General features: G+C 32.8%; 88 protein-coding genes and 2 tRNA genes (2 of these 90 cut by a window edge). 48 read left to right on the forward strand and 42 right to left on the reverse strand.

Features of this window, described 5'->3' with window-relative positions; genetic code table 11:
• The 6 genes from B2741_RS12125 to B2741_RS12150 form a co-directional block, all read right to left on the reverse strand.
• Nucleotides 1–676, reverse strand: the 5' portion of a protein-coding gene (locus tag B2741_RS12125; protein WP_291139281.1) for an isoaspartyl peptidase/L-asparaginase family protein. It extends 323 nt beyond the left edge of the window; 676 of the gene's 999 nt are visible here — the first part of the coding sequence; the start codon lies at nt 674–676; its stop codon lies off the left edge, out of view.
• Complete coding sequence (locus B2741_RS12130; protein ID WP_291139284.1) at nt 676–2937, reverse strand: glycoside hydrolase family 20 protein; 2262 nt, start codon at nt 2935–2937, stop codon at nt 676–678. The genes B2741_RS12125 and B2741_RS12130 overlap by 1 nt, the downstream gene beginning before the upstream one ends.
• Nucleotides 2938–3018: 81 nt before the next feature.
• A complete protein-coding gene (locus B2741_RS12135; RefSeq protein ID WP_291139286.1) occupies nt 3019–5595 on the reverse strand; it encodes a sodium-translocating pyrophosphatase in 2577 nt (858 codons plus the stop codon).
• A gap of 115 nt (nt 5596–5710) precedes the next feature.
• Complete coding sequence (locus B2741_RS12140) at nt 5711–6241, reverse strand: inorganic diphosphatase (RefSeq protein WP_291139289.1); 531 nt, start codon at nt 6239–6241, stop codon at nt 5711–5713.
• An 83-nt stretch (nt 6242–6324) separates the two neighbouring features.
• Nucleotides 6325–8808 (reverse strand): DUF5686 and carboxypeptidase-like regulatory domain-containing protein, encoded by a 2484-nt coding sequence (locus B2741_RS12145; protein WP_291139292.1) that lies wholly within the window; start codon nt 8806–8808, stop codon nt 6325–6327.
• A gap of 59 nt (nt 8809–8867) precedes the next feature.
• Nucleotides 8868–9845, reverse strand: a complete 978-nt coding sequence (locus tag B2741_RS12150) for a pyruvate dehydrogenase complex E1 component subunit beta (RefSeq protein WP_291139294.1) — start codon at nt 9843–9845, stop codon at nt 8868–8870.
• Nucleotides 9846–10119: 274 nt separating this feature from the next.
• On the opposite strand from B2741_RS12150, the gene B2741_RS12155 reads away from it, so the two are divergent.
• From B2741_RS12155 to B2741_RS12195, 9 genes are all read left to right on the forward strand, one after another.
• Nucleotides 10120–10866 (forward strand): electron transfer flavoprotein subunit beta/FixA family protein, encoded by a 747-nt coding sequence (locus tag B2741_RS12155; protein ID WP_262318354.1) that lies wholly within the window; start codon nt 10120–10122, stop codon nt 10864–10866.
• Between the two features lie 25 nt (nt 10867–10891).
• Complete coding sequence (locus tag B2741_RS12160; RefSeq protein ID WP_111567341.1) at nt 10892–11860, forward strand: electron transfer flavoprotein subunit alpha/FixB family protein; 969 nt, start codon at nt 10892–10894, stop codon at nt 11858–11860.
• Between the two features lie 206 nt (nt 11861–12066).
• Nucleotides 12067–12690 (forward strand): bifunctional nuclease family protein, encoded by a 624-nt coding sequence (locus tag B2741_RS12165; protein WP_291139298.1) that lies wholly within the window; start codon nt 12067–12069, stop codon nt 12688–12690.
• A gap of 18 nt (nt 12691–12708) precedes the next feature.
• Entirely contained in the window at nt 12709–13968 is a 1260-nt protein-coding gene (locus B2741_RS12170) for a nucleoside permease (protein WP_291139301.1), read from the forward strand.
• Between the two features lie 72 nt (nt 13969–14040).
• Nucleotides 14041–14865, forward strand: coding sequence for a thymidylate synthase (locus tag B2741_RS12175; RefSeq protein ID WP_291139304.1), 825 nt, complete (start codon nt 14041–14043; stop codon nt 14863–14865).
• An 11-nt stretch (nt 14866–14876) separates the two neighbouring features.
• The gene (locus tag B2741_RS12180; RefSeq protein ID WP_291139307.1) at nt 14877–15329 is read left to right on the forward strand and encodes an energy transducer TonB; all 453 of its coding nucleotides are present in this window, start codon (nt 14877–14879) and stop codon (nt 15327–15329) included.
• Between the two features lies 1 nt (nt 15330).
• Nucleotides 15331–15816, forward strand: coding sequence for a dihydrofolate reductase (locus tag B2741_RS12185; RefSeq protein ID WP_291139309.1), 486 nt, complete (start codon nt 15331–15333; stop codon nt 15814–15816).
• 53 nt (nt 15817–15869) lie between these two features.
• Entirely contained in the window at nt 15870–16601 is a 732-nt protein-coding gene (gene ubiE / locus B2741_RS12190) for a bifunctional demethylmenaquinone methyltransferase/2-methoxy-6-polyprenyl-1,4-benzoquinol methylase UbiE (RefSeq protein WP_291139312.1), read from the forward strand.
• 1 nt (nt 16602) lies between these two features.
• On the forward strand, nt 16603–17295 hold the full coding sequence (locus B2741_RS12195; RefSeq protein ID WP_291139315.1) for a porin family protein: 693 nt from the start codon (nt 16603–16605) through the stop codon (nt 17293–17295).
• Nucleotides 17296–17298: 3 nt separating this feature from the next.
• On the opposite strand, the gene B2741_RS12200 is transcribed toward B2741_RS12195, so the two are convergent.
• Nucleotides 17299–18024 (reverse strand): TrmH family RNA methyltransferase, encoded by a 726-nt coding sequence (locus B2741_RS12200; protein WP_291139318.1) that lies wholly within the window; start codon nt 18022–18024, stop codon nt 17299–17301.
• Nucleotides 18025–18060: 36 nt separating this feature from the next.
• Here B2741_RS12200 and B2741_RS12205 point away from each other — a divergent pair, with 36 nt between their 5' ends.
• The 3 genes from B2741_RS12205 (at nt 18061) to accD (ending at nt 22703) form a co-directional block, all read left to right on the forward strand.
• Complete coding sequence (locus B2741_RS12205) at nt 18061–20610, forward strand: BamA/TamA family outer membrane protein (protein WP_291139321.1); 2550 nt, start codon at nt 18061–18063, stop codon at nt 20608–20610.
• 47 nt (nt 20611–20657) lie between these two features.
• On the forward strand, nt 20658–21725 hold the full coding sequence (fbaA, locus tag B2741_RS12210) for a class II fructose-bisphosphate aldolase (RefSeq protein ID WP_291139325.1): 1068 nt from the start codon (nt 20658–20660) through the stop codon (nt 21723–21725).
• Between the two features lie 123 nt (nt 21726–21848).
• Nucleotides 21849–22703 (forward strand): acetyl-CoA carboxylase, carboxyltransferase subunit beta, encoded by an 855-nt coding sequence (gene accD, locus B2741_RS12215; protein WP_291139328.1) that lies wholly within the window; start codon nt 21849–21851, stop codon nt 22701–22703.
• Between the two features lie 40 nt (nt 22704–22743).
• On the opposite strand, the gene B2741_RS12220 is transcribed toward accD, so the two are convergent.
• Entirely contained in the window at nt 22744–25152 is a 2409-nt protein-coding gene (locus B2741_RS12220) for a TonB-dependent receptor plug domain-containing protein (RefSeq protein WP_291139331.1), read from the reverse strand.
• Between the two features lie 68 nt (nt 25153–25220).
• Nucleotides 25221–26471, reverse strand: a complete 1251-nt coding sequence (locus B2741_RS12225; RefSeq protein WP_291139334.1) for an ABC transporter permease — start codon at nt 26469–26471, stop codon at nt 25221–25223.
• A gap of 166 nt (nt 26472–26637) precedes the next feature.
• On the opposite strand from B2741_RS12225, the gene purH reads away from it, so the two are divergent.
• The 6 genes from purH to rodA all read left to right on the forward strand — a co-directional run bounded on the left by purH (nt 26638) and on the right by rodA (nt 33877).
• A complete protein-coding gene (gene purH / locus B2741_RS12230) occupies nt 26638–28170 on the forward strand; it encodes a bifunctional phosphoribosylaminoimidazolecarboxamide formyltransferase/IMP cyclohydrolase (protein ID WP_291139337.1) in 1533 nt (510 codons plus the stop codon).
• A gap of 143 nt (nt 28171–28313) precedes the next feature.
• Complete coding sequence (locus B2741_RS12235) at nt 28314–29342, forward strand: rod shape-determining protein (RefSeq protein ID WP_026725280.1); 1029 nt, start codon at nt 28314–28316, stop codon at nt 29340–29342.
• A gap of 10 nt (nt 29343–29352) precedes the next feature.
• Nucleotides 29353–30183, forward strand: coding sequence for a rod shape-determining protein MreC (gene mreC / locus B2741_RS12240; protein ID WP_290821860.1), 831 nt, complete (start codon nt 29353–29355; stop codon nt 30181–30183).
• Between the two features lie 173 nt (nt 30184–30356).
• Complete coding sequence (locus B2741_RS12245; protein WP_349680410.1) at nt 30357–30689, forward strand: rod shape-determining protein MreD; 333 nt, start codon at nt 30357–30359, stop codon at nt 30687–30689.
• Nucleotides 30686–32620, forward strand: a complete 1935-nt coding sequence (gene mrdA / locus B2741_RS12250; RefSeq protein WP_291139344.1) for a penicillin-binding protein 2 — start codon at nt 30686–30688, stop codon at nt 32618–32620. Before B2741_RS12245 ends, mrdA begins: the two co-directional genes overlap by 4 nt.
• A complete protein-coding gene (gene rodA, locus B2741_RS12255) occupies nt 32621–33877 on the forward strand; it encodes a rod shape-determining protein RodA (RefSeq protein ID WP_291139347.1) in 1257 nt (418 codons plus the stop codon). It abuts the gene before it with no gap.
• 2 nt (nt 33878–33879) lie between these two features.
• On the opposite strand, the gene B2741_RS12260 is transcribed toward rodA, so the two are convergent.
• A complete protein-coding gene (locus tag B2741_RS12260) occupies nt 33880–34671 on the reverse strand; it encodes a DNA/RNA non-specific endonuclease (RefSeq protein ID WP_291139349.1) in 792 nt (263 codons plus the stop codon).
• Between the two features lie 54 nt (nt 34672–34725).
• On the opposite strand from B2741_RS12260, the gene B2741_RS12265 reads away from it, so the two are divergent.
• Nucleotides 34726–35244 carry a hypothetical protein gene (locus tag B2741_RS12265; protein WP_291139352.1) on the forward strand — a complete coding sequence of 173 codons (519 nt, stop codon included), beginning with the start codon at nt 34726–34728 and terminating at the stop codon, nt 35242–35244.
• Nucleotides 35245–35292: 48 nt separating this feature from the next.
• Here the strand turns inward: B2741_RS12265 and B2741_RS12270 are convergent, their stop codons facing one another.
• Nucleotides 35293–37446, reverse strand: coding sequence for a carboxy terminal-processing peptidase (locus B2741_RS12270; RefSeq protein WP_291139355.1), 2154 nt, complete (start codon nt 37444–37446; stop codon nt 35293–35295).
• A gap of 143 nt (nt 37447–37589) precedes the next feature.
• Here B2741_RS12270 and surE point away from each other — a divergent pair, with 143 nt between their 5' ends.
• The 3 genes from surE to B2741_RS12285 all read left to right on the forward strand — a co-directional run bounded on the left by surE (nt 37590) and on the right by B2741_RS12285 (nt 41697).
• The gene (gene surE / locus B2741_RS12275; protein WP_291139358.1) at nt 37590–38357 is read left to right on the forward strand and encodes a 5'/3'-nucleotidase SurE; all 768 of its coding nucleotides are present in this window, start codon (nt 37590–37592) and stop codon (nt 38355–38357) included.
• 107 nt (nt 38358–38464) lie between these two features.
• A complete protein-coding gene (gene lpxB / locus B2741_RS12280; protein WP_291139361.1) occupies nt 38465–39580 on the forward strand; it encodes a lipid-A-disaccharide synthase in 1116 nt (371 codons plus the stop codon).
• Between the two features lie 104 nt (nt 39581–39684).
• Entirely contained in the window at nt 39685–41697 is a 2013-nt protein-coding gene (locus B2741_RS12285; protein ID WP_291139364.1) for a ComEC/Rec2 family competence protein, read from the forward strand.
• A gap of 3 nt (nt 41698–41700) precedes the next feature.
• Here B2741_RS12285 and B2741_RS12290 read toward each other — a convergent pair whose 3' ends face one another.
• The 5 genes from B2741_RS12290 to B2741_RS12310 all read right to left on the reverse strand — a co-directional run bounded on the left by B2741_RS12290 (nt 41701) and on the right by B2741_RS12310 (nt 49542).
• The gene (locus B2741_RS12290; RefSeq protein WP_291139367.1) at nt 41701–42168 is read right to left on the reverse strand and encodes a thioredoxin family protein; all 468 of its coding nucleotides are present in this window, start codon (nt 42166–42168) and stop codon (nt 41701–41703) included.
• A gap of 52 nt (nt 42169–42220) precedes the next feature.
• Nucleotides 42221–43723, reverse strand: coding sequence for a peptide MFS transporter (locus tag B2741_RS12295; protein WP_291139370.1), 1503 nt, complete (start codon nt 43721–43723; stop codon nt 42221–42223).
• Nucleotide 43724: 1 nt separating this feature from the next.
• A complete protein-coding gene (locus B2741_RS12300; RefSeq protein ID WP_291139373.1) occupies nt 43725–45383 on the reverse strand; it encodes a peptide MFS transporter in 1659 nt (552 codons plus the stop codon).
• Between the two features lie 76 nt (nt 45384–45459).
• Nucleotides 45460–47343, reverse strand: a complete 1884-nt coding sequence (locus B2741_RS12305) for a peptide MFS transporter (protein WP_291139376.1) — start codon at nt 47341–47343, stop codon at nt 45460–45462.
• Between the two features lie 27 nt (nt 47344–47370).
• Nucleotides 47371–49542, reverse strand: coding sequence for a S9 family peptidase (locus tag B2741_RS12310; protein ID WP_291139381.1), 2172 nt, complete (start codon nt 49540–49542; stop codon nt 47371–47373).
• A gap of 745 nt (nt 49543–50287) precedes the next feature.
• Here B2741_RS12310 and B2741_RS12315 point away from each other — a divergent pair.
• From B2741_RS12315 to B2741_RS12325, 3 genes are read left to right on the forward strand one after another with little or no spacing between them, the layout of a single operon-like run.
• Complete coding sequence (locus B2741_RS12315) at nt 50288–54019, forward strand: PAS domain S-box protein (protein WP_291139386.1); 3732 nt, start codon at nt 50288–50290, stop codon at nt 54017–54019.
• Between the two features lie 45 nt (nt 54020–54064).
• Nucleotides 54065–55381: a hydroxymethylglutaryl-CoA reductase, degradative gene (locus B2741_RS12320; RefSeq protein ID WP_291139389.1), complete on the forward strand. Its 1317-nt coding sequence runs from the start codon at nt 54065–54067 to the stop codon at nt 55379–55381.
• Nucleotides 55381–56295 carry a GYDIA family GHMP kinase gene (locus B2741_RS12325; RefSeq protein WP_291139392.1) on the forward strand — a complete coding sequence of 305 codons (915 nt, stop codon included), beginning with the start codon at nt 55381–55383 and terminating at the stop codon, nt 56293–56295. The genes B2741_RS12320 and B2741_RS12325 overlap by 1 nt, the downstream gene beginning before the upstream one ends.
• A 57-nt stretch (nt 56296–56352) precedes the next feature.
• Here the strand turns inward: B2741_RS12325 and B2741_RS12330 are convergent.
• Nucleotides 56353–56425 (reverse strand) — tRNA-Phe (locus B2741_RS12330).
• A gap of 122 nt (nt 56426–56547) precedes the next feature.
• Between B2741_RS12330 and B2741_RS12335 the strand changes: the two genes are divergently transcribed.
• The 7 genes from B2741_RS12335 to B2741_RS12365 all read left to right on the forward strand — a co-directional run bounded on the left by B2741_RS12335 (nt 56548) and on the right by B2741_RS12365 (nt 64142).
• Nucleotides 56548–57282: a type III pantothenate kinase gene (locus tag B2741_RS12335; RefSeq protein WP_291139394.1), complete on the forward strand. Its 735-nt coding sequence runs from the start codon at nt 56548–56550 to the stop codon at nt 57280–57282.
• Nucleotides 57275–58531, forward strand: coding sequence for a hypothetical protein (locus B2741_RS12340; RefSeq protein ID WP_291139397.1), 1257 nt, complete (start codon nt 57275–57277; stop codon nt 58529–58531). Before B2741_RS12335 ends, B2741_RS12340 begins: the two co-directional genes overlap by 8 nt.
• Before the next feature lie 21 nt (nt 58532–58552).
• A complete protein-coding gene (locus B2741_RS12345; protein WP_291139400.1) occupies nt 58553–59914 on the forward strand; it encodes a tetratricopeptide repeat protein in 1362 nt (453 codons plus the stop codon).
• Between the two features lie 34 nt (nt 59915–59948).
• A complete protein-coding gene (gene lptC / locus B2741_RS12350) occupies nt 59949–60476 on the forward strand; it encodes an LPS export ABC transporter periplasmic protein LptC (RefSeq protein WP_291139403.1) in 528 nt (175 codons plus the stop codon).
• A 47-nt stretch (nt 60477–60523) separates the two neighbouring features.
• Complete coding sequence (locus B2741_RS12355; RefSeq protein WP_291139405.1) at nt 60524–60712, forward strand: hypothetical protein; 189 nt, start codon at nt 60524–60526, stop codon at nt 60710–60712.
• A 7-nt stretch (nt 60713–60719) separates the two neighbouring features.
• A complete protein-coding gene (locus tag B2741_RS12360) occupies nt 60720–61985 on the forward strand; it encodes a hemolysin family protein (protein WP_291139408.1) in 1266 nt (421 codons plus the stop codon).
• A gap of 99 nt (nt 61986–62084) precedes the next feature.
• A complete protein-coding gene (locus B2741_RS12365; protein WP_291139410.1) occupies nt 62085–64142 on the forward strand; it encodes a peptidylprolyl isomerase in 2058 nt (685 codons plus the stop codon).
• Nucleotides 64143–64194: 52 nt separating this feature from the next.
• Here B2741_RS12365 and B2741_RS12370 read toward each other — a convergent pair whose 3' ends face one another.
• The 4 genes from B2741_RS12370 to lepA form a co-directional block, all read right to left on the reverse strand.
• Entirely contained in the window at nt 64195–64632 is a 438-nt protein-coding gene (locus B2741_RS12370) for a LexA family protein (protein ID WP_291139413.1), read from the reverse strand.
• Complete coding sequence (locus tag B2741_RS12375) at nt 64623–65888, reverse strand: Y-family DNA polymerase (protein WP_291139416.1); 1266 nt, start codon at nt 65886–65888, stop codon at nt 64623–64625. The genes B2741_RS12370 and B2741_RS12375 overlap by 10 nt, the downstream gene beginning before the upstream one ends.
• A 60-nt stretch (nt 65889–65948) precedes the next feature.
• Nucleotides 65949–70211: a T9SS type B sorting domain-containing protein gene (locus B2741_RS12380; RefSeq protein ID WP_291139419.1), complete on the reverse strand. Its 4263-nt coding sequence runs from the start codon at nt 70209–70211 to the stop codon at nt 65949–65951.
• Between the two features lie 131 nt (nt 70212–70342).
• Nucleotides 70343–72139 carry a translation elongation factor 4 gene (gene lepA / locus B2741_RS12385; protein WP_291139422.1) on the reverse strand — a complete coding sequence of 599 codons (1797 nt, stop codon included), beginning with the start codon at nt 72137–72139 and terminating at the stop codon, nt 70343–70345.
• 160 nt (nt 72140–72299) lie between these two features.
• On the opposite strand from lepA, the gene dusB reads away from it, so the two are divergent.
• Both dusB and B2741_RS12395 read left to right on the forward strand, forming a co-directional pair.
• On the forward strand, nt 72300–73301 hold the full coding sequence (gene dusB, locus B2741_RS12390; RefSeq protein ID WP_291139424.1) for a tRNA dihydrouridine synthase DusB: 1002 nt from the start codon (nt 72300–72302) through the stop codon (nt 73299–73301).
• 8 nt (nt 73302–73309) lie between these two features.
• Nucleotides 73310–73657 (forward strand): hypothetical protein, encoded by a 348-nt coding sequence (locus B2741_RS12395; RefSeq protein WP_291139427.1) that lies wholly within the window; start codon nt 73310–73312, stop codon nt 73655–73657.
• A 1-nt stretch (nt 73658) separates the two neighbouring features.
• Here B2741_RS12395 and B2741_RS12400 read toward each other — a convergent pair whose 3' ends face one another.
• The 5 genes from B2741_RS12400 to B2741_RS12420 form a co-directional block, all read right to left on the reverse strand.
• The gene (locus B2741_RS12400) at nt 73659–74018 is read right to left on the reverse strand and encodes a nuclear transport factor 2 family protein (protein WP_026725323.1); all 360 of its coding nucleotides are present in this window, start codon (nt 74016–74018) and stop codon (nt 73659–73661) included.
• 156 nt (nt 74019–74174) lie between these two features.
• A complete protein-coding gene (locus tag B2741_RS12405) occupies nt 74175–75068 on the reverse strand; it encodes a pseudouridine synthase (protein ID WP_414655310.1) in 894 nt (297 codons plus the stop codon).
• An 89-nt stretch (nt 75069–75157) separates the two neighbouring features.
• Nucleotides 75158–76093: a geranylgeranylglycerol-phosphate geranylgeranyltransferase gene (locus B2741_RS12410; protein WP_291139431.1), complete on the reverse strand. Its 936-nt coding sequence runs from the start codon at nt 76091–76093 to the stop codon at nt 75158–75160.
• A 114-nt stretch (nt 76094–76207) separates the two neighbouring features.
• Nucleotides 76208–77146: a mevalonate kinase family protein gene (locus tag B2741_RS12415; protein WP_291139434.1), complete on the reverse strand. Its 939-nt coding sequence runs from the start codon at nt 77144–77146 to the stop codon at nt 76208–76210.
• A 46-nt stretch (nt 77147–77192) separates the two neighbouring features.
• Nucleotides 77193–78269: a diphosphomevalonate/mevalonate 3,5-bisphosphate decarboxylase family protein gene (locus tag B2741_RS12420; RefSeq protein ID WP_291139437.1), complete on the reverse strand. Its 1077-nt coding sequence runs from the start codon at nt 78267–78269 to the stop codon at nt 77193–77195.
• Nucleotides 78270–78351: 82 nt separating this feature from the next.
• Between B2741_RS12420 and B2741_RS12425 the strand changes: the two genes are divergently transcribed.
• Nucleotides 78352–78828, forward strand: a complete 477-nt coding sequence (locus B2741_RS12425; RefSeq protein WP_291139440.1) for a TspO/MBR family protein — start codon at nt 78352–78354, stop codon at nt 78826–78828.
• Here the strand turns inward: B2741_RS12425 and B2741_RS12430 are convergent.
• From B2741_RS12430 to B2741_RS12445, 4 genes are all read right to left on the reverse strand, one after another.
• Nucleotides 78796–80049, reverse strand: a complete 1254-nt coding sequence (locus tag B2741_RS12430; RefSeq protein WP_291139442.1) for an NAD(P)/FAD-dependent oxidoreductase — start codon at nt 80047–80049, stop codon at nt 78796–78798. The two genes, B2741_RS12425 and B2741_RS12430, sit on opposite strands and share 33 nt — an antisense overlap.
• A 74-nt stretch (nt 80050–80123) precedes the next feature.
• Nucleotides 80124–80205, reverse strand: a tRNA-Leu gene (locus tag B2741_RS12435).
• Between the two features lie 64 nt (nt 80206–80269).
• Nucleotides 80270–81211 carry a DUF3078 domain-containing protein gene (locus tag B2741_RS12440; RefSeq protein ID WP_291139445.1) on the reverse strand — a complete coding sequence of 314 codons (942 nt, stop codon included), beginning with the start codon at nt 81209–81211 and terminating at the stop codon, nt 80270–80272.
• Nucleotides 81204–82979, reverse strand: a complete 1776-nt coding sequence (locus B2741_RS12445; RefSeq protein ID WP_414655311.1) for a 1-deoxy-D-xylulose-5-phosphate synthase — start codon at nt 82977–82979, stop codon at nt 81204–81206. The genes B2741_RS12440 and B2741_RS12445 overlap by 8 nt, the downstream gene beginning before the upstream one ends.
• 42 nt (nt 82980–83021) lie before the next feature.
• On the opposite strand from B2741_RS12445, the gene B2741_RS12450 reads away from it, so the two are divergent.
• The 3 genes from B2741_RS12450 (at nt 83022) to pbpC (ending at nt 91434) form a co-directional block, all read left to right on the forward strand.
• Nucleotides 83022–83462 (forward strand): nucleoside deaminase, encoded by a 441-nt coding sequence (locus B2741_RS12450; protein WP_291139450.1) that lies wholly within the window; start codon nt 83022–83024, stop codon nt 83460–83462.
• A 116-nt stretch (nt 83463–83578) separates the two neighbouring features.
• On the forward strand, nt 83579–89074 hold the full coding sequence (locus B2741_RS12455) for an alpha-2-macroglobulin family protein (protein WP_291139452.1): 5496 nt from the start codon (nt 83579–83581) through the stop codon (nt 89072–89074).
• Nucleotides 89050–91434, forward strand: a complete 2385-nt coding sequence (gene pbpC / locus B2741_RS12460) for a penicillin-binding protein 1C (RefSeq protein WP_291139455.1) — start codon at nt 89050–89052, stop codon at nt 91432–91434. The genes B2741_RS12455 and pbpC overlap by 25 nt, the downstream gene beginning before the upstream one ends.
• A 39-nt stretch (nt 91435–91473) precedes the next feature.
• On the opposite strand, the gene B2741_RS12465 is transcribed toward pbpC, so the two are convergent.
• From B2741_RS12465 to B2741_RS12475, 3 genes are all read right to left on the reverse strand, one after another.
• Nucleotides 91474–95154, reverse strand: a complete 3681-nt coding sequence (locus B2741_RS12465; RefSeq protein WP_291139458.1) for a restriction endonuclease subunit S — start codon at nt 95152–95154, stop codon at nt 91474–91476.
• A gap of 150 nt (nt 95155–95304) precedes the next feature.
• Nucleotides 95305–96855 (reverse strand): ribonuclease E/G, encoded by a 1551-nt coding sequence (locus B2741_RS12470; RefSeq protein WP_291139461.1) that lies wholly within the window; start codon nt 96853–96855, stop codon nt 95305–95307.
• A gap of 328 nt (nt 96856–97183) precedes the next feature.
• Complete coding sequence (locus B2741_RS12475) at nt 97184–97477, reverse strand: HU family DNA-binding protein (RefSeq protein ID WP_008254909.1); 294 nt, start codon at nt 97475–97477, stop codon at nt 97184–97186.
• A 131-nt stretch (nt 97478–97608) separates the two neighbouring features.
• On the opposite strand from B2741_RS12475, the gene mutY reads away from it, so the two are divergent.
• From mutY to gldD, 4 genes are read left to right on the forward strand one after another with little or no spacing between them, the layout of a single operon-like run.
• Nucleotides 97609–98658 (forward strand): A/G-specific adenine glycosylase, encoded by a 1050-nt coding sequence (gene mutY / locus B2741_RS12480; protein ID WP_291139465.1) that lies wholly within the window; start codon nt 97609–97611, stop codon nt 98656–98658.
• A gap of 38 nt (nt 98659–98696) precedes the next feature.
• Nucleotides 98697–99098, forward strand: a complete 402-nt coding sequence (locus B2741_RS12485) for a single-stranded DNA-binding protein (RefSeq protein ID WP_026725353.1) — start codon at nt 98697–98699, stop codon at nt 99096–99098.
• A gap of 15 nt (nt 99099–99113) precedes the next feature.
• On the forward strand, nt 99114–100403 hold the full coding sequence (locus tag B2741_RS12490; protein WP_291139468.1) for a gliding motility-associated protein GldE: 1290 nt from the start codon (nt 99114–99116) through the stop codon (nt 100401–100403).
• Between the two features lie 5 nt (nt 100404–100408).
• On the forward strand, nt 100409–100966 hold the full coding sequence (gene gldD / locus B2741_RS12495) for a gliding motility lipoprotein GldD (RefSeq protein ID WP_291139471.1): 558 nt from the start codon (nt 100409–100411) through the stop codon (nt 100964–100966).
• A 35-nt stretch (nt 100967–101001) separates the two neighbouring features.
• On the opposite strand, the gene B2741_RS12500 is transcribed toward gldD, so the two are convergent.
• Nucleotides 101002–101370 carry a heavy-metal-associated domain-containing protein gene (locus B2741_RS12500; protein ID WP_291139474.1) on the reverse strand — a complete coding sequence of 123 codons (369 nt, stop codon included), beginning with the start codon at nt 101368–101370 and terminating at the stop codon, nt 101002–101004.
• A gap of 110 nt (nt 101371–101480) precedes the next feature.
• Here B2741_RS12500 and B2741_RS12505 point away from each other — a divergent pair, with 110 nt between their 5' ends.
• On the forward strand, nt 101481–102350 hold the full coding sequence (locus B2741_RS12505; protein ID WP_291139477.1) for a DMT family transporter: 870 nt from the start codon (nt 101481–101483) through the stop codon (nt 102348–102350).
• Between the two features lie 50 nt (nt 102351–102400).
• Here the strand turns inward: B2741_RS12505 and B2741_RS12510 are convergent, their stop codons facing one another.
• Together B2741_RS12510 and B2741_RS12515 are read right to left on the reverse strand one after the other, a co-directional pair.
• Nucleotides 102401–104452 (reverse strand): M16 family metallopeptidase, encoded by a 2052-nt coding sequence (locus B2741_RS12510; RefSeq protein WP_291139479.1) that lies wholly within the window; start codon nt 104450–104452, stop codon nt 102401–102403.
• Between the two features lie 12 nt (nt 104453–104464).
• Entirely contained in the window at nt 104465–105790 is a 1326-nt protein-coding gene (locus tag B2741_RS12515) for a M16 family metallopeptidase (RefSeq protein WP_291139482.1), read from the reverse strand.
• Nucleotides 105791–105979: 189 nt separating this feature from the next.
• On the opposite strand from B2741_RS12515, the gene rplU reads away from it, so the two are divergent.
• Nucleotides 105980–106402, forward strand: coding sequence for a 50S ribosomal protein L21 (gene rplU / locus B2741_RS12520; protein ID WP_291139484.1), 423 nt, complete (start codon nt 105980–105982; stop codon nt 106400–106402).
• An 18-nt stretch (nt 106403–106420) separates the two neighbouring features.
• Entirely contained in the window at nt 106421–106681 is a 261-nt protein-coding gene (rpmA, locus tag B2741_RS12525) for a 50S ribosomal protein L27 (RefSeq protein ID WP_133610147.1), read from the forward strand.
• A gap of 84 nt (nt 106682–106765) precedes the next feature.
• Here rpmA and dgt read toward each other — a convergent pair whose 3' ends face one another.
• From dgt to B2741_RS12550, 5 genes are all read right to left on the reverse strand, one after another.
• Nucleotides 106766–108106, reverse strand: a complete 1341-nt coding sequence (gene dgt, locus B2741_RS12530; RefSeq protein WP_291139675.1) for a dGTP triphosphohydrolase — start codon at nt 108104–108106, stop codon at nt 106766–106768.
• A 30-nt stretch (nt 108107–108136) separates the two neighbouring features.
• The gene (locus B2741_RS12535) at nt 108137–108361 is read right to left on the reverse strand and encodes a hypothetical protein (protein WP_133610143.1); all 225 of its coding nucleotides are present in this window, start codon (nt 108359–108361) and stop codon (nt 108137–108139) included.
• Nucleotides 108362–108473: 112 nt separating this feature from the next.
• Complete coding sequence (locus B2741_RS12540) at nt 108474–110900, reverse strand: ribonucleoside-diphosphate reductase subunit alpha (RefSeq protein WP_291139489.1); 2427 nt, start codon at nt 110898–110900, stop codon at nt 108474–108476.
• A 122-nt stretch (nt 110901–111022) separates the two neighbouring features.
• A complete protein-coding gene (locus B2741_RS12545; protein WP_291139491.1) occupies nt 111023–112000 on the reverse strand; it encodes a ribonucleotide-diphosphate reductase subunit beta in 978 nt (325 codons plus the stop codon).
• A gap of 267 nt (nt 112001–112267) precedes the next feature.
• Entirely contained in the window at nt 112268–112834 is a 567-nt protein-coding gene (locus B2741_RS12550; protein WP_291139494.1) for a DUF3109 family protein, read from the reverse strand.
• 417 nt (nt 112835–113251) lie between these two features.
• Between B2741_RS12550 and B2741_RS12555 the strand changes: the two genes are divergently transcribed.
• From B2741_RS12555 to B2741_RS12565, 3 genes are read left to right on the forward strand one after another with little or no spacing between them, the layout of a single operon-like run.
• Nucleotides 113252–113833, forward strand: coding sequence for a MarC family protein (locus B2741_RS12555; RefSeq protein WP_291139497.1), 582 nt, complete (start codon nt 113252–113254; stop codon nt 113831–113833).
• Between the two features lie 12 nt (nt 113834–113845).
• Entirely contained in the window at nt 113846–114043 is a 198-nt protein-coding gene (locus B2741_RS12560) for a hypothetical protein (RefSeq protein WP_133610133.1), read from the forward strand.
• Nucleotides 114043–114651 (forward strand): FAD-dependent oxidoreductase, encoded by a 609-nt coding sequence (locus tag B2741_RS12565; RefSeq protein WP_291139501.1) that lies wholly within the window; start codon nt 114043–114045, stop codon nt 114649–114651. Before B2741_RS12560 ends, B2741_RS12565 begins: the two co-directional genes overlap by 1 nt.
• Nucleotides 114652–114653: 2 nt before the next feature.
• On the opposite strand, the gene B2741_RS12570 is transcribed toward B2741_RS12565, so the two are convergent.
• Nucleotides 114654–115343: the end of a S41 family peptidase gene (locus B2741_RS12570; protein ID WP_291139504.1), read on the reverse strand. 879 nt of this gene lie beyond the right edge of the window; 690 of the gene's 1569 nt are visible here — the last part of the coding sequence; its start codon lies beyond the right edge, outside the window; it ends in the stop codon at nt 114654–114656.

The raw sequence follows: 115343 nt of genomic DNA on the forward strand, positions 1-115343 counted from the left end.
CACCAATAATGGGAGAATCTCCTACTCTACCATGCATTTTGAATGCCATACCACTTGTAGTGCACGCGCCCGATAGATTACCTTGCGCATCTAAAGCAATCATTCCGATGGTGTCATGGTTTTCGATGTTGGCTTTTGGTAAATATTCACTGGTTTTTAGCCATTCTTTCCATTCTTTTTCGGAAGCTTCAACTAATAAATTCTCTTTTTGAAATCCTTGTGCGATGGCAAACTGCAAAGCGCCTTCACCTACCAACATCACATGAGGTGTTTTTTCCATGACCATTCTTGCTACAGAAATAGGATGTTTAATGTGTTCCAAACAAGCTACCGAACCAATATTCGAAAATTCATCCATAATACAAGCGTCTAATGTTACGCGACCATCTCTATCTGGACGACCGCCGTAACCCACACTTCTTTCATTTACATCGCCTTCTGGAATTTTTACTCCAGCTTCTACAGCATCCAAAGCGCGACCTTTATTTTTTAGTACTTCCCAAGCGGCTTCATTGGCTTGCAATCCAAAATTCCATGTAGAAAGCACAATTGGTTTATTCACTTTTCCTGAATTAATATCCATTTCAGTTTCATCAGATTTTCCATTGAAAGCCTGAAATGCTACTCCAGCAGATGCTAATGCGGTTGTTTTTAAAAAATTTCTTCTGTTTGTCATTATTCTACACTTATTTCGTCTACAAATAACCAACTGTTAGAACCAGCTCCAGGCTTTCCATCGGCAATAATTCCGTTGTTTTCTGCTATGACTTTTATAAATTGAACATTTTGTTTATCGAATTCAACTACAATTCTTCCTTTATTTTCATAAATTTCTTTAGAAGTAACTATTGTAACTGGAATATAATTTTCTCCATCATTTGAAACTGAAATTACGATGCTTTTTGGATAATAAATCCAACTTCCTTCTGATGAAAGTATATTGATGCTGATTTTTGAAATCGTTTCAGTTTTTCCTAAATTGATAGTGGCATTCATATCTTTTCCCCAGAAGCCTAACCAATCTCTTCCGAATTTTGAAGTGTTTCCTTTCATTCCATCTACCAAAGTAAAACTTCCACCGATGCCATAATTTTCATGCGGTTGATGTACCAATTCAATCTTTTTACCCGTTGATTTAGTGATGAAAAACGGTTGTTCGATAGTGGCACTTTTTGCTTTTCCATTTTCAAAATAAGTCGCTTTTATGGTTTGGTTCTTAGTAACAATAATTGGTTTTTCATAAGAAATCGAATTAGCATTCGGTTCTGAACCATCCGTGGTGTATTTGATTCCGTTTGGATTGACAGATTTTAATTCGAATGCTACTCCGTTTTCGGCAGGTTGTACTTTGGAAGTTACTTCAAAAATGGCTTTGCTGTAATTGATTCCTTTTTTATCATAGATTTCAAAATGTGAAATCAATCTTTTTTCAAATTCTTTATAATTATTGGGATTTGAAGTTCCCCATAGCACTTCAGAAAGCGCTGCCATTCTTGGCATCAACATGTATTCTGCGTGTTCTGGCGTATTGATATATTCCGTCCAAAGATTGGCTTGAGCACCTAGAATATATTTAGATTCTTCTGCTGAAAGTTCTTTTGGAATTGGATTAAAAGAATACACTTTTTCAACATTGGTATAACCTCCAAAAGCAATCGGTTCGTTTTTGGGTTCGCCTTGATAATGATCGAAATAACAATGTGAACCTGGCGACATCACTACAAAATGTTTTTGTTTTGCTGCTGCAATTCCGCCTTCGGTGCCACGCCAACTCATTACGGCTGCGTTTGGTGCTAATCCGCCTTCTAAAATTTCATCCCAACCGATTATTTTTCGACCTTTACTGTTGACAAATTTTTCGATTCTTTGGATAAAATAACTTTGTAATTCGTGTTCGTCTTTTAAGTTTTCATCTTTGATTCTTTTTTGACAATGTGGACAACTTTTCCAACGTACTTTTGGAGATTCATCACCACCAATGTGAATGTATTCGGAAGGAAACAACTCAATTACTTCCGTTAAAACATTTTCTAAAAAAGTAAACGTTTCGTCTTTAGAGCAAAAAACATCTTCTAAAACGCCCCAAGTTTTACCTACTTCAAAAGGTCCGCCTGTACAAGAAAATTCAGGATACGATGCTAAAGCAGCTAAAGCGTGTCCTGGCATTTCGATTTCGGGAACAATTGTGATGTGGCGTTCTTTGGCGTAAGCTACAATTTCTTTGATTTCATCTTGGGTATAAAATCCGCCATAACGAATATCGTCAAAAGTTTGATCAGTGTAATGTCCAATCATGGAGCCGTTTCGCCAAGCACCAACTTCGGTTAATTTGGGATATTTTTTGATTTCGATACGCCAACCTTGATCATCGGTTAAATGCCAATGAAAGGTATTCATTTTGTACATCGTTAAATAATCAATGTATTTTTTGATGAAATCTTTTGGAAAGAAATGACGACAAACGTCTAAATGCATGCCACGCCATTGGAATTTGGGTTCGTCAGTTATATTTAAACAAGCTATTTTAATTTCGAGTGATTTCTCTAATGGAAATAATTGAATTAATGTTTGAATACCGTAGAAAATTCCGTGAGCTTCAGTTGCTTTTACAACCACTTCATTCTTTGAAATTGACAAATTATACCATTCTTTGAAAGTCTTTTTCTCTTCGATAATTTTAGTTAAAAAAATAATTTTAGACTTTGCTTTAGACGAAGTTGTAATTTCTAAATTTAATCCTAATTGTTGCTTTATGATTTGTTGTAAATACTTTGCTTCAAAAGAATTTTCATCTGCTTGAATAACGGTTTTCGAGTTCAGAACAAAAAAACCAGAATGATATTCAATGTTTTGCGGCTTCGGAATTAAATTAAGATTCTTTTGCGCCATGCTAATTACAGAAATAAGCAACAACAAAATCAGTATTTTATATTTCATTGGAGTTGTGTTTGTTTGGCTAAAATTAAATAAAAAAACCGCACATTGCTGTACGGTTTTCATTATTTGTGTTGAAAAAGATTATTTTCCTAGTTCCGCAATTTTTGCTTCTACTTCTAAATCGTCTCCTTCGAAAACTTTTTCTTCAGTAGTTTCTTTACCATCTACTTTTTTAGTAATAGTAACTGTTGCTTTTACTTTTCCGTTATCGTCTTTTTCTTTTTTAACTTTAATGTCAATGATTTCTGCTTTGTCATGGTTACAGTTTTCGTCATGAACATGTCCTGCATCGCCGATGAATTTTCCATTTTCATCATACATTGCCATACATTTTTCTTTACATTCTTGAGAACAGCCATTGTCTTCACACATTTTAGCACATTCTTCTTTTGTCATGTCGGCACATTTAGACATATCGCATTTTCCTGTATCGCAACACATCATTTCTGTTTTTGCACAACAAGCACCTTTTTCAGTTGTAGCACCATGACCTCCTAAGATTGGAGCGATTACTAAACCAATCAAACACGTTAATTTAATCAAGATGTTCATTGATGGTCCAGAAGTATCTTTAAATGGATCTCCAACTGTATCTCCAGTTACCGCTGCTTTGTGCGCATCAGAACCTTTGTATGTCATTTCACCATTAATCATAACTCCAGCTTCGAAAGATTTTTTAGCGTTATCCCAAGCTCCACCAGCGTTATTTTGAAAAACAGCCCAAAGTACACCTGAAACGGTAACTCCAGCCATATATCCACCTAACATTTCAGCGATTAATTGGTTGTTATCTGCATAAACTAATTTACCTAAAAGAACAATTGCAATTGGGAAACCGATTGTTAAAATTCCTGGCAACATCATTTCGCGTAAAGCTGCTTTTGTAGAAATTTCAACACATTTTCCATATTCTGGTTTACCAGTTCCTTCCATAATTCCTGGAATTTCTTTGAACTGACGACGTACTTCATACACCATGTCCATTGCTGCTTTTCCTACTGAATTCATTGCTAATGCAGAGAAAACTACAGGAATCATACCTCCAATGAATAACATTGCTAATACTGGCGCTTTGAAGATATTAATTCCATCAATTCCAGTGAACGTTACATACGCAGCGAATAAAGCTAACGAAGTTAAAGCAGCAGAAGCAATTGCGAAACCTTTTCCGGTTGCAGCTGTAGTATTTCCTACTGAATCTAAAATATCTGTACGAGTACGAACTTCTTTTGGTAATTCACTCATTTCAGCGATTCCACCTGCGTTATCAGAAATTGGTCCGAAAGCGTCGATTGCTAACTGCATAGCTGTTGTTGCCATCATTGCAGAAGCTGCTAAAGCTACTCCGTAAAAACCTGCTAAAGCATAAGTTGACCAGATTGCAGCAGCAAATAAAATTACTGTTGGGAAAGTAGAAATCATACCTGTTGCTAAACCAGCGATTACGTTAGTTCCTGCTCCAGTTGACGATTTTTGTACGATTGCTAGAACAGGTTTTGTACCTAATCCTGTGTAATATTCAGTTACTGATGAAATTGCACCACCAACAAATAATCCAATTAAAGATGCATAGAAAACTCTCATTGAAGAAATATCTTGAATTCCTTCACCAAAGAATGACATTTGCATAGTTTCTGGCAACATCATATCTATTAAGAAAAAACATGCAACAGCAGTTAAAACGATAGAAACCCAGTTTCCAATGTTTAATGCTTTTTGAACTTGCGCTTCTTTAGCATCGTCGCTTGAAATTTTAACTAACATTGTTCCAATGATAGAAAATAAAATTCCGAAACCAGCGATTGCCATTGGTAATAAAATTGGTCCAATTCCGCCAAAAGCATCATCGATTTTACCACCCATATCTTTAATTACATAATTTCCTAAAACCATTGCAGCTAAAACAGTTGCTACATACGAACCGAATAAATCGGCACCCATTCCGGCAACGTCTCCAACGTTATCACCTACGTTATCTGCAATTGTAGCAGGATTACGTGGATCATCTTCTGGAATTCCTGCTTCTACTTTTCCTACTAAGTCAGCACCTACATCGGCAGCTTTAGTGTAAATTCCTCCGCCTACACGAGCGAACAATGCGATAGATTCAGCTCCAAGAGAAAATCCCGCTAAAGTTTCAAGAACGATAGTCATGTCATCTGTTGATGTCCATTCTCCGTTCATGAAAAATCTAAAGAATATAATAAAGAATCCTGTCAAACCTAATACCGCTAAACCTGCAACACCTAATCCCATTACGGTTCCACCACCAAAAGACACTTTTAAAGCTTGTGGTAAACTTGTACGAGCGGCTTGCGTAGTTCTAACATTAGTTTTAGTTGCGATTTTCATTCCAATATTACCTGCATAAGCAGAAAATATAGCTCCGAAAATAAATGCAATTACGATTAACCAATGTGTTGTTGGAACAATAAATGAAATTCCCGCAAGAACCACACTCGCTCCAAGAACGAAAAACGTTAATAATTTGTATTCTGCTTTTAAAAAGGCTAAGGCTCCTTCGTAGATGTAATCTGAAATTTCTTTCATTTTTCCATCTCCAGCGTCTTGTTTAAGAACCCAAGCGCGTTTGAAAGCCATAAATGCTAACCCTAATAGTGCCATGACTATTGGTACATAAATCATCATTGATTCCATAAAATATAAATTAGTTTTTTTGTTTGTTAATTTTATGGTAATATTAAGAAAATAAAACAAAAAAGGCAATATTTTTAGAAAAATACTGCCTTTTTATTTATTAGGAACCTACAAATTATTTAATACTAAACAATCCTTCTGGTTTATTTTCGATTTCATTGAAACGATTCGTACATTTTGTCAAAATTTCTTTTGCTTCATTAACATCTCCCCAACCTTCAACATCTACTTTTTTGTTTTCTAAATCTTTATACACTTGGAAAAAGTGCTCGATTTCTTTAATTAAGTGTGGATTTACATCACTTAAATCGTTTAATTTATTCCAAATTGGATCAGAAACCGGTACACAAATTACTTTTTCATCTGGACCTTTATCGTCAGCCATGTGAAAAACACCGATAGGTTTTACTTCCATAACACAACCTGGAAATGTTGGTTCGTTAACTAAAACCAAAACATCTAATGGATCACCATCTAATGCTAACGTTTCTGGAATAAATCCGTAATCTGCTGGATACATCATTGACGAAAATAACATTCTGTCAAAACGCATTCTTTTTAATTCAAAATCGTATTCGTATTTGTTTCTACTTCCTCTTGGAATCTCAATCAATACATCAAATGTAGTAACTTTATCTGCTGTCATTTTATCTTATGTTTTTAAAACGGGTGCAAAGTTACCACTATAAAACATGAGAAACAAAAGAGTTTTGCAAAAAAAATATAGGTTTAGAAATAAAAACCGAAAGAAGCTCTTACAGCAAATTTTCTAGCATCTGGCATTTCTAAGTAACTTCCTCTCCAAGCAAAATCGACACGCAATACTTTGAAGATGTTTCCAACTCCTGCGTGGTATTCCCAATAAATATCTTCTGGAGCAATATACGTTAAACCTGAAGCATTTAACATTACATTTTCATCAGAAACTCTTCCGTAAACGCCTTTGATTCCGATGATTTCACGTAAATTTAATTTTCTTAAAAGAGGAACTCTCGAAAACAATCTTCCGTTAAAATGGTGTTCAAAATGTAAAGAAGCATATTCATCTGCCACAAAATCGTAGTAATCTAATAAATTATAAGTGTTTTCGATTACAAACCAAGATTGATTTCCAGGAATTACTCCCATTAAACCAAGTGGCACTTCTCCGAAAATTTTTCCTGTTTCGAAAGTGGTAAATAATCGACCAAAACCACCAATTAAAGCTGGTTGACGATAATAAAGTTGTAATTTTTGATAATTAAAATCACTATTTAACACTCCTTTTAAGCCGTTACTATAACTTAGGAAAACTCGAGCATAATTGAAATCTACATCCATACGATCAACACCATAACCTACGGTTTTACGTTTTGGAGTATATTCTGCAACAAAGTTTATTTCCGATTGCTTTACTTCACTTTTAATTTCGGTTTGAGTCAAATCGGTATAATAATCCAAACTAAATTCGTTTGATGCCGATTTTAATGTTCTGTACGTTAAATTCGTTTGAAAAGTAAAATTCTTTGCTGGCTCTATTTCAAATCCTAAAGTAGTAAGATTAACAGAAGTTAATTGGTTATTAACACCACTTGCAAAAAGTGCTGATGAAGCAAAACTTCTTCCTAAAACATCATTAGAAGTTGTTAAACTAACCCCCATTTGTTCTACATCGCGACGATTACCTACGGATAAAATCAATCTTTTGTTTGGATTCACCATCCATCTACCCGAAATTCCATATTTGAATTGGTTGTCTCTAAATCCGTAAGCCGTGTAACCTTGAATTCGCCACTTATCATTAGAACCAAAATAAGTTCTACCACCAGCTCTTAATCTTTGACCTTCAACATCGTTATATCCAAAGGTTGAAAATATTGGACCATAATCCATTTTCCATTTTGGAATTTCAATATAACCACTTCCCAAAATTGAGGCAAGACTGTAAATTCGTTTAAAACGCGGCACTTCTTTTAAAGTATCGAGCATTTTGTAAATTCCAGCTTCGTTTTTATTTAAAGCTTCAAATCGATTGGCTTCCCAATATTCATCGGGTTTATTAAAAACAGCATTATCATAGAAATTGACTTCTTTTTTATAGAATTTATCGTCTTTCTTAATGTTGAATTTATGATTTTTAGCAAGAGTTGTTCTTTTTCCGTAAACCCCTTTCGATTCTTCTTTTTTAGAAAAACTAAAATCAGACATCATGTAATCTCTTGTCAATAAAAAAACGGAATCATTTAAAACTTCATATTCTTGTTCAATATAAATCTCTTTTACCCAGTTGATGTTAGCACTTTTACTTGCTTCTAAATTAATTTTCTTAATAGCAAAAGTGGTGTCGTTTACCCAAAAATCACCTTTAAACGTTAATTCATTTTTACGTCTTGGATAGTATACAATATTATAACACCATTTGTTATCGATATACATACTATCATTTAAAACGTAATTATAAACATTGATTCCTGTTCTTGATAATGGACTTACGAAATCTTTATCGAAAAATTTCAAGTAATTGTCATAGATATCAAAATCAGCATATAAATCTTTGATGAAGGTGTTTACTCCATCACCTGAACCAAATCCAGAATTTTTATTGGCTTTTGTAATTTCTTTTGTTTTTTTAGCTTCATTATCACCATAAACTTCGCTTAGTGTTTCATTGATGAAAATTGGCAAAAATGTTTTTCCGGAAATACTTGAAGTATCAATTTGGTCAAAAACAAATTCCATCCCTTTGAACACTTTACTATTCATGAAAGCGGAATCGATGGTATTTAAGTCAAATTCAACTTTTTCGTACTTATCGTATTCATATTGTTTGAACATTTTGAGTCCGTTCTTTCTTCTACGTTCCCAAATTTTTCGCAAAATATCAATTGCAGGATTGTTCTTTTTTGAAGTTTTACCCGTATAAATAACCACTTCTTTAAGTTCGGTTCCCGACTTTAATTGAATTTTTAAACCTGAATTTAAACCCGGCTTTAATGAAATTTCTTTCTTTTCGAATCCAACATAAGAAACCACTAAAGTGGAATAGTTCTCTTTAGATTCAAAATAGAAATTTCCATTTTCATCAGTAATAACTCCTTCTTTTGAGTTTTTAAATATAACATTTGCAAAAGCAATGGGTTCATCAAACTCATCCGTTACTTTACCGCCCACCTTAGTTTGTCCTAAAAGTACCGAGCTTACAAATAAAAAGAATAATACAATTTTTGTCTTCATAGGAAAAAAAAACTTCATCAGAATGTCCTGATGAAGTTTCAAATATAATAAGTTAATTGTTATTTATACAAAACTTTTTTAACAGCTTTAATAACATCTTGCGCATTAGGCAACCATTCTTTTAATAAAGTTGGTGAATAAGGCGCTGGAGTATCAGCAGTTGTAATTCTTTGAACTGGAGCATCTAAGTAATCAAATGCTTTTTCTTGTACCATATATGTTATCTCAGAAGCAACTGAAGCAAATGGCCAAGCTTCTTCTAAAACTACTAATCTATTTGTTTTTTTAACCGAATTCAAAATCGTATCATAATCCATAGGACGAACGGTTCTTAAATCGATAATTTCACAAGAGATATTTTCTTTTGCTAATTCATCAGCTGCAGCGTAAGCCTCTTTGATAATTTTACCAAAAGAAACAATCGTAACATCTGTACCTTCTCTTTTTATATCGGCAACTCCTAATGGAATCGTATATTCTCCTTCTGGCACTTCACCTTTGTCACCATACATTTGTTCTGATTCCATGAAAATAACTGGATCATTATCACGAATAGCTGATTTTAATAAACCTTTTGCATCGTAAACAGAAGAAGGAACTACTACTTTTAATCCTGGAGTGTTAGCAAACCAGTTTTCAAAAGCTTGTGAGTGTGTTGCACCTAACTGACCTGCAGAAGCTGTTGGACCTCTAAATACCATTGGCATTGGAAATTGTCCAGCAGACATTTGACGCATTTTTGCAGCGTTATTGATAATTTGGTCAATTCCCACTAATGAGAAGTTGAACGTCATGAACTCTACAATAGGACGATTCCCATTCATAGCCGAACCTACAGCAATTCCTGCAAATCCTAACTCTGCAATTGGTGTATCAATTACACGTTTTGGTCCAAACTCATCTAGCATACCTTTTGAAGCTTTGTAAGCTCCATTATATTCTGCTACTTCTTCACCCATTAAATATATTGATTCATCGCGACGCATTTCTTCGCTCATCGCTTCACAAATAGCTTCTCTAAATTGTATCGTTCTCATGAAAAGTAATTTCTTTTGAATTATGATTGGCAAAAGTAAGAAAAATAAAATTATTCTAATTCGTTATTAAAAAAAATGGCAACACTTTCTACTAAAACGTTTTAGCGTTAAAAATATTCAATCAAAACACAAAACACAATCATGTAATTAAACTATTCCTAAAAAAAAGCTAATTTATCTAAGAAAAACATATTTATTATGCGTGCATAGTTTTTATTTAGAAATTATTTTGTATTTTTGGGACAGAAAATATTCACTAACAAAATACATAAAAATGAAAATATTAGTTTGCATCAGTCACGTACCTGATACTACTTCAAAGATTAATTTTGTCAATGGTGACAGTGAGTTTGACACTAACGGTGTTCAATTTGTAATTAATCCTAATGATGAATTTGGTTTAACAAGAGCCATTTGGTTTAAAGAGCAACAAGGCGCAAATGTTACGGTTGTAAATGTTGGTGGAGCTGACGCTGAAGCAACTTTAAGAAAAGCATTAGCAATTGGAGCAGACGAAGCTATTCGTATTAATGCAAACCCAACAGACGGAATGTTTGTTGCAAAACAATTAGCTGAAGTTGTTAAAAACGGAGGTTATGATTTAGTAATTGCTGGAAAAGAATCATTAGACTATAATGGCGGAATGGTTCCTGGAATGGTTGCTGGATTATTAGGTTACAATTTCGTAAACGCTTGTGTTGGTATTGATGTAAATGGAAACGAAGCAAAAGTAACTAGAGAAATTGACGGTGGAAAAGAAACAATTTCTGCAGGTTTACCATTAATTATTGGTGGTCAAAAAGGTTTAGTAGAAGAAAAAGATTTACGTATTCCAAACATGAGAGGAATCATGATGGCAAGAACTAAAGCTTTAACTTTAGTAGAACCAACAGGAGACGCAACAGCAACTAAAGCGGTTAAATTTGAAAAACCAGCTGCTAAATCAGCAGTTAAATTAGTAAATGCTGACAACTTAGATGAGTTAATTAACTTATTACATAACGAAGCGAAAGTTATCTAATTTCAAACCTAAAAATTAAAGAATCATGTCGATATTAATATATGCTGAATCAGCAGAAGGAAAAATTAAAAAAGTAGCATTCGAATTAGCTTCTTACGCAAAAAAAGTAGCTGCTTCAATGGGAACAACAGTTACCGCTGTAACTATCAACAACTCTGACAACAGTGCTTTAGCAGCTTACGGAGTAGACAAAGTTTTAAACGTTTCTAACGATAAATTAAACAACTTTAGCGCAAAAGCTTACGCTGATGTAATTGCTCAAGCGGCTAAAAAAGAAGGAACTCAAATCGTTTTAGTTTCTTCAACAACAGATAGTTTATATTTAGCACCATTGGTTGCTGTAGCTTTAGAAGCAGGTTATGCTTCAAATGTTGTAGCGTTACCAGAAAGCACTTCGCCTTTCCAAGTAAAAAGAACTGCTTTCTCAAACAAAGCTTTCAATATTACTGAAATTTCAACTCCAGTAAAAGTATTAGGAATTGCTAAAAACTCTTTCGGATTAGTAGAAAATGCTGCTGCTATGACTGAAGAAAGTTTCGCACCATCATTAAACGATGCGGATTTCGGAATCAAAGTTGAAAACGTAGAAAAAGTAACTGGAAAAGTAACTATTGCTGATGCGGAAATCGTAGTTTCTGCTGGTCGTGGAATGAAAGGTCCAGAAAACTGGGGAATGATTGAAGAATTAGCTTCTGTTTTAGGTGCGGCAACTGCATGTTCTAAACCAGTTTCTGACATCGGATGGAGACCTCACAGCGAGCACGTTGGACAAACTGGAAAACCAGTAGCTTCTAACTTATATATTGCTGTTGGTATTTCTGGAGCAATCCAACACATTGCAGGTATTAACTCTTCAAAAGTAAAAGTAGTTATCAACACAGATCCAGAAGCGCCTTTCTTTAAAGTTGCTGATTATGGTGTTGTAGGTGATGCTTTCACTGTAGTGCCTCAATTAATTGAAAAATTAAAAGCATTTAAAGCAAGCAACTCGTAATAAAATAGTTGTTTAAAAAATATATTAAATTAAAATTAGAGTTATCTTTGTTTAGATAGCTCTTTTTTTTATTTTTGGAGCGACCCGAGTGGTAACGAATTGACGAAGTAATGGCTAACCGTTTTTCTGTTAGCCATTTTCTGACTTTGTGATGATGTTTAAAAATCCAAATCAGGCATCAAAGAAATGATAATTAACAATTTGAAATGAGTTTAGTAAAATTAACTATAAAAGGTATTTCCTATAGCCAAACGCAAAACGGAGCTTATGCCTTAATCTTAAATGAAGTGGATGGTGATCGAAAACTACCTATTGTTATCGGTGCTTTTGAAGCTCAATCTATTGCTATTGCTTTAGAAAAAGAAATCAAGCCACCTCGACCACTTACACACGATTTATTTAAAAGTTTTGCCGACCGATTTGATATCGTGGTAAAACAAGTGATTATTCATAAATTAGTCGATGGTGTTTTCTATTCAAGTATTATTTGCGAAAGAGACAAAATCGAAGAAATTATCGATGCCAGAACTTCGGATGCGATTGCTTTAGCGTTACGCTTTAATGCTCCTATTTTTACTTACAAAAACATTTTAGACAAAGCGGGAATTTACCTAAGCATCAATCCTTCAGAAAATACCGAAAATCAGGAAAACGATGACATTCTTTCAACTCCAGAAACTTTTGGACAAGAAGACGTAGTTGTTCCTGCCGATAGTTATTCAGGATATTCACTAAAAGAATTATACGAAAAACTAGACGAAGCTGTGCAAAACGAAGACTACGAAAAAGCAGCAAAAATTAGAGACGAAATCTCAAAAAAAGAATCTTAATACTTTAACTATAACAGTATGAATGTAAAATTCAGATTAACGATAATGAACTTTTTCCAGTTCTTCGTTTGGGGAGCTTGGCTTATCACAGTAGCAAATTATTGGTTTGGTACTAAAAATTGGGATGGAGCACAATTCGGAGCTATTTTCTCCACTATGGGAATTGCTTCGATTTTTATGCCAACCCTTTGTGGAATTGTTGCCGACCGTTGGATAAACGCTGAAAAATTATATGGAGCTCTTCATATTTTAGGAGGTTTAACACTTTTATATGTTCCACAAGTTAGCAATCCATCTGATTTCTTTTGGGTGATTTTAGTGGCGATGATTTTTTACATGCCAACTATTGCTCTTTCAAATTCAGTTGCTTACAACGCTTTGAAAAAAGGAGGTTTAGATGTAGTGAAAGATTTTCCACCTATTCGCGTTTGGGGAACTATTGGTTTCATTGTAGCCATGTGGATTACCAACTTAACCGGAAACAAAGCTTCTGAAAATCAATTTTACATTGCTGCCATTGCTGCTATTTTCTTAGGATTATACTCCTTTACTTTACCAAAATGTGAACCAGAAGGAAACACAACTGAAAACAAATCATTCGTAGAACTTATTGGTTTAAGTTCATTTAAGTTATTTGCCGATTATAAATTAGCCTTATTCTTTGTATTCAGCATGTTTCTTGGAGCGGCTTTACAATTAACCAACGCTTACGGTGATGTATTTTTAGATGACTTTAAACACGATCCAACTTATGCCGATTCATTGGTAGTAAAATATTCGACTTTAATTATGTCGATTTCTCAAATTTCAGAAACCTTATTCATCTTAGCGATTCCGTTTTTCTTAAGACGTTTCGGAATCAAACAAGTAATGTTGTTTAGTATGATTGCTTGGGTTTTACGTTTCGGATTATTCGCTTACGGAAATCCTGGTGATGGATTATGGATGATTATTTTATCTTGTGTGGTTTACGGAATGGCATTTGATTTCTTCAATATTTCAGGTTCGTTATTCGTAGAAACCTCAACCGATTCTAAAATTCGTTCTTCGGCGCAAGGTTTATTTATGATGATGACTAATGGTTTCGGTGCGGTTTTAGGAAGTGTTGTAAGTGGACAAATTATCAGTTTATATTTTACAGATATTAAAACTGGAGAAAAAGATTGGCACAACATCTGGTTAACGTTTGCAGCTTATGCATTAGTAATAGCAATTGCATTTGCTGTTTTATTTAAACACAAGCATAATCCTAAAGACGTAGCTAACATTTCACATTAATTTAATTATTGAAATAAGTTGTTGAAGATTTCAAAAACTTCTGACTTCTAACTTCTAACTTCTGACTTAAAAATGCAACAATATCACGATTTAGTAAAACACGTATTAGCAAACGGCAACCAAAAAGGCGACCGTACAGGAACTGGAACACTAAGTGTTTTCGGTTATCAAATGCGTTTTGATTTAAGCGAAGGTTTCCCAATGGTAACCACAAAAAAATTACACTTAAAATCGATTATTTACGAATTGTTATGGTTTTTAAATGGCGATACCAATATCAAATATTTACAAGAAAACGGTGTGAAAATTTGGGACGAATGGGCAGATGAAAATGGCGATTTAGGTCCGGTTTACGGCCACCAATGGCGCAATTGGAACAGCGAAGAAATTGACCAAATTACCGAATTAATAGAAACGCTAAAAACCAATCCAAACAGCAGAAGAATGTTAGTTTCCGCTTGGAATCCTAGTGTTTTGCCGGATACTTCAGTTTCATTTGCAGAAAATGTTGCCAATGGAAAAGCCGCTTTGCCTCCATGTCATGCGTTTTTTCAGTTTTATGTAGCGGATGGAAAATTAAGTTGCCAGTTGTACCAACGTAGTGCTGATATTTTCTTAGGCGTTCCTTTTAATATTGCGTCTTATGCTTTGTTTACGATGATGATTGCGCAAGTTTGCGATTTACAAGTAGGTGAATTCATCCACACTTTTGGTGATGCCCATATTTACAACAACCACATGGAACAATTAGAATTACAATTATCTCGCGAGTGCCGACCATTACCAACGATGAAATTAAACCCAGAAATTAAAAATATTTTCGATTTCAAGTTTGACGATTTTACATTAGAAGGGTATGACCCACATCCGCATATTAAAGGTGTTGTCGCGGTTTAAATATTTAAGCTATGAAAAAAATCTATTTCTCCATTTTTATTTTTGTTCTATCAAATACAGTTTGGTCACAAGAAACAGCAGTAATTCAAAATGATACAATAGAAGAAATTATTCCCATTACAATTATAGAAGAAATTCCAGTTTTTCCAGGTTGCGAAGATGTAGAAAGAAAAGAGCGATGGGATTGTTTTCAATTAAAATTAAATGAACACATTCAAAAAAACTTGAAATACCCGAAAGAAGCAGAAAAAAAGGGAATTGTAGGCAGAGTCACAGTAATTTTTGTCATTAATAAAGAAGGTGAAATAGAAAATATAGTATCAAGAGGACCAGCTAATGGCAAGATCCTTGAAGATGAAGCTCGTAGAATTGTTTCGCTTTTGCCTAAAATGACACCCGGATTTCAAAGAGGCAAACCTGTAAAAGTTAGATACGCATTGCCTTTTAACTTTAATTTGAAATAACATGCTCACCATAATCGCAGCCGCATCTGAAAACAATGCTTTAGGAAAAGACAATCAATTGGTTTGGCATTTGCCAGATGATTTCAAGCGTTTTAAAAGTTTAACTTCGGGTCATTTTATTGTGATGGGAAGAAAAACCTTTGAAAGTTTCCCTAAACCGTTACCAAATCGTACACATATTATTATTACTAGACAAAAGGACTACGAAGCTCCAGAAGGTTGTTTGGTAGCAAGTAGTTTACAAAAAGCGATTGCTTTGTGTCCAAAAGAGGAAGAAGTTTTCATCATTGGGGGTGGTGAAATTTACAAGCAATCCATCGAAATTGCGGATAAAATCGATTTAACGCGTGTACATACTACCATTGAAGCCGATACTTTTTTTCCAGAAATTGATACTGATAAATGGGAATTAGTTTTCGAGGAATTTCATTCTAAAGACGAAAAACACGATTATGATTTTACTTTTTTAACTTATGTTAAAAGGTAATTTTTTTAAGTTCTTGATTATTAATCGTACTTTTGTTGTCCAAAATTAAGAAAATGTCAAAAAACATAACGCCATACAAAGATTCAGAATTAGGCAAAAAAGAACAAGTTGCTCAAATGTTTGACAACATTTCTGGTAACTATGATGGTCTTAATAAAGTAATTTCTTTTGGCACCGATGCAAAGTGGAAGCAAAAAATCTTGAAAATGGTAACGGCAAGTCAGCCAAAATCTATTTTAGATATTGCAACTGGCACGGGTGATTTGGCTATTTTATTTGCAAAAACTTCTGCTACTGAAATCATTGGTTTAGACATTTCGCAAGGAATGTTAGATATTGGAAAGAAAAAAATTGAAGCTCAAAAATTAGACTCAAAAATTCAAATGGTTTTAGGTGATGGTGAAAACATTCCTTATCCTGATAATTATTTTGATGTAATTACCGTGGCTTATGGCGTTCGTAATTTTGAAAATCTTGAAAAAGGATTATCTGAAATCTTAAGAACATTAAAACCAAACGGACAATTTATTATTTTAGAAACTTCGGTTCCTACTAAATTCCCGTTCAAACAAGGTTATGCTTTTCATTCAAAAGTAATTTTACCTTTAATCGGAAAATTGTTTTCTAAAGACAAAACCGCTTACACATACTTATCAAATTCTGCAAATGAATTCCCATTTGGAGAAGTGTTAAACAATATTTTGAGAAAAATTGGGTTTATAGATGTAAAGCATCTACCTCAAACATTTGGAGTAGCTACTATTTATCAAGCATCTAAAAAATAATATGAAGAAGTTTTTATTTTTATTACTTTTTTCCCCTATCCTTTTTGCTCAGGAAGGCATGTTTAGCAAAGACCCAATTATCAACAAAGAAAATTGGAACAAACAGCGCGTTCACTGGGGTTATTACCTTGGATTTAATAGTTTAGATTTTAAAATCGATTATTTATCTGTTACCGAAGATATTGAAGTAGGAACAACTACTGGTTTTAATGTAGGTTTAATTGGAAATCTTAGATTGGCTGAATATTTTGATTTGCGGTTTGAACCTGGATTAGTTATTACCCAACGTAATTTAACCTTTCCTAATATTACCGATACCGGTGATCGTTTAAGAGAAGTGAAGTCAACTTATATTTTCTTTCCTTTATTATTAAAATATTCTGCTTTACGAACAGGTAATGTTAGACCATATTTACTTGGAGGTGTATCAACTGCCTTAAATCTTAGTAGTAATGCCGCTTCTCCAGATGATAATTTGAATAACCGTTTTAGAATGACCAAATGGACTAATTTCTACGAAGTAGGATTTGGAATTGATTTGTATTTGGAATATTTCATTTTTTCACCATCCATCAGAGGTGTTTTTAGCATGAACGACGAGTTAATTCGCGACAACGACCCAAATAGTCAATGGACAGGAAATGTGCACGAGATGAAAACGCGTGGTTTCTTCATCAATTTTTCTTTCCACTAAGAGTTAACTTCGTTTAAATTCGCTCAGAATAATGGCTGTAGCGGTTGCTACATTTAAACTTTCTGTAACTTGAAGATTTCCAAATCGTGGAATAGCAATTCGTTCAGAAACTAACTTTTCAACTGAAGACGAAATTCCGTTCGCTTCATTCCCCATGATAATAATTCCTTCTTTCGGTAATTTTTCTTGATAAATATTCTTCCCATCCATAAAAGTACCAAAAACAGGCAATTTAGTTTTCGTAAAAAATGCTTCTAAATTTCCATACACTACATTTACTCTACTAATAGAACCCATTGTAGCTTGAACCACTTTTGGATTATAAATATCGACCGATTCTTCTGAACAAAATAAAGTTTCAATTCCAAACCAGTCGCACAAACGTATAATCGTTCCTAAATTCCCTGGATCGCGAACATCATCTAAAGCTACAATTAGTCCTTTTTCAACGAAATCTTTTGCTTTTGGCACTTTAAAAACCGCTAAACAAGTATTTGGAGTAGTTAAAGCACTGATTTTTTTTAATTCCGCATCAGAAATGGCATGAACTTTGTCTTTTGAAACCGTAAGAAAATCTTGCTTTGTTGTAAATAAATCTTGCAATTCAAAGTTAGAATTCAGCAATTCTTGAACTACCTTTACACCTTCGGCAAAGAAAAGTTGTTCTTGTTTTCTATATTTTTTTTGCTGTAAACTCGTTATTAGTTTAATTTGGTTTTTACTAACCATAAAAATTGTATTTTTGACTAACTTTTAAAAAGTGCTTTGAGAAATAATTTATCAAAAATAACATTATTATTTGTAATCGGAACAATAATTTATTCGTGTTCGTTAGTTAAGCGAGTACCCGAAAGTGAAAAGTTATTGACCAAAAACGAAATCTTCGTTAATGACGAATTGAACAAGGAAGAACGAATTAACAATTTATTAGTTCAGCAACCAAATACTAAATTCTTAAATTATCCCTTTGGACTAACCTTATACAATGCTGCAAAACCAAATCCGGATTCTTCTTACCAAGCTTGGCTAAATAAAAAACCCAATAGAATAAAAAATCTTAATCGTTTTTTATCTGCCAAACAGGTGAATCGATTGGGAAAATCTTTTTTCGTTAGTGGATTATCTAATTTCATGAAAGAAACGGGTGAAGCACCTGTTATTATTGATGAAAAAAAAGCAATACGTTCTAAAGAAAGATTAAGCGGTTACTATTACAACAATGGTTTCATTAGAAATAAAGTAACCATGTCTATCGATTCTGTAGGTGATAGAAAAGGAAAAATAGTGTACAAAGTTGTTACAGGAAAGCCTTATTTTATAGATACTATTTTCAAATTTATTGAAACTCCTGTTGTTGATAGTCTTTATGCACTTGAAGAAAAAAAGAGTTTTATCAGGAAGGGCGATCAATATAATTATACTAATTTTGATTTCGAACGAAAAAGAATCACACAATATCTAAGAAATAATGGAGTGTATCATTTTCAGGAAAGTAATGTAAAATATGACGCTATTTATGATGATTCTATTCAAAAAATGAATGTCAACATAAAAATCGAAGACCGTTATGTAAAAGATGGCGACACCTTAACAAAGCGTCCATTTACAGTTTATAAAATTAGCCAGGTTAATATTTTTACTAATAATACTTCAAAAAAAGAACGCAATCAGTTTAATGATAGTGTAACGTACCGAAATTTCAATATCTATAGTGCAGGTAAATTAAAATACAAACCTAAAGCCATTACAAACGCCATCTTTATTGAAAAAGGAAAATTATTTAGTGATAACGACAGAACATTAACTTCAAAATCGTTAAGTAATTTAAAAGTTTTCAATTATCCAAACATTGAATATGTTGAAGACCCAAGTGACAGTACAAACACTTCACTTATTGCTAACATTTATTTGATGAGTAAGCCAAAATATATTTGGCAACCTTCTATTGATGTTACAACTTCTGATGTACAAGAATTTGGAATTAGTGGTAGAATGGCATTTACGTGGAGAAACTTATTTAAAAGAGCAGAAACATTTGAGCTATCGGCAAAAGGAAATATTGGTTCTTCTAAAGATTTAGCCAACCCAAATAACGTGTTTTTCAATATTTCTGAATATGGTGTAGAAGGAAAATTAAGTTTTCCAAGAATTGTTTTTCCTCTAGATACAAGAAAAATCATCAAAAAAGAAATGCTTCCTACTACCAATGCGAATATTGGTTTAACCAGTCAGCGAAATATTGGTTTAGACAAGGAAAACCTAACAGGAGTTTTCAATTATAATTGGACTCCAAAACAAAGAAATACCATTCGATTTGACTTATTGAATATTCAGTTTATTAAAAACTTGAATCCTGAAAACTACTTTAACGTTTATACATCTTCATACAACACTCTAAATGATTTAGCTCAGGATTACAATGTTGACCCTGCTAACTTTGAAAATGGAAATTTAACAACACAAGGAGCTGTAAATTTCATCAATGATGTTGAAAACGGAAGTACTTCTTTAAATCCAAGCGACCAAGATTATAAAATCATACGAAGTATTGGCGAAAGAAGAGAACGTTTAATTGAAAACAATTTAATTGTTTCTTCTGGTATAACATTCTTCCGAAATACTAAAGCTAGTTTATTAGACAATAGTTTTTACTCGATACGAACAAAAATTGAATCTGCTGGAAACGTGCTTTCTTTGCTAGCCGATACAAAAAACGAAGATTTGAACCAAAACGGCAATAAAACAATGTTTGGAATTGAATATTCGCAATACATAAAAGGCGAAGTTGATTTTATCAAACATTGGGATTTTGGCAAGAAAAATACCTTAGCCATGAGAGCTTTTGCTGGTTTAGCGGTTCCTTTTGGAAATGCACAATCGATTCCTTTTTCACGAAGTTATTTTTCTGGAGGTTCAAATGACAACAGAGGTTGGCAAGCCTATAGTTTAGGACCTGGCCGAAGTGGCGGAATTAATGACTTTAACGAAGCTAACTTTAAATTAGCTTATAGTTTAGAATACCGTTTTAGAGTGGGAGGAAATTTCTACAGTGCTGTTTTTGCTGATATTGGAAACATTTGGAATGTATTTGATAATATTACTGATAAAGATTATACTTTTAACGGATTTAGCTCTTTTGAAGATTTAGCATTTGGCTCTGGAATTGGTCTACGATACGATTTTGACTTCTTTGTTTTCCGTTTCGATTTAGGCTACAAAGCCTACGACCCAGGAAGAGAAGTTGGCGACCGATGGATGAAAGGGGTGAACTTTAGCAAAACAGTGCTAAATTTTGGTATTAATTATCCGTTCTAATTTTTTAAATTATTATTTTTGCACAACTATACTAAAAACATACAACTATGAGTCACAATATTAAACCTGGTGTTGCTACCGGAGATCAAGTACAAGAAATCTTTAATTACGCAAAACAAAAAGGATTTGCATTACCTGCTGTTAATGTTGTAGGATCTAGTACAATTAATGGAGTTTTAGAAACAGCTGCAAAATTAAATGCGCCAGTTATTATTCAGTTTTCAAATGGTGGGGCTCAATTTAATGCTGGAAAAGGATTATCAAACGAAAATCAAAAAGCTGCCATTTTAGGTGCTGTTGCTGGAGCAAAACACATTCATACTTTAGCAGAAGCTTATGGCGCAACGGTTATTTTACATACCGACCACTGTGCGAAAAATCTTTTACCTTGGATTGATGGTTTATTAGATGCTTCTGAAAAACATTTTGCTGAAACTGGAAAACCATTATATAGTTCTCACATGATTGATTTATCGGAAGAACCGATTGAAGAAAATCTTGAAATTTCTAAAAAATATTTAGAAAGAATGAGCAAAATGGGCATGACATTAGAAATTGAACTAGGAATTACAGGTGGTGAAGAAGATGGTGTAGACAATTCTGATGTTGATAGCTCAAAATTATACACACAACCTGATGAAGTAGCATACGCTTACGAAGAATTAATGAAAGTAAGTCCAAGATTTACAATCGCGGCTTCTTTTGGAAATGTACACGGTGTTTACAAACCAGGAAATGTGAAATTGACTCCAAAAATTCTTAAAAATTCTCAAGAATACGTTCAAAATAAATTCAATACTGGAAATAACCCTGTTGATTTTGTTTTCCACGGAGGTTCAGGTTCTACTTTAGAAGAAATTAGAGAAGCTATTTCTTACGGAGTAATCAAAATGAATATCGATACCGATTTACAATTTGCTTTCACTGAAGGAATTCGTGATTATATGACTTCTAAAATCGATTATTTAAGAACTCAAATCGGAAGTCCAGACGGAGCAGATAGTCCAAATAAAAAACACTACGACCCAAGAAAATGGGTTCGTGAAGGAGAAGTTACGTTCAACACAAGATTAGAACAAGCTTTTGCCGATTTAAATAATGTGAATACTTTATAAGTACAAAGTACGAGGTACAAAGTACGAGGTACAAAGTACGAAGTTTAAAATTTATTATTAATTGAAATTAGATGAAGATAAGGTTAGCCTTCCAACTTCTAACTTCTAACTTCTAACTTAATTATGGCTTGGTTTAAAAGAAAAGAAAAAGGAATTACAACCGCAACTGAGGACAAAAAAGATGTTCCTAAAGGTTTATGGTACAAATCACCAACTGGAAAAATTATTGACCAAGATGAATTGGCAAGAAACTTATGGGTAAGTCCAGAAGACGATTATCATGTAAGAATTGGTAGTAAAGAATATTTCGAAATTTTATTCGACAATAACGAATTCAAAGAATTAGATGCGAATTTAACTTCGAAAGATCCATTAAAATTTGAAGACACTAAAAAATATAGTGATCGTTTAAAAGATGTAATGGACAAAACCAAATTGAAAGACGCTATTCGTACAGCTGTAGGAAAATCGAAAGGAAAAGACTTAGTTGTTTCTTGTATGGATTTTGCTTTCATTGGAGGTTCTATGGGAGCTGTTGTTGGAGAAAAAATCGCTAGAGCGATTGACTATTCTATCAAAAACAAAGTGCCTTTTGTATTGATTTCAAAATCAGGTGGTGCTCGTATGATGGAAGCGGCTTACTCGTTAATGCAATTAGCTAAAACCTCAGCAAAATTAGCGCAATTAGCAGAAGAACAAATTCCATACATTTCGTTATGTACAGATCCAACAACGGGTGGAACAACTGCTTCTTATGCAATGTTAGGTGATATCAATATTGGTGAGCCTGGCGCTTTAATTGGATTCGCGGGACCACGTATTGTAAGAGATACAACAGGTAAAGATTTACCAGAAGGTTTCCAAACTTCAGAATTCTTATTAGAGCATGGATTCTTAGATTTCATTGCTCACAGAAAAGAGTTGAAAAACAAAATTAACTTGTATTTGGATTTGATTCAAAATCAAGAAATCAGATAAAAACAAAAATCCCGATATCACTATCGGGATTTTTTTATGCTTAAAACTTAGCTCGCAAAGCCAGGATAAAATTCTTTCCTGGTGCTACAATTCCTGAACTATAAGGTCGATAACGTTGGTCGGTTATATTTTCTAAACCTGCAGTAACGGTAAACAATTCGCTAAGTTTGTACATCGATTTTAAATTCAACGTATACCAACTTGGAGAATACGGATTTCCATTGCTGTCAATCGCGTAAATTTCTGGTTTTCCTTTTTCTTCTTCGGCTAAATTATCATACGAAACCTCATCGCTGAATTGCGCATTCAATTGTAAATCTAATTTAGAATTAGCATATCCCAAACGACCTACACCAAAAAACGGCGCAGCATGACGAGATGGACTTTTCTCTCCATTATCCAATTCTTCTTCTCCTTTTTGGAAATTCAAATCGCCATGGAAATAAAACCCTGTTGCCGATTTCACTTCAATTCCGGCTTGAATTCCGTATACTTTTGCATTAGCCGCATTTTGTATGGCTTGCACATTACTCAATTCGCCATCGTAGATGATTTCGGTAGCGCCATTCAAAGTAAAATCTCTTCTTACCATAGCATTTTCTAGCAAAGTGTAATAAGTAGAAACATCTACTTTTACATTCTTTCCAAATAATTTCGCCACATTCAAATCTACATTATAAGCATATTCGGCTTTCAAATCTGGATTAGGAACCACAACCGAACCAGGTTCTGAATCAAATACTTTTCCTAAATCATCCACATTAGGAGAACGGAAAGCGGTTGCTACATTAGAACTAATCACCCATTTCGCTGTTGGACGATATACCAAACCTAAACTTCCAGTTAAAGCGCCATCATTGATTTTTGCTTCAGTGAAAGGAAACGGATAAAAAGTAGTATCAAAATCAGCGTCTAATACAAACTGATTGTATCGCAATCCCGCTTGAAGCAACGTTTTTTCAGAAAATTTATACTGGTCATTTAGATAAACACCATACGAATTCCATTTGGATTGTGGATATCGAGCAGGTCCAGTTTGACTTGTTCCTGCAACAATATTTTCATCAACTCCTTCTGAGTTTACATCGTTCATTACATATTCCACACCGTAAAAAAGAGAATTATTAACACTCGTTTTCTTTGTGAAATCTGCATTTACAGAAACTGCATTTACTTTTTCGGTACGAATGGCACGATTTGGATTATTAAAATTACGACTGATTCTACTTTCTTCAAAAAACTGATGCGCCACTCGAATAGAAAGTTCATCATACACTTTCGTAGCTTGCATATTAGAAATTGACAAATTGTTCATAATCCATTTTTGTGGACCATAATCAAATTCGCCATAACGCGGCATTCCTGAATTAGTATAGCGAATATGTCTGTCATATCGCGAATAACTTGAAGTTTCCGAAAAATGAAAACCATATTGAAAATCCCACTTTTCATTGGGTTGAAAACGTACTTTTTGCATCAAATTGATTTGAGAATAAGCCGTTGGTTTCTGTACTAAAGGATCATCATTCGTTACCACTACATCTACTCCATTTTGTCTTTGCACATAAAAAGGTCGTAAATATTCATCTGGTCCGTGACTTCCCATTTTTAAATCACCAAAATCATTAGAACTGATACTCGTAACCGAAGCCCATTTTTTCCAACCTACATTGACATCAAAATGTCCTGTTTTTTCATTGTTAACAGAAGAGTATCTTGTAAAAGCACTTCCTGAAACAAATGGTTTTTCTTCCGTTGTAAATTGTGGTGTTAAGGTTTGGAAACTCATTACACCACCAATAGCATCGCTTCCGTAAATAACAGAACTTGGTCCAAATAAAACTTCTGATTTTTCAATTGCAAATGGATCTAACGAAATGACATTTTGAATGTTTCCACCTCTAAAAATTGCGGTATTCATTCGAACACCATCAATAGCATAAAGCAAACGATTGGTAGCAAAACCACGAATCATTGGGCTTCCTCCACCCTGCTGACTTTTTTGCATAAACACTTTACCAGAAACGGTTAGTAAATCGGCTGCCGTTTGCGGATTTTGCAATTGGATATCTTTTTTAGAAATAGAGGTGATTTTTACTGGAATATCTCGAGTATGTTGCTTCCAACGATTGGCGGAAACAATTATTTCATCCATTGCCAATAATGAAGGTGCTAAACTCAACTGAAAAGAAGCTAATTCCAATTGATTGTAACTCACAATTTGAGTTTCATATCCAAAAGATTGGATGATAATTTTATTAAACCCAACAAAATCAGAAACATCAGCCTGACCTCTGTTATTTGCAACAACATAGACTTTTTTATCCTCGGAAGCAAGCGTAACCGATTCTAATGGTTCACCCGATTCTTTGTCTTTTATGGTTATTGTTTGAGAAAATAACGTAGTTGTGAATCCAAAAAATATAATGAGTAATAATTGCTTAAGCATTATTTCCGAAATGTTTTAATAATTAGTGTGAACAAATTTACAAAATGATTGTCACTTATTGCCACAAATTACATGCCACTTCTAATAGCTTCCACTGGATCTAACTTAGATGCGGAAATTGCTGGAATAATTCCAGAAATTAATCCGATAAAAGCTGCTAATCCTGAACCTAATAACATGTTTGAAGCACTTAAAACAAACTCGAAATCTAAAGCACTTGACAATATTAAAGCAATAATCCAAACTAAAAACATTCCTACTATCCCACCAATTAATGATAAAATAATAGCTTCAAACAAGAATTGAAACAAAATGAATTTATTTTTAGCGCCTAATGCTTTTTGAATTCCGATTAAGTTAGTACGTTCTTTTACCGATACGAACATAATATTGGCAATACCAAATCCTCCCACTAAAAGTGAAAACGCACTGATAATCCAACCAATCATATTCATTTGACCTATGATGTTATCAATAAAATCGGTAAATCCAGATAATACATTTAGGAAGAAATTATCTATATCTCCTGTTTTTACACCTCTAAAGTTTCTCAGTTTTTGAGATAATTCAGCTTTAAATTCCTCAATATCAACTCCTTTTTCTGGTTTTATTAAAATCGCAGCACGCAGAGCATCATTTTCATCGCCATACATTCTTCTTAAAAAGTTCACTGGAAAAAATACGGCCACGTCATTACTGTCGCCAAACATACCTTGTCCTTGTTTTTTTAGCACACCAATAACTGTTAGTTTTTGTCCGTACAAACGAATTTTCTTTCCAATAGGGTCACTATTTTCAAATAAGCCTTTAGCTACTTCACTTCCTATTACGATAACAGGGCTTCCCGAATTGGATTCGGCTTCATTAAACAAACGTCCGGTTTCAATTTTAATAGGTTCAATATCAAAAAACTCATCTGTTGAAGGTTTCATTCGAATAGAATTCACCGTATTGGATTCGTATTTTACACTTTCGTTTCTTGCAAAGAAATTAAAAGAAATTTTTTCAATACTAGGAACACTTTTTTTCAAATATTCAAATTCATCGTAAGTTACTTTAGGAAATTGTTCTCTTTTCCAACGAGGCACTTCAGACGGACCAAATGAAAAATTCATCAAGTAAATGGTATTCATATCCATATCACTCAAATCTTCCTTGATTTTTTTATCCATAGAATCTACAGCAGCTAACACCGCAATAATGGAAAAAATACCAATGGTAACACCTAACAACGACAAAAGGGTACGCAATTTATTGTTGCGCAACGCGTTAATGGCAAAACTGAAACTTTCTGAAAGTAATCGTAAATATAAAAGCATAATATTGAGCTATAACTATAAGTAGAGTTATGTATGAAAATGTTACAAATAATTATTAAAAAATCCCTTCCAATAAAGTTTGACTATTTTAAGAAGTATAACTACTTTTGCACCACGAAAACAACAACATTTATCTGAGACTATTCAGATACAACAACACAACACCATGAACACAACAAAAAAAATTGCTTCGGCATTGATTTCTGTATTTGACAAAAACGGTTTAGAACCTATTGTTAAAGCCCTTCACCAAAACAATGTAACCATTTATTCTACCGGCGGAACCGAAACTTTTATTAAAGATTTAGGCATTCCAGTAGTTGCTGTAGAAGATATTACGGCTTTCCCTGAAATTTTAGGTGGAAGAGTAAAAACCTTGCATCCAAAAATCTTCGGTGGTATTTTAAACCGTCAAGACCATGCAGGTGATGTGGAACAAATGAAAGAATTCAATATTCCGCAAATCGATTTAGTGATTGTGGATTTGTATCCGTTTGAAAAAACAGTTGCTTCAGGTGCTGGTGAACAAGATATTATCGAGAAAATCGACATCGGTGGTATTTCTTTAATTAGAGCAGCTGCTAAAAATTTCAAAGACACAGTAATTGTTCCTTCAGTAGAGCAATATGCACCATTTTTGAATTTCTACACAGAAAATAACGGCGCTACCACTTTAGAAAACAGAAAATTATTAGCTTCAAGAGCTTTTAATGTTTCTTCACATTATGATTCAGCTATTTTCAACTACTTCAATCAAATTTTTGAAGAACCAGTTTTAAAAATAAGCAAGCAAAACGGAAACGTATTACGTTATGGCGAAAATCCACATCAAAAAGGATTTTTCTATGGCGATTTCGATAAAATGTTTACCAAAGTTCACGGAAAAGAATTGTCATACAACAATTTATTAGACGTTGATGCAGCTGTGAATTTAATGAACGAATTCAAAGGAGATAATCCAACTTTTGCAATTTTAAAACACAATAACGCATGTGGTTTAGCAACGAGAAATACGATGAAAGAAGCGTATTTAGATGCTTTAGCAGGTGACCCAACTTCGGCTTTTGGAGGTGTTTTAATTGCGAACGGAAAAATTGATGTCGCAACTGCGAATGAAATCAACCAATTGTTCTGCGAAGTGGTAATTGCTCCAGCGTATGATCAAGAAGCAATTGACATTTTAGAAGAAAAGAAAAACAGAATCATCTTAATCCAAAACGAAGTGGAATTACCACAAACAACCGTTCGTACTTGTTTAAACGGAGTTTTAGTTCAGGATAAAGACAATGTTACCGATTCAAAAGAACATTTAAAAACAGTTACAACGGCTGTTCCAACTTCAGAAGAAATCGAAGATTTATTATTTGCATCTAAAATTTGTAAACATACTAAATCGAATACAATTGTGTTTGCAAAGAACAAACAATTGTATGCTTCTGGAACAGGACAAACTTCAAGAGTAGATGCTTTACGTCATGCAATTGAAAAAGCAACTTCATTTGAATTTGATTTAACTGGAGCGGTTATGGCAAGTGATGCCTTCTTCCCTTTTCCAGACTGTGTAGAAATCGCAAACAAAGCTGGAATTACAGCGGTAATTCAACCAGGAGGTTCTATAAAAGACGAATTAAGTATTAATTATTGTAATGCCAATAACATGGCAATGGTATTCACTGGAATCCGTCATTTTAAGCACTAAAATTTACTTAAAAATATAGATTTTTAAAACGCATTAAAATATTATTTTTTAATGCGTTTTTATTTGAAAATATATCAGATAATTTTCATAGTTTTGCTAGTTGAATACTATTATACAAAAAACGCTAAACCCTTCTCTTACTTATGGGATTTTTTGATTTCATGACCGAGGATATCGCTATCGACCTTGGTACCGCAAATACACTAATCATTCACAACGATAAAGTCGTGATTGACAGTCCATCTATTGTTGCCAGAGACCGAATTACGGGCAAAATTATTGCCGTTGGTAAGGAAGCCAACATGATGCAAGGTAAAACTCATGAAAACATCAAAACCATTCGTCCGTTAAAAGATGGAGTTATCGCTGACTTTGATGCTTCAGAGCAGATGATAAAAATGTTTATCAAAAGTATTCCTGCTTTAAAGAAAAAATTATTCACACCAGCACTTCGTATGGTAATTTGTATTCCTTCTGGAATTACTGAAGTGGAAATGCGTGCGGTAAAAGAATCAGCTGAACGTGTAAACGGAAAAGAAGTATACTTGATTCATGAGCCGATGGCAGCTGCAATTGGTATCGGTTTAGATATTATGCAACCAAAAGGAAACATGATTGTGGACATAGGTGGAGGAACAACAGAAATTGCGGTTATTGCATTAGGCGGAATTGTTTGTGATAAATCGGTTAAAATTGCTGGAGACGTTTTCACAAATGATATCATTTACTACATGAGAACGCAACACAATTTATTTGTTGGAGAAACGACCGCTGAAAAAGTAAAAATTCAAATTGGTGCTGCTACTGAAGATTTAGATAGCCCACCAGAAGATATGGCAGTAGACGGAAGAGATTTATTAACCGGAAAACCAAAACGTGTTGATGTATCGTACCGAGAAATTGCAAAAGCATTAGACAAATCAATTCAACGTATTGAAGATGCGGTTATGGAAACCTTATCACAAACGCCACCCGAATTATCTGCCGATATTTACAACACCGGTATTTACCTTGCAGGTGGAGGTTCGATGTTAAGAGGTTTAGACAAACGAATTTCAATGAAAACAGATTTACCTGTTTACATCGCAGAAGATCCTTTAAGAGCCGTTGTAAGAGGAACGGGAATGACCTTAAAGAATATCAACAAATACAAAGGAATCCTGATTAAATAAAAAATAGTCCATGCAGCAAATAATTAATTTTATCATAAAAAACAGCTATCGATTGCTGTTTTTGCTGCTTTTGGGCATCTCATTTTCTTTGATTATAAAATCGCATTCCTACCACAGAAGTGAGTATGTAAATTCGGCTAATGCTGTTACAGGTGCTTACTATGAAAAAGTGAATGAAGTCAACGAATATTTAAGTCTAAAAGAAAAAAACAAGGACTTGGCTTCGGAAAATGCGTTATTAAAAGAATTGCTTTTTAATAAGAAAGACACCATTTTAACTTCTAAAACCCTATTTAGAAACGACCTTAACAATTACAATGTTGTGGTAGCAAAAGTGGTGAAAAATTCGTTTAACTCTCGCGAAAATTATATCACCATCAATTCTGGAAAAAATTCTGGAATTGAAGTCGATATGGGAGTAGTAAATGACAAAGGGATTGTAGGTTTAATTGAAAAAACATCAACAAACTTCTCCACCATTCAAAGTGTCTTGAACACCAAATCGAAGATTAATGCGAAGATTAAAAACTCGAATCACTTTGGTTCTTTAATTTGGGATGGCCGAAATGTTGGTTTTGCTCAACTTATCGATGTTCCTAGATTGGCTTCTTTAAAACACGGAGATTCTATCGTAACAGGTGGAAATTCAGATATTTTCCCAGAGAATATTCCAATTGGAAAAATTGATAAGATTTTTATTGATAAGAAAACAAATTATTATACTATCAATATTCGTTTGTTCAACGACATGACATCGCTTGGTTATGTGTATGTAATTGAAAACAAAAGAAAAAAAGAGAAAAAACAATTAGAATTAGAAACCACAGCACCTAAAAAATAGTGAACAATAACATTTTAAATAGCATACGTTTTGTTGTTTTTTTACTTCTACAGATTTTAATATTCAATAATATTAATCTGTTTGGGTATTTAAATCCGTATCCTTATGTGTTGTTTATTTTACTATATCCTGTTAATAGCAATAAAAGTATTTTACTATTAAGCAGTTTTACAATGGGAATCCTTTTGGATATGTTTTGTAATTCAGGCGGAATTCACACAATGGCATCTTTGGTTTTGGCATACATAAGACCATCACTTTTTAAATTTGCTTTTGGATTGAGTTACGAATATCAAACTGTAAAAATTGCTGATAAAATTTCGCCTGAGCGAATTACATTGTTGCTATTAGCTATTTTTATTCATCATTTCATCTTATTCTTTTTTGAATATTTCAGATTTGATTTGATATTTACTGTTTTATTACGAACACTATTTAGTACCCTGTTTACGTTTATTATATGTTTGTTAACCATCTATTTAATCAAGCCAAGCAATAGACGATGAGAAAAGCTGTTTTACCTGCCGTAATCATTATTACTTCCATTCTTCTGATTGTACGAATTTTCTATCTTCAAGTAATTGATGAAAATTTAAAACTACAATCGGAAAATAATGCTATTAAAAAAGTTTTCGATTTTCCAGAAAGAGGTTATATCTATGATCGTAATGGTAAACTTTTAGTAGCCAATCAGCCTTCGTATGATATCATGGTTGTTCCGAGAGAAATCAAAAATATTGATACAACCGAATTTTGTAATTTACTTCACATTACAAAGGATTATTTTATCAAGAAAATTGAAAAAGCGAATGTTTATAGCCCAATTCTTCCTTCGGTCTTCCTGTCACAATTAAACAAAGCTGAATATGCTGCTTTTCAGGAAAAAGAAAGAAAATTTGAAGGATTTTATACACAAAAACGTTCTTTACGTGATTATCAAGTTAAAGAAGGTGCTAATATTTTCGGATTTATTACACAGGTTAACGAAGCTATTCTTAATAAAAACAAATACTATAACAGTGGTGATTTGATAGGAAAGCAAGGTGTTGAGCAAGAATATGAAGAAATTTTACGAGGAATTAAAGGCGTTAAGTACTTACTTCGTGACAAACACAATAAAATTATTGGTCCTTATAAAAAAGGGCAATTTGATACCATTGCTCAACAAGGAAAAGATTTAACACTCACTATTGATCACGCACTTCAGCAATATGGCACGGAATTGATGATTAATAAAAGAGGTGGTATTGTTGCTATCGAACCTAAAACAGGAGAGATCTTAGCTTTGGTTTCTGCACCTACATATGATCCAGCTTTGTTAGTTGGAAGACAACGTTCAAAAAACTATACCGCTTTATACAACGATTCGATTTCAAAACCATTGTACGATAGAGGTCTTCAAGCAACGTATCCTCCTGGTTCACCATTTAAAATCGTTACGGGATTAATTGGATTGCAAGAAGAAGTAATTGACGAACAAACTACTTTTTATTGTAATCATGGAGCCAATTTTGGACGTTTTATGAAATGCCACTGCGGTCTCCACAGCCTACAATTAAACAACGGAACTTATAAATCGTGTAACAGTTATTTTGGAAACACGTACAAAAGAACCATTGAAAAATATAAAGATTCGTATTACAGCGTTGACAATTGGGCCAACCATGTTAAAAGTTTTGGATTGGGACAATTTTTAGGAACCGATATGCCAATTGGTGCGAAAGGTTTGGTTCCAACGTCAAAAATGTATAAAAAAATGTACAATGGGGCTCCGATAAGAAGTTCATACATTATTTCGAATTCCATCGGACAAGGTGAAGTTTTAACTTCACCAATTCAATTAGCCAATATGATGGCAGTTGTTGCCAATCAAGGATATTATTATACACCACATATCGTTAAAAAGATAAAAGGACAACCTTTAGATAAAAAATTTACAACAAAGCATTATTCTACTATTGATAAGCAATATTTCCCTCCTATAATTCAAGGCTTGGCAGATGTTTACAATAACCCGATAGGAACTGCAGCAGGCTTAAGAGTACAAGGTCTTAATATTTGTGGGAAAACGGGAACTGCTGAAAACAAAATTAGAGTAGCAGGAAAAACCTATCAATTAAAAGATCACTCTATTTTTGTAGCCTTTGCGCCGCAAGAAAACCCTAAGATAGCAATTGCGGTATTTATTGAAAATGGTTATTGGGGAAGTCGTTGGGCTGGACCAATTGCTACTTTAATGGTTGAAAAATATGTAAATGGCAAAATCACTCGTAAAGATTTAGAAGATAGAATGCTAAATGGAAGTTTACTTTCAGAATATGAAAAAATTGAAAACATTATTTTTCAAAGAAAAGTAGATCCAACAAGAGTTCAAGATTCTTTGAACAAAGTCAATGTAGAAATTAGCGAAGCCAAAAAAGAAGAAGAGGAAAACTAGATGAAAAATCAAAGCGTAGGAAATAGAATCGATTATATCTCCATATTACTTTATATAGTATTAGTAATCATGGGCTGGATGACTATTTATTCCGCTTCTTTACCTTTAGAAGAAACTTCAATTTTTGATATTTCTCAAATTTATGGTAGACAAATGCTCTTCATTGGTTTGACCATTCCTCTTATTTTTATCATCTTATTCACCGATGCTAAAATTTTCGAACGTCTTTCCTTTGTGTTCTATGGTTTAGGAATTATATTATTACTTGGTTTATTTGTATTTGGAGTTACCAAAAAAGGACAAACCAACTGGTACCAATTTGGAGGCTTTGGTTTTCAACCTTCCGAATTCGTTAAAACGGCAACAGCTTTATTATTAGCAAAATACCTAAGTTATTCCCAAATTAATTTAAAGTATACCAAACATCAAATAATAGGTTTAGCTATCGTTTTTATTCCAGTTGCGCTAATTTTAATGCAACCCGACGCCGGTAGTGCTATGATTTTCATTTCACTAATCTTTGTCTTGAATCGTGAAGGATTGCCAAGTTGGTACTTTTTTTCGGGCATAATTGCTATCGCATTGTTCTTTCTATCATTAGTAATTCAACCTACTTATTTAATCGGGATTGTATTTATAATAATGGTAATTCATTACATATTTAATCGAAAAATTTCTAGAAATCCTATTGTTTACGGATTGCTATACTTAGTTATGGCTGGATTTGCGTTCTCGGTAAGTTATGTTTATGAAAGTGTTTTAGAACCACACCAAAAAGATCGTATCAATGTATTAATTGGGGATGATGTTGACATGAAACGAGAAGGATACAATTTAAACCAATCAATGATTGCTATTGGTTCTGGAGGATTATTAGGAAAAGGTTATTTAGAAGGCACACAAACTAAAGGTGGTTTCGTACCTGAACAACATACCGACTACATTTTTACAACGGTAGGTGAAGAATGGGGATTCATTGGAAGTATAACCGTAATTTTATTATTTGTAGCCTTATTTTTAAGAATTATCTATTTAGCCGAAAATCAAAAAACCAAATTCAGTAGAGTTTACGGCTATTGTGTGGCTACTTATTTATTCACCCATTTCTTTGTAAATATTGCTATGCTTATTAAATTGTTCCCAACAATTGGAGTACCTCTACCCTTTTTCTCTTACGGAGGTTCAAGTTTATGGGCATTTACAATATTACTTTTTATCTTTATTAAACTAGATGCAAATAAAGTAAATGAGTGGTAATTTTAAAAACTCCAGTCTTTATAATCAGATTTAGATTCTAATTGATTTTCGATTGCATCCTCTAAATTAGGATAAAAGTCAATCCCTGTCATTTTTTCAATTTCGTCTACCGAAACCACAAATTCATATAAAGGCTGATTTGAATTTTCATGAGGCACTAAAAAACCAATCATTTTAGAACCATCTTTAGACAGCAATACTTTATAAAAATAATTAGGCACCGAAACATCTTCTTTACCAATTGTTTTTAAATTATCGCTCAAAACACCACCAGTTACTACATATAATCCGTCACTTTTTACTGCCCAATATCTTACTTTTTCCTCTAAACGATTCCAAACACCAGAATTAAACTCATGCTCTTGCGGACTAATATTAGAAGTAAAAAAAGTTTCGTTATACTCATCAAATGAACCTTTTCTATCACCAGCCGGACACAAATGACCTTTATCGTAACCCGAATTTTTATAATTTCTCCAATCGGCTGACACAGATTCAACTAATGGATCTTGTTCAAAAAAGGGTCTATCAAAATTAGTTGCCTTTACATCGTCATTATCCAAATAATAGGCTACCCATTCGCTTTGTTCGTGCTCTTCAGAATAAGAAAAAACATAAGTGTTACGCTTGTAAACTTCTTTAGTTGTTGTTGATGGTAAAAAATCGAAATCATCAGAAATCAAACTTTTTTCAACTTGAACATCGCTTTTATTAATTGAAGTATCTTCATCAATATTAAATTCTCTACAAGAAAATATAGAAACAACTACAAGGAGATAAATGAATCTTTTCATGCTTTGGCTCAGTTTTTGTTATCTTTGTAAAGATAATTTTTAAAATCCAAAATGATGAAAATAAATTTTTTAATTCTGTTAGGTTTGTTTAGTTTACAATCTGCTTTAGCTCAAGAAACTGTAATTGATAGTGTAAAAGTTAAACAGGAAAAATTAGTTCAAGAACAACAAAAAGCCGAAAAAGAAAGAATCAAAGCCGAAGAAAAGCAAATTAAAGAAAGCCAGAAAGCGGAAAGAGAGCGCCAAAAAGCCCTGAAAGAAGCAGAAAAAGCTCAAAAACAAGCAGAAAGAGCACAAAAAGAGGCGGAAAAAGAAGTAAAAAAAGCTGAAAGAGCAGTTGCACAAAGAGAAAAGGCAAAGAAAAATACTGAAAAAGCAAAAGACAGAATTGCTAACAATAAAAAAGACTTAGAAAAAGACAAAGAAAAATTTGAAAAGCTTAAAAGAAAAGGGAAATTATCTGCAGATGATGAATTAAAATGGAGAGAAAAAATTCTTAAAAAAGAAAATAAAGCTTTAGAATTACAAATGGACTTAGAAAAAGCTGAGAACAAACTAAGAAAATTAGAATAAAAAAAATCCCGATTCTCACGAATCGGGATTTTTTTTCCTTTAAATCTATTAATTCATACTCAACTTCTGAGTAAATCCTTTTCCTTTAGTTAATAATTTAATATCAGATATAACATTTAAAGTCTCTTCCATATAAATATCCTTTTGCATTTCTTCATGCCAACGCTCTCTTTTTTGTTTTAGTAAAGTGTCTTTTTCAAACAACGCAACTTCATCAGGCAAAGAAGTAAACTGATACTTATTTTTATAGTCTGTAATAGCTTTGAACTTTTTGATCTTTAGATCTGTCGCAGCAATTTCTTTATTAAATTCGTTTAAATTTAAACTGAAGTCATTTTCATCTTTACGTTCAAAAATCCATTTTGCGTTTTCATCAATAAGATTAAAAGTTGGGTTAGAAGCAATTCTCTTCTTGCTATTTGCTATTACATTATCATAGTTAATATTTAACGGTTGATATTTTGCTGGTTCTATTTTATCCCAAGGCAATGCACTTTCTTCATCACGTTCTCCCATATCTAAATAGGCGAAACGATCTGGAAAAACAATATCACTTTTTACACCTTCACGTTGTGTTGAACCTCCATTAATTCTATAAAACTTCTGAATAGTAGTTTTTAAGGCTCCTAAATCACCATAAGAATTTCCTCTGATGAATTGATTCAAATCAATCATGTTTTGAACAGTTCCTTTACCATAAGAATGTTTACTACCTACAACAATTCCTCGTTTATAATCTTGAATTGCTGCTGCAAAAATTTCTGAAGCTGATGCCGAGAAATTATTAATCATTACTACAAGTGGTCCATCGTATTGAACTCTTTTGTCTGGATCTGGTAAAATTTCTGGATTTCTTCCTGGGGCTTTTACTTGAACAATTGGCCCTTCTGGAATAAACAATCCTACCATTTTAACAACCGTTTCTAAAGAACCTCCACCATTATCACGTAAATCCATAACAAGTCCATCGATGTTTTGTGCTTTTAGTTTTTCAATTTCAGCTGCTACATCTTTAAACGCATCACGGTTTTCTTTGTTTTCAAAACTAATATAAAATTTAGGTAAGTAAATAATTCCGTATTTCTTTCCATCTTTTTCAACTACACTTGATTTAGCGAATGTTTCCTCTGTTTCAACTTCATCTCTAATAATTGAAATAACTTTTATTGTACCATCAACTTTTTTGACTGTTAATCGAACTTCTGTTCCTTTAGGTCCTTTGATTTTTTTAACAACGTCATCTAAACGCATTCCTGCAATATCAAGAGGCTCTTCTTTTCCCTGAGCTACTTTCAATATCAAATCTCCTGCTTCTAATTCTTTTCCTCTCCAAGCCGGACCTCCAGAAATTAATTCTGAAACTTCAACTCCCGATTCTTTCTTTTGCAAACGTGCACCAATTCCTTGAAATGTTCCACTCATACTTACATCAAATTTCTCTTTATCATCTGGAGAAAAGTAGAATGTATGCGGATCGAAACGTTCCACGATAGAATTTAAAAATATAGCGAACCAATCATCTCTCTCTAACTCTTTTTCAATAAAATCAAAATACTCATTTAAAGATTTTAAAGAATTTTCTCTAACTTCTTTTTCAAGTGTCTCAAATGATTTTACTTCATATTTAGCATCATTTTTCTTTTTATCATCTTCAAGTTGTTGCTTATCTGTAATAGAAGAAAGCGCAGACAACTTTAATTGCTTTCTCCATCTGTCAACTAATTCAGATTTATTTTTACTAAATGGCAGTTTTTCATAATCTACATTTATGCTTTCATTACTATTGAAATCAAAAGGCTTATCTAAAATTTCTTCATAAATAGCTCTAGATTCTTTCATTCTTTTCAACAAACGCGAGTTTGTCAAATTAAAGAAAGTCAAATCTTTGTTTTTAATCATATCATCAATTGAAGTTTCATATTTACTGAACTCATCAATATCACTTTGAAGAAAAAATCGTTTAGTAGGATCAATATTATTTAAATATTTACTGTATACTTTTTTAGAAAAGTCATCATTTAACTCAACCGGACTATAATGCCCTTTTTCTAAAACAAAAGTTAGCAGTTCCAACAAAAGTTTATCTTTTTCTGGATCTTCCTTTTTTTCACTAGGAACAAAACTCCACAATATTGCTGATAAAGCAGTTACCAACAATATAACCTTATAATTTCTTTTCATAAATTCCACTATTCGTTTCATTGAAAAATTTTCAACTAAATTAAACAAAAAATCGTGCCACAAGTGTGCAAAATACTATAATTTTTTGTTAAACCAACAAAAATAGGCATACAAAAAAAAGGTTTTGGTTTAAATTATTTAATTTAGCAAAAAATGTACGAAGAATGTCAAAACCACTTATACTAGTAACTAACGACGATAGTATTGTTGCACCAGGAATTCGCGCTTTAATTGAAGTGATGAAAGAACTTGGTGATGTTGTAGTTGTAGCTCCAGATAGTCCACAAAGCGCGATGGGACATGCAATTACAATAAACAACACCTTAAAACTAGAAAAAGTTCATTTAGACAAAGAACTTGAACAAGAATACAGTTGTAGTGGAACTCCAGTAGATTGCGTGAAAATTGCCGTTAACGAAATTCTAAAGCGAAAACCCGACTTATGTGTTTCTGGAATCAATCACGGTTCCAATTCTTCAATTAATGTAATTTATTCTGGAACGATGAGTGCTGCGGTTGAAGCTGGAATTGAAGGAATTCCCGCAATCGGATTTTCATTGTTAGATTATAGTTGGGATGCCGATTTTGAACCCATCAAAAGTCATATCAAACAAATTGCTTCAGAAGTTTTGAAAAATGGTTTACCTGAAGGTGTAATTTTGAATGTTAATTTTCCAAAATTAAGCAAAGACGAAATAAAAGGAGTAAAAATTTGTCGTCAAGCGAAAGCTATGTGGCAAGAAGAATTTGATAAAAGAACAAATCCACAAGGAAAAGAATATTATTGGTTAACTGGTAAGTTTGTCAATTTAGACAAAGGAACGGATACGGACGAATGGGCGCTAGAAAATGGTTACATCTCAATTGTTCCTGTACAATTTGATTTAACAGCACATCATGCAATGCAACAATTGAATTCTTGGGAATTATAAAATCAGACTATTAGAAAATGAAATCACCACTAATAAAAATTTGCGAAGCAAAACCAAAATTAAAAGGTGATAACATATGTTACCAATAAAAAATATGATTTAAACATATGAAATATTACATCATAGCAGGAGAAGCTTCGGGCGATTTACACGGTTCGAATTTGATGAAAGCTTTGTACGAAAAAGATCCATCAGCCGAAATTCGTTTTTGGGGTGGTGATTTGATGCAGAATGTTGGCGGAACTTTAGTAAAACACTATCGCGAATTAGCATTTATGGGTTTTATTGAAGTCATCATGAACTTAAAAACCATTTTGAACAACATCAAAATTTGTAAAAAAGACATTGAAGCCTTTCAACCTGATGTGATTATTTTTATCGATTATCCTGGATTTAATATGCGCATTGCGACTTGGGCAAAAGAGCGAAATATTCCAACACATTACTACATTTCGCCTCAAATTTGGGCTTGGAAAGAAAATCGTATCAAAGCCATTAAACGCGATGTGGATTTTATGTATGTAATTCTTCCGTTTGAGAAAGATTTTTACGAGAAAAAACACAATTTTCCAGTTCATTTTGTAGGTCATCCGTTAATAGATGCCATTGCAAGTAGAACTGAAGTTTCGGATGAAAGTTTCAGAAAAGAAAATCAGTTATCTGAAAAACCAATTATAGCTTTATTACCAGGAAGTAGAAAGCAAGAAATTTCCAAAATGCTTTCGATTATGCTTTCGGTAACCAACGATTTTCCAGATTATCAATTTGTGATTGCGGGCGCTCCAAGTCAGGAATATGAATTTTACAAAACATTTTTAACGAATGAAAACGTGAAATTTATTTCGAATAAAACTTATGATTTATTGAGTCATTCTCATGCTGCATTAGTAACTTCTGGAACCGCAACTTTAGAAACAGCATTATTCAATGTTCCTGAAGTGGTTTGTTATAAAGGAAGTTACATTTCGTACCAAATTGCTAAACGAATTATTACTTTAAAATACATTTCGTTAGTGAATTTAATCATGGACAAAGAAGTGGTGAAAGAACTCATTCAGGAAGAATTGAATACGAATAACTTAAAATTAGAATTAAATAAAATTCTGAATTCAGATAGTCGTACCATCTTATTGAATAATTATGCTGAATTAAAACAAAAATTAGGAGGAGAAGGTGCAAGCAAAAAAACAGCTGAACTGATTGTAAATTCTTTCAAAAAATAAAGAATGTTGGTTCAAAACATTTGGTTCGAATGGTATTTTTTATATTTTTGAAATAAGGAAGTCCCAACTACTTAAAACCAAATACTACTTCAAAAGCAAAGTGTTTGAAAGTATTTAAGTTTCCTTTACTCACCATTACCATTAGTTTTGCAATAGGCATTATTGCAGAATATTACTTGCAATGGAGTTTGTCTACTCTTATCATTTCATTGTTTTTGTGTTTAGGTATTTTTTGTTTTCTATTTTGGAAAAGCAAAAAAGCTTTGCTTCAAAATACTCTTTTCGGAATTGCCACTTACCTACTCGCTTTTACTTTAGGAATGATGAGTTTTTATATTCATTCCGATTTAAATGCGAAAAATCATTACTCTAAACAATCGTTTGAAGAAACAAATAGCATTCGAGCAATCGTTTCGACCACACTAAAACCGAACGAAAAATTCAACAAATATTTTGTAACACTTTCACATTTTAATGATTCAATAGCTTCAGGGAAAATATTACTTTATGTTCCAAAAACAAACAATGAAACCTTACATTCAGGTGATGAGATTTGGTTAAATAATCCCGTTTATCCAATTCCAAAAGCTTTCAATCCCTATCAATTTGACTATTCAAAATATTTAGAAAAACAAAACGTATTTCATCAGATTTACACAAATGAAAATCAAATTAAAATTATTCAAACCCATAAAACAATTGATTTTTACGTTGAAAATTTAAGAAACAATTTGAGTAAAAGTTTTGATATTCATCATTTTGAACCCAAAACTAAAGCCATTATTGACGCTTTAATTTTAGGGCAACGATTAGAATTAGATAAAGAAACCATTGCCGATTATTCCAATGCTGGTGTGATTCACATTTTAGCGATTTCAGGATTACACATTTCCATCATTTATTTCTTTCTCGTGTTCTTGTTAAAACCTTTAAAAAGAGTTCGTTTTGGTGCGGAAATTCAATTACTAATCGTCTTAGGGGTTTTATGGTTATTTGCTTTGCTTACTGGTTTGCCAGCATCGGTAACAAGAGCTGTAACTTTATTTAGCTTTATTAGTATTGGAAATTACTTTAACCAACCAAAAGCAATTTATAACGCCCTAGCTATTTCAGCTTTTCTTATTTTATTAATAAAACCTAATTCAATTTTCGATATTGGCTTTCAATTAAGTTATGCAGCAGTTATATCGATTGTGTTATTTCAACCTTTTTACAAAAAGTTCTATTTTTCCGAAAACAAAATTGCAGTTTACTTTACCGATACCGTTTTGGTTTCCTTAGCTGCACAAATTGGCGTTTTGCCTTTGAGTTTGTATTATTTTAACCAATTACCCTTATTATTTTTATTAGCTAATTTGGTAATCATTCCGCTATCGAGTTTGGTGTTGATTGTTGGAATTGTGATTTTACCACTTAATTATGTACTTCCATCCGCTGCGGTTTTCTTAGGTAAAATTTTAGAATTCAGTATTCAATTTATGAACAATTATATCCATTGGATTGCACAATTTAAAAGCGGAATCATAACTAATATTTCGTTTTCAGGTTGGCTCACTTTTTCATTGTATTTAGTTATAATTGCTTTTATATATTGGCTTTATCATACAAAAGAAAAAAACATAAAATATATTTTAGGAACACTTTTAATTTTTCAATTGAGCTACATCAGTATAAAATGGAGCGAAAATAACAGCAGTGAATTAGTAATTTTCAATGAAAAAACAACGCTAATTGGCATCAAAAATCAAAACAACGTTATGGCTTTTAGCGATATTCCGGAAAATCATAACGCCACTTTACAACACTACACCCGAGGAACCTTTTCAGATTCGTTGCGCATTTTCCCATTGCAAAACACGATTTCTTTTCAGGGTAAAAGAATTTTAGTTATTGATAGTTTAGGGATTTACAAAACCTCAATTCGCCCAGAAATAATTGTATTAACTCAAAACCCAAAAATTAATCTAACTCGATTATTAAACGAAGTAAAACCTAATTTAATTATAGCCGATAAAAGCAACTACAAAAACACCATTAAACTTTGGGAAGCTACTTGTAGAAAAGAGAAAATCCCTTTTCATGCTATTGCCGAAAAGGGATTCTATAGATTGAGATAATTCTTATTTTTTCTGAATAATCTGATTAGCTCCGCTAAGCCAAGCTTGTGGACCTCCTGCTACATATCCTGTACTTCCTAAAGCGTTCAAATTTATCTTAGCTTCAGCCGTTTTTGTAGCACTTACAAACCAAACGGTTGGATATCCATTAACTTGTAATTGTTGTTGTAATTGTGCATTCTGAAGTTTTACCGCGTCAGTTTGATTGTTTTTTCTTGGAAAATCCAATTCCACTAAAACCACATTATCTTTTGCCCATTTGATAAATTCTGGGGTTTTGAAAACTTCTTTTTGCAAACGAATACACCATCCACACCAATCTGAACCTGTAAAAAACAAGAACATCGGTTTATTTTCTTTTATCGAAATATCGGTTGCTTTTGACATATCAGTATGCCAAGTTAATTCTTCTTGCGCTTGCATTGACATACTAGTCAAAGTTAAAAACGCTATTACTAAAATCTTCTTCATATTTTAAATTTTATAAAACAAAATTAAGCAAATTGGATGCCAAAAACAGCTATTACTTAACTTCTTGCATTAATTTTTTAACTAAAGGTGATATCGCGATTAAAACAACTCCAGCAATTAGAGCATAAATGGCCAATTGTTGGTAGCCATCTGCATAAGTATTTAACTTTTCTAAATTTGTCATATTTTTAGACGCACTTGCAATATTTGCACCTAATAAACCTGCAAAATATTGACCGTAAGCACTTGCTAAAAACCACATTCCCATAATAACTGCTTGTGTTTTTTGTGGCGATAATTTTGTCATGGCGCTCATTCCAATAGGAGACAAACACAATTCTCCAAATGTGATTACAAACCATCCGAATGTAAATAAATCTAATGAAGTTTTTCCATCTGGTCCTGCAAAAAACTTAGTATAATAAAACACCCAAAAACCTCCTGCTAAAAACAGAAAAGCTAGTCCAAATTTAATAATTGTATTAGGCTCAATTTTTTTCTTTGCCATCCAAAGCCAAACCATACCCACTAATGCTGCGAAAGCAATTACAAAGAAAGAATTTGCTGAGTTGTTTACACCATTAGGATCTAAAGAAATTCCCAAAACTGTATTGTTTAAATTCTCAGCAGCAAAATCACTTAAAGAACCTCCACTTTGTTCGAAAAACGCCCAAAAAACAATTGAAAATAGCATAAAAATAACTGCCGCAATTAACTTTTTATTTTCAGCTATTGAAAAACCTCGCATTTCATAGGCTAAATATAGCAATGAAAATGGACCAATGGTATACATAAAGTAATCTGTATACTCTGTATTAGAAACCATTACGATTATTATTGGAATAATCAAAATAGAACCTAAATAAGTTGACCATTCATAAATTTTTCTTTTTCCAGATTCAATATGTTGCAAAGGCGATAAACCAATATTTCCTAAACTTTTTTGAGTTTGTGTAAAAGTCAATAAACTAATAACCATAACAACAGCTGCCAATCCAAAAGCAATATTCCATTCTAAACCTTCAGGTATGATAGAAGATAACATCTCTCTTTTTCCAACAGCTATACAAACATAACCACCAATTAAAGCGCCTAAATTAACACCCGCATAAAATAATGAAAATCCAGCATCAGTTCTAGTATCACCTTCTCTGTAAAGTTTACCAACCATCGATGAGATATTAGGTTTAAAAAAACCAGTTCCTACAATGGTAAAACTCACTCCTACGAAAAACATAGATTTTGGATCGATTGCTAAAATTAAACTTCCAACAATCATTAATAAACCACCCCAAAATAAAGATTTTCTGAATCCAAAAATTTTATCGGCAAATAGACCTCCAATAAACGTAAAAGCATACACCCATGCTTGAGTAGCGCCATACTGAAGATTAGCCGCTTCTTTGTCCATTAGTAAATGATGAACCATATAGAAGTAAAGCATTCCTCGCATTCCATAGAAACAGAAACGCTCCCACATTTCGCTAAAGAATAAATACCAAAGTTGCTTTGGGTATTTTCCTTTAAAATTTTGAATTTCTTCTATTGTTTGCATCTTAGTGAATTCCTTTTTCTTGCATTACTTTATTCAATTGTTTCAACAAAATGAACATTAATAAAGTAGCAAACATTAATAATCCGAAGTTAATCCAAAAGAAATCTTGCTTGTTATCGTATGTATCCCAAAGACTTGCTAAAACCCCACTCAATTTATTTCCGATAGAAGTTGATAAGAACCAACCGCCCATCATTAAAGAAGTGATATTTGTAGGACTTAATTTAGAAACCACTGATAATCCCATCGGGCTTAAGAATAACTCTCCAATGGTGATAACCCCGTAATTAGCAACTAACCACCAAACACTTACTTTTTCAGAACCGTTTGCTCCCATATTTACCGCAGCAATCATTACTAAAACGGATAAAGCCGAAATCAATAAACCAAAGGCGATTTTTGTTGGTGTTGAAGGTTCTTTTTTTCTACTTCTTAAGAAAGTGAAGAATGCAACAACTAAAGGCGTTAAAATAATAACCCAACCTGGATTTATAGACTGACTTAAATTGGTTGCCCAAAGCGAAACTTTAGAACCTTCTTCAGGTAATTTATCTTTGGCTACGTTTCTAAAATAAACTGGATAATCAACTGTTTTTTGAACTTCTCCGTCAACTTTTTGAATACGGAAACTGGCATCGTATAATTCAACAATATCTTTTTTGTATTCTACCTCTTTGGCTAGTTTTAATCCATTAAAAACGGTTTGTGTGGTTCCTGTGATTTCTCTATCAGTATAACGGTCAGCCCAAGTGTTTAATGCAGAACCATTCAATTTGAAAACACCCCAAAATAAAATTACAACTGCGAAAATGGTTAACAAAGCACCAATAGGTCTTTTGTCTTCCACTTTGGCTTTGAAGTACAAACTTCCGTAGAAGAAAATTACTGGAATACAAGCAAAAATAAAGGCATCTGTACTATCCGAACCAAATATATAACCATTCGGATTTGCTTCAGAAGTTACTCCTTTTAACAGCCAACCAATAACTCCAAAAACTGCTGATGGTAATAAAATGAAAAGTACAATTTTATAGAAAGGCATGTCGCCAGGTTGCACTCCTTTTTTCTCGGTTTGATTTCCATAATGTTTTGTTCCTAATAAGAAAACAATAACTCCTATAAACATTCCAACACCAGCTGCCATGAAAGCGTATTGCCAACCTAATAGAATTTGTAAAGCTGCTCCAAAGAAGTTACAAATGAACGCTCCAACATTAATTCCCATGTAGAAAATATTGTAACCCTCATCTTTTTTGTCTTTGAATTTATCCTCAGTATAGAAGTTACCTAAAAGTGTTGAGATATTTGGTTTGAAGAAACCGTTACCAACGATAACTAATGTCATGGCAATGTAAAGCATCGTAATGTCATGAATTCCCATCATGAAATAACCAGCTCCCATCATAATACCACCAATTACGATAGATTTTTTGTAGCCCCAATATCTATCGGCAACTAAACCGCCAATAAAAGGCGTTAAAAATACCAAAGCGATAAAAGTTCCGTATAAATCGGATGCTTCTTTCTCGGTCATGGCGAATCCGGCTTCAACATCTTTAAGATATAAGGTAAAAATACCAATCATTAAATAGTAACCGAAACGTTCCCACATTTCAGATAAAAACAAGTAAGGCAATGCTTTAGGATGACTTTTCCACATAATTTATTGTATTTAAAAAAACAAACCTACAAGGGTTTCTTGTAGGTTTGAAAGATATAAAAATATTTTTTAATAATTATCGAATGCCGTGCATCATCTTTTTAATTACTGGAGTTAATGCAAATAAAATTGCTGCTGCTATTCCACATAAAACAACGAAAACCATAAAGAAATCATATAATGTTCGTATTTTATTGCCAGCAAATTCAGGATATTCTGCAGAAATAATCTTTTTCTCTTTGATGATTTTTAATTCCTCAACAGTGAAAGTTGTATCGGTAGCTTTAAAATTATTAACAAAAACTGTTTTATTCTTTTGCGCTAACTCTTTTTCGCTTTTAATTTTTAAAATATTCTCTAATTTAGAATTGATATCTATCTTATTTTCAGCTGCCAATTCTTTGTCAACTTTAGCTAAATTTAATTTTGCTAAAGAAAATAATTCTGCTGCTTCAGGGTCTTTTGTTTCATCTAAAATTGCTCTCAAATCAATATTTTCTTTTTGAGCCGCCATATATTTATCACCTGTTGGAGGTAAAATTGAACCTAAAGTACCTGAAAGAGCGTAACCAGCAGCATTTGAAATAAAGAAAACGCCATAAGCCAAAGAAGCGAAACGTTTTGGAGATAATTTACCAACCAATGAAAGTCCTATTGGAGACAAACATAATTCAGCACATGTTTGAATCAAATATAATAGAATTAACCATTTAATTGCCAACAAACCTTCGTTACCTAAATCTTTTACATTATGAGCTATTATAAAATAACTTACTGCAATTAACAATAAACCGATTGATTGTTTAACCGTCGAAAGAGGTTCGTTGTTTTTTGCTCTTAACTTATCCCATAAAATACTAAATGGAAATGCTAATAAAACAACAAATAAACCATTAAAAATTTGCACCATTGACGGTGGCATATTCCAACCAAAAAAGCTTCTATCTGTTTGATTATCTGCAATAAAAGTTAACGAAGAGCCCGCTTGCTCAAACGCTGCCCAAAAGAAAATAATAAAGAATGACATTATATAAATTACCCAAATTCTTTGTGTTTCTACTTTAGTTAATGTTTTATCTAATAAAATTAACACCGCTAAGGCTACACCACTAGCATATATAATTGGATAAATAATAGATTTAACAACATTATTTCCATCTGTAAAATAATTAAACACGAAGAAAACAGCTGCAAAAACTACTAACGAAATAAAAATAGAACCCATAGTAAAATGAGCTTTTTGCGACTCACCTTCTTCAAAGTCTCCAGCATCATTTTTTGAAGGCAAACCACCTATCTCTTTTCCTTCTGGTGTAACTACATATTTATTTTTCAGAAAATAAAATACTGCGGTTCCTATTAACATTGCTAAAGCCGCAGCTAAAAATCCCCATTTAAAAGCATGAATATCTCTAAGTCCACCAGCATCTTTTACATCTCCTAAAATAGGACAGATAAATTGACCTAAGAAAGCCCCAATGTTTATACCCATATAAAAGATAGTAAAAGCAGTATCTAATTTGCTTTTTTCTTGCTTTGGATATAGACTTCCAACCATTGATGAAATATTTGGTTTGAAGAATCCATTACCAAAAATGATAATTCCTAAAGCTGACCAAAGTAATGTGTTTGCCAAAGATAAATTTGAGCCAAATACACTCGCACTAAAAAACAACAACAACTGTCCTGCGGCCATCATTAATCCGCCCAACATAATACAATTTCTGTTACCTAAAAATCTGTCTGCAATAAAACCCCCTAACATTGGTGTTAGATAACACAATCCAAGAAATCCCCCATAAATTAAAGAAGCATCTGCTTCTTTCATCATTAAAGCGTTTACCATGAACAATGTTAAGATTGCTCGCATTCCGTAGAAATTGAAACGCTCCCACATTTCGGTTCCAAATAAAACCCATAGTCCTTTTGGATGGCTTTGTTTAGCTGCTACTTCACTCATATAAATTAGTTTTAGTTTATTGGTTTATTATAATTTTTCTTTAATAAAATTCGTCATTTTAGTATACAATTGTAAGCGTGTTTTTCCGCCGTAAATTCCATGATTTTTATCTGGATAAATTGCCCAATCGAATTGTTTGTTTGCCTGAACTAATGCTTCTACCATTTTCATGGTGTTTTGAACATGTACGTTATCGTCAGCAGTTCCATGAATTAATAAAAAGTTTCCTTTTAATTTACTTACGTGATTAATTGGCGAATTATTATCATAACCACTAGCGTTTTCTTGTGGAGTTTGCATGTAACGCTCAGTGTAAATACTATCGTAATATCTCCAAGAAGTTACTGGAGCTACCGCAATTGCCATTTTGAATACATCAGCTCCTTGAAACAAACAGTTTGACGACATGAATCCGCCATAACTCCATCCAAAAATTCCTATTCTTGAAGGGTCAACGTAGTTGTATTTTCCAATTACTTTTGCTGCATCAATTTGATCTTCTACTTCGTATTTTCCTAATTCTTTTTGTGTGCACTTTTTGAAAGCGGCTCCTTTGAAACCTGTTCCTCTTCCGTCAACACAAGCTACAATGTAGCCTTGTTGTGCTAACATCATAAACCAATAATCATTAGTTCCGTTCCAAGTGTTTGCAACTTGTTGCGAACCTGGTCCAGAATATTGAAACATAAAAACTGGATATTTCTTAGTCGCATCAAAGTTTTTTGGTTTAATCATCCAAGCGTTTAATTGCTGACCTTTTTCGGTAGTTAATACAAAAAACTCTTTTGGAGTAACATCATATTTTGCTAACTTAGCTTCAACAGCCTCATTAGAAACAATTGTTTTTACAACTGTCCCAATTTTTGAATTGTTTAAAGTATAAGTTGGCGCAGATGTGGCACTTGAATAGGTATTGATGAAGAATTGGAAATTCGGGCTAAAAGTTGCCGAATTTGTTCCTGTTTTTGATGACAATCTCATTTTAGATTTTCCGTCAATTTTGACAGCGTAAACGTCTCTATTAATTGAACCATTTTCAACCGATTGATAGTAAATCATTCCCGATTTTTCATCAAAACCGTAATAGTTAGTCACTTCCCATTTACCAGAAGTAATTTGTTTTTTCAATTTACCTGATTTGTCATAGTGGTAAATATGATTGAATCCGTCTTTTTCTGATGTCCAAATAAAGCTATTATCTTTTAGGAAGGTTAAGTTGTCGGTCACATCAACGTATGCTTTATCTTTTTCGTTTAAAACAATTTTTGTAGTTCCTGCATTAGCATCTACAAAATGTAAGTCTAAGTTATTTTGATGGCGATTCATTACTTGAACGCTTAAAGTAGCAGCGTCATTCGTCCATTTGATTCTTGGAATATAAAAATCTTTGTAATCTCCCAAATTGATTTTCTTAGTAGTTCCTGATTTTAAATCGAAAATATGTAAAGAAACGATTGCGTTTTTCTCACCCGCTTTTGGATATTTGAAAACTGTTTGTGTTGGATATAATCCTTCGTTATACATATCCATTGAAAATTCTGGAACTTCGGTTTCATCAAATTTGATGTACGCAATTTTTGTTCCCGTTACATTCCAATCATAAGCTTTTACGAATGCAAATTCTTCTTCATACACCCAATCCGTAATACCATTGATGATTTTATTTTTTTGTCCGTCTTGCGTAATTTGAATTTTAGCTCCCGAAACTAAATCGTGAATGTATAAATTGTTTTCAAAAGCATATGAAATTTTAGTTCCATCAGCGCTAAAAGTAGGTTCTTGAATAGCGTTTGTAGTAAAACTGCTCACTGTTTTAGATGGAATATCGTAAATAAAATATTCAGCAGTGAAAGAATGACGAAAAATAGGATTTGATTTAGTAGCAATTAAAATCTTTTCCTCGTTTTTATCAAAGGAATAACTATCAATTGAAGTTACTTCTGAATGATTCTTGGTATCAAAAAGTGTACTTATTTTTTCTAAAGTTGCAAAATCATACAAATCGATTTGATAACTTTTTGAATTTCTATCGTAATTTAACACCGTGTATTGGTTGGTGTTTTTCATTGCACTCAAAGCGTCCATTCCTTTTGTTCTGAAAGCACCGCCCCAAATTTCTTCTAAAGTAATTTTTTGTTGAGCTACTACTGATAATGAGCTCACTACAAAAAGCAATACTGCTAAACTGTATTTTTTCATAATAAATATGTTCTTAAAGACCCCAATTTTAGTGAAAATATATGAATTAACCATAATTTTAACTTCATTTAATAAAGTTTTTGATTTTTAAAAAATATTTAGTTACATTTATAATTAAAATGAACCCCTTAAATAAATGATAGTAACGCTACAAAATGGATTATTTTTTTTTTCCAACATACTTGCTGTTGCTAATTTATATGTATTTGTTTATTTAATTCTTCTTTTAGCTGTTTTTGGACTGTTTTTTAATTTTCAATTAAAATCATCTAATATCGATTTTAGAACTTTAAGAAACACTATAAACCATCATTCTAACACGCAATACAGATATTATTTTTTATATCTCGGATTAATATTTCCTGTTGCCGAATTGTTCTATTTGATTTTTAATGAATCTAAAAGCGTTAATTCTTATTTTGAATTTCTCATTGGTGCCTTTTGTGTTTTCATTTTCATAATAACATCAAAAAAAGAAATAGCTAAATTCAGTTACACCATTTTTAGAATTTGTTTTTATTTACTCCTTTTATCTGTAATCTATGGTTTTTTTAAAGAAAAGATGAATTTTCTTTTGTTTTCAAAATATTTATTACTGTTATTTTTTGCTTTTGCAATTTTTAAACGATTTACTACATATCTAATTTTTATTGGCATCAACTTCATTCTTTTATTCATCCTTACCATTTTAAAAAATGAAGAAACAACAAACATTATAACTCTTATAAACGCTTTGTTTATCATAATGATCATTCATTTAGGGCAAATAATACGAAACATTAAAGCAAACGAAAGACTGATTTTTACCCAAGATATTATAAACAACACAAACTCGATTATTATTGCCACAGACAACATGGGCAACGTGCTTTATTGTAATGATTCAATAACTAAAATATTAGGTTACAGTCCAGAAGAAGTTTTAGGAAAAGCTTTTTGGCAATTAACAGAAGACACTGAATTTGAATCGATTGACTATACAAATAAATTCAAACCAAATGCTGTTTATTTCAGAAAATTAAAGTGTAAAAACGGAGATTACAAATTCATACAGTGGACCGACTTTAAACAAAAAAATAGTACTTACGTTGCCACAGGACAAGATGTAACTTCTAAAATTAGTTTAGAAACCAAGTATGCTAATTTGATTCAAAATGCTAAAGACATCATTTATGAAAGTGATCGATATGGCAATATCATTTATGCTAATAAATTTTCAATTCAAACATTAGGGTATCGATTAGAAGAACTTTTAGGCAGACATTTTAGTGATTTTATAAGAGACGACTTTAAAAACACTGTGTCTAAATTTTACGTAGATTCCATCTCAGAAACAGATGAATTTGACATTTTAGAATTCCCTATAATTAAAAAAAATGGTGATGAAATTTGGGTCTCACAAAAAGTTACCATCAAAAGAGATGAAAACGATATAGTTTCTGGATTTTCTTGCATTATTAGAGATATTACTAATACCAAACTTATAGAACTAGAAGAGCACAAAAGAATTGAAGAAATTAGTAGATTAAATTCTATATCCAACAAACTATCTACATTAAATTTTTTAACATTTCAAAGCTTAGATGATTTAATTAGACACATATGTAAAGAAACCGCTATCGGATTACGAATCGATCGTGTGGCGCTTTGGGATTTCAATGAAGATCATATCGATTTGAAAAATATTTATGTTCATTGCGAAGACAAACATTATGCTGATTTAAAAATTTTAAAAAATGACATTAGTAACTATATTTCAAACATTGAATCTCAGCCTATAATTATTGCTTCAAATGTATATAAAGATGAATCTTTAGAGGAGTTTACAAAAGAATATTTCCCTAAATACGACATCAAATCGTTGTTAGATATTCCTATTTATATTGGAGGTGAGCTTAAAAACATTTTATGTATTGAAGCAACAAACGAACTGAGATATTGGACAAATGAAGACATCAATTTTTGCAAAACTGTTGCCGAAATTATAGCACTTGCAATTGAAACAACAAAAAGGAAAAATGCTGAAAATCAAATCATTTATAAAAATGAAATTTTAACTGCTATAGCAAACGTAACCAGTAATCTTTTAATTCACAAAGATAAAGACCAAATTTTTGACACTTCAATTGAACAAATAGGTAAAGTATTAAAAGTAGATCGCCTATATTATTTTGAAAATGATATCAAAACAAATTTAATAAGTCAACGCTTTGAATGGGTTTCTGAAACAGATTTAGCAGAAATTGATAATCCTGAATTACAAAATTTTCCACATGATCTTTTTTCAGATTTCATGGAAATTATTTTAACGAAAAAACCATATAATAGTTTAACAAAAAATATTCCTAAAGGGAATTTCAAAAAAATTCTTATCGAACAAAATATAATTTCTATTCTAATAATACCTCTTTTTGATAAAGATACATTTTTAGGGTTTATAGGATTTGATGATTGCAAAAATGAACGTATTTGGACAGATGAAGAAATCAGCATACTTCTAACATTATCGCACAATATCTCTTCAACTATCATAAGAATAAATAATGAAAAAGCAATAGCCGAAAGTGAGGAAAAATTTAGACTATTAGCTAATAACATTCCAGCTTCTGTTTTTTTAGTTAAATACGACGAAGCACGAACAAAAGTTTATTTAAATGACGAAATAGAAAAACTTACAGGCTATAATCGTGATGATTTTATGAGTAATAAAATTTCATTACTTGATCTTTATCATCCTGATGAAGAAGAAGAATTAAGAATTAAAATTGATGAAGCCTTACACAGCCGAAAACCTTACAAAGTAACCTGTCGTATTAGAAAAAAAGATGGATTATATGTTTGGGTAGAAGAATACGGAGAAGGTATTATTATTAACAACGAGGTAGCCTATATTGAAGGTGTATTAATTGACATTACCGAAAGAAAAATAGCTGAAGAAGCTGTAATTGCTAAAGAATTAGCCGAATCTTCTAACAAAGCCAAATCAGAATTTTTAGCCAATATGAGTCATGAAATCCGAACCCCATTAAACGGAATTATCGGATTTAGTAATTTGTTATTAGGTTCTGATTTAACCGAAATTCAAAAGCAACATTTAGAAACCGTTAATCAATCGGCTTCTACCTTATTAGATGTGGTAAATGATATTTTAGACATCTCTAAAATTGAAGCTGGAAAATTAATCATCGATAACGAAAAAACAAGTTTACATGCCATCATCAATCAATGTGTAGATATGATGAAATTTATGGCGCATCAGAAAAATTTGGAACTCATTGTAAATATCCACAAAGATGTACATTGTGCCATTTGGGTAGATGAAATTAGACTGAAACAAATTTTACAAAATTTACTTAATAACGCTATCAAATTTACTTTAAAAGGACATATCGAATTAGAAGTTTCGTCTGTAAATATTGGTAATAACTCATCAAAAATTAAATTTAGCGTTAAAGATACCGGCATTGGAATTAAAAAAGGAAACAAGAAAAAAATCCTTGAAGCTTTTACTCAAGAAGACAATTCTACAACTCGAAATTATGGTGGAACTGGACTTGGGTTAACCATTACAAACAGCCTTCTCAAATTAATGAATAGTAAATTAGAAATTGATAGTGAACCTAATGTTGGCTCTACTTTTAGTTTCGAATTAGAATTAAAATCAGAAATTTGTAACAATCATTTAAATATAAGTAAGCTCAACTTTAAAAAAGCTTTAATTATAGAGGACAATGAACTAGTGGCTTCAATAATTAAAAAGATGTTACAAAATTTTTCTATTGATGCCGATATTTACCAAAACAATTTAGAAACCATTCCTGATTTTGTTTCAGAAAACAAATACGATTTATTGCTTTTAGATTTAGAATATTTGTCTGAAGTAACAACCATTAAAATCATAAACAACCTTAATAATCTGCCAACTATTTCAATAATAGTGATGCAAAATTCCAATTCGAAATTTAATGAAACTGGAACCAATAAAAATGTTCAAAGTATCATAAAACCCATAAAACTTGATGCATTACAAAGTTACCTAAACCGAAATAATTCAGAAAAAATACAACCAATCCCAAATAGCAAGGAAGAAGTTTTACTTAATGCCATTAAAATTTTAATTGCTGATGACAACAAAATAAACATGCTCTTGACCAAAACATTAATATTGAACAAAGTTCCAAATTGCATCATTTACGAAGCAAAAAATGGCCAAGAAGCAGTTGATTTAGCACTAGAAAACAAACCCAATATTATTTTCATGGACATTCAAATGCCAATTATGAATGGCTATGAAGCGTCGACAGAAATAAGAAAAACAAATCCAAATACAATTATTATTGCCATTACTGCAGGAATCATTACAGGTGAAAAAGAAAAATGCTTAGAAGTAGGCATGGATGATTTTATAGTTAAACCTGTCGATAAAATTTTATTTGAAAACACTTTATTTAAATGGATAAATAGTCTTCCTAATTAATCCAATTAGTATCTTTGCTTTCTATTTGAAATTAATTCAGTTGCTATGAATCAAAATGTTAAAGGCTTTTCAAAATTATCTAAAGAAGAAAAAATAAATTGGATTACCAATACGTATTTCGTAAATCCAGAAGAAGCAAAAGAAAGCATTGTAAAATATTGGAATTCCGATGAAAATTTACAAAAATTACATGACGAATTCATTGAAAATACCTTAACCAACTTTTATCTTCCATATGGTGTAGCGCCAAACTTTATTATCAACGGAAAAAGTTACACAATTCCTATGGCTATCGAAGAAAGTTCGGTGGTAGCGGCTGCTTCAAAAGCTGCGAAATTTTGGGGAGAACGAGGTGGTTTTAAAGCTACTATTATCAATACAGAAAAAATTGGTCAAGTTCATTTTCTTTTTAATGGAAATAATGAAAAACTAACCTCTTTTTTCAATAAAATAAAACCAACATTTTTTGACGATACTCAAGAAATCACCAAAAACATGCAAAAGCGTGGTGGCGGAATTTTAGACATCGAGTTGAGAAATAAAACCAACGAAATTCCAAATTATTATCAATTACATGCTACTTTCAACACAAAAGACAGTATGGGTGCGAATTTCATCAATACATGTTTAGAACAATTTGCTAAAACATTAGAAAATCAAGCACAAGAATATACTGATTTTACATCGGATGAAAAAAACATTCAAATCGTAATGAGTATTCTGAGCAATTTTGTACCAAATTGTGTCGTTCGAGTTGAAGTTTCTTGTCCGATAGACCAACTTACAGAAGATAAAAACATCGATTCAGCCGAATTTGCTCAAAAATTTGCGACTGCAGTTCGAATTGCAGAAGTAGAACCTTACAGAGCTGTTACTCACAACAAAGGCATCATGAACGGAATCGACGCAGTAGTTTTAGCAACAGGAAACGACTTCAGAGCTGTTGAAGCTGGAATTCACGCTTATGCAAGTAAATCAGGACAATATTCGAGTTTATCGCATGTAAAAATTGAAAACGATATTTTCACTTTCTGGATGGAAATTCCGTTAGCATTAGGAACTGTAGGTGGTTTAACTTCGTTACATCCATTAGTGAAATTTTCAATGGAATTATTAGGAAAACCATCAGCTGAGGAGTTAATGAAAATTGTTGCCGCTGCTGGTTTAGCTCAAAACTTTGCTGCTTTACGTTCGCTTACTACAACAGGAATTCAACAAGGTCACATGAAAATGCACTTGATGAACATTTTAAACCAACACAAAGCTACCAAAGAAGAAAAACAACAAGTATTAGATTATTTTAAAAATACTACTGTTTCTCATAGTTTGGTTGTCGATTATTTGGAAAAAATTAGAAGTTAATGGAAACCCAAACTTTTTACAGTAACGGAAAATTACTCATTACAGGCGAATACGTTGTTTTAGATGGCGCTAAGGCATTGGCATTACCTACAAAGTTCGGACAAAATTTAGTAGTAAAACAAGGAACAAACAACCAAATTAAATGGACAAGCTTTGATTCCGACAAAAGTATTTGGTTTGAAGACATTATTTTGTTTGAAGAAGTAAAAACTAAAATCACAAACGAAAACAATTCCACTGTAAAAAACACTTTAATTGAAATTTTACATCAGGCCTTTGTTCAAAATCCAAAGTTTTTAGAAAAAGAAGGATACGAAATTGAAACACACTTGACTTTTCCTCGCCTTTGGGGATTAGGAACATCATCAACATTAATAAATAGTATTGGTGACTGGCTACAAATTGATGCATTTGAATTGTTACAAAAAAGTTTTGGAGGAAGTGGTTACGACATTGCTTGCGCGAAATCAAATTCACCTATAGTTTATCATTTAGAAAATGAAAAACCACATTTCAAGGCAATTCATTTTAACCCTTCATTCAAAGAAAACATTCATTTTGTGTATTTGAATCAGAAACAAAGCAGCAAAATGGCTATTGCAAATTACATGTCAAAACACCATCATGTAAATGCTGTGATTTCAAAAATCAACACCATTACTTACGATGCCATAGATTGTAAAGAAGGAAAAGAATTTGCCAAACAAATGGAGAAACATGAAATTATCATGAGTGATGTTCTAGAAATAGAAACCATTCAAGAAAAACTTTTTCCAGATTTTAAAGGTGTAATTAAAAGTTTAGGAGCTTGGGGAGGCGATTTTGTCATGGCGATTTCTAAAGAAAACCCAACAGCATATTTCAAAGGAAAAGGCTATTCAGTTGTACTTTCTTATGAAGAAATGATTTTATAAACTCATTTTACAAAGCAATATAAAACAAAAAACCCGAATATTGCTATTCGGGTTTTGTGGTACCTCCAGGGATCGAACCAGGGACACATGGATTTTCAGTCCATTGCTCTACCATCTGAGCTAAGGTACCATTACAATTTAGAGCATTACTGCTTGTTGATTGCGGGTGCAAATATAGAACGATTTTTATATTTTCCAAAACAAATAATAAAAAAAATCAATTTGTATATTTGCACTTCCAAAAACAAAACCATGCTTTTAACAATCGATGTTGGAAATTCAAGAATTAAAGTTGCTGTCTTTGAACACAATAAGCAACTTGACTTTTCTATTTTTGAATCTCATGAAGCTTTGAAAAATTTTGAAAATATTTTTGAAAAATATTCCAATCTTCAAAAAATCATCCTTTCTTCGGTAGGAAAATTAGAAAAAGAAGTGATAGATTACATTCAAAATCGATTCCCAACAGAAATTATTGACCATAAATCGAAATTTCCATTTACCAATCTATACACTACACCAGAAACCTTAGGGATTGACCGTATGGTTTTATCGGCTGGTGCTACCTTAATGTATCCAAATCAAAATAGATTAATTATTGATGCTGGCACCTGTATTACTTATGATTTTGTGAATGCTGAAAATCAATATTTAGGAGGCGCTATTTCACCAGGAATAAAAATTAGATACAAAAGTTTGAATGATTACACTTCAAAATTACCATTATTATCAACAAATGACGATTTTAAAATCATCGGAAATAGCACAAAAACCTCAATTCATAGTGGTGTAATCAATGGTGTAATCTTTGAAATTGAAGGGTTTATTTCACAATATTCTCTTAAAAATCAAGATTTAACAATAATTTTAACAGGAGGAGACGCAGAATTTTTGGCTAAAAGATTAAAAAGCACCATATTTGCCAATTCAAATTTCTTATTAGAAAGTTTGAACTTATTATCACTATACACACAAAAAAATGATTAAAAAACTTATAGTATTTGCTAGTATTTTTGTTTCAATAGCCTCTTGGGGACAAGACAATACCGCATCACCTTACTCTTACTATGGATTAGGAGAAGTGAAATTCCGAGGAACTCAAGACGCTAGAGCAATGGGAGGATTGTCAATTACTGGGGATAGTATTCAATTAGGATTAATGAATCCAGCCTCTTATTCAAAACTGAAATTAACCACTTTTGCTGTTGGAGGAACATCTTCTTTCACAAATTTCAGTACTGATTTAGAAAAAGAAAAAGCACAAAGAACAAGTTTTGATTATCTTGCTGTAGGTTTACCATTAGGGAAATTTGGAATGGCATTTGGGTTAATGCCCTACTCAGCAGTTGGATACAAGAACGAAAACACAACGGTAAGTTCTACTGAAACAAGCTATTCTAGAAAAGAAGGAAATGGATTTATCAATAAAGTATTTGTCGGAGGTTCTTATACATTCAATAAAAATCTAAGCGTTGGTTTAGATTTTGCTTACCATTTTGGTGACATTACGAATGATTTTAACAAAAGGATTTTGGCTCCAGATTTTACACAGTACACAACACGAGAAAGAAATATCACCGAATTGAATGGAGTCTCGTTTAATCTTGGACTACTTTACAACACTAAAATCAACACAAAAGTCACATTTCATTCGAGTTTAACTTACAGCCCAGAAACTAAATTAAGCACTAACAATTCTAGAAACATCGCTACTGTAATTTACTCAGCCTCAGGAGCAGAATTTTCAAACGATGATGAAGACATCGCGGTTCCTAACACAAATTTAATCATTCCAAGCAAATTAAGCTTAGGTTTTGGATTAGGTGAAAGTAAAAAATGGTTATTAGGAACTGAACTAACATTCACTCAAAACAAGAACTTAGTTAACAGATTTACAGAAACCATACCTGTTTCTTACGAAAACTCAACACGTGTTGCGCTTGGTGGTTATTACATCCCAAAATATGACTCTTTCTCTAATTATTTTGAAAGAATTGTTTACAGAGCTGGATTCAAATATGAAAATACTGGTTTAGTATTAAAAAATGAAAGCATCAATGATTATGGCATGAATTTTGGTTTAGGTTTACCACTAGGTTTCTCCAAAATTGATTTAGGTTTCGAATTTGGAAAAAGAGGAACTTCGTCAAACGGCTTAATTGAAGAAAATTATTTTAATGTAAGTGTTGGGCTAAATCTTGGCGCCAAGTGGTTTGAAAAAAGAAAAATTGATTAATAATTATTTACAAGCAGAAAAATGAAAACGAAATTAACTTTACTATTTATTGCTATAGCTGGTTTTTTTGTACAAGCTCAAAATACTGAAGCTTGCACCGAAACCTTGAGCTTAATGTCAACTTCAGTTAAAGCTAAAGATATAACAGCTTACGACTATTTAACAACTTTAAGAAAAGACTGCCCATCTTTCCACAAAAGCATTTATTCTTTTGGAGAATTGGCTGTTAAGTTGAAAATTGAAAAAGCAACAACGCCTCAAGATAAAGAAAAATACGTTCGTGATTTATTAAAATTATATGACGAGCATGATCAACATTTTCCAAACAATGGTGCTGGAAATAAAATGAAAAAAGGTTTAGCATTGTTTGAAAATAAAATTGGAACTAATGAAGAAGTCTATCAATTACTAGATGATGCATTCAAAACTGATTATGCAAATTTCAAATATGCAAAAGCAATGTATGTTTACTTTGAAATTTTAGTAAACAATCACAAAGCTAATAAAGGAGTTGAATTACAACAAGTATTTGATAAATATGATGATATTTCTAAAAAACTTGATGAAGAAGAAAAAGAATTATCTGAAGAAAACGATGGTTTCTTAACAAGAGAAGAAGCTGGACAGGTTTTATCAGACAAAGAAAAAACAAGAAAAGCTAGAATTGAAAATAGTTTAGAGATTTTTGGAAATGTTAGAAACGACATGGATAATATCGTTTTAGAATTATCTACTTGCGAAAAACTTATTCCATTCTATCAAAAAGGTTTTGAGTTAAATAAAACTAATGAAGAATGGTTAAAAAGAGCTGCTAGTCGTTTAGATGCTAAAGGATGTGATTCTGACCCTATATTCTCGAAAATATCCGAAGCTCTTTACAAATTAAATCCAAGTGCTGACGCAGCATATCAATTAGGTGTAGTAGAAATTCAAAGAAAAAATACTACTAAAGCTTTAGATTATTTCAACCAAGCTGCTAACTTATATACTGACAACACTAAGAAAGCTAATGTGTATTACAGAATTGCAGTAATGTATAGCAAATCGAACAAAGTACAATCTCGTACTTATGCAAGAAAAGCATTAGCTGTAAAACCATCATTTGGTAAAGCGTATTTATTAATTGCGCAATTATACGGAAGTAGCATCAATGATTGTGGAAATGACCAATTTGAAAAAAGAGCTATGTACTGGTTAGCAGCACAATATTGTGACAAAGCTGGCGCAGTTGATTCATCAATCAAAGCAACAGCAAATAAAACAGCTGCAAGTTATAGAGCTGCAGCTCCATCAAAAACAGAGATTTTCCAATCTGGAAAACAAGGTCAAAGAATTGCTTTTAACTGTTGGGTTGGAGAAAGCATTGTAGTTCCTAGTTTATAAAATGAAGCTATTCATAAAAAATAATATTTTAAACATGGTCACGATATTTATCGTGACTATGTTTTTTTCATGTGAAAGTGACATCAAAAAGGTGCAACAACTTAGTGAAACCAGTTTTATTCCTACTGGAGAAGCCGACAGGATAAATTTAAAATACACCGATTCAGGCAAAATAAAATCGATTTTAAAAAGCCCGAAAATGTTAGACTATAGCAACATTACCAATCCTTTTACAGAATTCCCAAAAGGCATTCACGTTACATTAATAGACAATAAAGGTAACACTACTACTGTTGTTGCCAATTATGCCATTTCATACAAAAAAACAGATATTATTGATTTACAGGGCAATGTTACCATAAGCTCACAAAATGGAAAAAAATTAGAAACTTCTCAATTATATTTTGACCAAAAAAACGAATGGTTCTTTACCGAAAAACACTTTAAATATACCGACGAGGGTGGCGGATATTTAGAAGGACCTGGAGTAGATTTCAGTAAAGACTTCAAAATTTTTAACATGCAACAAAGTAGTGGTGAAGTAAACACTTCTGATAAATAATTGTTTTGCATTTCACTTTTTATTACATTTGATAAAATTATTTTACTATGACTTATTTAAAACTCATCCAATATATTTATTTAATTTTTGCCGTTTTCTTTCTATACGATGCTTTTAGAAAATATCAAGAAGGAAAAGAATTAAGTGACATAGGCTTAAGTCTTATTATTGCTGGCGTTTCGATAGGAATGTTTTTCTTTAGAAGACATTTTCACAACAAATACCAAAAAAAGTAGATCTTAAATGGAGATAGCCATTATTGTAATTTGTTTACTGCTTTCGGCTTTCTTTTCTGGAATGGAAATCGCTTATGTTTCTTCTAACAAAGTGTATTTATCTATTGAGAAAAGACAACAAAACTTTAATGCTTCTATCCTTAATAAACTTACCGAGAAACCTTCACAATTTATAACTTCAATGCTCGTTGGAAACAATGTAGTATTAGTAGTTTATGGTATATATTCTGGTGATTTAATCATAAATTGGCTAAAAGACTATTTCTTACTTACAGCATTTTTTGGATTATTACTTCAAACGTTAATTTCAACCGCAATCATCTTATTAACAGCAGAATTTCTTCCGAAAGTTTTCTTTCAGATTTACGCGAATTCCTTTATTAAATTTTTTGCAGTTCCTAGCTATTTCTTCTATCAATTATTCTTTTGGCCTACAAAGTTTATCATTTGGATTTCAGATATTATTTTAAGAACGTTCTTTAAAACTCCAGGTGACCAAGTCCAAGAATATTTCAGTAAAGTAGAATTAGGCAACTACATTACGGAACAAATGAACAATGTTTCGCATGATAATGAAATTGATTCCGAAATTCAAATCTTTCAAAATGCATTAGAATTTTCCGACTTAAAAGCAAGAGATATCATGACGCCAAGAACCGAAATTAGCGGTGTTGATATTTTAGATTCAATTTCAGAATTGAAAGATTTATTTGTAAAAACAGGTTATTCTAAACTGCTTATTTATCAAAATTCTATTGATGATATTTTAGGTTATGTACATTCTTTCGAATTGTTCAAAAAACCAAAAACCATTAAAAGTGTCATGATTCCTGTGGAATATATTCCAGAAACGATTTACATTAAAGATGCTTTAGATTTACTAACCAAAAAAAGAAAAAGTATCGCAGTTGTTTTAGATGAATATGGTGGAACATCTGGAATTATAACTGTGGAAGATATTATTGAACAACTTTTTGGAGAAATTGAAGACGAACACGATTTAGACGAAGAGTTAATAGACGAAATCATAGAAGAAAACACGTATTTGTTCTCTGCCCGACTAGAAGTTGAATTCTTAAATGAAAAATACAACTTACAAATTCCAGAATCTGATTCATACACTACTTTAGGTGGTTATATCGTAAATCACACGAAGGAAATTCCAACAAATGAAGAAAAAATCATCATAGAAAATTTCGAAATTATCATCCATTCGGCAAGTAATAAAAAAATCGAATTGGTTCGTTTTTCCATAAAAGAAGAAAAAAGATAAAAATCTTTAAAAAATTGAAGTAAAATATGACTTTACTATTTTATTATTAAATAGATAATTGTATTTTCGCCCTCTGAAAAAAATTAAACACAAATAAAAATGGCAGTTTTATCTAAAATTAGACAACGTTCATTCTTCCTAATTATTATCATTGCTTTAGCATTGTTTTCATTTGTATTAGCAGATGTTATTCAAAGCGGCACATTTAGCTCAGGAGCTAACGATGTAGGTTCGGTTAATGGAACAGACATTGAAGCACAACAATTTATGCAAAATGTTGCTATGATTGAAAAACAAGGGCAAGGCACTAGCACAACTCAAGCTATGAATAACGCTTGGGAACAAGAAGTTAGAAGAATTATCCTTACAGAAGAGTTTGACAAATTAGGTTTAAAAATCGGTAGCGAACAATTAATCAACGTTATCAAACAAAATCCTAACTTAGCTCAAAATCCTCAATTTTTGAATGCTGCTGGTCAGTTTGACGAAAACAAATTCAAAGAATCTTTAAAAGGAATCAAAAATGCTCCAGACCAAACTCAATGGTTACAATGGAAAGAATTTGAAAAAAATATTGAAAGATATGCTGTTGAGCAAATGTACAACACTATGATTAAATCTGGTGTTTACACTACTAAAGCTGAAGGTAAATTCCAATACAAATTAGAAAACGATAAAGCAGATTTCGATTATGTAACGGTTGCTTTTTCAACTGTAAACGATGATCAAGTTAAGGTTACTGATGCTGAGATTATTGATTTCATGAAAAAATCACCTAAAAAATACAAATCAGATAATACAACTAGTATTGACTTTGTATTAGTAGAAAACAAACCATCAAAAGAAGACGAGCAAGCTATGTTATCTTCAATTGGTGAAGTTAGAGCTAAATTTGATTCAGTTGCAAATATTGGAGAATTTGTTAATGCAAACTCTGACATTAAATTTGATTCAACTTATTTAGCTAAAAAAGATTTACCTCTTGATTACCAAGAAGCATTATTCAACTTACCTGTTGGTGGAATTTACGGACCATATGTTTTCAATGGTCACCAATGTATTTCTAAAATGATTGCTAAAAAAGGGAATGCAAGCGCAAAAGCAAGTCACATTTTATTAGCTTATAAAGGAGCACCTCAATCAACTGCAACTAGAACTAAAGAAGAAGCTCAAGCTTTAGCAAATGACTTATTAGCACAAGCAAAAGCTAATCCAGGAAATTTTGCTATGTTAGCAATGACAAATTCTGACGACCCAGGTTCTAAAAATAATGGTGGTGAGTACGACAACATTACTCCAGGACAAATGGTTCCTCAATTTAATGATTATGTATTTAATAACGCTATTGGTTCAATTGGTGTTGTTGAAACAGATTTTGGTTTCCACGTAATTAAAGTAGTAGATAAATACAATGCTGTTTTAATGGGAACTGTTGCTCAAAAAGTTCAACCTTCTGAAGCTACAATTGATGCTATTTACACAAAGGCAAGTCAATTAGAAGCTGATGCTAATGAAAATTCGGATTTTGCAGCTTTAGCTAAAAAAGCAGGATTAGAAGTAATTCCAGCTACTAACTTAAAAGGATTTGACGAATACGTTCAAGGTGTAGGTTCTCAAAGAGAAATCATCAGATGGTCATTCAATAAAGATACCGAAGTTGGTGATGTTAGACGTTTCGAAGTTCCTCAAGGTTTTGTTATTGCAAAATTAAAAGATAGAAACGAAAGTGGTTTATTACCTATTGATATTGCAAAACAACAAGTAGAACCAATCATTAGAAATCAGAAAAAAGCTGAAATCATTAAGAAAAAAATGAGTGGTTCTTCATTAGAAGCAGTTGCTAAAGCATCTGGCGCTTCTATTCAACCTGCTACTGGTGTTTCTTTAAAAATGCCTGTTCTTCCAAATATTGGTAACGAACCTAAAGTTGTTGGTAAAGCATTTGGTTTAGCTGCTGGTAAAACTTCTGAAATTATTGAAGGAAATTCAGGTATGTTTATGGTAAGAGCTAAAGCTGTAACTAAAGCTCCTGAAGTTCCAAGTTACGCTACTTACATTACACAAGACAGATCGCAAAATCAATCATATGCTCTTTCTATGGCTTATAAATCTTTAAAAGACAAAGCAGAAATTAAAGATAATAGAGCTAATTTCTAATATCGATTGATTAAAAATAAAAAAAGAGGCTGATTTTCATCAGCCTCTTTTTTTATTTCATTTGTTTGATAGCGTAGGTTACAATTCCCCAAATTATCAACTCATTTTCTTCTCCAATTTTTATAGGTTGGTATTGCAAATTTTCAGGCATTAAATAAACTTCGTCATTATCTTTCTTAATTCTTTTTACGGTAAACTCGCCATCTATAAGGCAAACTGCTATGGCATTGTTTCGAGGTTCTAAACTTCTATCGATTACCAAAATATCTCCATCATCAATTCCTGCTCCTATCATAGAATTTCCACTAGCTTTGGCATAAAATGTGGCTTCTCTATTTTTGACTAATAGATGATCTAAACTTAATTTTAACTCCTCAAAATCAGCTGCAGGCGATGGAAAACCTGCTTTTATTCCGCCCGAAATAAAAGATGTGGGAATAGGATTTTCTAAATCGGGAATAAAGAATGTTATTTTAGGATTTACTTGCATTGCACTTCTAGTAGTTCGTTAAAATTAGTTGTATATCGTTTCGACAAGTGATTTTGTTTCATTTTCCAAGTGCGTTTCAAATCTTGCGTCGCTAATCGAATTTTACGTTCTCCTACTTTCTCATGATAAGCATCCATGACTTCCATTAGTTTTTGAAACTTTGGATTTTCATCATCAAATAAATGAAACTGTTTTTGGTTGGCTGGAATAATTTCGGTTACAATTACTCCTGCTTTTTTATAAATAGCGCCTTCTTCATATAATTCTTTCAACATTTTTATAGCCAAACCACTAATTGAAAAAGCGGTATTACTCGGAAAAGGCAACGTTTGTAAACGATAAAAACTATATTTTGCCCCATCTGCTTTGAATCTATCTTTGCTCAAATATAAAATTACACCATAACAACACGAATTTTGCTTTCGCAACTTTTCGGAACAAACACTAGCAAAAGTTACAACACGTTCTTTGAGTTCGTTGAAGTCAGATATGTCTTTTTCAAAACTACGTGTAACGGCAATATTTTTCTTAACTTTTGGTTCTTCCATCTCCAATACGGATTTACCTTCTAATTCGTATTTTAAGCGCATTCCTACTACTCCCATTTCTTTTCGAATAAACCATTCGTTGTGAGGTAAAGTAAAGTCGTACGCGGTTAAAATCCCTTTAGCTTGCATTTTCTTTGTTAATCGGAAACCTATTCCCCAAACATCGCCAATTTTAGTCCATTTTAAAGCTTTGATTCGTTTCTCATCGGTATCAATTATATAAACCCCTTGTGTTCTTTCGTGAAATTTCTTCGCGATGTGATTTGCTATTTTAGACAATGCTTTGGTAGACGCAAAACCAATTCCCGTAGGAATACTCAACCACTTTATAATACGTTGACGAATTTGCAAACCATACTCGTGATAATCGGGTATATCTTGACCTAAAAAATTCAAAAAAGCTTCATCTATACTATAGACCTCAACATTTGGAGTAAAATGTTCTAACGTTTTCATAACACGATGACTCAAATCGCCATACAATGCATAATTAGAAGAGAAAACTTGAATATTGTGCTGTTTGATTACATCTCGAACTTTAAATTCGGGTGCACCCATAGAAATTCCAAGCGCTTTAGCCTCATTACTACGCGAAATAACACAACCATCATTATTAGACAAAACCACGACAGGCTTACCATTCAAATGAGGTTGAAAAACACGTTCACACGAAACGTAAAAGTTATTACAATCGACTAAAGCATACATCTTGTAAAGTTACTTCAACTTTTACAAAAAGAAAATGAGTCAATTGTTAATGTTAATAAATTATCGTTTTAACGAAAAGTGTGCTTTAAAAATTTGTTTTGCAGTTCCGTTCTGAGGCAAGTACTCTACTGTAAACCAATAATCAGTAGAAGGTAATGCTTCACCATTGTAAATCCCATCCCAACCTGAACTCGCAGGTGACATTTGTTTTAAGAATTTTCCGTAACGATCAAAAATATTAATCACTGCATCTGGCTGATGACTCAAATCCCAAATATTCCAATTATCATTAACTCCATCTCCATTTGGTGTGAAATAATTTGGATAATTGATGATGTAAATTGGACCTATAGTTGTTGGATTACATCCTCCTAAAATATCGTAAATATTTATATAATATTCCCCCGTAGGTAAATTAGTAAACACATTACTCGATTGATATTCGGTTACACTTCCATCCGGATAAACCAATTGATAAAGATACTCTCCAAATCCACCCGTTAAATTTACAGTAATAAACGTGTTGTTTTCAAATGGAGTACTCACCGTAAAATCAGCAACAGCTGGACCCGATTGTACAATAGTTACGGTAGTTGTGTTATAGTTGCAATTGGCTCCCACATCTGGTGTAAGTTTGATAAATTCAACCGTATAAACACCTGCTTGTGAAGCTTCATAGCTAGGGCCAGTTCCCATTAATGTTCCATTCAAATACCAATTCACGATAAAAAATGCAGGATTCAAACCTGAATTCATGGTAAACGTTCTTAATACATCACCCGTTTGAGAATCTACACAAATAATTCCACCTTGAATCGTTATGTCTAAAAGAGGATGAACTGTAAATGTAAACGAAATTTCGTCATTACAATTTGGGTTCCCAATAGCTGAAGCATACACATAATAAGTATACGTTCCAGGAGTCGAAATATTCAAATTCGTAATTAGATCTGCTGAATTACCTCCCGATTGCGAATAATAACCAATATTATACGTTGTTGTTGGTAATGTTGGCAATACGTAGGTTCCGCATTCTTCGTTATCAAAAACCAATCCTAAAGTGGCTAAATTTGGCGTTTCGGAAACGATGATATCAAAACTATCTTCTTCTGTACAAGTAGTTCTAACATCGGCATTCACCGCATAAACATAGATAGTTGTTGTTGTATTTGGCGTATTGAAAATGGTTCCAGGAGGTACAGGATTTACTCCATTAGGATCATAAAAATATCCAATGGTATAATTAAAAGGTGTTGGTGCTACATGTGTTAAGGCTGGTAATTGATAATTTTCAAATTCACACACATTTACGTTTGGATAATCCGGTAAATTAATTCCATTATAAGTAATTGTAAAAGGACGATTAATTTCGCAACCTGTAGTAGTCTCAATATTATACAAATAGAAAGTTTGGGTAGTATCAAAAACTTGTGTAGAAGAAACAATAGTTCCTCCTCCACTTGGTCCACCAGGCGCAGTATAAATTGTTCCGTTAACTGGTACTGAAATAGTGTAAGGATTACATTCTGTTCTACCAATAACATTATCAGCAGGCGGAAACGGATTCAAAGAAATAGTAAAACTTGATTCATTTTGACAGTTATTAGCATCTAATCCGTTGTAAATATAATAAGTTCCAGGCGCTAGGTTTAATCCTGTCAAATCAATTATTTCGCCAGCATTTAATTGTTGTTGGCCAATTACTGTTGGACCTCCAGATAAAGTATAGTAAGTACCATTCGTTAAAATAGGTAAAACAAATTCACCACAATAAACATCACTTATAATTGTATCTACAGGCGGTAACGGATGAATTGTGATGTTATAATTCAAGTTAGAAGTACAATTAGGTAACGTTGTTGTATTCGTAAAATAATATACGACTTGTGAAGACGTGATGTTCAAATCTGTAATTGGAGCTCCTCCACCATTAGGCGCTGTAAAATATCCTCCGAATGGAACCGCTGGCAACGTGTAAGCACCACAACCTGAAACAGCAGTAAAAACAGAAGTATCTACCAAGTCAATCAAAAATGGATTATCTAAAGAACAGCTTCCTGGTGCACCTGAACTCGTTGTATGAGCTAACTGATTGTAAACGTAATACGTGCCTGGAAAATTAGGCCCAGCTACACTTATTACATCACCCGCAAACAAAGGAGTTCCTGAGCCATTTGGTCCAGAAAAATAATTTCCATTTACTAATGCTGGTAAAATATAGTTATCACAACTTACAACATCTGCAGGATCATCTGCTAATGGCAAAGGATGCACGTAGAAAACAAATTGGTCATCTCTACACAATACACCATTTACTTCTGCATAATAATATAAAGTCTCTGTAAAAGTTGCGGCTGTTGCATTTAAATATTCGGTTCCTGCTGAAACAATAACTCCAGTTCCTAAAGGGCCTCCTGGTTGAGTGTAAAAATTTCCAATATTTGCCGGTGGTGTTGGCACGATAAATCTACCACAATGGTCTAACTGTGGAACATATTCGTCAATTAAAGTCAAATTAAAACTTTCTTCATTTGTACAACCATTTGCATCGGGACCAGCAAAAATATAATACGTTCCACCATCTACTAAAATATCTCCAATATTAAATTGTACTTGCCCAGGTGTGGTAGGTCCGCCTGGCAACAGATAATACGTTCCATTCACAATAACTGGTAATGTAAATTGACTACATTCAATTGGATCTGGAATATCATCAACAACTGGTAACGGATTAACAGTAATCGTTAAAGACGTAACATCAAAACAAATTGGATTAGAATTGTCTTGAATTCGGATTCCAACAGTAACCGTAGTGGTTCCGTTTGGAATTGTAATAGAAGTTATAGGATTTGTTCCTGAAGAAGCTTCTACAAGAGAATTATGATAAGTAACCGTATAATTTGCTGGCGATTGACCATTCAAAACTTCATTAGTCGTACTATTAGTAAAAGCATAAGTAGTATTTCCCTGACCTTCACAAACCGAAACTGGATTAGGAGGTGTTGCAACGACGGCATTCGTAACAATCAAATCGAAAGGATACTCAGCATCGCAAAAATTACCTGTTAAGGTATTGAATATTTTGATATAAATAGTCTGACCACCAGCACTTGGGTAAGAAGTTAAATTTCCATTTGGAATTGGATTGTTTGCTACAATATCAGCAGGCGTTTCATAATAAAAAACATCGTAAGTAGCCGAATCTATTCCTAAAGCTAATTCATCATTAGTTGTTAAATTGAAATTATAAGAAGCGGCACCCGTATTACAAGTTAATAAATTGGAAGGATTTGTAACTGCTAAATCGGTAAACACAATAGTATCTGTAATCGTACATGTTCCTCTTACTGCTTCAACTGTATAAGTTCCAGCATTCGTAACTGTGTAAGAAGAATTGGTTTCCACTGGAATTGGAAATCCATTTTCATACCAAGTATAAGTAAATGTATTATCTAAATTAGTATTTAGTTGAACCGTATCACCTGTACAAATAATTTGATCTGGACCCAAATCTAAAGTCGTAGTAAAACTTCCTGCAGCAATAAAAACAGCCGAATCAAAACCTGAATTAGCATAATCTCCAATTACTAATCGTATTCTATAAGGTGTATTTGGGATTACTGCCGAAGAAGCATTCATAATCACTGTTTGCCCTCTCATATTTAATGCTGAAGTTGGATTTCCAACATTATATGTTCCGAAAAAACCAGGATTAATCGATGCACAATTATTATTTGGACTTGAAGGATCGTTATAAATACTATTTCTAATTGTAGTTACCGATACCGGAGTACTTGTCCCAGGAATGACCGCTAAGTTATTTGAAATTCCAGAAGATAAATCGGTTAGTACAAAAGCAAAAACATCACTGAACTCACATTGATAAAAACCATATTCGTTTGAAGCAAACAAGAAATTAAAACTAAAACTATTCGAAAGCGGAATAAAATCAAACTCTAAATATTCTGCGTTTACAATAGGACTGGTTCCTCCGTTAGCATTACTTAAATTTTGCAAAAAAGCATCACCAGGAGCATTAACCACGCTGCTCAAATTAGCTCCCGTATAAGGTCCTTGCGTAAAAGTAGCCACTCCATTTCTGATAATTATCCCTTCAGAAATTGGAAAAGACGAACCATTTTGATTAAAATAAGCAACCGCTTGAGTCGATGAAACCGAAATATTAGAAACCTCAACACATGAATTTCCTAATAACAAATCGACTAACTGTGCTGGCGAATTTGTAGTGTTATCTACTGTTATTGCTTGTGAAAACAAACAACTCGAATATAGAAAGGCGAATATAAAAAGTAAGTTTTTCAAGATTTATATGGGAGTATTAAAATCATTGATATAAATATAATTAAAAAAGGATAAAACAAATTGTTTTAAATCAAAAAAAGTTTGAACATTATTAAATATCCAAACTTTTTCTTAATTATATATTTTTTTTACTAATCGTTCAATTTCAAAACAGCCATAAATGCTTCTTGAGGAATTTCTACATTTCCTACTTGACGCATACGTTTTTTACCTTTTTTCTGTTTTTCTAAAAGTTTACGTTTACGAGAAATATCTCCACCATAACATTTTGCTGTAACGTCTTTTCTTAAAGCTTTAATCGTTTCACGAGCAATTACTTTAGCTCCAATTGCAGCCTGAATAGGAATATCAAATTGTTGTCTTGGTATTAATTCTTTTAGTTTTTCACACATTTTTTTACCAATATGATACGCATTACTTTCGTGAATTAAAGCCGAAAGCGCATCAACTGGCTGTGCATTTAACAAGACATCTAAACGCACTAATCTTGATTCACGCATTCCTATTGGATGGTAATCAAAAGACGCATATCCTTTAGAAACTGTTTTTAATCTATCATAAAAATCAAATACGATTTCCGCTAATGGCATATCGAAATTTAATTCTACACGTTCGGTAGTTAAATACGTTTGATTGGTAATTACACCACGTTTTTCGATACACAAACTCATTACATTTCCAACGAAATCCGATTTTGTAATGATGGTTGCTTTGATATATGGTTCTTCTACTCTATCTAATTTAGATGGCTCTGGTAAATCGGATGGATTGTTTACAATTAAAATAGTATCAGGTTCTTTTTTAGTGTACGCATGATACGAAACGTTAGGAACAGTAGTAATTACCGTCATGTCAAACTCACGCTCTAAACGTTCTTGGATAATTTCCATGTGTAGCATTCCTAAGAATCCACATCGGAAACCAAATCCTAACGCAGCTGAACTTTCCGCAGCAAATACTAAAGAAGCATCATTCAACTGAAGTTTTTCCATCGAAGCACGTAAATCTTCATAATCTTCTGTATCTACAGGATAAATTCCAGCGAAAACCATTGGTTTTACATCTTCAAAACCTTTAATCATATTTGTTGTAGGTGTTTTTGCATCGGTAATAGTATCACCTACTTTTACCTCTTTAGCTTCTTTAATTCCAGAAACTAAATAACCTACATCACCAGTTGAAATAACACTTTTTGGTACTTGATTTAATTTTAATGTCCCAACTTCATCCGCAAAATATTCATTGCCTGTAGCCATGAACTTAATCTTCTGCCCTTTTTTTATTTCTCCATTAATAACACGGAAAATTACTTCAATTCCTCTAAAAGGATTATAATGCGAATCGAAAATCAGAGCTTGTAATGGCTCTTCCGGATCTCCTTTTGGAGCCGGAATTTTATCAATAATAGCTGCTAAAATATTTTCAACACCAAAACCTGTTTTTCCAGAAGCATGAATAATATCTTCTAATTTACATCCTAATAAATCAATAATATCATCACTAACTTCCTCAGGATTAGCACTTGGTAAATCTACTTTATTTAAAACTGGAATAATTTCCAAGTCGTTCTCTAAAGCCAAATATAAATTCGAAATCGTTTGTGCCTGAATACTTTGCGCTGCATCTACAATCAACAAAGCACCTTCACAAGCAGCAATAGAACGAGAAACCTCATACGAGAAATCCACGTGACCTGGAGTGTCAATCAAATTCAAAATGTATTGTTCCCCTTTGTAGGTATATTCCATTTGAATAGCATGACTTTTTATGGTAATTCCACGTTCGCGTTCTAAGTCCATGTTATCTAGTAACTGAGCCTTTTCTTCACGAGCTGTAACGGTTTGCGTAGCACCTAATAAACGGTCTGCCAACGTACTTTTTCCGTGGTCAATGTGTGCAATAATGCAGAAATTTCTAATGTTTTTCATCTTTCAATGTAAAGTTCATGTACAAGAGGCATTTTCATCTTCCAAACTCTTGTGCGTTTAATCTGCAAATATAAGCTAAAGTTTTGGATTTTAAAGCCGATAAACTTTGGAAACCCATTCGATTTAAAAAATTCCTATCTTTGCAAAAAATTGAACCACCATGCCTAAAATTGGTAACATCATACTACCCGATTTTCCTTTATTATTAGCCCCAATGGAAGACGTGAGCGACCCACCATTTCGTCGTTTATGTAAATTACACGGAGCTGATTTAATGTACTCTGAATTTATTTCTTCAGAAGGATTGATTCGTGATGCGGTGAAAAGCAAGCAAAAGCTAGATATTTTTGATTATGAACGACCTGTTGGAATCCAAATATTTGGTGGTGATGAAGAAGCGATGGAAATGTCGTCGCGAATTGTGGATGCCGTTCAACCTGATTTGGTAGACATCAATTTTGGCTGTCCTGTTAAAAAAGTGGTTTGTAAAGGTGCTGGTGCTGGTGTTTTGAAAGATGTAGATTTGATGGTGCGTTTAACCAAAGCTGTTATCAAAGGAACCAATCTTCCAGTTACAGTAAAAACACGTTTAGGCTGGGACGAAAGTTCAATTAATATTGACGAAGTTGCCGAGCGTTTACAAGATATTGGCGTGCAAGCCTTAACAGTTCATGCCAGAACACGTGCGCAGATGTATAAAGGACATTCGGATTGGAGTCATATTCAAAGAATTAAAGAGAACCCTAGAATTACAATGCCAATTTTTGGAAATGGTGATATTGACTCTCCTGAAAAAGCTTTGGAATACAAAAACAAATACGGTCTTGACGGAATGATGATTGGTCGTGCTGCGATTGGCTATCCGTGGATTTTTAATGAAATTAAACATTATTTCGCCACAGGAGAAAAATTAGCTCCGCCAAGCATGAATGACCGAATTGAAGCCGCAAAAAATCATTTAATTTGGAGCATCGAATGGAAAGGTGAACGATTAGGCATTAACGAAATGCGTCGTCATTATACCAATTATTTCAAAGGCATTCACGGTTTTAAAGAATACAAACAAAAATTGGTTACCACAGATGGCATCAATCAGTTATTGGATGTGTTTACTGAGATTGAACAAGTGTATGCGGATTATGTTTTTGAAGAATCAAACTAAACGTACAGATGAACAAATTAATTACAATTTTCATTTATGTTATAATTATTATTTTCTCTTTAAAACTAATAATTGTCGTTGGAAATTATATTAAAATATCAAATTCCACTGAATATGTAATTGCAAAAAAATTCATCAAAGAAGATCCAAGTCTAAAATCTAAAATTGGTGAAATTAAAGATTTTGGCTCGTTTCCAAAAGGAGGAATTCAATGGAAAAATGGTTTAAATTCAGCTCAAATCGAAACTAACGTGATAGGATCAAAAGGAGAAGCTTACGTTATCATATTTATCAAAGAAAATCATGAAAAAAAGTGGATTTTAGACACATTGTTGATTTCAAAAATCGATAAATAATCTACCCATGATACACCCTAGAAAACACAATCTTCCCTTCTTTAATTTCCAAAACCTCAGCCACTAACATATCAGCTTCACCTGCTACTTGACGTGTGTATTCCATAAAAACTCTGTCGGTGTTGGCGGTTAATGAAGTTACTTTGTAATGTAAAGTTGGTAATCTATCAAAAGCGTCTTGCCACCACACGCGCATGGCTTCTTTTCCTATGATTAAACCATTGGTTTCGGGCTGACGAATTTTTAATTTCGGACTAAAATGTTGGGCTTCGTCATCGTATAATTCTAATAATTTCTCTAAGTTTTTCGTATTGAAAGCATCAAACCATTTAATGGCGATTTGTTGTAGTTGATTTGGCATAAAGTTTTATTTTAATTTGAAACACATAGACATATAGGTTTCATAGTTGTTAAAAAGTCGTTTCACTTTGCATAGAAAACATAGCGTAGTGAAAAATTCATAAAAAAAGGCACAAAGAATAAAATCCTATGTGCCTATGTGTTTCAAAAAAAGCGTTTAGGCATTTTTTAAGTTGATGATTTCTTGTTCCGTTAAGAATCTCCAATCACCTCTTGGTAAATTTTTCTTAGTTAAACCAGCAAAAGTTACACGGTCTACTTTTAAAACATCGTATTTTAAGTGTTCGAAGATTTTACGAACCACTTTTACGTTAGACGTTTTCATTTTGATTCCTATTTCACTTTTTGGTTGATCTTCAATATAGGTGATTTCTTCCACGAATACTTTGTGGTCGTCAATCATTAATCCTTTTTGGATTTTTTCTAAATCTTCGAATTTCAAATTTTTATCTAATGTAACTTGGTATACTTTAGAAGAACGTTGGTTAGGAACTGTGAATTTCTGAACCATTTCAGTATCATTCGTAAACAACAACAAACCAGTTGTGGTTTTATCCATTCTTCCAACAGGTAATAAATTCGATTTTGAAGCACCACGAACTAAATCCAACACGTTTGCTGAACCTGGAGAATCATCACCAGCTGTTGAAAAGTTTTTAGGCTTGTTTAATAAGACATATTCTTTCTTTTCTGGCGTAATGTTTACACCATCAAACTGAACAACATCGGTTAATTTAACTCGGTGACCCATTTCGGTGACAACAACACCATTTACTTTTACATTACCGCTTTGAATGTAAATATCCGCATCTCTACGACTACACATTCCTGAATTAGAAATATAACGATTTAGACGAATTTCGTCTGGATTAGATGGTCTTTTTGGTGATTTTGGAGCTTTTGGAGCTTCTGGTTTTGCCACTTCTGGTTTAGTTGCAAATTTTGAAGGTGCTTTACGAATTGGTGCATTTCCTCTTGAATTGCTCTCTTTCTTGTAGCCTCCTTGTCTTGCTGAACCCGGACGGCTTTTATCATTCCCTTGACGTGACATAATTATAAACAAATTTTTGCAAAGATATAACTAATATGTTGAAACGCCCACTTTAGTTTTTTAAATCCGAAAATGATAGGCAGAAACAACTAATAAAAAGATATAGAATGAGTTAAAATTAGTTTTTTTCCATGAAATAATACAGAAGGTTCTATTAAAACAATGCAAAAAACACCCGAAACTATAATGAACTTCAATAAGAAATGAAGTTTCAGATATTCTGTTTTTGTGGTTGCTTTCCACAACATCATGCAAAAAAACAACAAAGCAATTAAGCTCAAATAAAAGTAAATATCCATGTAACCCACATTGTAAATTTCGATTAAGAAATACACTGGTATCAATGTTAAAAAAGTCAATATAGAAATGATACTTTTTGCTCTCTTTTCGCCAAAAACAACAGGAATAGTCTTATAATCAGCAATTAAATCGCCTTCGATGTTTTCTAAATCTTTAATTAATTCTCGAATTAAAATCAACAAAAACAAAAACGTAGCATGTGCAAAAATGACTTCATAAAAGTTTTTGTAATACATTAAAATTCCGAAGAATGGTAAAACCGCTAAAACTGCCGCTGTAATGTTTCCAATTAAGAACATTTTTTTCAACTTGTGCGAATAAAACCAAATCAAGAAAATATACGCCGAAAAAAACAACATCGCTCGCCAAGAAATAAAAAACATCATCAAAGCCACAATGAAATTAATCGTAAAATAGACTTTTAACTTAGTTTCTTGACTCACCAAACGGTCAATCATAGCTTTTTTAGGGCGATTGATTAAATCTTTTTTGGCATCGTAAAAATTGTTAATAATGTAACCCGAAGCAATCGTTAAAGTAGAAGCAACAACAATTAAAAACAAACGCCAATCTAGAATAATATCTAAAGCACGTTTTTCGGGAGCTAAAATGAATATGGCAGAAAGATATTGCGCCAATGCAATCACCCAAATATTATATCCTCTAATCACAGAGAAAAAACTGAATATTTTAGTAAGGACTAATTTGGTTTTACGGGTGAGCATTTCTTTTTAGGTGAAAGGTGAAGGGTTAAGGGCGAAAGATGAAAGGCATAAGTATTCAATTTATTGTTAAATCTAACTTCCTTTTGCCTTTTGCCTATTCCCTTTTGCCTATTTCTAAAAATTATAAACTACTTCTAATTTATAGTCTTTTAAAGATGCTTTTGCTTTGTCTAAATCTTGGGTAAATCCTAAAATATAACCGCCACCGCCAGAACCACATAATTTTAGATAGTAATCGTTCGTATCGATTCCTTTTTGCCAAACTTGGTGAAATTGCTCTGGAATCATAGGTTTAAAGTTATTCAAAACTACTTTTGATAATTGTTTAGTGTTTTCTAATAACGATTTTACATCGCCGTGTAAGAAATTTTCCACACAAGCATCTGTATATTTTATGAATTGTGATTTTAACATGGTTCTGAAACCGTTATCCTTTAAGTTTTCCATGAAAATAGAAACCATTGGAGCAGTTTCGCCCACAATTCCTGAATCAATTAAGAAAACCGCACCTTTTCCTTGTGTACTTTGCGTTGGAATTCCAGTAGCTTCAATATTATCTTTCGAATTGATTAAAATTGGAATACTCAAATAACTATTCAACGGGTCTAAACCTGAACTTTTTCCGTGGAAAAACGATTCCATTTGAGAGAAAATCGTTTTTAATTGTAATAATTTTTCACGCGTTAAATTTTCTAACACCGTGATTTTATCATTGGCATATTTATCGTAAATAGCCGCTACTAAAGCACCACTACTTCCTACACCATATCCTTGTGGAATGCTTGAATCAAAATACATTCCGCTGTTTACATCTTGCTTTAAAACTTCTAAATTAAAAGTTACTAATTCAGGTTGTTCCGCTTGTAATTGCTCTAAATAAGTAACGAATTTTTTTAAACTTTCGTTTGATTTAACTGCGCTTTCCGAAGGATTTTCATCTTTCTTTAAAGCACCATTATAGAAATTATAAGGAATTGAAAGTCCTTTCGAATCTTGGATAATTCCATATTCTCCGAAAAGCAATATTTTTGAGTAAAAAAGTGGTCCTTTCATAAATTTCAGTTTTCTTTTTCAGTAAACAATGAGTAAATGTACAAAATTAATTTGATTTAGCGCCATTCCCAATTTGATCACAAATATACTGACCATTTTGACAATAGCCAACTAATTCATCTTGAATAAATTGCAATACGTTTGCTTTTACATTTTCGGGATACAAAACGTGCACATTTGCACCTGCATCTAACGTAAAACAAACTGGAATTTGGGTTTCATTTCTGAATTTCCAAATCTTATTAATAATTTCCAATGTATTTGGTTTCATCAAAATAAAATAGGGCATTGAAGTCATCATCATAGCGTGTAGAGTCAAGGCTTCGCTTTCTACAATTTTGATGAATTCTGCGATATTTCCTGATGATAAAATAGCTTTAATTTTTGATAAATTTTCGTGAGCTTGCTCAAAACGTCTTTCTGCATAAGGATGATTGTGCATTAAATCGTGTCCAACCGTACTTGAAACTTGCTTTTCTCCTTTATCAACTAGCAATATGGTATCTTGGTAGTTTTTAAAGTTTGGATGAATTTCTGAAAATTCTACTCCAAACAAATCCGAACTTCCTTTAATTTCAGCGTGATTTCCCCAAACTACTACTTCGCCTTTGATACTTCTGCACGCGCTTCCACTTCCTAATCTTGCCAAAAATGAAGCTTTTGAATAGAAATATTCGTCAGAAATAGTTGGATTAATAGCTTTTTCTAAACTCATAATGTTCATTGCTAAAGCTGCCATTCCAGATGCCGAAGAAGCAATTCCTGAGCTATGAGGAAAGGTGTTTTGAGTATCAATTTTAAAATGATATTCCTTTAAAAACGGACAATATTTCTCGATTCTTTCGAAGAATTTTTGAATTTTTGGTTTGAAATCTTCTTTTGGTTTTCCTTCAAAAAGTAAATCGAACGAAAAACTATTGTTTTCCGATTTTTTGACTACTTCTAACTTCGTGATTGTTTTACAATTGTTTAACGTAAAACTTATTGAAGGATTCGCCGGAATTTGGTTTTCTTTCTTGCCCCAATATTTTACTAAGGCTATATTACTAGGTGCACTCCATTCGAAACTTGCAGAATCAATGGAATTATATGAGGTTGCGATAAAATCTTTTTCGATAAGCATAGCTTAAAATTTTGACAAAAATACCGATTTTGATTGATTTGTTCCCTTGATATTTCGTTAATTTGCCTATAAAATTGAAAACATGAACAAATATCTTAAAATTATATACTGTATTGCCATCTGTTTAGCTGTTGGTTACTTGTCGAGCAACGTTACGCAATCAAGCATCACTACTTGGTATCCAGAAATTAAAAAACCGAGTTTTAATCCGCCAAATTGGGTTTTTGCACCGGTTTGGACCATGCTTTTCATCATGATGGGAATTGCTGCAGGAATGGTTTGGAATAAATTAGAAACCAACAAAGAATTGGTAAAAAAAGGATTATTGTTTTTTACTGTTCAGCTACTTTTGAACGCTTTGTGGTCATATTTGTTCTTTGGATTGAACAATATTTTATTGGCTTTAATCGAAATTATTTTGCTTTGGTTAATCATTTATGAAACGTACCATATTTTCAAACAAATAGACAAAAGAGCTTCTTATTTATTGATTCCGTATTTAGCTTGGGTAGGTTTTGCAACGATTTTAACTGGCAGTATTTTTTGGTTGAATCGATAATAAAATATTATTTAAGATATTCTCAGCCACAATAAAACCGCCTGTCCAAGCATTCTGGAAGTTGAATCCACCTGTAATAGCATCGATATTTAAAATTTCGCCTGCAAAATAAACGTTTGGTAAAATTTTGCTTTCCATGGTTTTGAAATTAACTTCTTTTAAATCGATTCCGCCAGCAGTAACGAATTCTTCTTTAAAAGTACTTTTTCCGTTAACGTGAAATTCGCCATTCGTAAGTTGTTCAATTAACGAATTCAATTGTTTTTTATTTATATCTGCCCATTTGGTTTCCTCTGAAATTCCTGCTGCTTTTACGAGGTTTTCCCAAAGGCGTTTTGGCAATTCGAAATGTGCGTATTTTGAAACTAATTTTTTGGCGTTTTCTTCTTTGATGTCTTTCAACAAATCAAGCGCTTCGTCAAAAGTAGTTTCGTTTAACCAATTGACTTGAATAGCAAATTGATACTTTTTTTCAGCTAATTCTCTTGCTCCCCAAGCCGAAAGTCTTAAAATTCCTGGACCGCTCATTCCCCAATGCGTAATTAACAATGGCCCTGAAGCTTCTAATTTGGATTTCTTAACCTTTACTGAAGCAACCGCAGAAAGTCCCATCAAATCTTTAATTCGAGGATCTTTGATGTTAAACGTAAACAACGATGGAACTGGTTCGATAATTGAATGACCGAGATTTTGCAACAATTCCCACATTTTTGGATTACTTCCGGAAGCCATTACGATTTTCTCACAAGTAAAAACTTCTTGCGTTGTAGTTACTTTCCAATGGGTTTCGGTTTTGTACAATTCTTGAACACTGTGATTAGTTAGAACATCAATTTTTAGCTTTTTAACCGCTTCATGAAAACAATCGATTATCGTTTGAGAAGAATTGGAAACTGGAAACATTCTGCCATCGTCTTCAATTTTAAGTTCTACTCCATGTTTTTCGAACCATTCAATAGTATCCCCTGAACAAAACTGGTTAAATGGTCCTTTTAATTCGCGTTCACCGCGAGGATAAAATTTCACTAAATCGTTTGGTACAAAACACGCATGTGTCACATTACATCGTCCGCCACCCGAAATGCGTACTTTTTCTAAAACGCTTTTTCCTCTTTCAAGAATAGCCACTTTTAAGTTTGGATTCTTCTCTACAATATTGATTGCTGTGAAAAATCCGGCAGCGCCTCCGCCGATTATTATGATGTCGTATTTTGAGTTCAAATGATTTATTTTAATTTGAAATAAAAGTAGTTATTTTAAAATAAAAAAGCTCCAACTTTCGTTAGAGCTTTTCGTGCGGGTAAAAGGACTCGAACCTTCACACCTTGCGGCACCAGATCCTAAGTCTGGCGTGTCTACCAATTTCACCATACCCGCGACAATTGGAGTGCAAATATAGATATTCGTATATATAAATCAAACAAAAAAGAAAATAATTTCATTAAAACTGATAAACCACTCCTACTCCAAGCAATTGTTTTAACTGAACCTTAGGTCCTTTAATAACTTGAACACCACCTTCTTCTTCTTTCGATTTAATATCATCATCATAAACAACATGTGTGCCGATATTAGCTTTAACATATTGATTTACTGTCATATCCAATTGCAATTGCCAATCGACATCAATATTTCCAAAATTATTTATATAATCTGTATACAAAGCAATTCTGTGCTCAAAATTGATGTTTTTAAATACTTCTTTTTTCCACTGATTTGTAACCAAGATACCTGTTTCATTTCTAACATTTTTACCTTCTCTTACTAAATTTCCGAATTCATCATAAATTGCTTTTTCAACCCCAAAAGCACCTTGATTGGCTAATCTTTGATCGAAAACCATAGTTGTCTTTTGTGTTAAAGGAGAAAGATACAAGTTTAGATTCAAATCTTTTCTCGAATATTCGGCTCCAATACCTAAAAATGCATAAGCGGGTGCAAATGGTTTCGAAATTGCTAAATCAGTATTTGGATAAGCGTAACCATTAGCAAACTGAGTATTAAAATTAAATTTTCCAGCATAATACCAGTTAGAGATGGTATCTGTTCTAAAACCAAATGTAGAGTTTAATTGTAATTGATCGTCAGTTTTCCTAACATCTTGCTTCTCTTGCTTGTTGATCCCGTATCGAGCAATCAATTCGTTTTTCCAAACTAAATTTTTATTTGTGTATGTTCTAACAAATTGTCCTTTTAATAAACCCGAAACAGAATTATTCCCTCCTGCATTCCAATTAACAAAAGTTATTTGAGATATATCTAAACCAACAATATTTTCTTTTGACCAATTTGACGTAGAATCTGGTAATTGTGTTCTAATAATTTGTGCTGAAGATTGTAAGCAAATAAAAAATAGTCCAAAAAGGTAGGCTTTTTTAAACATTTGAATAAGTATTAAATAATTGTTTTAAATGATTAACATCGATTTTGCAAAGTTGTTGCAACTCAAAAACTGTTCCATGTTCTATAAATGAATCAGGAACTCCGAGATTGATAATTGATTTATTTAAATTGTTTGTTGCAATAATGACACTAATTTGTTCTCCAAAACCACCAGTAATCACTCCATCCTCAATAGTAATAATGTGGTCGTGTGAATTTATAATAGATTTGACAGCATCAATATCCAATGGTTTTATAAATGGGAAATGATAATGCGAAAATAATTCTAGATTTTCTACTTCTTTCAAAGCTTTCGTAACATTATTACCAATAGTTCCCGTAGATAAAATGACAACTTTACTTCCTTTTTGAAGTTCTTTTATATTACCAATTTCTATTCTCTCAAAAGGTTGTTCCCAATTCACATTTTTGCCCCTTCCTCTTGGATAACGAATAGCGATTGGATGATATAATCCTTCTGAAGCGGTAAACATTATATTTCGTAACTCCATTTCATCTTTTGGAGCCGCAATAATTAAATTCGGAATACAATTCAAATAGGCAATATCAAAAACACCGTGGTGAGTTGCGCCATCTTCACCAACCAATCCTGCTCTGTCCAAACAAAAAATAACAGGTAAATTTTGTAAAGCTACATCATGAATTACTTGATCGTAAGCACGTTGTAAAAAAGTAGAATAGATATTACAAAAAACAACCATTCCTTGGGTAGCCATTCCAGCAGCTAAGGTAACCGCGTGTTGTTCTGCAATTCCAACATCAATAGCGCGTTTTGGAAAAGCTTCCATCATGTAAGTCATTGAACTTCCTGTAGGCATTGCTGGAGTAATTCCAATGATTTTTTCGTTTTGATTAGCTAATTCCACTAATGTATGTCCGAAAACATCTTGAAATTTGGGTGGTAAATGCGATTCGTCTTTCGGATGAATTTTTCCAGTTTCAGCATCGAATTTTCCTGGTGCGTGATATTTCACTTGGTCTTCTTCCGCCAATTGTAATCCTTTACCTTTGGTAGTTATCACATGCAAAAACTTTGGTCCTTTAACCGATTTTAATCGTTCTAATTCCGAAATTAATTTGGGTAAATCATGTCCATCAATCGGGCCAGAATAATCAAAATTCAAGGATTTGATAATGTTATTTTGTTTTGGATTTTTTCCTTCTTTTACAGCAGTTAAATAATCTTTCAAGGCTCCAATACTTGGGTCAATTCCGATAGCGTTATCATTTAAAATCACCAATAAATTCGCATCAGTAACTCCTGCATGATTTAAGCCTTCAAAAGCCATTCCGCTTGCAATCGAAGCATCTCCAATCACCGCAATATGTTGTTTGTCAACTTCTCCTTTTAATTGTGAAGCCAACGCCATTCCTAAAGCAGCCGAAATCGAAGTCGAAGAATGCCCAACGCCAAATGTGTCAAAAACACTTTCACTTCGCTTTGGAAAACCTGAAATTCCATTTAATTCTCTATTTGTATGAAAAATGTCTCGTCTTTCTGTTAGGATTTTATGTCCGTAAGCTTGATGACCTACATCCCAAACCAATAAATCTTCTGGCGTATTGAAAACATAATGAAGTGCAATCGTCAATTCAACAACACCCAAGCTTGCGCCCAAATGCCCTTCTTTCTTCGAAACAATATCAATGATAAAGTCTCTCAATTCTTTGGCTAATTGAGGGAGTTGATTTCCAGGAAGTTTCCTTAAATCGGCTGGGTTGTTAATTTTTGAAAGCAAATTTTCCATCACAGCACAAAAGTAAGAATTGGTTATCGTATTTTTGTACTTATGGAGAATATTTTTACCGATGCCTTTTTTATGAAGAAAGCCTTACAAGAAGCCGAAGTAGCTTTTGAAAAAGGCGAAATTCCTGTTGGAGCTGTTATTGTTATCGATAATAAAGTAATTGCTCGCACCCATAACTTAACCGAATTGTTGCATGATGTAACTGCTCATGCCGAAATGCAGGCCATAACCAGTGCTGCGAATTTCATAGGCGGAAAATATTTAAAAGATTGTACTTTATACGTTACGTTAGAACCTTGCCAAATGTGTGCAGGCGCTTTGTATTGGTCACAAATTTCTAAAATTGTTTTTGGTGCGTTCGATGAAAATCGTGGTTTTCAAAAAATGGGAACTCAATTACACCCGAAAACCCAAGTAGTTTCAGGCGTTTTAGAAAAAGAATGTAGTGATTTGATGAAGGCTTTTTTTAAAAATAAAAGATAATTTTTTGTAAGTATTTTATTTAAAAATATTTTTATCTTTACTAATAAGAATTTGCACGGTTTTTGTTACGGCTAACTCGAGAACAAAAACAAATTAACTCTCTAATCTCCTTCCAAATGAAAACAACTCGTTTTTTACAATTGATATTTGTATTGATTGTAGCTGTGTCGTGCTCTAAAAGCGCTAAAGATTTCAATTCTGATTTCTCACTTTTCAAAGCGTATATCCTCAACTTTAGTTCAGGATTGGTCTCGGCAAATAGCGATATTAGAGTGGTTTTAGCTTTCGACAAAAAAGAATGGACCGCCAACGAAGAGTTAGATGAGAATTTGTTTACCATTAACCCAAGTGTTGATGGAAAAGTAGTAGCGCTTTCTAATAACACCATCGCGTTTATTCCAGAAAAAAAATTAGACCAAAACAAAGAATATCAAGTTACACTTCATTTGTCGGAATTAACGAATGTACCTAGCAAATTAAAAGATTTCAACTTCACTATTAAAACCATAAAGCAAGATTTTATGGTGACTACTAATGACTTACAATCGTATAGTAAAGATTACCAATATTTAAACGGAGTAATCACGTCGAGCGATGATTTGGATTTTGAAAGTGCTAAAAAACTTATTTCTGTTAATCAAGAAGATAAAGCGGTAAAAATTAAGTTTGTCAAAGAATTAAGTAATAAAAAAGAATACAAATTTGTAATCGACAGCATAAAAAGACAAGTTGAAGACAGTAAAATTAAAATTTCATGGGACGGAAATCCGTTTGATATCGACCAAAAAGGCGAAATGCTTTACGATATTCCAGGTAAAAATAATTTTAAAATAGTTTCGGCTGAAGTTGAGAAAGACAATAATCAAGTCTTATTATTAAACTTTTCTGACCCATTAAACAGAGATCAAGATTTTTCTGGTTTAGTACAAGTAGAATCAGCTCTTAATTTACGATTTGCAACTGCAGGAAATTTATTAAAAGTATTTTTTAATGAACCTTTAAAAGGCGAACTTTTAGTAGAAGTTTTTCAAGGAATTGAAAGCGAAGTCGGCTTCAAAATGAAACAAAATTTTTCCGAAAAAGTTAGTTTCGAACAAGTTAAACCTGGAGTTCGTTTTATAAAAAGTGGAACTATTTTGCCAAGTTCAAACAACTTGAAAATTAATTTTGAAGCTGTAAATTTGAGCGCAGTTGATGTAAAAGTGTACCAAATTTACAAAAACAATATCCTGCAATTTCTTCAAGATAACGAATTAAACGGAAGTCGAAATCTAAGAAAAGTAGCTCAACCTATAGTTAAGAAAACCATTGCATTAAATAAAAATAAATTGCAAAATTCCAGCAAATGGAATGCTTATGCAATTGATTTATCTAAAATCATTACACCAAATCCTGGTGCTATTTATCGTGTTGAAATATCGTATAAACGTAAATATTCGCTTTACAAATGTACATCGGCTTACGTTGATGAAGGCAATGAAGAAGAGCAGGAACAAGATGATGAAGTAAGAAGTAATCAAGATTATTACGACGATTACTATTACGAAGGCTATGATTGGTACGAAAGAGAAGATCCATGTACCGATTCGTACTATTACAACAACACCATTTTTACGAATGTTATTGCTTCCGATTTAGGCGTTATTGCAAAACGTGGCGGAAACGGTTCGTATGTTTTTGCGGTGAACAATATTGTTTCAACACAGCCTGTTGCTTCTGCAAAAATTGAGTTGTATAATTTCCAACAACAACTTTTAGGAACTATCACAACCGATAGCGAAGGAATAGCTAAAACCGAGTTGAAAAAATATGCTTTTTTTGCGATTGTTACCAAAGACAAAAACACAACTTATGTAAAATTAGATGAAGGTCAATCTTTGTCGGTGAGTAATTTTGATGTAGGTGGTGAAGAATTACAAAAAGGCTTGAAAGGATTTATTTATGGCGAAAGAGGCGTTTGGCGTCCTGGAGATACTTTACATTTAGCTTTCATGTTGAATGATGTGGAAAGCAAATTAGAAAAATCGCACCCAATTACTTTTAAGTTAAGCGATCCGCAAGGAAAAATACGTTACCAAATGGTTCAAAAGTATAATGGCTGGAATCATTACAAATTCAAATTAGCCACAAAAGATAATGACCCAACAGGAAATTGGGAAGTGAAAATTTCTGTCGGTGGCGTACATTTTTATAAAAGTATCAAGATTGAAACCATCAAACCAAACCGTTTAAAAATCAAAAATAGTTTTGCTGATAAACAACTTTCGGGCAATAGATTAAACGGTGGCGAAGTTGAAGTAGCTTGGTTGCATGGAGCAGTTGCAAAAAACCTGAGAGTAGAAATGCAGGCTAAATTCTTGCAACAACAAACTGTTTTCAAAAAGTATGAAAAATATGATTTTGACGATGAAGTGCGTAAATTTTATACCGAAGAAGTAAACGTTTTTTCAGGAAAAGTTAATGATTTAGGAAAAGCGAAAGTTGCGATTCAACCTAAAATCACAAGTCAAGCACCAGGAAAATTGAAAATGGTTTTCCAAACAAAAGCCTTCGAAAATGGTGGTGATTTTAGTACCGATGTAGCTACAGCAACGTATTCTCCATATAAAACTTACGTTGGAATAAAAGCACCTGAACCAAATAAATACGGCTTATTAGAAACTGATAAAGTAAATCGCTATGATATCGTGACTTTAGATGAATTGGGTAAACCAAAATCAGTTAGAAATTTAACAGTTCGTATATATAAAGTAGAATGGCGTTGGTGGTGGAATTCTGATGGAGATGATTTATCACAATACAATTCTTCGGAAGTAACAACGGCTTACAGAAATTATGTGGTTTCAACTGATGCCTCAGGAAAAGCAAGTGTTCAATTTAAAATTCCAGAAGCCGATTGGGGAAGATATTTAATTCGAGTAGAAGATACTTATGATGGTCATGCTACAAGTTTAACCTCATATATCGATTGGCCATATTGGTCAGGGAAATCACGTCAAGGAAGTAGCGAAACAGCAAATATGCTAGTATTTACAACCAACAAAGAAAAATACAATGTTGGAGAAAATGCTATCGTTTCTTTCCCGTCAAGTGAAGGCGGAAGAGCTTTAATTTCGATTGAAAACGGTTCGAAAGTCATCAAAACACTTTGGGCAACCACTAAAAAAGGCGAAACACAAGTGGAAGTTCCTATCACGGGTGATATGGCGCCAAATGTGTATTTACATATTTCGTTGTTAAAACCACACGCTTCTACGATAAACGATACGCCAATTAGGATGTACGGAATTTTGCCAGTAGAAGTTATTAATAAAAATACCGTTTTAGAACCAGAAGTGTCAATTCCTGCGGTGTTAAAACCGGAACAAAAAACTATTGTAAAAGTTAGTGAAAAATCAGGTAAAGAAATGACCTACACCATAGCAATTGTAGATGACGGTTTATTAGATTTAACCCGATTTAAAACACCAAATGCTTGGGAAAAATTTTATTCTAGACAAGCGCTTGGTGTAAAAACATGGGATGTATATGATGATGTTATTGGTGCTTATGGTGGAAAAATTAATCAGATTTTCAGTATTGGTGGTGACCAAGATTTAGCAGGAGGAAATGCCAAAAAAGCGAATCGATTTAAACCAGTTATCATTTATTTAGGACCATTCAAACTGGAAAAAGGTCAAACCAAATCACATACGATTACTTTGCCAAATTATGTTGGTTCAGTACGAACAATGGTTGTTGCTGGTGATGCCAAAACTAGTGCTTACGGAAGTGTAGAAAAAACTTCGTTTGTGAGAAAACCTGTTATGGTATTGGCTTCGGTACCAAGAAAAATTTCTCCAAACGAAAGAATTATGTTGCCAGTGACCGTTTTCGCAATGGAAAGCCAAGTGAAAAATGTTAATGTGCAATTAAAAACGAATAACGGAGTGCGAATCATTGGAAATGCAACTCAAAATGTAAGTTTCAGTTCGCCAGATGAAAAAGTAGTCTACTTTAATTTAGATGTGGAAAGCGCAACTGGTATCGGAAAAATAGAAGTCATTGCCACATCAGGAAAAGAAAAATCAACCTATGCAGTGGAAGTTGATATTACGAATCCAAATCCGGTTACCAATGATTACGTAGACATGGTAATTCCGGCAAACGGTTCCAAAACAATCAATTGGAAAACATTTGGAGTTGCGGGAAGTAATAAAGCAAGATTAGAAGTTTCGTCTTTCCTAACTATCAATTTTAATGGACGATTGAGTTATTTGATTCAGTATCCTCATGGTTGCGTGGAGCAAACGACATCGGCTGTATTTCCGCAATTGTATTTGGCAGATATTATGGATGTTGATGCGAACAAAAAAGCAGAAATTCAGCGAAATATCAATGCTGGAATTCAAAAATTGGGCAATTTCCAACTATCAAATGGTGGATTGAGTTATTGGCAAGGAAATAATTATGTGGATGATTGGGCAACTTCTTATGCGGGACATTTCTTAATTGAAGCCGAGAAAAAAGGTTATGTTTTACCAATCGGATTTAAAAATAAATGGATTTCGTTTCAACAATCCGAAGCTAAAAAATGGCGATTCAACGCACAATATCGCAATGATTTTGCACAAGCGTATCGTTTATACACTTTAGCATTAGCAGGTTCAGCTGACATGGGTTCAATGAACAGATTAAGAGAAACCACAGGAATTTCAAACGAATCCAAATTGCGATTAGCTGCCGCTTATGCCTTAGCCGGTCAAAAGAAAGCCGCATTATCGCTAATTGGAACAACAACTGCTCAAGAAGACAAACGATATGCAGATTATTACTATGGTTCGGAAGAAAGAAATCGAGCTATGGTTTTAGAAACGTACATTTTGGTAGATAACAAAACGAAAGCGTATGAAATGGCAAACAAATTAGCCAAAGATTTATCGTCTAATCGTTACATGAGTACGCAAACTACCGCTTTTGGATTGTATGCGATGTCAAAATTTGCACTTAAAAACGGCGGAAAAGGTGTGAATATGACGTATTTAGTAGCTGGAAAATCGGAAACGGTTAGTTCTAAAAAATCATTTGTGGATAGAAATTTAGTAGCAAAACAAGGTTCGAATTCAGTAACGATTCAAAATAAAAACAGTGGAACACTTTATGTTCGTGTATTAAATAGTGGAATTTTACCTATTGGACAAGAAAAAGAAATTCAGAAAAACTTCTCAACCTCGGTAGTTTATAAAGACAGAAAAGGAACTGTTCTGAATTTAAGTTCGGTAAAACAAGGAACCGAAATCATCGCGCAAGTTACTATTAGAAATCAATCGGATGAAACATTGGAAAATGTAGCACTTTCACAAATTGTTCCGTCTGGATTTGAAATTATGAATTCACGTTATACCGATTTTGGAAGTTATGCCGAAAACAAAGCCGATTACATCGATATTCGCGATGACAGAACACAATTCTATTTCGGAATCAGAGCTGGTGAAACCAAAACGTTTACCATGTTGTTAAATGCAACTTATTTAGGAAAATATTATTTCCCAGGAGTGCAATGTGAAGCGATGTACGACAATAATTATTTGGCAAGAACCAAAGGACAATGGGTGCAAATAGTGAAAGAGTAAGTTGGTTTACTCGATTAAAAACTAAAATTAGAAATAATAAATTTAAAACTGCCATAAGCTTATTGCTTGTGGTAGTTTACTATTTCTCACTCCCAAGACAACTATTTGAAAACAACTATTCGACCGTAATTGAAAGTCAAGATGGACAACTTTTAGGAGCTAAAATCGCTTCTGACGGACAATGGCGTTTTCCCGAAAGTGATAGTGTTCCGCATAAATTTCAAAAATGTATTGTTGCTTTTGAAGACCAACATTTTTATAAACATTTTGGGTTTAACCCGATTTCGATGTATCACGCTTTTAAACAAAATCGAAAAGCAAATCGTGTAGTTCGAGGAGGAAGTACGTTAACCCAACAAGTGATTCGTTTGCATCGAAACGGAAAATCGCGTTCCTATTTTGAAAAAGGAATCGAAATGATTCTCGCAACCCGATTAGAATTTCGCCATTCGAAAGATAAAATTTTAGAATTGTATTGTGCTCATGCACCTTTTGGAAGCAATGTGGTAGGTTTAGAAATGGCATCTTGGAAATATTTTGGATTGCAACCGCATCAATTATCATGGGCGGAAGCAGCTACTTTAGCGGTTTTACCCAATGCGCCAAGTTTAATTTATCCCGGAAAAAATCAAGAACGATTATTAGCGAAACGTAATCGATTACTAAAGAAATTGTACAATGATAAAGTCATTGATAAAGCAACTTACGAATTATCATTGCAAGAAAGTTTGCCTCAAAAACCGTTTGATGTACCGCAAATTGCACCTCATTTGGTTCAAAAAGTAGCAAAAGAACATCCTGCTGAAAAAATAAAAACAACCATTCAATTGGATTTACAAGAGCGTACTAACGAAATCGTAAAGCAATATTATAATTATTACAAACAAAATCAAGTGTATAATATTTCGGTTTTGGTGGTTGATGTGAAAACGCGTAACGTAATTACGTATGTTGGGAACAGCCCAACGGATAAAGAACATCAAAAAGATGTCGATGTTATTGAAGCACCACGAAGTACTGGGAGTATTCTAAAACCGTATTTGTACACAGCTATGTTGAATGATGGTTACATCTTACCGCAAACATTGGTTCCCGATGTTCCAACACAAATTTCTGGATATTCGCCTCAAAATTTCAATTTAACTTATGATGGTGCTGTTCCTGCGAGTAGAGCTTTGGCGCGTTCGTTGAATATTCCATCTGTTTTGATGTTGCAAGACTATTCGGTGAATCAATTTTATGAAAAATTGCAACAATTGAAGTTGCGAAATGTTAATCGTCAACCATCTAATTATGGTTTATCGTTGATTTTAGGTGGTGCTGAGTCTAATTTGTGGGATTTGTGTAAAGCGTATGCTTATATGTCGTCCACGCTAACCTATTTCAATCAAAACGATTCCAAATATCGTAAGAATGAAATGCTAAATCTGAATTACGATGCCGATTTTCAACCTGATTTTGGAAGTAGTTCACGTCAGAAAAATATTTTTGGTGCTGGTGCTATTTGGCAAACCTTTAATGCAATGAAAGAAGTTAACCGACCAGAAGGTGATGAAGCTTGGAAATTCTACGATTCTTCATTAGAAATCGCATGGAAAACAGGAACAAGTTTTGGAAGCAGAGATGCTTGGGCAATTGGGGTTACCAAAGATTACGTAGTGGGAATTTGGGCAGGAAATGCCACAGGCGAAGGAAGACCATTATTAACTGGAGTTGATAGTGCAGCGCCTATTCTATTTGATGTTTTCAGATTATTACCAAAATCAAAATGGTTTGAAATGCCGTATAACGATTTAGATCCTGTTGAAGTTTGTGAGCTTTCGGGTTATCTAGCACAAGACCATTGCCCGAAAATAAAACAATGGATTCCAAAAACAGCTAAAAAAACAGACAATTGTCCATATCATAAAATTATACATTTAGATAAAAATCAGCAATTTAGAGTCAATAGTAATTGTGAAAGTGTTGATGAAATGATAACCAAATCTTGGTTTGTTCTACCACCAGTTATGGAATGGTATTATAAAAGTAAGAATGTAAACTATCAAAATTTACCACCTTTCAGAAGTGATTGTGTAGATGCTTTGCAGGACAAACGTATGGATTTTATCTATCCAAAAGCTAACACTAAAATTATACTGACGAAAAACTTTGAAAGCAAACTACAACCTGCTATTATCAAAGTAGCGCATTCTAATTCAGATGCGGAGTTGTTCTGGTATTTAGATGATAAGTATGTAGGAAATACAAAAACCTTTCATGAGAAACCTATTTTTGCTACAACAGGATTTCATGTCATTACCGTGGTAGATGAATTTGGTAACGAAATCAGAAGAAAAGTACAATTTGAGAGCGAATAAAAACAAAAAACCGCCATTCTTTCGAGTAGCGGTTTTGGTTTATAAATACTTCTTTAAAATTGTCTCTTTTTGTTTTGGAATTTCAGCAATTTCAGTTTCTAAAACTTTTATTTTTGCTTCTATTTTTTCAATTTCTGAAACTATTTTTTGTTGTTCAGCAATTGGTGGAACGGCAATTTTAATTCCTTGAATTCTATCTATTGAAGCTCTTTTTGTTCTTGAAAACTCAAATGCTTTTCCTTCTTTTTCTAAAATGAAAGCTAAATATTTTTCATTAATAGAATTATCTTTAACTCTTAAAACACCACAATGATCTGTTGGATAAAAAGGATAATCTTTTGGAAGATGATTTACCATCCAATCTCCATCAATTCCCCATAAAACAGATGGTTTACGGAAATCTTTAATTAATAATTTATCAATACTTCCAAATGGTTCAATAACATTGGCACTATAAACTGGAATTTTACCATTTTCTACAAACTCATTTTTAAGAACCCTTTTTCCAATAGAAACTTGAAAAATATTTTCATCGCTTAATCTAACTGTTTTATCAGCTTTTGATTCTACTTGATTAAATAAGTTTACAATTGTTTCTTTTCCTTTCTCAATTTCCTCTTTTGCTTTCTGTTCTTTTGCTTCTAAAACCTCAATTTCTGAAACTATCTTTTTTTGAATATCTAAAGGTGGAAGTGGGATTTCAGTATGAGCTACTTTTTCAATATTTAAATTATCAACAGATGTTCCTCCACTTGCCGCACTGATAAATTGATCTTGTACTATTTTATCAGATAAAATATAATATAAATAATCTTTGTTTAATTTACTTGTAAAATCGCTTAACAAAAGCCATCCATCATGGATACAACCCTCAATCTCCATAATATAAGGTCTTCCAAAACTCATTGAATTAGATAAAATAAAATCACCTTTTTTTACGTATCTAGACTTATCAGCTCCAGTAATTGTAATTTTTTCTTTCGTATCAGTAATAAATTTTGAATTCGGTTTTACATCTCCAATTTTTATCCAATTAACTCCATTTTTTTCTTCAGTTAAAAATTCTTTAATTGGTCTAGGTGATGCTCCTCTTACTAAAGAGACAAGTTGATTTAGCTTTGCTATTTCCCACTTACTTTCAATTTTCACTTTTTTTTTAACTGAAAGTTTAAGCTCTTTATGAAATTCCGCTCTGTCAAAAGTGAGCATATCTAATAAATCAATATAAGAAACATTATCCTTTAAATTTTTAGCAATTTCTAAATTACAATTACCAATAAATGCATTATATATGTAACTACTTGCTTTTGTTAAATCATTTATGTCTTCAATATTATAAAGGCTTGTACATTCATCAATAGTTTTGCCACCTTGTATTGGATGCATTCCTTCGCTTCCTCTTCTATCTGAAAAATAATACCCAATAAATTTTTTTTCAGCATCTTTTTCACCGCTTTTAACTAAAACAATGTTTTTTTGATTGTAAGCAATAATGAAATGTAATAATTTATCTTTTTCTGTTTCAATTAATTTATCCCAAAATTCATTGTCCTTTTTAGCTTTTATTTTTTTACGGTATTCTCTATAAATTTCGTGTTCTGATACAGTTTTATTTGGTTCTTTTTTCAGTAAAGAAATATAATCGTCAAAAGAAATATTTTCCCAAACATAATTTACATATTTAGAAATAGGTTTCTCAATTTGATTAATGGTATTGTCTATAAATTCAGCACAAAATTTATTTACGTAATATTTTAACCTGATGCTTTCTTGATTACTTTTTCGTTTTAAAAATAATGTGACCGTATTTGTATTTGTTGCCATAAAAGTGTTACCTCCTAATTCAGCAATTGCAACAATATCAAAATATTGTAAAATTATTTCTCTTGTTTTGGTTTGTATTCCTGTGTTGTTTAAAATTGAACTCGGTAAAACAATTGCTGCAATACCATCATCTTTCAATAAATGTTTGGTTCGTTCTACAAAAAGACATTCAATATCTTTACTTTTTTCTGAAAGATATGAATATAAAGTAAAATCGTTTTGCGCACCAATATATTCTAAATCATCTTTACAATCGTTCACAGAATAAGGTGGATTTGATAAAACCAATGAAAATTTAGCTTTTGTAGAATCTTCAAGATTGGTGTTGTCTTTCAATAAACCTTTATAGGTTTTAGAGGTTTTAAAACTATCTAAACCATCACCGTGAATAATTTGAGCCACACCATCTCCATAAAAATAACAACCTACTTTTGCTACTTTAACTAAACGGTAATCTTTTTCAATTCCATACACATATTTTGCTGCCCATTCATAAGGATCGGCTTGCCAAGATTTTACTTGCTTTACTGCTTTTGGAAAGAAATTCTTCATTTCTTCTTCTTTGAAAGCATTTATAATATCTTGATATTCTTCCATTGCTTCTGTAATGAAATGACCACTTCCCGCAGCATAATCAATTATTGCAGGTAATTCAGGGGCTTCTTTGTTTACTTCTTTTTCTATCATTTGTTTGATAGGTATAGAGCGAACAATGAATTTTGTAATTGGTGGAGGTGTAAAATATTGACCAACTTCTTGTTTTAATCCTGTAGTCAATAATTTTTCGAAGAAATCAGACAAATGTTGTTGCTTTCTTGGATAACGAATTTGATATTTTTCTAAAAGTTTTACAACGTCTTTTAATACACGTTGATTTTCATCGAAACTTGCATCGTCTAAAACTTCTTTTATAGCAAGAATATTATTGAATTTTAAAACTTTTTTCTTTTTCTCTAAAAGTTCTTCTGGTGAATTTGCTTTGAAATCTTTTTCATCGATTCCTTCAATTTCTTTTTGAAGAAAAGCAAATAAACCATCTTTATGTAAATTAATTAAACGAACTTGAAAATCTACCGCATTATCATCTTCTCTCCAATGAAATTCTAATTCATCATTTTCTCTTTTAGCTTCATCATACAATTTTGCTAAAAAAAGATTGAATATTTTATTGAAAGCATTTGGTTTGTCAGAAACTGAATGTTTACGAAGTATTGAAGCAAATTCGTGAAATATTTTGGTGCTTTCCGCTTCGTCTAATTCTTTTAAATCTGCTTTTGTAAATTTTTTACTTTTAAAATCATAAGGCTCATTTTCCCAAACACCTTGATGTTTTGTATTCTTATTCCAAATAGCATAAAAATCTTTTACAGTTGGTGCAAGTCTATGTTCTTCTTCAATCTTTACAATTTCATTTTTGTAAATAATATTGTCTTTATCCAGTTTAGACGCATAAAGCATTAATATCTCAGCACTTTTATCTTGCTGAAAATAAGAAAAAAGTTGACCTCCATCTTTTTTCATTTTCTTTAATTCGTCATCAAACTCTTTTCCAAAAGTTTTACATTCAATCATTAAGTAAGCCTTGTCTTCATTCTTAACAAGAATATCAAGTCTTCCTTTTTCTTGACGACCAAGTTTCCATGTAGGTTCAAGAATTATATTTTCGGGTTTATAACCTTTTTCAAGAAGTCTATTTACACATTCCAGCACAACGAAATTTTCAGCTTGTGAATGGTTTTGAGTTGTTTTGCTTTCGCAAATAATTTTATCTCCGTAGTTTATAATTTCTTTATGGAAATCAATTTCTATAATATAACCATCTGGATATTTTTTTATAAAAACATCCTTTGCATTTTCTTTTGGCTGAAAACCAATTACTTGCAATAAGTTTTTCATATTATATTAATTACAATTAGTAACGCCAAAAATATAACATTTTTTTTTTAATTTTCATGCAAGTTATATAAAAATATTAAATACATATAAACAAAAAAACCGCCAATCTTTCGAAAGGCGGTTTTTTATTTTTACAGGATACATCCCATATTATTTTACTATAATTTCATTTCCTTCTTTGTCAAGGAAGTGAAATTCTAGATACGTGTAAGCGTCACGAGGTATAATTTTCACCCATTTCTTATATTCGAAAAACCATTTCGAACGTAATGATGGAAAACCTTTTGTAAGGTATGCTGCCACAAACGGATGCACGTTAAGTACAACTTTTTTATGGTCTTTTATAATGCGTTCAAGGTCAGACGCTATTTTGTCGATAATTAAAATTGGAGCTTCAATTTCCCCATGTTCATTGTTAGGGTCTTCTTCTCTTGTTTTAATATTAACTTCTGGTCTAACTCTTTGTCTAGTTATTTGAATTAATCCAAATTTGCTAGGAGGCAAGATTTTATGCTTGGCCTTATCGTCACTCATTTCTTCTCTTAAGAAGTCATACAATACTTTGCGGTTTTCTGGATTTTGCATATCAATGAAATCCACCACAATAATTCCGCCCATGTCTCTAAGTCTTAACTGACGTGCAATTTCAGCTGCAGCAATCATGTTAACTTCTAGAGCAGTATCTTCTTGGCTAGTTGCTTTGCTTGAACGATTTCCACTGTTAACGTCTATAACGTGTAAAGCTTCTGTATGTTCAATAATTAAATAAGCACCTTTGCTCATGGAAACTGTTTTTCCAAAAGACGTTTTTATTTGTCGTTCAATATTGTATTTCTCAAAAAGAGGCAAGTCTTTTGACTGATAGTGTTTTACGATAGACACTTTATCGGGAGCTATTTCTTGCAAATACTCCTTCGTTTCTAAATACAAATCTTCGTCATCTACATGTATACAAGAAAATGTATCGTTAAATACATCTCTTAAAATAGAGGAAGCTTTGTTTAACTCTCCTAAGACTTTTGATGGATGAGGCGCCGTTTGTAAACGTCTGCTCATCGACATCCATCTTTCAAGGAGTGTTTGTAGATCTTTATCAAGTTCGGCTACTTTTTTGCCTTCGGCTACTGTTCGCACAATAACACCGAATCCTTTTGGTTTAATAGATTGAACTAGTCGTTTTAATCGGTCTTTTTCTTCTCTTGATTCTATTTTTTGTGAAACAGAAACTCGGTCTGAAAAAGGAACTAAAACCACATATCTTCCAGCTAAAGAAATCTCAGAACTAATTCTGGGACCTTTTGTAGAGATTGGTTCTTTTACTACTTGAACTAAAATCGACTGATTTGGACTTAAGATATCTGTTATCGTCCCATCTTTGTTGATTTCAGCTTCAAAAGGAAAATTTTTGAGTGAATAATCTTTTATTTTACCTGCGCTTACAAGTTTAATGAATTTCATTAAAGAAGGAAGATTTGGACCTAAATCATGATAATGCAAAAAAGCATCTTTTTCATGACCTAAATTCACAAAAGCGGCATTTAAGCCGGCAACTGGTTTACGGATTTTGGCAATAAAAATATCACCTACCGCAAAATTGCTTTGCTTTTCTTCTTCTTTGTGTAATTCAATTAGTTTTCCATCTTTTAATAAGGCAAAATCTACAGCGTCTGAACCTGATCGAATAATTAACTCTTTGTTCATGCAGTACATTTTTATCTGTTTGTGCTGGGTGCTTGGTGTTTTGATGTTTGATGTTTATAATACACCCATCATCTAACGTCCATCATCTAACATTTTCACAGATGGATTAAATAATAATTTTACAGGATTTTTCCCGATAATCAATGTAGAATTGATTGTTTTCAATGAACTTTTTTTTCTAAAAAAGAAAAAGTAGTTTTAAACTACTTTTTCTTTTTATGACGGTTTGCTCTCGCTCTTTTCTTACGTTTGTGAGTTGCTACCTTATGTCTTTTTCTTTTTTTACCACTTGGCATAACATGTTGGTGTTTAGATTAATAATTTATTTTTATACTGTAACTTCTGTTTTTTCTTTAACGCTTTCTACAAACACTTTAGCAGGTTTAAATGCTGGAATGTTGTGTGCAGGAATTTTAATTGTAGTGTTTTTAGAAATGTTTCTTCCTGTTTTTTCAGCTCTTGTTTTGATGATAAAACTACCAAAACCTCTTAAATAAACATTGTCACCAGTTTCTAATGAGTTTTTTACTTCTTCCATAAAAGTCTCAACAGTTGCTTGAACATCTCCTTTTTCAAGACCTAATTTTTCTGAAATTTTCGCTACGATATCTGCTTTCGTCATTTTCTTTCGTATTTAATATATTGTGTATTTTTTTGAGTTTGCAAATATAAGAATTAAAAAAACAATAAATCAATCATAATTGATTAAATTTTAATTACTAAAGATTTATTTTTGTTGTCCAATAAAAAAACATGGAATTTTCTAACTCTTTAATTCATTGGTATTTACAAAATAAGCGCAATTTACCATGGCGAAACACTACAAATCCATACCCGATTTGGCTCTCAGAAATTATGCTGCAACAGACGCGTGTGGCACAAGGTTTGCCTTATTTTTTGTCTTTTACTGATGCTTTTCCGACAATTTTTGACCTAGCAAATGCCGATGAAGAACAAGTTTTAAAATTATGGCAAGGCCTAGGTTATTATTCCAGAGCCAGAAACTTACATGCTACAGCAAAACACATTGCTTTTGAATTAAACGGAGAATTCCCGCCTACATATAAAGAATTACTAAAACTTAAAGGAGTTGGCGAATATACCGCAGCAGCTATTGCTTCTTTTTCGTACAACGAACCTGTTGCGGTTTTAGATGGTAATGTTTTCAGAGTTTTGAGTCGTTACTTTAATGTAGATAGCGACATTTCCTTGCCAAAAACTAAAACAGAATTCCAACAATTAGCGCAAGAAGTTTTAGATAAAAAAAATCCAGCTTTGTTTAATCAGGCGATTATGGAATTTGGTGCGCTGCAATGTGTTCCAAAAAATCCGGATTGTAATTCTTGTGTTTTAAATTCGAGTTGTGCGGCTCTTCAACATAAAAAAGTTTCAGAATTACCTGTAAAGTCAAAGAAAACAAAAGTAACAAATCGCTATTTGAATTATTTGATTTTGAAAGATTCGGATTCGAATTATATTGTACAAAAACGCGAAGGAAAAGGAATTTGGGAAAATTTATACGAGTTTCCAGTTTTAGAAACCGAGATACAGTTGAGCGAAAACGAAATTATTGAACAGGTTTCTAAAATGCAATTCTACAACGAGAAACCTTCAGAAATTTTGATTTTACAAAACGAAATCACGCTTCATAAATTATCGCATCAGCATTTGCATATTCGTTTTTTCGAACTTCGTTTTACTTCGAAATTACCTGATTCAAAACCTTTTACAGCAATACAAAAATTGCCTTTTCCAATTGTAATTCATAATTTTATGGTTGCAAATTATTGTAATTCACTTTAAATTACTATTTTTGATTAACCCTAAAACAATTACAAGCCATGAACGGAACATTAAATAAGGTAATATTGATAGGTCATCTAGGTGACGAAGTGAAAATGCACTACTTCGAAGGAGGTAATTGCATTGGACGTTTTCCATTAGCGACAAACGAAGTATATATCAATAAAACTACTGGAGAAAAAATAACCTCTACAGAATGGCACAACATTGTCGTTCGTAATAAAGCAGCTGAAATCTGTGAAAAATATCTTTCTAAAGGAGATAAAATTTACATTGAAGGACGAATTAAATCGCGTCAATGGCAAGCTGAAGACGGTGCAACAAAATACACTACTGAAATTCAGGTGACCGAATTTACATTCTTAACGACTAAGAAAGATACAGACTTAAGTAAATCTTCTTTACCAACAGGTAGCGCACCAGATGATTTTAATGTTTAACTAAATTGATTTAATTTGGATCCTGATCCTGCCAGTTTACTTCACACGATAGATTTTGAATTCCTTTTTGGAATAATCGCAATTGTTATATTGCTAGCTTGTTCTGCCTTTATTTCGGGTTCTGAAGTAGCCCTTTTTTCTTTGTCTCAAAAAGATGTTGACGAAATACAGAATAAAGATTTCAACAAAGGAACTCTTATTTCCAGATTATTAGAAAAACCTAAGAAATTACTAGCTACTATTTTGGTGGCCAATAATTTTGTAAATATTGCTATTGTAATCATTTTCTCTTCTTTTAGTGGACGATTATTTAATGGAATTGAATCTTCTGTTTTACGATTTGTTTTAGAAGTTGTAGTGGTTACGTTTTTCATTTTACTTTTTGGAGAAGTTTTACCTAAAATTTATGCTAATCGAAATAATATGGATTTTTCCCAAAAAGTGGTAATTCCTATTTCGATTTTGAATAATGTTTTATCGCCTATTAGTGTTCCCATGCGAAATGGAATTCTTTTTATTGAAAAGAAATTGAATGTGCAAAAAGGGAATTTTTCGGTAAACCAACTTTCACAAGCGTTAGAATTGACTTCACAATCGGACACAACTGATGGCGAACAGAAGATTTTGGAAGGTATTGTAACTTTTGGAAATACCGAAGTGCGTCAGGTAATGAGTCCGAGAATTGATGTTTTTGCTTTAAATATTGAAGAAACTTTCGAAGAAATAATGCCGAAAATTGTCGAAAAAGGCTATTCTCGAATTCCAGTTTATAGAGAAAATATCGACCAAATTGAAGGGATTTTATTTATTAAAGATTTGATTCCACATATTGATAGTGACAAATTTGATTGGATAAACTTACTTCGTCAACCTTTCTTTGTTCCCGAAAATAAAAAATTAGACGATTTATTGAAAGATTTTCAGGGAATGAAAAGTCACTTGGCTGTGGTGGTAGATGAATATGGCGGCACTTCTGGAATTATTTCGTTAGAAGATGTTTTGGAAGAAATTGTGGGCGATATTAGTGATGAATTTGATGATGAAGATTTGATTTATTCTCAAATTGATGATAAAAATTTCCTGTTTGAAGGTAAAATTAGCTTGAAAGATTTTTATCGAATAATTGATGTGGATGAAAATGAATTTGAAAGCAAAAAAGGTGAAGCCGAAACTTTAGCTGGTTTCTTACTCGAGATTTCTGGAAATTTCCCAAAGAAAAGACAGAAAATAACGTTTCATAATCTTATTTTTACCATCGAAAATGTAGACAAGAGAAGAATAAAACAAATAAAAGTTACGTTATAAGAATCATGATACAAAATATAGTAAAATTAAGTTGTTTGGGATTATTTTTTGGATTGGTTTCTTGCGGAGACGAAACATTACCAAAACCAAAAGGACATTTGAGTTTGGAATATCCAAAAGCCAAATATTCTAAATTAGATACGGATTGTAGCTTTACTTTTGAGAAAAATGATTTGGCTAACATAAAAGATAAATCATGTGCTTTCGAAATTAATTATCCAAAGATGAAAGCTACCATTTATCTAACACACAAACCTGTTAATAATGATATCGATAAATTATTGCGCGATGCTCAAACATTAACTTACAATCATGTGGTTAAAGCGGATGACATTGTGGAACAACCTTTTATCAATGACAAGAAAAAAGTGTACGGAATGTTTTATGAAGTAGGCGGAAACGCAGCAACAAACGCTCAATTTTACGTTACAGATAGTACAAAAAACTTTATAGTAGGAAGCGTTTATTTTTACGCAAAACCAAATTTTGATTCTATTTTACCCGCAGCAAATTATCTAAAAGAAGATATGCGAAGAATTTTGGAAACATTAGAATGGAAATAAAAAAAACGCCCTGAAATTCTCAGGGCGTTTTTTTATTACATTTTTTTCGACTCCGTTACTTTGTAAGAATCACCGCCGGCAACACCTTCAATGGTTTTGGTTAACGATTCTAACGATTGCTTTTCAGCATCGAATTTTACAGTTGCAATTTTAGTTTCAAAATCTACTACAGCTTGTCCAACACCTTCTTGACCAGCTAATTTGTTTTCGATTGTTTTTGCACAACCCATAGCGCAAGTCATTCCGTCAATAGTAAAACTTGCCGTTTGCATTTTAGCTAAATCTGCTTCAGAAACCACTTCTTTTTTAGTTTCTTCAACTGCAACTTCTTTGTTTTCTTGTTTGCAACTTGCTAATGAAAGCGTAATTAAAAGCGCTAAACCAATATTTTTTAAATTTTTCATACGAACAAATGTTAAATTAAAAGTCTCTAAATAAAGACTATGCAAAATTACAAAATTTCATAGTGCTATTTTAAAAATAAAGCCTGAATTTTGACGAACAAAATAGCGCTATGGAAAACAATTCAACAAAATGGTATTTATTAGGCTTTTTAGGCTGTGTTTGGGGAAGCTCCTTCATCTTAATGCAATTGGGTTTGAAAGGTGTAAACTCGGTGCAATTAGGAAGTTTGCGAATCCTTTTTGCAGCTATGTTTTTGATTATTGTTGGGTTTAAACAAATTCCTCAAATTCCATTACACAAATGGAAATACATTGCGTTAACGGCTTTGTGTGGAACATTTATTCCAGCGTTTTTGTTTGCTTTTGCACTTTCCAAAATTGATGGCTCTATAAGTTCGATTTTAAATTCATTAACTCCTTTAAATACATTATTGGCAGGATTGCTCTTTTTTGGAATGAGCGTGCAACGAAGTCAAGTATTTGGAGTTATTATTGGATTTATTGGCTGTGCTTTGTTGGTTTTATTTGGTGATGGAGAAAACACTACTGAAAACTATTACTACGCTATCTTAATTGTAATTGCCTCTATTTTTTACGGAATCAATGTCAACTTAATTAAAAAATACTTATCCGATTTAAAACCTTTAACGATTAGCACAGGAAACTTCTTAATTATGTTTTTTCCAGCTTTAATCGTTTTATACTTTACGGGATTTTTTGATATTGTTCACGAAACTAAAGTGCAAACTTCATTAGGCTTTATTGCTATTTTAGGTGTCGTTGGAACCGGATTTTCGAATATTTTATTCTTTAAATTAATTCAGTTGTCATCGCCTGTTTTTGCATCTTCGGTCACGTATATTATTCCAGTAGTAGCTTTTATTTTAGGGTATTTATTTATGAATGAAACGCTTTCCTTGATTCAATTATTAGGCGCATTAATCGTTTTAGTTGGGGTTTACTTTTCGAGTAAGAAATAAAAAAAAGCGCCCAATTTCTTGAGCGCTTTCTGAATTTCATGGTTTGTTTATTATTTGAAATCAGCGTCTGTTACACCTTCGTTAATTTTAACTTCAGTAGTAATTAATTCGATTTCGATACCAACATTCATGATGGTTTTGTATGGGAATTTCAATCCTTTTACATCTTTGTAATCTTGGTAGTAAGTAGTTTGTGTCATTTTTTGACCACCTTGCTCTAATTCTTTAGCTTCAGCTACTTTAAATCCAGTTTTTACATCATAGTAATAGGTAGATTTTCCGTTTTTGATTGCATAAGCATCAGCTCCATTGATATTTTCAATTCCAGTTAAAGTTATATCTTTATCTGTTAATAGTGCTAACTCTTTGAATGTTGTAGCTTCAGCTTGCATATCTTTCAAATCTTGGTCTTTGAAATCTTTTCTTTGACCTTGTTGTACCATGTAAGCTTCTTTTTCGTTAACCACTTGTTTCATCATGGTCATTCCCATAGCTTTCATTTCAACACCCATTTTCTTAGGAGCTGTTTTAACTACTAATTCTAAAGGAGTTCCTTGAACAGTTCCAGCTGACATTACTGCTAACGTTTTTACGTTTTTAACTGCTTTTTCACCACCAATTACATTGATATAGTTATTTAATACAGTTTGAGCTGTAACTCCTGCAGGAACAGGTTTTTTAACTTCTGGTTTTTCTGTTGGGTTACCATATTTGTCAAAGTAGAAAATTGGTAATTTTTCTTTTTTACTCATTGCTTCTAAGCCTGGTAAAACATCCCCAGCTTTTCCAACGATAACCACTCTTGTTTTATCCGATAAGAAATATTTGTTAGCTGCATTTTTAATATCTTCAGCCGTAACTGCGTTGATATTTTTAATGTAGTTTTCATAGAAATCTTCTGGTAAACCTTGAGTTTCTTTATTTAAAGCGTATCCAGCAATAGTTGATGGTTTTTCAATTTGCATTACGAAGTTACCTACGTATTTTGCTTTTGCATTTCTTAAATCTTCTTCAGAAACTAATTCTGTTTTGATTCTTTTTAACTCGTTGAAAAATTCAACAACAGAACTATCTGTTACTGTATTTCTTACAGAAGCACTTGAACGGAATTTATTGATATATTTTCCAGCCCCAATAGAAGAGTATGCACCGTATGTCCAACCGTGTTTTTCACGTAAGTTTAAGAATAATCTTCCTTCACCTCCACCACCTAAAATTTGGTTCGCTAATAAAACTGAAAAGTATTCTTTATCTGTCATTTTTAAGTTTGACAAGTTTACTAAAGCAATTTCTGACTGTACAGCGTTTGGTGTATCGATAAAGTTGATTTGGCTATACTGAACATCTTTTGGCTCAGAGTAAGATAACTGAGGTGCAGTTGCTTTTCTCCATTTTCCAAAAAGTCTTTCTACCTCTTTTTTAACTTCTTTAAAGTTAACATCTCCAACAATTACCAAATAAGCATTAGCAGGAACGAAATAAGTGTTGTAATTTAAAACAACGTCTTCAAATGTTACGTTTTTCAGCGTTTCTTCACTTGTGTATTCTCCTTTGTAATGTTCTTTTCCAAACACTAAAACATTTTCTACTCTACGAGCAATAGCAGAAACGCTTTTTTCATCTGCTTTTAAACCTTCGATGATTTTTTCTTTTTCTTTTTCGAATTCAGCTTTATCAAATAATGGGTTTAATGCACCATCAGCCATTAATTCTAAAATTCTTTTTGAATATCTCGAAAGTCCGTTTCCAGAAGCTCCAGAAGCATAAAAATTGATATCAGCACCTAAGAAATCGATTTCTTCGTTGTAAACATCTTTTGTGATAGTTTCAGTTCCGTTACCTAACATTCCACTTAAAATATCAGAAACTCCTTTTTTATTTCCTTCAGCATAAGGCGGATTATCTAAAGTTAGATTGAAAGAAACACGTGGTAATTTGTGATTTTCCACAACTAAAACTTTCAAACCATTCTTAAGTACAAAACTTTGTGGTTTGTTTATGTTAATGCTAGGAGCTGGTCCTGCCTTTGGTTGCGGTCTGTCTTGTGCTTGCATAGTTATTGTTAAAAATAAACTGGCTGCTATGTATATAAATTTTTTCATATTCTTCAAATCTTAGTTTTGAGCTTTGTCTTTAGCAGGAACATAATCTAAAATCATTCTTTGGTTTGAGTTTAGATATTTTTTTGCAATGTCTCTAATTTCTTCTCTTGTAATAGAACGATAAATTTCAATTTCTGTATTGATTAAGTTGATATCGCCATACAACATATAGTAAGTTGCTAAATTATCAGCAATTCCTTCAACAGAAGCATTATTACTTACGTAGTTGCTTTCAAATTTGTTTTGAAGTTTTTGGAAGTCTTTTTCAGAAATTAATTCGTTTTGCATTTTTACGATTTCCTCATCAATTTCTTTTAAGATAGATTCTGTCGTATTTTCTCCCATTGGTAAACCATAGATTAAATACATACCATAATCTTCTTGACTATAGTTGAAAGCACCAATTTGTAATGCCATTTTTTTATCGTCTACAATTTTCTTGTATAATTTAGAGCTTTTTCCATCAGAAAGGTAAGCTGAAATCATATCTAAAACTCTAGCATCACGTGTTTTCATTGAAGGCGTTCTATAAGAAGCTACTAACATCGGAATTTGAATGTTTGGATCTTGCCAAGTTGCTTTAAATTCTTTTGTAATTGGCGCTTCTTCAACTTTTTGACGAGTTACAGGAGCTCCTTTAGGAATAGCACTAAAATATTTTTTAACCCATTCTTTCGCTTGCGCTTTGTCAAATTGACCAGCAATTACTAAAACTGCATTATTTGGTACATAAAATTTTTTGTTGAAAGCTAAGAATTCTTCTAAAGTAGCTGCATCTAAATGCTCCATTTCTCCAATGGTTGTCCATTTGTATGGGTGAACTTTAAACATGTTTTCTTTAACAGCCTTAATTAAGTTTCCGTAAGGTTGATTGTCAACACGTAATCTTTTTTCTTCTTTAACTACTTCATTTTGTGTATCAACCCCTTTTTGGTCAATAACAGGATGCATTAATCTTTCAGATTCCATCCAAATAGCTAATTCTAAATTGTTAGAAGGAAAAACTTCATAGTAATACGTTCTGTCATCTGTAGTATTAGCATTGTTGTTTCCTCCGTTTGCTGTAACTAGTTTAAACCATTCCCCTTTACCAATGTTTTTTGTTCCTTCAAATAAAAGGTGTTCAAAAAAGTGAGCAAAACCAGTACGGTTAGGTTGTTCGTCTTTAGCTCCTACGTGATACATTACAGAAGTAATTACCACTGGTGCAGAATTGTCTTGATGAAGTACGACGTGTAATCCGTTGTCTAAATCAAATTCCTCGAATGTTACTTTTTGAGCAGAAGCAGTTCCGCCAAGCATTAGTGCAGTACCCAAAGCCATTAAAGATTTTTTCATACGTTATTAATTTGTTTGATATAATTGTAATTAGACGCAATTTCCGAAAAATGTTACAATTAAATTGTGTTTTTATGTAGAAAAAACATTGAAATTAAAATTTAGAATATTTTTATTAAGCAGATAGTTGTTTGGTTTAGAAATTATTGTATATTTGCAACCTTAAAATTTTTAACTAAAATCATTGTTATGTACGCAATCGTAGAGATAGCAGGGCAACAATTCAAAGTAAGCAAAGACCAAAAGGTTTATGTTCACCGTTTAGCTTCAGAAGAAGGAACTAAAGTTTCTTTTGACAAAGTTCTTTTATTAGATGAAAACGGAACAGTAACTTTAGGCGCCCCAGCTGTAGAAGGAGCTTCTGTAGAAGCCAAAGTGTTACAACACTTAAAAGGTGATAAAGTAATCGTTTTCAAAAAGAAAAGAAGAAAAGGTTACAAAAAGAAAAATGGTCACAGACAATCATTCACTCAAATTTTAATTGAAGGAATTGTTGCTACTGGAGCTAAGAAAAAAGCTGCTAAAAAAGAAGTTGAAGTTGAAGTAACTGAAACTGCTGAAGAAGTTAAGCCAAAAGCTAAAGCGACTAAAAAACCAAAAACTGAAGAATAACATTTAAAATATAACATCATGGCTCACAAGAAAGGTGTCGGTAGTTCGAAGAATGGTAGAGAATCAGAATCGAAACGTTTAGGCGTTAAGATTTATGGTGGTCAAGCTGCTATTGCTGGAAACATCATTGTTAGACAAAGAGGTTCTAAGCACAACCCAGGTGAAAATGTTTACATGGGAAAAGATCATACTTTACATGCTAAAGTTGATGGAGTTGTAAAATTCCAGAAAAAAGCGGAAAACAAATCATATGTATCTGTAATTCCTTTTGAAGCTTAATAATCTTATTTAGCAAACATATTAAAAACCTCTCCAATGGAGAGGTTTTTAATTTACTATGAGTTTTATTTAATAAAATTATATTCATTTATTTGCCTGAATAGTTTTATATAATTCTAAAGCTTTACCATCTGTCAACAATGACACAAAGTGACAAATATGCAACAGTCTGTCGTATAGATTTTCTTTTTGAAACTGAAAACGCTCTGGAAGTAATTTTAGCAATAACTCATCGTAACTAGATGCCGTTCCGTTTTCTTTTTTATTGTAAGCGGTACAAAAACTATCCAATAAATTATTGATAATTTTATAACCCATTACCTCTTTCTGAATTACTTCCTTACTTTGATATACGTTTTTTATACTGATTTGGATGATATCATTCATTTGAGCTTTGTACTGACTTTTATCCATCAAGGCAAATGGGAAATCTCCATCCAAAATAGCTTTTTCATTTTCCATAAAAACCACCACTGCATCGTTGATTAAACTTCCAATGGCTAATGCTCGCAAATAACTGATTCTATCTTCTTTAGTGAGTAATTCGTTGTATTTCTTGGTATCAATTCCGTTTTTGACTAATTTGATTAGATATTCTAATGCATATTCTTCCGAAATCCAACCTAAATTAATTCCGTCTTCAAAATCGATAATGGTATAACAAATATCATCAGCTGCTTCAACCAAATACGCTAAGGGATGACGTTCGAAACCAATATCATTTCCTGATTTATTTGAAATCAAACCTAAATCGTTTGCTACCTCAGCAAAAAACGCTTTGTCTTGCTGAAAGAAACCGTATTTTTTATCGCAAATTTTTTGTGTTGGTTTTTTAGGCAAACTTTCTTTGGGATATTTCATAAAAGCCCCTAAAGTGGCGTATGAAATACGCAAACCACCTTCAATTCCTTCACGAGAAGCCGCTAAAACTGAAAATCCGTTGGCATTTCCTTCAAAATCGATTAAATCTTGCCATTGTTTTTCGGTGAGTTGGTCTTTGTATTGCAATCCATTTCCGGTTTTGAAATATTCGCCAATTGCTTTTTCTCCTGAATGTCCGAAAGGTGGATTTCCAATATCATGAGATAATGCAGCAGCAGCCACAATCGCACCAAAATCATTCGCTTGATAACCGTGAACTTCTTGTAAATGTGGATATTTAGCAATGATTTGCTTTCCAACTAAACGTCCCAAAGAACGCCCAACGACCGAAACCTCCAAACTATGCGTTAGTCGGTTGTGTACGAAATCGGTTTTTGAAAGTGGAATGACTTGCGTTTTATCTTGCAAACTTCTAAAAGCGGCAGAAAAAATAATTCGGTCATAATCAACTTCAAAGCCTAAACGGGTGTCGTCTTGCTCTTTTCGTAAACGTTTACTGGTGTCGCCTTGTCTTTTTAAGGACAATAATTGTTCCCACTGCATCATGTGATTCTGGATTGAAGATTTTAGAAATTACTCTTTTTCGTTAGCCAAAAAGAAATTTCTCGATTTTTTTGGATACTGGTTGTAACTTTTATCACTCGGATTTACGATTACCGATTTGATGTTGATTTCGTCTCCTACTTTGAAACTTTTTTCAGTGTATTGGTAATCCAATAAATATTCGCCACAGAAATAGTTTCCATCTGCGTCTTTTTCTATAATTCCAGTGTGAACCCCTTTTTTATCTTTTGACATAATCTGTTTATTTTTTTCAAATGTACGAATTGAAACGCAATTTTTTAAAACAAAAACAGCCATCAAAAGACAGCTGTTTTCTATATTCTATTTTCTGTATTCTATGCTCTAATTAAGAACCACACATTTCGCAATCTTCTGGTCCGGCATTTTTTGCCATTTCAATCATTGCTCTGTATTCTTCAGCTGTCATTTCTACTGGTTCACTTACAACAGCAATGCTTTCTACTTTTTGAGTTGGCTCTTGTATTTCAATTGGCGCCGCTACTTTATCGTTATTTAAAGTAAACTTAATGGCATCTACCGCCGCTTTAGTTCTTAAATAGTACATTCCCGTTTTTAAACCTGATTTCCAAGCGTAGAAATGCATTGACGTTAATTTCGCATAATTGGCATCTTGCATAAACAAGTTCAACGATTGCGATTGGTCAATAAAGTAACCTCTTTGACGACTCATATCGATAATATCTTTCATCGACATTTCCCAAACCGTTTTGTATAATTCTTTTAAGTCAGCTGGAATTTGCGCAATGTTTTGCACAGATCCATTATGACGCATAATTTCTTGTTTCAATGTTTCGTTCCACAAACCTCTTTCTACTAAATCATGTAATAAATGTTTGTTTACTACAATGAATTCTCCAGACAATACACGACGTGTGTAAATATTAGAAGTATAAGGTTCGAATGCTTCGTTATTTCCTAAAATTTGAGAAGTTGAAGCAGTTGGCATTGGCGCTACTAACAATGAGTTTCTTACTCCGTTTGCTATTACTTCTTTTCTTAAACTTGCCCAATCCCAACGACCAGAAAGTTCTTCGTCTTTGATATTCCAAAGGTTATGTTGGAATTCTCCTTTAGAAATTGGCGAACCTTCGTAAGTTGAATATGGTCCTTCTTCTTTTGCCATTTCCATAGAAGCGGTTACAGCTGCAAAGTATAAGGTTTCAAAAATTTCTTGGTTTAATTTTTTAGCTTCATCACTTGTAAAAGGCATTCTCAACATGATAAAAGCATCCGCTAAACCTTGTACTCCTAATCCAACTGGACGGTGGCGCATGTTTGAGTTTTCTGCTTCTACAACTGGATAGTAATTTCTGTCAATTACTTTATTTAAGTTACGAGTTACGCGTTTTGTTACGTTATATAACAATTCGTGATTGAATGCTCCATTTTCAACAAACATTGGTAACGAAATAGACGCCAAGTTACAAACTGCAATTTCATCTGCAGATGTATATTCCATGATTTCGGTACATAAATTAGACGAACGGATAGTTCCCAAATTCTTTTGGTTTGATTTTCTGTTCGCTGCATCTTTGTACAACATATATGGTGTTCCTGTTTCAATTTGAGATTCAAGAATTTTTTCCCATAATTCACGAGCTTTGATGGTTTTTCTACCTTTTCCTTGTGCTTCGTAAGAAAGATATAAAGCTTCAAACTCTTCCCCATAAACATTGTCTAAACCTGGACATTCGTTTGGACACATCAACGTCCAAGTTGTATCTTCTTCTACACGTTTCATGAATAAATCAGAAGTCCACATTGCGAAGAATAAATCTCTTGCACGCATTTCTTCTTTACCCGTATTCTTTTTCAAATCTAAAAATTCGAAAATATCAGCATGCCAAGTTTCTAAATAAATAGCGAAACTTCCTTTACGCTTTCCTCCACCTTGATCTACGTAACGAGCTGTGTCATTGAAAACACGCAACATTGGAACAATTCCGTTTGAAGTTCCGTTTGTTCCACGAATGTATGAACCTGTTGCTCTTACATTGTGAATTGCTAAACCGATTCCTCCGGCTGATTGTGAGATTTTTGCTGTTTGTTTTAACGTATCGTAAATTCCATCAATACTATCATCTTTCATGGTTAATAAGAAGCAAGATGACATTTGAGGTTTTGGAGTTCCTGCGTTGAATAATGTTGGTGTAGCGTGCGTAAAGAACTTTTTCGACATTAATTCGTAAGTTTCAATTACTGCTTCTAAATCATTCAAGTGAATTCCAACCGAAACACGCATTAACATGTGTTGTGGACGCTCTACGATTTTTCCGTTGATTCTTAATAAATACGAACGCTCTAAGGTTTTAAAACCAAAGTAATCGTAATTAAAATCGCGAGTATATATAATATGAGAATCTAAAAATTCTGCATTGGCTTGAATCACTTCGTGTACCTCATCTGAAAGCAAAGGCGCTTCTTGATTGGTTCTTGGATTCACATAGTGATACATTTCACTCATCGTTTCCGAGAATGACTTGTTGGTGTTTTTATGTAAGTTTGAAATAGCAATTCTTGCCGCTAATTGCGCATAATCTGGGTGAGCAATTGTCATAGAAGCCGCTGTTTCAGCTGCTAAATTATCTAATTCTGATGTAGTTACTCCGTCATACAATCCTTCAATTACACGCATGGCTACTTTAACAGCATCTACTCTGTCATTTAAACCATAACATAGTTTTTTAATTCTATCTGTGATTTTGTCGAACATTACTGGCTCCTTATGGCCATCTCTTTTAACTACATACATACTTTTTTAGTTTTTTGAAATCAGACAATCCCTTCCCTGATTTCTGGTTATTTGTAATCTTTTTTTGAATTGAGTTTTACTTCCTAATTCTAACGGAAATATATTTGCTTTTAGTACACCGATTAAAAATCAGCGTCAAAACTAATTTTACTTGATTCTGAATCGGAGTTCATTACTCCTGCTTTTTGATATTCCGCTACACGTTTTTCAAAGAAATTCGTTTTTCCTTGTAACGAAATCATGTCCATAAAATCAAATGGATTCGAAGAATTATAAACTCTATCACATCCTAACTCTACTAACAATCTATCCGTTACGAATTCTAAGTATTGAGTCATTAAAGTAGCGTTCATTCCAATCAAACTCACTGGAAGCGACTCGGTAATGAATTTTCTTTCAATGCGTAATGCATCAACAATAATTTCTGTGATTCTTTCTTTTGGTACTTTGTTTACGATGTGATTCGTATGTAAATGAACCGCAAAATCACAATGCATTCCTTCATCACGAGAAATTAATTCGTTTGAGAAGGTTAATCCTGGCATTAATCCACGTTTTTTCAACCAATAAATTGAACAGAACGAACCTGAGAAGAAAATTCCTTCCACAGCTGCGAAAGCAATTAATCTTTCCGCAAATGAATCCGATTCAATCCATTTTAACGCCCAATCTGCTTTTTCTTTAATCGCTGGAAATACTTCAATGGCATGAAACAATTGGTTTTTTTCAGCTTCGTCTTTTACATACGTATCAATCAACAACGAATAGGTTTCGCTGTGAATGTTTTCCATCATAATTTGGAAACCGTAGAAGAATTTCGCTTCTGGATATTGCACTTCGTTAACAAAATTTTCCGCTAAATTTTCGTTTACAATTCCGTCAGACGCAGCAAAGAATGCTAAAATATGTTTGATGAAATATTTTTCATCATCGTTTAATTTATTGTTCCAATCATTTAAATCGGTATGCAAATCTATTTCTTCTGCTGTCCAAATACACGCTTCTTGTTTTTTGTACCATTCCCATATATCTTGATGTTTGATAGGAAAGATTACAAATCGATCTTTATTTTCTTGCAAAATAGGTTCCACTATAGACATAGCTATTTGATTTTAAAAATGTTAATGATTGGTTAAATTGACTTATTTGGGGATTACAAAGTTTGTCATTTGAAACGAGAAATGAAAGTCAAACTTATTCACAATTGGAGTAAGTTTTTAACAAAGTTGAAAATTGTCAGTAAATTAATATAGGTTTTTAAAGTACTGTAAATCAATAAGTTAAAAACAAATAAAACAACTGTTAAAACCTTGTAAGCGATTGATAAATCAACCTCTCACAACGATTTTTGAACCATAAAAAATAGATTATTTTTTCAACTCTTTTGCTACTTTGTCTAATTCGTCAAACCATTGTTGTCCGAATTTTCTAACTAGTGCTTCTTTGACAAATTGATACACTGGAACTCCTAATTCTTGCCCTAACGAACACGCGTCATCACAAATATGCCATTTATGATAATTCACTGCCGCAAAATCCGAATATTCTTTAATTCGAATAGGATATAAATGACAAGAAACTGGTTTTTTCCACTCTACAATCCCTTGATTGTAGGCTTGCTCGATTCCACAAAGTGCCGTTTTTCCGTCAAAAATTACGTAGGCGCAGTCTTTTCCATCGATAAGTGGTGTTTCTAATTCACCAAAATCGGAAACCACGTGCGTTCCTTGTTCTTCAATGGCTTTAATTCCTTCTGGACGAAGAAAGGGTTTTACTTTTGGAAAAATTTCAGCTAAAATTTTGGTTTCTTCCTCATCTAAAGGAGCACCCGCATCGCCATCCACACAACAAGCACCTTTACAAGCTGACAAATTGCAAACGAATTCTTTTTCTAAGATTTCTTCGGAAACGATGGTTTTATTTAACTGAAACATATTGGGTTTATTTTAAAGTGCAAAGATACGATTTTGAATTTAGATTTTTGGATTTAAAATTGAGCTTGATATTGGCACGCGGATGAAACAGATTCTAAGAAGCGCGAATAATGACGGATTTTTTTCAACACAAAGTCTCTCGAAGTTTTGTACAAAGTTTCGCAGAGTTCTTTTTTGGTTGTTTGCTAAAAAACTTGGCGCTCTTTGTGCTCTTTTACGCAGAGATACACCGAGTTTTTGTAATTTTGATTGCGTTGATTAGAGATACACCGAGTCCGAAGCTTCGGGATTTGCATTCAAATCTTAACATTACTTGAACTTGAACTTGATTTTTGCCCTTGCAATTGATAATGTATCGTTAAATTAAAAACGTTCTTTATTCAATATCCTTATATTTGCACAAACATTCAGCGTTTTATGGAATTAGGAATCAATTGGAAAGACATTTTTACCATCAGCATGATTTTATTTGCTGTGATTGATATTGTGGGAAGTATTCCTATTATTGTGGATTTACGCAGCAAAATGGGTCACATACAATCGGAGAAAGCTTCAATAGTTGCGGCGGTGATTATGATTGCCTTTTTATTTGTGGGTGAAGAAATTCTGAAATTAATTGGTATTGATGCGAATTCATTTGCTGTTGCCGGTTCGTTTGTATTGTTTTTCCTTGCTTTAGAAATGATTTTAGGCATTCGATTATACAAAGAAGACAACCCGAGTACGGCTTCTATTGTTCCCATTGCGTTCCCATTAATTGCTGGTGCTGGAACGATGACAACTATTTTGTCGCTTCGTGCTGCTTATGACAAAATAAACATTATTATTGCAATTGTTATCAACGTAATTGTAGTCTATGGTGTGTTGAAATCATCAGGGAAAATTGAGCGTTTATTAGGTGTTAACGGATTAGGCGTTATTCGTAAAATTTTTGGTGTTATTTTATTGGCAATTGCTGTAAAATTATTCGCCGCAAATGTTAAAGGATTATTTATTTAGAAATTTATTGAAATGAAAATATTTACTTACGTGGCGGTTGCCATTGCTTTAGCTTTAATTGTTTTTAACCTTTTTCAAATTGATTATAGTAATCCGTTTGAAGGAAATAGTACTATTGCCATCATTGGTGTTGTTGCTGGAATTTGCGCTATCTTATTATTGGTATTATTGCGTTTTTCAAAAATGATTGAAGAGAAAACAAGACAATAATGGTCGACGTTTTAATCATTGGCGCTGGAGTTTCAGGCGTTTCGTGTGCTTTGATTTTGGGCTCAGCTCAAAACAAACCGTTTGCAATGGATAAAAAGATTGCCATTGTGGCGCACCAAAAAGCCTCTTCGTTACAAAATGCCATTTTTAATAACGCTTACGGAATTCCTGCAGGGAAATTAGGAAGTGAATTATTGGATGAAAGTTTGAATCATTTAACCAACTCATATCCTCACGTAGAACAAATTCATGGTGAAAAAGTACTTGCTATTTCAGGTGAAGCTGGAAATTTTATAGTTACTACCAACAAATCTTCGCTTCAAGCTAAAATTGTAGTGATTGCGATTGGTTCTGGAAATCCTTTTACGATTGAAGGCTTGGAATCGTTTGTAATGCCACATCAAAAAGCCGCTCCCGAAAAAAATAGAATTCAGTTAAAAAATACCGACCACTTGGTTACAGAAGGTATTTATGTAGCTGGAGTTTTAGCCGGACACAGAAGTCAGTTAAGTATAGCAGCCGGAAGTGGCGCTTCAGTAGCAACGGATATTTTAACGTTGTGGAATAACGGAAATCCGGTGCAGGTGCATGATGCTTTGGCGAAATAATCTTACTTACTCAACACCTTATTTACCATATCGTCTTTTTTCAAAATCAATTGGTAATATGCTTTTTCATTAAAAAGTTGACGAACAAACTCGGCGTGAAGATAGAATAGCACTTTTTCTTTTTGATTGTCTAAGTTAAAAAGCAATCCGCCTTTTGCCATATATTCTTTGAAGTTATTGAAATAATTTCCAGTTCTGATTTCTTTTTCTAAACCTTCGGTGGTAATTTTTTTAAACTTATTTCTGTTTTGATCTAATTGTTCAAAAACAAAATAATTCACTAGTCCTGATTGCATCAACATCGTTAAACCTTCAGCTCCGTGCGAATCTTCTAACGGCACAAAAATATCTGGCATAATTCCGCCACCGCCATAAACTAATCGGCCTTTCTTGGTTTTGAATTTTAAACTATCGGCGATTTTGGTTTTATCTTTTTCGTATAATTCGCCACTTTCAAAACGCTTTTCAAATTCGTTAAAGTAGTTTTCGCCTTTGTCTTCATAAGGTTTTTGAATCGAACGACCAGATGGTGTGTAATATCTTGCCACAGTTAATCGCACAGCCGATCCATCGCCTAATGGCATTTCGCGTTGTACCAATCCTTTTCCGAAAGAACGTCTTCCAAAAACCAATCCTCTATCATTATCTTGAATGGCTCCTGCTAAAATTTCACTGGCCGAAGCACTGTTTTC

It is taken from the genome of Flavobacterium sp. UBA7663 (assembly GCF_002483315.1).
Lineage (GTDB): Bacteria > Bacteroidota > Bacteroidia > Flavobacteriales > Flavobacteriaceae > Flavobacterium.

Coding starts and splice junctions, on each gene's coding strand:
- B2741_RS12130 (WP_291139284.1), bottom strand. CDS start 2,937: ATGAAATATAAAATACTGATTTTGTTGTTGCTTATTTCTGTAATTAGC.
- B2741_RS12135 (WP_291139286.1), bottom strand. CDS start 5,595: ATGGAATCAATGATGATTTATGTACCAATAGTCATGGCACTATTAGGG.
- B2741_RS12140 (WP_291139289.1), bottom strand. CDS start 6,241: ATGACAGCAGATAAAGTTACTACATTTGATGTATTGATTGAGATTCCA.
- B2741_RS12145 (WP_291139292.1), bottom strand. CDS start 8,808: ATGAAGACAAAAATTGTATTATTCTTTTTATTTGTAAGCTCGGTACTT.
- B2741_RS12150 (WP_291139294.1), bottom strand. CDS start 9,845: ATGAGAACGATACAATTTAGAGAAGCTATTTGTGAAGCGATGAGCGAA.
- B2741_RS12155 (WP_262318354.1), top strand. CDS start 10,120: ATGAAAATATTAGTTTGCATCAGTCACGTACCTGATACTACTTCAAAG.
- B2741_RS12160 (WP_111567341.1), top strand. CDS start 10,892: ATGTCGATATTAATATATGCTGAATCAGCAGAAGGAAAAATTAAAAAA.
- B2741_RS12165 (WP_291139298.1), top strand. CDS start 12,067: ATGAGTTTAGTAAAATTAACTATAAAAGGTATTTCCTATAGCCAAACG.
- B2741_RS12170 (WP_291139301.1), top strand. CDS start 12,709: ATGAATGTAAAATTCAGATTAACGATAATGAACTTTTTCCAGTTCTTC.
- B2741_RS12175 (WP_291139304.1), top strand. CDS start 14,041: ATGCAACAATATCACGATTTAGTAAAACACGTATTAGCAAACGGCAAC.
- B2741_RS12180 (WP_291139307.1), top strand. CDS start 14,877: ATGAAAAAAATCTATTTCTCCATTTTTATTTTTGTTCTATCAAATACA.
- B2741_RS12185 (WP_291139309.1), top strand. CDS start 15,331: ATGCTCACCATAATCGCAGCCGCATCTGAAAACAATGCTTTAGGAAAA.
- ubiE (WP_291139312.1), top strand. CDS start 15,870: ATGTCAAAAAACATAACGCCATACAAAGATTCAGAATTAGGCAAAAAA.
- B2741_RS12195 (WP_291139315.1), top strand. CDS start 16,603: ATGAAGAAGTTTTTATTTTTATTACTTTTTTCCCCTATCCTTTTTGCT.
- B2741_RS12200 (WP_291139318.1), bottom strand. CDS start 18,024: ATGGTTAGTAAAAACCAAATTAAACTAATAACGAGTTTACAGCAAAAA.
- fbaA (WP_291139325.1), top strand. CDS start 20,658: ATGAGTCACAATATTAAACCTGGTGTTGCTACCGGAGATCAAGTACAA.
- accD (WP_291139328.1), top strand. CDS start 21,849: ATGGCTTGGTTTAAAAGAAAAGAAAAAGGAATTACAACCGCAACTGAG.
- B2741_RS12220 (WP_291139331.1), bottom strand. CDS start 25,152: ATGCTTAAGCAATTATTACTCATTATATTTTTTGGATTCACAACTACG.
- B2741_RS12225 (WP_291139334.1), bottom strand. CDS start 26,471: ATGCTTTTATATTTACGATTACTTTCAGAAAGTTTCAGTTTTGCCATT.
- purH (WP_291139337.1), top strand. CDS start 26,638: ATGAACACAACAAAAAAAATTGCTTCGGCATTGATTTCTGTATTTGAC.
- B2741_RS12235 (WP_026725280.1), top strand. CDS start 28,314: ATGGGATTTTTTGATTTCATGACCGAGGATATCGCTATCGACCTTGGT.
- mreC (WP_290821860.1), top strand. CDS start 29,353: ATGCAGCAAATAATTAATTTTATCATAAAAAACAGCTATCGATTGCTG.
- B2741_RS12245 (WP_349680410.1), top strand. CDS start 30,357: ATGGGAATCCTTTTGGATATGTTTTGTAATTCAGGCGGAATTCACACA.
- mrdA (WP_291139344.1), top strand. CDS start 30,686: ATGAGAAAAGCTGTTTTACCTGCCGTAATCATTATTACTTCCATTCTT.
- rodA (WP_291139347.1), top strand. CDS start 32,621: ATGAAAAATCAAAGCGTAGGAAATAGAATCGATTATATCTCCATATTA.
- B2741_RS12260 (WP_291139349.1), bottom strand. CDS start 34,671: ATGAAAAGATTCATTTATCTCCTTGTAGTTGTTTCTATATTTTCTTGT.
- B2741_RS12265 (WP_291139352.1), top strand. CDS start 34,726: ATGAAAATAAATTTTTTAATTCTGTTAGGTTTGTTTAGTTTACAATCT.
- B2741_RS12270 (WP_291139355.1), bottom strand. CDS start 37,446: ATGAAACGAATAGTGGAATTTATGAAAAGAAATTATAAGGTTATATTG.
- surE (WP_291139358.1), top strand. CDS start 37,590: ATGTCAAAACCACTTATACTAGTAACTAACGACGATAGTATTGTTGCA.
- lpxB (WP_291139361.1), top strand. CDS start 38,465: ATGAAATATTACATCATAGCAGGAGAAGCTTCGGGCGATTTACACGGT.
- B2741_RS12290 (WP_291139367.1), bottom strand. CDS start 42,168: ATGAAGAAGATTTTAGTAATAGCGTTTTTAACTTTGACTAGTATGTCA.
- B2741_RS12295 (WP_291139370.1), bottom strand. CDS start 43,723: ATGCAAACAATAGAAGAAATTCAAAATTTTAAAGGAAAATACCCAAAG.
- B2741_RS12300 (WP_291139373.1), bottom strand. CDS start 45,383: ATGTGGAAAAGTCATCCTAAAGCATTGCCTTACTTGTTTTTATCTGAA.
- B2741_RS12305 (WP_291139376.1), bottom strand. CDS start 47,343: ATGAGTGAAGTAGCAGCTAAACAAAGCCATCCAAAAGGACTATGGGTT.
- B2741_RS12310 (WP_291139381.1), bottom strand. CDS start 49,542: ATGAAAAAATACAGTTTAGCAGTATTGCTTTTTGTAGTGAGCTCATTA.
- B2741_RS12315 (WP_291139386.1), top strand. CDS start 50,288: ATGATCATTCATTTAGGGCAAATAATACGAAACATTAAAGCAAACGAA.
- B2741_RS12320 (WP_291139389.1), top strand. CDS start 54,065: ATGAATCAAAATGTTAAAGGCTTTTCAAAATTATCTAAAGAAGAAAAA.
- B2741_RS12325 (WP_291139392.1), top strand. CDS start 55,381: ATGGAAACCCAAACTTTTTACAGTAACGGAAAATTACTCATTACAGGC.
- B2741_RS12335 (WP_291139394.1), top strand. CDS start 56,548: ATGCTTTTAACAATCGATGTTGGAAATTCAAGAATTAAAGTTGCTGTC.
- B2741_RS12340 (WP_291139397.1), top strand. CDS start 57,275: ATGATTAAAAAACTTATAGTATTTGCTAGTATTTTTGTTTCAATAGCC.
- B2741_RS12345 (WP_291139400.1), top strand. CDS start 58,553: ATGAAAACGAAATTAACTTTACTATTTATTGCTATAGCTGGTTTTTTT.
- lptC (WP_291139403.1), top strand. CDS start 59,949: ATGGTCACGATATTTATCGTGACTATGTTTTTTTCATGTGAAAGTGAC.
- B2741_RS12355 (WP_291139405.1), top strand. CDS start 60,524: ATGACTTATTTAAAACTCATCCAATATATTTATTTAATTTTTGCCGTT.
- B2741_RS12360 (WP_291139408.1), top strand. CDS start 60,720: ATGGAGATAGCCATTATTGTAATTTGTTTACTGCTTTCGGCTTTCTTT.
- B2741_RS12365 (WP_291139410.1), top strand. CDS start 62,085: ATGGCAGTTTTATCTAAAATTAGACAACGTTCATTCTTCCTAATTATT.
- B2741_RS12370 (WP_291139413.1), bottom strand. CDS start 64,632: ATGCAAGTAAATCCTAAAATAACATTCTTTATTCCCGATTTAGAAAAT.
- B2741_RS12375 (WP_291139416.1), bottom strand. CDS start 65,888: ATGTATGCTTTAGTCGATTGTAATAACTTTTACGTTTCGTGTGAACGT.
- lepA (WP_291139422.1), bottom strand. CDS start 72,139: ATGAAAAACATTAGAAATTTCTGCATTATTGCACACATTGACCACGGA.
- dusB (WP_291139424.1), top strand. CDS start 72,300: ATGCCTAAAATTGGTAACATCATACTACCCGATTTTCCTTTATTATTA.
- B2741_RS12395 (WP_291139427.1), top strand. CDS start 73,310: ATGAACAAATTAATTACAATTTTCATTTATGTTATAATTATTATTTTC.
- B2741_RS12400 (WP_026725323.1), bottom strand. CDS start 74,018: ATGCCAAATCAACTACAACAAATCGCCATTAAATGGTTTGATGCTTTC.
- B2741_RS12405 (WP_414655310.1), bottom strand. CDS start 75,068: ATGTCACGTCAAGGGAATGATAAAAGCCGTCCGGGTTCAGCAAGACAA.
- B2741_RS12410 (WP_291139431.1), bottom strand. CDS start 76,093: ATGCTCACCCGTAAAACCAAATTAGTCCTTACTAAAATATTCAGTTTT.
- B2741_RS12415 (WP_291139434.1), bottom strand. CDS start 77,146: ATGAAAGGACCACTTTTTTACTCAAAAATATTGCTTTTCGGAGAATAT.
- B2741_RS12420 (WP_291139437.1), bottom strand. CDS start 78,269: ATGCTTATCGAAAAAGATTTTATCGCAACCTCATATAATTCCATTGAT.
- B2741_RS12425 (WP_291139440.1), top strand. CDS start 78,352: ATGAACAAATATCTTAAAATTATATACTGTATTGCCATCTGTTTAGCT.
- B2741_RS12440 (WP_291139445.1), bottom strand. CDS start 81,211: ATGTTTAAAAAAGCCTACCTTTTTGGACTATTTTTTATTTGCTTACAA.
- B2741_RS12445 (WP_414655311.1), bottom strand. CDS start 82,979: ATGGAAAATTTGCTTTCAAAAATTAACAACCCAGCCGATTTAAGGAAA.
- B2741_RS12450 (WP_291139450.1), top strand. CDS start 83,022: ATGGAGAATATTTTTACCGATGCCTTTTTTATGAAGAAAGCCTTACAA.
- B2741_RS12455 (WP_291139452.1), top strand. CDS start 83,579: ATGAAAACAACTCGTTTTTTACAATTGATATTTGTATTGATTGTAGCT.
- pbpC (WP_291139455.1), top strand. CDS start 89,050: ATGGGTGCAAATAGTGAAAGAGTAAGTTGGTTTACTCGATTAAAAACT.
- B2741_RS12465 (WP_291139458.1), bottom strand. CDS start 95,154: ATGAAAAACTTATTGCAAGTAATTGGTTTTCAGCCAAAAGAAAATGCA.
- B2741_RS12470 (WP_291139461.1), bottom strand. CDS start 96,855: ATGAACAAAGAGTTAATTATTCGATCAGGTTCAGACGCTGTAGATTTT.
- B2741_RS12475 (WP_008254909.1), bottom strand. CDS start 97,477: ATGACGAAAGCAGATATCGTAGCGAAAATTTCAGAAAAATTAGGTCTT.
- mutY (WP_291139465.1), top strand. CDS start 97,609: ATGGAATTTTCTAACTCTTTAATTCATTGGTATTTACAAAATAAGCGC.
- B2741_RS12485 (WP_026725353.1), top strand. CDS start 98,697: ATGAACGGAACATTAAATAAGGTAATATTGATAGGTCATCTAGGTGAC.
- gldD (WP_291139471.1), top strand. CDS start 100,409: ATGATACAAAATATAGTAAAATTAAGTTGTTTGGGATTATTTTTTGGA.
- B2741_RS12500 (WP_291139474.1), bottom strand. CDS start 101,370: ATGAAAAATTTAAAAAATATTGGTTTAGCGCTTTTAATTACGCTTTCA.
- B2741_RS12505 (WP_291139477.1), top strand. CDS start 101,481: ATGGAAAACAATTCAACAAAATGGTATTTATTAGGCTTTTTAGGCTGT.
- B2741_RS12510 (WP_291139479.1), bottom strand. CDS start 104,452: ATGAAAAAATTTATATACATAGCAGCCAGTTTATTTTTAACAATAACT.
- B2741_RS12515 (WP_291139482.1), bottom strand. CDS start 105,790: ATGAAAAAATCTTTAATGGCTTTGGGTACTGCACTAATGCTTGGCGGA.
- rplU (WP_291139484.1), top strand. CDS start 105,980: ATGTACGCAATCGTAGAGATAGCAGGGCAACAATTCAAAGTAAGCAAA.
- rpmA (WP_133610147.1), top strand. CDS start 106,421: ATGGCTCACAAGAAAGGTGTCGGTAGTTCGAAGAATGGTAGAGAATCA.
- dgt (WP_291139675.1), bottom strand. CDS start 108,106: ATGCAGTGGGAACAATTATTGTCCTTAAAAAGACAAGGCGACACCAGT.
- B2741_RS12535 (WP_133610143.1), bottom strand. CDS start 108,361: ATGTCAAAAGATAAAAAAGGGGTTCACACTGGAATTATAGAAAAAGAC.
- B2741_RS12540 (WP_291139489.1), bottom strand. CDS start 110,900: ATGTATGTAGTTAAAAGAGATGGCCATAAGGAGCCAGTAATGTTCGAC.
- B2741_RS12545 (WP_291139491.1), bottom strand. CDS start 112,000: ATGTCTATAGTGGAACCTATTTTGCAAGAAAATAAAGATCGATTTGTA.
- B2741_RS12550 (WP_291139494.1), bottom strand. CDS start 112,834: ATGTTTCAGTTAAATAAAACCATCGTTTCCGAAGAAATCTTAGAAAAA.
- B2741_RS12555 (WP_291139497.1), top strand. CDS start 113,252: ATGGAATTAGGAATCAATTGGAAAGACATTTTTACCATCAGCATGATT.
- B2741_RS12560 (WP_133610133.1), top strand. CDS start 113,846: ATGAAAATATTTACTTACGTGGCGGTTGCCATTGCTTTAGCTTTAATT.
- B2741_RS12565 (WP_291139501.1), top strand. CDS start 114,043: ATGGTCGACGTTTTAATCATTGGCGCTGGAGTTTCAGGCGTTTCGTGT.